General features: G+C 63.7%; 85 protein-coding genes. 34 read left to right on the top strand and 51 right to left on the bottom strand.

The window, feature by feature from the left end; genetic code table 11:
- Window positions 1–472: 472 nt before the first annotated feature.
- Window positions 473–748, top strand: coding sequence for a hypothetical protein (locus tag U873_RS0109360; RefSeq protein WP_025128002.1), 276 nt, complete (start codon window positions 473–475; stop codon window positions 746–748).
- A 197-nt stretch (window positions 749–945) separates the two neighbouring features.
- Here the strand turns inward: U873_RS0109360 and U873_RS0109355 are convergent, their stop codons facing one another.
- Both U873_RS0109355 and U873_RS0109350 read right to left on the bottom strand, forming a co-directional pair.
- Window positions 946–1,410 carry a hypothetical protein gene (locus U873_RS0109355; RefSeq protein WP_025128001.1) on the bottom strand — a complete coding sequence of 155 codons (465 nt, stop codon included), beginning with the start codon at window positions 1,408–1,410 and terminating at the stop codon, window positions 946–948.
- A gap of 114 nt (window positions 1,411–1,524) precedes the next feature.
- A complete protein-coding gene (locus tag U873_RS0109350; protein ID WP_025128000.1) occupies window positions 1,525–2,865 on the bottom strand; it encodes a DEAD/DEAH box helicase in 1,341 nt (446 codons plus the stop codon).
- A gap of 193 nt (window positions 2,866–3,058) precedes the next feature.
- Here U873_RS0109350 and U873_RS0109345 point away from each other — a divergent pair, with 193 nt between their 5' ends.
- Window positions 3,059–4,357 carry a mechanosensitive ion channel family protein gene (locus U873_RS0109345; protein WP_025127999.1) on the top strand — a complete coding sequence of 433 codons (1,299 nt, stop codon included), beginning with the start codon at window positions 3,059–3,061 and terminating at the stop codon, window positions 4,355–4,357.
- Between the two features lie 416 nt (window positions 4,358–4,773).
- On the opposite strand, the gene U873_RS0109340 is transcribed toward U873_RS0109345, so the two are convergent.
- From U873_RS0109340 to U873_RS0109330, 3 genes are all read right to left on the bottom strand, one after another.
- Window positions 4,774–5,637: a carboxylate/amino acid/amine transporter gene (locus U873_RS0109340; protein ID WP_025127998.1), complete on the bottom strand. Its 864-nt coding sequence runs from the start codon at window positions 5,635–5,637 to the stop codon at window positions 4,774–4,776.
- A 270-nt stretch (window positions 5,638–5,907) separates the two neighbouring features.
- A complete protein-coding gene (locus U873_RS0109335) occupies window positions 5,908–6,507 on the bottom strand; it encodes an FMN-dependent NADH-azoreductase (protein ID WP_025127997.1) in 600 nt (199 codons plus the stop codon).
- 159 nt (window positions 6,508–6,666) lie between these two features.
- Complete coding sequence (locus tag U873_RS0109330) at window positions 6,667–6,981, bottom strand: hypothetical protein (protein WP_025127996.1); 315 nt, start codon at window positions 6,979–6,981, stop codon at window positions 6,667–6,669.
- A gap of 49 nt (window positions 6,982–7,030) precedes the next feature.
- Between U873_RS0109330 and U873_RS0109325 the strand changes: the two genes are divergently transcribed.
- The 5 genes from U873_RS0109325 to aqpZ all read left to right on the top strand — a co-directional run bounded on the left by U873_RS0109325 (window position 7,031) and on the right by aqpZ (window position 12,167).
- The gene (locus tag U873_RS0109325; protein WP_025127995.1) at window positions 7,031–7,954 is read left to right on the top strand and encodes a LysR family transcriptional regulator; all 924 of its coding nucleotides are present in this window, start codon (window positions 7,031–7,033) and stop codon (window positions 7,952–7,954) included.
- A 30-nt stretch (window positions 7,955–7,984) separates the two neighbouring features.
- On the top strand, window positions 7,985–8,788 hold the full coding sequence (locus U873_RS0109320) for an alpha/beta fold hydrolase (protein ID WP_025127994.1): 804 nt from the start codon (window positions 7,985–7,987) through the stop codon (window positions 8,786–8,788).
- A gap of 3 nt (window positions 8,789–8,791) precedes the next feature.
- Window positions 8,792–9,355, top strand: coding sequence for a peptidylprolyl isomerase (locus tag U873_RS0109315; protein WP_025127993.1), 564 nt, complete (start codon window positions 8,792–8,794; stop codon window positions 9,353–9,355).
- 89 nt (window positions 9,356–9,444) lie between these two features.
- Window positions 9,445–11,277, top strand: a complete 1,833-nt coding sequence (locus U873_RS0109310) for an ABC transporter ATP-binding protein (RefSeq protein WP_025127992.1) — start codon at window positions 9,445–9,447, stop codon at window positions 11,275–11,277.
- 191 nt (window positions 11,278–11,468) lie between these two features.
- Window positions 11,469–12,167 carry an aquaporin Z gene (gene aqpZ, locus U873_RS0109305; protein ID WP_025127991.1) on the top strand — a complete coding sequence of 233 codons (699 nt, stop codon included), beginning with the start codon at window positions 11,469–11,471 and terminating at the stop codon, window positions 12,165–12,167.
- A gap of 16 nt (window positions 12,168–12,183) precedes the next feature.
- On the opposite strand, the gene U873_RS0109300 is transcribed toward aqpZ, so the two are convergent.
- Window positions 12,184–13,308 carry a GNAT family N-acetyltransferase gene (locus U873_RS0109300; protein ID WP_025127990.1) on the bottom strand — a complete coding sequence of 375 codons (1,125 nt, stop codon included), beginning with the start codon at window positions 13,306–13,308 and terminating at the stop codon, window positions 12,184–12,186.
- An 86-nt stretch (window positions 13,309–13,394) separates the two neighbouring features.
- Window positions 13,395–14,300 carry a LysR family transcriptional regulator gene (locus U873_RS0109295; RefSeq protein ID WP_025127989.1) on the bottom strand — a complete coding sequence of 302 codons (906 nt, stop codon included), beginning with the start codon at window positions 14,298–14,300 and terminating at the stop codon, window positions 13,395–13,397.
- Window positions 14,301–14,385: 85 nt separating this feature from the next.
- Here U873_RS0109295 and U873_RS0109290 point away from each other — a divergent pair, with 85 nt between their 5' ends.
- Entirely contained in the window at window positions 14,386–15,753 is a 1,368-nt protein-coding gene (locus U873_RS0109290; protein ID WP_025127988.1) for an MFS transporter, read from the top strand.
- On the top strand, window positions 15,734–16,135 hold the full coding sequence (locus tag U873_RS0109285; RefSeq protein WP_025127987.1) for a nuclear transport factor 2 family protein: 402 nt from the start codon (window positions 15,734–15,736) through the stop codon (window positions 16,133–16,135). The genes U873_RS0109290 and U873_RS0109285 overlap by 20 nt, the downstream gene beginning before the upstream one ends.
- 107 nt (window positions 16,136–16,242) lie before the next feature.
- Here the strand turns inward: U873_RS0109285 and U873_RS0109280 are convergent, their stop codons facing one another.
- The 6 genes from U873_RS0109280 to aceK all read right to left on the bottom strand — a co-directional run bounded on the left by U873_RS0109280 (window position 16,243) and on the right by aceK (window position 26,327).
- Entirely contained in the window at window positions 16,243–17,577 is a 1,335-nt protein-coding gene (locus tag U873_RS0109280) for an OprO/OprP family phosphate-selective porin (RefSeq protein WP_025127986.1), read from the bottom strand.
- A gap of 317 nt (window positions 17,578–17,894) precedes the next feature.
- Window positions 17,895–18,128, bottom strand: a complete 234-nt coding sequence (locus U873_RS0109275; protein WP_025127985.1) for an anti-sigma factor — start codon at window positions 18,126–18,128, stop codon at window positions 17,895–17,897.
- A complete protein-coding gene (locus tag U873_RS0109270) occupies window positions 18,122–18,736 on the bottom strand; it encodes an RNA polymerase sigma factor (RefSeq protein ID WP_025127984.1) in 615 nt (204 codons plus the stop codon). The genes U873_RS0109275 and U873_RS0109270 overlap by 7 nt, the downstream gene beginning before the upstream one ends.
- Before the next feature lie 82 nt (window positions 18,737–18,818).
- Window positions 18,819–19,940, bottom strand: a complete 1,122-nt coding sequence (locus U873_RS0109265) for a beta-ketoacyl-ACP synthase III (protein WP_025127983.1) — start codon at window positions 19,938–19,940, stop codon at window positions 18,819–18,821.
- Between the two features lie 621 nt (window positions 19,941–20,561).
- The gene (gene hrpA / locus U873_RS0109260) at window positions 20,562–24,473 is read right to left on the bottom strand and encodes an ATP-dependent RNA helicase HrpA (RefSeq protein WP_025127982.1); all 3,912 of its coding nucleotides are present in this window, start codon (window positions 24,471–24,473) and stop codon (window positions 20,562–20,564) included.
- Window positions 24,474–24,605: 132 nt separating this feature from the next.
- On the bottom strand, window positions 24,606–26,327 hold the full coding sequence (gene aceK / locus U873_RS0109255) for a bifunctional isocitrate dehydrogenase kinase/phosphatase (RefSeq protein WP_025127981.1): 1,722 nt from the start codon (window positions 26,325–26,327) through the stop codon (window positions 24,606–24,608).
- Window positions 26,328–26,622: 295 nt separating this feature from the next.
- Here aceK and U873_RS0109250 point away from each other — a divergent pair, with 295 nt between their 5' ends.
- Window positions 26,623–27,516 carry a DMT family transporter gene (locus U873_RS0109250; RefSeq protein WP_025127980.1) on the top strand — a complete coding sequence of 298 codons (894 nt, stop codon included), beginning with the start codon at window positions 26,623–26,625 and terminating at the stop codon, window positions 27,514–27,516.
- Between the two features lie 56 nt (window positions 27,517–27,572).
- Here the strand turns inward: U873_RS0109250 and U873_RS37175 are convergent, their stop codons facing one another.
- The 4 genes from U873_RS37175 to cysK form a co-directional block, all read right to left on the bottom strand.
- The gene (locus U873_RS37175) at window positions 27,573–27,773 is read right to left on the bottom strand and encodes a hypothetical protein (RefSeq protein ID WP_256244312.1); all 201 of its coding nucleotides are present in this window, start codon (window positions 27,771–27,773) and stop codon (window positions 27,573–27,575) included.
- A gap of 517 nt (window positions 27,774–28,290) precedes the next feature.
- On the bottom strand, window positions 28,291–29,154 hold the full coding sequence (locus U873_RS0109240; RefSeq protein ID WP_025127978.1) for a DMT family transporter: 864 nt from the start codon (window positions 29,152–29,154) through the stop codon (window positions 28,291–28,293).
- Window positions 29,155–29,509: 355 nt separating this feature from the next.
- Window positions 29,510–30,448, bottom strand: coding sequence for an aspartyl/asparaginyl beta-hydroxylase domain-containing protein (locus U873_RS0109235; protein WP_025127977.1), 939 nt, complete (start codon window positions 30,446–30,448; stop codon window positions 29,510–29,512).
- 246 nt (window positions 30,449–30,694) lie between these two features.
- Window positions 30,695–31,669, bottom strand: a complete 975-nt coding sequence (gene cysK, locus U873_RS0109230) for a cysteine synthase A (RefSeq protein WP_025127976.1) — start codon at window positions 31,667–31,669, stop codon at window positions 30,695–30,697.
- Window positions 31,670–31,795: 126 nt separating this feature from the next.
- Here cysK and U873_RS0109225 point away from each other — a divergent pair, with 126 nt between their 5' ends.
- The 3 genes from U873_RS0109225 (at window position 31,796) to U873_RS0109215 (ending at window position 35,051) form a co-directional block, all read left to right on the top strand.
- The gene (locus U873_RS0109225) at window positions 31,796–32,872 is read left to right on the top strand and encodes a DUF748 domain-containing protein (protein ID WP_025127975.1); all 1,077 of its coding nucleotides are present in this window, start codon (window positions 31,796–31,798) and stop codon (window positions 32,870–32,872) included.
- Window positions 32,873–33,014: 142 nt separating this feature from the next.
- On the top strand, window positions 33,015–33,860 hold the full coding sequence (locus U873_RS0109220; protein WP_011059855.1) for a MoxR family ATPase: 846 nt from the start codon (window positions 33,015–33,017) through the stop codon (window positions 33,858–33,860).
- Window positions 33,861–33,872: 12 nt separating this feature from the next.
- Window positions 33,873–35,051, top strand: a complete 1,179-nt coding sequence (locus tag U873_RS0109215; protein ID WP_025127974.1) for a VWA domain-containing protein — start codon at window positions 33,873–33,875, stop codon at window positions 35,049–35,051.
- A gap of 70 nt (window positions 35,052–35,121) precedes the next feature.
- On the opposite strand, the gene U873_RS0109210 is transcribed toward U873_RS0109215, so the two are convergent.
- The 4 genes from U873_RS0109210 to U873_RS0109195 all read right to left on the bottom strand — a co-directional run bounded on the left by U873_RS0109210 (window position 35,122) and on the right by U873_RS0109195 (window position 38,842).
- On the bottom strand, window positions 35,122–36,039 hold the full coding sequence (locus U873_RS0109210) for a biotin-dependent carboxyltransferase family protein (protein WP_025127973.1): 918 nt from the start codon (window positions 36,037–36,039) through the stop codon (window positions 35,122–35,124).
- Window positions 36,036–36,740 carry a 5-oxoprolinase subunit PxpB gene (gene pxpB, locus U873_RS0109205; protein ID WP_025127972.1) on the bottom strand — a complete coding sequence of 235 codons (705 nt, stop codon included), beginning with the start codon at window positions 36,738–36,740 and terminating at the stop codon, window positions 36,036–36,038. Before pxpB ends, U873_RS0109210 begins: the two co-directional genes overlap by 4 nt.
- Window positions 36,737–37,489, bottom strand: coding sequence for a 5-oxoprolinase subunit PxpA (locus U873_RS0109200; RefSeq protein WP_025127971.1), 753 nt, complete (start codon window positions 37,487–37,489; stop codon window positions 36,737–36,739). The genes pxpB and U873_RS0109200 overlap by 4 nt, the downstream gene beginning before the upstream one ends.
- Before the next feature lie 69 nt (window positions 37,490–37,558).
- On the bottom strand, window positions 37,559–38,842 hold the full coding sequence (locus U873_RS0109195; protein ID WP_025127970.1) for an MFS transporter: 1,284 nt from the start codon (window positions 38,840–38,842) through the stop codon (window positions 37,559–37,561).
- A 137-nt stretch (window positions 38,843–38,979) separates the two neighbouring features.
- Here U873_RS0109195 and U873_RS0109190 point away from each other — a divergent pair, with 137 nt between their 5' ends.
- The gene (locus tag U873_RS0109190) at window positions 38,980–39,900 is read left to right on the top strand and encodes a LysR family transcriptional regulator (protein WP_025127969.1); all 921 of its coding nucleotides are present in this window, start codon (window positions 38,980–38,982) and stop codon (window positions 39,898–39,900) included.
- A 435-nt stretch (window positions 39,901–40,335) separates the two neighbouring features.
- Here the strand turns inward: U873_RS0109190 and U873_RS0109185 are convergent, their stop codons facing one another.
- The 3 genes from U873_RS0109185 to U873_RS0109175 are packed head-to-tail and all read right to left on the bottom strand — an operon-like array spanning window position 40,336 to window position 42,195.
- Complete coding sequence (locus U873_RS0109185; protein WP_025127968.1) at window positions 40,336–40,878, bottom strand: DUF2937 family protein; 543 nt, start codon at window positions 40,876–40,878, stop codon at window positions 40,336–40,338.
- A 10-nt stretch (window positions 40,879–40,888) separates the two neighbouring features.
- Entirely contained in the window at window positions 40,889–41,665 is a 777-nt protein-coding gene (locus U873_RS0109180) for a class II glutamine amidotransferase (protein WP_025127967.1), read from the bottom strand.
- 32 nt (window positions 41,666–41,697) lie between these two features.
- Complete coding sequence (locus U873_RS0109175; RefSeq protein ID WP_025127966.1) at window positions 41,698–42,195, bottom strand: hypothetical protein; 498 nt, start codon at window positions 42,193–42,195, stop codon at window positions 41,698–41,700.
- A gap of 100 nt (window positions 42,196–42,295) precedes the next feature.
- On the opposite strand from U873_RS0109175, the gene U873_RS0109170 reads away from it, so the two are divergent.
- Window positions 42,296–44,350: a S9 family peptidase gene (locus U873_RS0109170; protein WP_025127965.1), complete on the top strand. Its 2,055-nt coding sequence runs from the start codon at window positions 42,296–42,298 to the stop codon at window positions 44,348–44,350.
- A gap of 103 nt (window positions 44,351–44,453) precedes the next feature.
- Window positions 44,454–44,927, top strand: a complete 474-nt coding sequence (locus U873_RS0109165) for a cyclic nucleotide-binding domain-containing protein (RefSeq protein WP_025127964.1) — start codon at window positions 44,454–44,456, stop codon at window positions 44,925–44,927.
- Between the two features lie 165 nt (window positions 44,928–45,092).
- On the opposite strand, the gene U873_RS0109160 is transcribed toward U873_RS0109165, so the two are convergent.
- On the bottom strand, window positions 45,093–45,404 hold the full coding sequence (locus U873_RS0109160; protein WP_025127963.1) for a hypothetical protein: 312 nt from the start codon (window positions 45,402–45,404) through the stop codon (window positions 45,093–45,095).
- Window positions 45,405–45,479: 75 nt separating this feature from the next.
- On the opposite strand from U873_RS0109160, the gene U873_RS0109155 reads away from it, so the two are divergent.
- The 4 genes from U873_RS0109155 (at window position 45,480) to U873_RS0109140 (ending at window position 47,767) form a co-directional block, all read left to right on the top strand.
- The gene (locus U873_RS0109155; RefSeq protein WP_025127962.1) at window positions 45,480–46,166 is read left to right on the top strand and encodes a spermidine synthase; all 687 of its coding nucleotides are present in this window, start codon (window positions 45,480–45,482) and stop codon (window positions 46,164–46,166) included.
- 50 nt (window positions 46,167–46,216) lie between these two features.
- A complete protein-coding gene (locus U873_RS0109150) occupies window positions 46,217–46,582 on the top strand; it encodes a YajD family HNH nuclease (RefSeq protein ID WP_007926907.1) in 366 nt (121 codons plus the stop codon).
- Window positions 46,583–46,836: 254 nt separating this feature from the next.
- On the top strand, window positions 46,837–47,304 hold the full coding sequence (locus U873_RS0109145) for an RNA methyltransferase (protein ID WP_025127961.1): 468 nt from the start codon (window positions 46,837–46,839) through the stop codon (window positions 47,302–47,304).
- 85 nt (window positions 47,305–47,389) lie between these two features.
- A complete protein-coding gene (locus U873_RS0109140) occupies window positions 47,390–47,767 on the top strand; it encodes a DUF2892 domain-containing protein (protein WP_025127960.1) in 378 nt (125 codons plus the stop codon).
- Between the two features lie 36 nt (window positions 47,768–47,803).
- Here U873_RS0109140 and U873_RS0109135 read toward each other — a convergent pair whose 3' ends face one another.
- Together U873_RS0109135 and U873_RS0109130 are read right to left on the bottom strand one after the other, a co-directional pair.
- Window positions 47,804–49,036, bottom strand: coding sequence for a hypothetical protein (locus U873_RS0109135; protein WP_025127959.1), 1,233 nt, complete (start codon window positions 49,034–49,036; stop codon window positions 47,804–47,806).
- Window positions 49,037–49,081: 45 nt separating this feature from the next.
- A complete protein-coding gene (locus U873_RS0109130) occupies window positions 49,082–49,531 on the bottom strand; it encodes a YcgN family cysteine cluster protein (RefSeq protein ID WP_025127958.1) in 450 nt (149 codons plus the stop codon).
- A gap of 274 nt (window positions 49,532–49,805) precedes the next feature.
- On the opposite strand from U873_RS0109130, the gene U873_RS0109125 reads away from it, so the two are divergent.
- Entirely contained in the window at window positions 49,806–50,399 is a 594-nt protein-coding gene (locus U873_RS0109125; protein WP_025127957.1) for a nitroreductase family protein, read from the top strand.
- A gap of 92 nt (window positions 50,400–50,491) precedes the next feature.
- On the opposite strand, the gene U873_RS0109120 is transcribed toward U873_RS0109125, so the two are convergent.
- The 4 genes from U873_RS0109120 to U873_RS0109105 form a co-directional block, all read right to left on the bottom strand.
- Entirely contained in the window at window positions 50,492–51,424 is a 933-nt protein-coding gene (locus tag U873_RS0109120) for a D-2-hydroxyacid dehydrogenase (RefSeq protein WP_025127956.1), read from the bottom strand.
- A gap of 118 nt (window positions 51,425–51,542) precedes the next feature.
- Window positions 51,543–51,836: a YcgL domain-containing protein gene (locus U873_RS0109115; RefSeq protein ID WP_025127955.1), complete on the bottom strand. Its 294-nt coding sequence runs from the start codon at window positions 51,834–51,836 to the stop codon at window positions 51,543–51,545.
- Window positions 51,833–52,966: a ribonuclease D gene (gene rnd, locus U873_RS0109110; RefSeq protein WP_025127954.1), complete on the bottom strand. Its 1,134-nt coding sequence runs from the start codon at window positions 52,964–52,966 to the stop codon at window positions 51,833–51,835. The genes U873_RS0109115 and rnd overlap by 4 nt, the downstream gene beginning before the upstream one ends.
- A gap of 122 nt (window positions 52,967–53,088) precedes the next feature.
- Complete coding sequence (locus tag U873_RS0109105) at window positions 53,089–53,751, bottom strand: class I SAM-dependent methyltransferase (protein ID WP_025127953.1); 663 nt, start codon at window positions 53,749–53,751, stop codon at window positions 53,089–53,091.
- A gap of 180 nt (window positions 53,752–53,931) precedes the next feature.
- Here U873_RS0109105 and U873_RS0109100 point away from each other — a divergent pair, with 180 nt between their 5' ends.
- The gene (locus U873_RS0109100) at window positions 53,932–54,714 is read left to right on the top strand and encodes a transporter substrate-binding domain-containing protein (RefSeq protein ID WP_025127952.1); all 783 of its coding nucleotides are present in this window, start codon (window positions 53,932–53,934) and stop codon (window positions 54,712–54,714) included.
- Here the strand turns inward: U873_RS0109100 and cynR are convergent.
- The gene (cynR, locus tag U873_RS0109095) at window positions 54,693–55,583 is read right to left on the bottom strand and encodes a transcriptional regulator CynR (RefSeq protein ID WP_025127951.1); all 891 of its coding nucleotides are present in this window, start codon (window positions 55,581–55,583) and stop codon (window positions 54,693–54,695) included. The genes U873_RS0109100 and cynR overlap by 22 nt on opposite strands.
- A gap of 108 nt (window positions 55,584–55,691) precedes the next feature.
- Between cynR and U873_RS0109090 the strand changes: the two genes are divergently transcribed.
- The 5 genes from U873_RS0109090 (at window position 55,692) to U873_RS0109070 (ending at window position 60,255) form a co-directional block, all read left to right on the top strand.
- Window positions 55,692–56,351, top strand: a complete 660-nt coding sequence (locus U873_RS0109090; RefSeq protein WP_025127950.1) for a carbonic anhydrase — start codon at window positions 55,692–55,694, stop codon at window positions 56,349–56,351.
- Between the two features lie 36 nt (window positions 56,352–56,387).
- Window positions 56,388–56,858 carry a cyanase gene (gene cynS / locus U873_RS0109085; RefSeq protein WP_025127949.1) on the top strand — a complete coding sequence of 157 codons (471 nt, stop codon included), beginning with the start codon at window positions 56,388–56,390 and terminating at the stop codon, window positions 56,856–56,858.
- 160 nt (window positions 56,859–57,018) lie between these two features.
- Entirely contained in the window at window positions 57,019–58,203 is a 1,185-nt protein-coding gene (locus tag U873_RS0109080; protein ID WP_025127948.1) for a cyanate transporter, read from the top strand.
- A gap of 25 nt (window positions 58,204–58,228) precedes the next feature.
- Entirely contained in the window at window positions 58,229–59,137 is a 909-nt protein-coding gene (locus U873_RS0109075; RefSeq protein WP_025127947.1) for a DMT family transporter, read from the top strand.
- Window positions 59,138–59,316: 179 nt separating this feature from the next.
- The gene (locus U873_RS0109070) at window positions 59,317–60,255 is read left to right on the top strand and encodes a LysR family transcriptional regulator (RefSeq protein WP_025127946.1); all 939 of its coding nucleotides are present in this window, start codon (window positions 59,317–59,319) and stop codon (window positions 60,253–60,255) included.
- 6 nt (window positions 60,256–60,261) lie between these two features.
- On the opposite strand, the gene U873_RS0109065 is transcribed toward U873_RS0109070, so the two are convergent.
- The 7 genes from U873_RS0109065 to U873_RS0109035 form a co-directional block, all read right to left on the bottom strand.
- Window positions 60,262–60,621: a 5-carboxymethyl-2-hydroxymuconate Delta-isomerase gene (locus U873_RS0109065; RefSeq protein WP_025127945.1), complete on the bottom strand. Its 360-nt coding sequence runs from the start codon at window positions 60,619–60,621 to the stop codon at window positions 60,262–60,264.
- Window positions 60,622–60,701: 80 nt separating this feature from the next.
- On the bottom strand, window positions 60,702–61,895 hold the full coding sequence (locus U873_RS0109060; protein ID WP_025127944.1) for a low temperature requirement protein A: 1,194 nt from the start codon (window positions 61,893–61,895) through the stop codon (window positions 60,702–60,704).
- Between the two features lie 87 nt (window positions 61,896–61,982).
- Window positions 61,983–62,912, bottom strand: coding sequence for a LysR substrate-binding domain-containing protein (locus tag U873_RS0109055; protein ID WP_025127943.1), 930 nt, complete (start codon window positions 62,910–62,912; stop codon window positions 61,983–61,985).
- A 99-nt stretch (window positions 62,913–63,011) separates the two neighbouring features.
- Window positions 63,012–64,346, bottom strand: coding sequence for an MFS transporter (locus U873_RS0109050; protein WP_025127942.1), 1,335 nt, complete (start codon window positions 64,344–64,346; stop codon window positions 63,012–63,014).
- 81 nt (window positions 64,347–64,427) lie between these two features.
- Window positions 64,428–65,360, bottom strand: coding sequence for a 3-keto-5-aminohexanoate cleavage protein (locus U873_RS0109045; protein WP_025127941.1), 933 nt, complete (start codon window positions 65,358–65,360; stop codon window positions 64,428–64,430).
- Window positions 65,361–65,458: 98 nt separating this feature from the next.
- Complete coding sequence (locus U873_RS0109040) at window positions 65,459–66,247, bottom strand: SDR family oxidoreductase (protein WP_025127940.1); 789 nt, start codon at window positions 66,245–66,247, stop codon at window positions 65,459–65,461.
- Entirely contained in the window at window positions 66,244–66,966 is a 723-nt protein-coding gene (locus U873_RS0109035; RefSeq protein ID WP_025127939.1) for a GntR family transcriptional regulator, read from the bottom strand. Before U873_RS0109035 ends, U873_RS0109040 begins: the two co-directional genes overlap by 4 nt.
- Before the next feature lie 308 nt (window positions 66,967–67,274).
- On the opposite strand from U873_RS0109035, the gene U873_RS0109030 reads away from it, so the two are divergent.
- The 5 genes from U873_RS0109030 to U873_RS0109010 all read left to right on the top strand — a co-directional run bounded on the left by U873_RS0109030 (window position 67,275) and on the right by U873_RS0109010 (window position 74,449).
- On the top strand, window positions 67,275–69,395 hold the full coding sequence (locus tag U873_RS0109030; RefSeq protein ID WP_025127938.1) for a 3-hydroxyacyl-CoA dehydrogenase NAD-binding domain-containing protein: 2,121 nt from the start codon (window positions 67,275–67,277) through the stop codon (window positions 69,393–69,395).
- Between the two features lie 17 nt (window positions 69,396–69,412).
- Window positions 69,413–70,594, top strand: coding sequence for an acetyl-CoA C-acyltransferase (locus U873_RS0109025; RefSeq protein WP_025127937.1), 1,182 nt, complete (start codon window positions 69,413–69,415; stop codon window positions 70,592–70,594).
- Between the two features lie 10 nt (window positions 70,595–70,604).
- The gene (locus tag U873_RS0109020) at window positions 70,605–71,789 is read left to right on the top strand and encodes an acyl-CoA dehydrogenase family protein (RefSeq protein ID WP_025127936.1); all 1,185 of its coding nucleotides are present in this window, start codon (window positions 70,605–70,607) and stop codon (window positions 71,787–71,789) included.
- 10 nt (window positions 71,790–71,799) lie between these two features.
- Window positions 71,800–72,942 (top strand): acyl-CoA dehydrogenase family protein, encoded by a 1,143-nt coding sequence (locus U873_RS0109015; protein ID WP_025127935.1) that lies wholly within the window; start codon window positions 71,800–71,802, stop codon window positions 72,940–72,942.
- A 253-nt stretch (window positions 72,943–73,195) separates the two neighbouring features.
- On the top strand, window positions 73,196–74,449 hold the full coding sequence (locus U873_RS0109010) for an OprD family outer membrane porin (protein ID WP_025127934.1): 1,254 nt from the start codon (window positions 73,196–73,198) through the stop codon (window positions 74,447–74,449).
- Between the two features lie 54 nt (window positions 74,450–74,503).
- Here U873_RS0109010 and U873_RS0109005 read toward each other — a convergent pair whose 3' ends face one another.
- From U873_RS0109005 to U873_RS0108995, 3 genes are all read right to left on the bottom strand, one after another.
- Window positions 74,504–75,472 carry a nitronate monooxygenase family protein gene (locus U873_RS0109005; RefSeq protein ID WP_025127933.1) on the bottom strand — a complete coding sequence of 323 codons (969 nt, stop codon included), beginning with the start codon at window positions 75,470–75,472 and terminating at the stop codon, window positions 74,504–74,506.
- Between the two features lie 31 nt (window positions 75,473–75,503).
- Window positions 75,504–76,820 (bottom strand): MFS transporter, encoded by a 1,317-nt coding sequence (locus U873_RS0109000; protein WP_256244309.1) that lies wholly within the window; start codon window positions 76,818–76,820, stop codon window positions 75,504–75,506.
- 87 nt (window positions 76,821–76,907) lie between these two features.
- Complete coding sequence (locus U873_RS0108995; RefSeq protein ID WP_025127931.1) at window positions 76,908–78,611, bottom strand: long-chain fatty acid--CoA ligase; 1,704 nt, start codon at window positions 78,609–78,611, stop codon at window positions 76,908–76,910.
- A 319-nt stretch (window positions 78,612–78,930) separates the two neighbouring features.
- Here U873_RS0108995 and U873_RS0108990 point away from each other — a divergent pair, with 319 nt between their 5' ends.
- Both U873_RS0108990 and U873_RS0108985 read left to right on the top strand, forming a co-directional pair.
- Window positions 78,931–79,362 carry a PaaI family thioesterase gene (locus tag U873_RS0108990; protein ID WP_025127930.1) on the top strand — a complete coding sequence of 144 codons (432 nt, stop codon included), beginning with the start codon at window positions 78,931–78,933 and terminating at the stop codon, window positions 79,360–79,362.
- Window positions 79,363–79,537: 175 nt separating this feature from the next.
- The gene (locus tag U873_RS0108985) at window positions 79,538–80,326 is read left to right on the top strand and encodes an IclR family transcriptional regulator (RefSeq protein WP_025127929.1); all 789 of its coding nucleotides are present in this window, start codon (window positions 79,538–79,540) and stop codon (window positions 80,324–80,326) included.
- Between the two features lie 323 nt (window positions 80,327–80,649).
- Here the strand turns inward: U873_RS0108985 and U873_RS0108980 are convergent, their stop codons facing one another.
- From U873_RS0108980 to U873_RS0108940, 9 genes are all read right to left on the bottom strand, one after another.
- Window positions 80,650–83,538, bottom strand: coding sequence for a GLUG motif-containing protein (locus U873_RS0108980; protein WP_025127928.1), 2,889 nt, complete (start codon window positions 83,536–83,538; stop codon window positions 80,650–80,652).
- Window positions 83,539–83,773: 235 nt separating this feature from the next.
- Complete coding sequence (locus tag U873_RS0108975) at window positions 83,774–86,770, bottom strand: GLUG motif-containing protein (protein ID WP_025127927.1); 2,997 nt, start codon at window positions 86,768–86,770, stop codon at window positions 83,774–83,776.
- 144 nt (window positions 86,771–86,914) lie between these two features.
- Window positions 86,915–88,057, bottom strand: coding sequence for a fimbrial protein (locus U873_RS0108970; protein ID WP_025127926.1), 1,143 nt, complete (start codon window positions 88,055–88,057; stop codon window positions 86,915–86,917).
- A 229-nt stretch (window positions 88,058–88,286) separates the two neighbouring features.
- Window positions 88,287–91,346 (bottom strand): GLUG motif-containing protein, encoded by a 3,060-nt coding sequence (locus tag U873_RS0108965; protein ID WP_025127925.1) that lies wholly within the window; start codon window positions 91,344–91,346, stop codon window positions 88,287–88,289.
- Window positions 91,347–91,422: 76 nt separating this feature from the next.
- The gene (locus U873_RS0108960; protein ID WP_025127924.1) at window positions 91,423–93,048 is read right to left on the bottom strand and encodes a ShlB/FhaC/HecB family hemolysin secretion/activation protein; all 1,626 of its coding nucleotides are present in this window, start codon (window positions 93,046–93,048) and stop codon (window positions 91,423–91,425) included.
- Window positions 93,049–93,142: 94 nt separating this feature from the next.
- The gene (locus U873_RS0108955; protein ID WP_051586063.1) at window positions 93,143–93,904 is read right to left on the bottom strand and encodes a fimbria/pilus periplasmic chaperone; all 762 of its coding nucleotides are present in this window, start codon (window positions 93,902–93,904) and stop codon (window positions 93,143–93,145) included.
- Window positions 93,901–96,495 carry a fimbria/pilus outer membrane usher protein gene (locus U873_RS0108950; RefSeq protein WP_025127922.1) on the bottom strand — a complete coding sequence of 865 codons (2,595 nt, stop codon included), beginning with the start codon at window positions 96,493–96,495 and terminating at the stop codon, window positions 93,901–93,903. The genes U873_RS0108955 and U873_RS0108950 overlap by 4 nt, the downstream gene beginning before the upstream one ends.
- A 169-nt stretch (window positions 96,496–96,664) precedes the next feature.
- Window positions 96,665–97,429, bottom strand: a complete 765-nt coding sequence (locus U873_RS0108945; RefSeq protein ID WP_025127921.1) for a molecular chaperone — start codon at window positions 97,427–97,429, stop codon at window positions 96,665–96,667.
- Window positions 97,430–97,456: 27 nt separating this feature from the next.
- Window positions 97,457–98,023 carry a fimbrial protein gene (locus U873_RS0108940; RefSeq protein ID WP_025127920.1) on the bottom strand — a complete coding sequence of 189 codons (567 nt, stop codon included), beginning with the start codon at window positions 98,021–98,023 and terminating at the stop codon, window positions 97,457–97,459.
- Between the last annotated feature and the right edge of the window lie 479 nt (window positions 98,024–98,502).

Genomic DNA, 98,502 nt, shown 5'->3' with positions numbered 1-98,502 from the left:
CTCTTGCAGCAGGCGGTTCTGTCGGTCGCGGATCAGGTCCTGGTCACCGGGGTTGAAGGCCGGGCCGGGCAGTGGGGCGGCAGAGGCGATGTTCAGCGAGCTGGCCAGGAGCACGCCAGGCAAGGTGCGGCACAACCTCATCCCGAGGGTGGAGAGAGACATATTCGATCCTTCGAAACGGCAGCCAGAGGCAAAAGTGGGGCGCGATATTAATGTGCCACTATTCTGGCGTCAAATAAGCCAAGGGATCGCCGAACAATGGCCAGATCTCCCAGAAGCCGCGACCTAAAGCGGTCGCTGATGGCAGGTCCTCATGGCCATCATCCGCATCGGAAAAATCCGGCTTTAAATAAGTATTTTCACGCCCCTGCCGTACCCACTTCCTCGGCACTCGTTGCATCCAACTGAACTAACCCTGGCCTCCTCCCGTCAACCGCCTGACAGCCCGAATCCGACCCGCGAGGTCCCTGCAATGAAAACCCTGAGCATTCTTACTGTTGCCAGTACCCTGCTGTTCAGCCTGTCCGCCTGGGCCTGTACCCCGGACGAAGCCACTGCCAAGCGCGAGCAACTGGCCCAGGCCGTGAGCAAGATCACCGAGCAGAACCCGGCCAAGGCCAAGGAGATCAACGACGAGTTGCAGAGGATGAAACTCAGCACTTCCAGCAAGGACCAGCCGGATGACTGCCAGTTGATCGATCAGCGGCTCAAGGAACTGGCCACCGCCGAGAAGCAGGCCGATAGCTGAGAACCACGCCGAAGAAAGCCCGGCGCAGATCCGCGCGTGGTTGTGCCCGCTGCGGGATATGAGCCCCGTGGGGCGGTGTGTTCAGAATGCTGGAATGCGGCGCCGGCCATACAGCGGGGCCCGTTGAACAACACCGGGACCTCGCGCCTCCTGGTCTGAAGGCCATCTAAAGGCCAATCAGCCCCCGCGGTCCTCGATCAAAGCGGCCGCTCAAGGGCCTCCCCTGGGTCTCGAAAAAAACCAAACCCCATGTCGCCTTCCATCATCAGGCACATGAACCATGACTGATCCGTCGCCAGGACATAGTGATGCTGGGGAATGGAGAACAGGCATTCGCTGATCTCCAACAAGGATTCAAGATCGTCCGAGACTGCAATGTCAGTGCAACCATCTCCCACGTAGACCGCGTCTCCGATCAAGCGAAACTCATCCACCCTGCGCTGGAAAAACGCCCTGCAGGCCTCTGTCCTGCTGTGCCGATCCTCACTCACCTCAGTCACCCGGAACGGCATCTTCTGCCAATCGGGCCGCAGGCTTCTGATGGGGAACCTGGCTTTCATCAAGCCGAAGTAATGATCGACATCCAGGGAGACCCTGAGTTGTCCGGCCGCGATAGGTTCTGCCAGGTCCTCACGCAACTGCTGGTCAAAATAATCACTCATGTCCTATCTCCAGGCATCCATCCGGCATCGGCTCCAGGCGCTGCCGACGACAGGAGCACGCCATAAAAAAGCCCGGACCAGGTCCGGGCTTTCTGCTCGCATCAGGCCAGGCGCTTATTCAGCCGCCGGCGCCTGTGGCTTGCGGCGCTTGAGCGGCGCCATGCCATCCTGGCTGACCAGGCTGTCGCTTTTCGGCCGGTTGGCGGTCTTGCGCTTGGTTGGCGCCTTGGCCGCGGCCTTCTTCTTGTCGCCCTTGGCGTCGGTCTTTTTCTTCTTCACCCCAACGGCCTTGCCGGAGGCCTTGACCTTCTTCGGCCCGCTGTAGGTGCCTTTGACTTCCTTGATGGTGCGGCGCTCGAAGCTCTGCTTGAGATAGCGCTCGATGCTCGACATCAGGTTCCAGTCGCCATGGCAGATCAGCGAGATGGCCAGGCCATCGTTGCCGGCGCGGCCAGTACGGCCGATGCGGTGCACGTATTCATCGCCACTGCGCGGCATGTCGAAGTTGATCACCAGGTCCAGGCCCTCGACGTCCAGGCCGCGAGCGGCGACGTCGGTGGCCACCAGGATCTTCACCCCGCCCTGCTTCAGGCGGTCGATGGCCAGCTTGCGGTCCTTCTGGTCCTTTTCACCGTGCAGCACGAACGCCTTGTAGTCCTGGGCTACCAGGCGGCCGTAGATGCGATCGGCCATGGCCCGGGTGTTGGTGAAGACGATGGCCTTCTGGTAGGTCTCATTGGCCAGCAGCCAGTTGACGATCTGCTCTTTGTGCTGGTTGTGGTCGGCGGTGATGATCTGCTGACGGGTGGTGTCGTTGAGTTGGCTGACCGCGTTCAGTTGCAGGTGCTCAGGGTTGTTCAGCACCTTGGCGACCATCTCGCGCAGGCCGGAGCCGCCGGTGGTGGCGGAGAACAGCATGGTCTGCTGGCGGTTCGGGCATTCGTCCACCAGGCGCTGCACATCTTCGGCAAAGCCCATGTCGAGCATGCGGTCGGCTTCATCGAGCACCAGCACTTCGACTTCCTTGAGGTCGAGGTTGCCGGCGTTGAGCTGCTCCAGCAGGCGGCCGGGGGTGCCGATGAGGATGTCCGGCACCTTGCGCAGCATCGCGGCCTGGACCTTGAAGTCTTCACCGCCGGTGATCAGGCCGGACTTGATGAAGGTGAACTGGGAAAAACGCTCGACTTCCTTCAGGGTCTGCTGGGCCAATTCGCGGGTCGGCAGCAGAATCAGCGCCTTGATGCTGACCCGGATCTTCGCCGGGCCGATCAGGCGATTGAGAATCGGCAGGACGAAAGCCGCGGTCTTGCCGCTGCCGGTCTGTGCCGTCACCCGCAGGTCACGCCCTTGCAGCGCGAGCGGAATAGCCGCGGCCTGCACCGGCGTCGGCTCGACAAATTTAAGCTCGGCCACGGCTTTGAGCAGGCGTTCGTGCAGGGCGAATTGGGAAAACACGGGTGCTACCTCGAAGATATGCAAAAAAACAGCTGCATAGGGTAACGGTTTCGAGCGCCAAGGCCGAGTTTCTTTGTGCAAACGGTCGCAAAGAGTTGGTTTTTTGTTAGCCGATTTGTCCTTGAACGTAACTTTGCCGGGGTTAAATGCTCTAATCCCTCCCTTGTGCCATACAGAAGAATCGATTTAGCCCATGGATTTCAAACAGCTCTGGCTCAATACCCAGGATCTCTGGGGAGCCCTCGATCAACACCCTCTCCTGCATGCCGGCATCGGTCTGACCCTGCTGCTGGTGGTCGCCCTGGTACTCGGCCGGGTGGCACGCTATGTCATCCTCCACGCCATCAGGCTGCTGGGCCGCCAGCCGGCGCTGCACTGGCTCAATGACCTGCGCCACAACAAGGTGTTCCATCGCCTGGCGCAGATGACCCCGTCCCTGGTGATCCAGTTCGGCCTGCACCTGGTGCCCGAGCTGAGCAAGACCAGTCAGGTGTTCCTCGGCAACCTGGCCATGGCCTTCACCATCCTGTTTCAGCTCCTGGCCCTGAGCGCCCTGCTCAATGCCCTGCTGGACATCTATGCGCGCACCGAACACGCCCGCACCCGCTCGATCAAGGGCTATGTGCAGTTGGCGAAGATGGTGCTGTACGTGTTCGGCGCGATCATCATCGTCGCCACCCTGATCGACCGCTCGCCGCTGTTGCTGCTGTCGGGCCTGGGCGCCATGTCGGCGGTGATCCTGTTGGTCTACAAGGACACCCTGCTGTCCTTCGTCGCCAGCGTACAACTGACCAGCAACGACATGTTGCGGGTCGGCGACTGGATCGAGATGCCCCAAGTGGGCGCCGACGGCGACGTGGTGGACATCACCCTGCATACGGTCAAGGTGCAGAACTTCGACAAGACCATCGTCTCCATCCCCACCTGGCGCCTGATGAGCGAGTCGTTCAAGAACTGGCGCGGCATGCAGCAGTCCGGTGGCCGGCGGATCAAGCGCAGCCTGTACATCGACGCCAGCGGCGTGCGTTTCCTGCATGACGATGAAGAGCTGCGGCTGAGCAAGGTGCGCCTGCTCACCGACTACATCGGGCGCAAGCAGGCCGAGCTGAAAAGCTGGAACGAGGCCCAGGGCAATGTCGCGGCGCTGTCGGCCAACCGCCGGCGCATGACCAATATCGGCACTTTCCGCGCCTACGCCCTGGCGTACCTGAAGAGCCACCCGGAGATCCAGCCGAACATGACCTGCATGGTGCGCCAGATGCAGACCACGGCCCAGGGCATTCCGCTGGAAATCTACTGCTTCACCAAGACCACGGCGTGGGTGGACTACGAACGGATCCAGGGGGATATCTTCGACTACCTGCTGGCGGTGATGCCGGAGTTCGGCCTGAACCTGTACCAGCAACCCAGCGGTACCGACCTGCGGGCCGGTTTGCTACCGGCGGTGCTCGGCGCCAGCCATGTACCCCAGATCGAAAAACAGGCGCTGTAACCTCGTAGGAGCAGGCTTGCCAGCGAAGGCGTCAGCCCGTCAGGTGCAAGACTTGCGGGCCTCTTCGCCGGCAAGCCGGCTCCTACAGATCAGCTAAGGCGTCGGGGGCCCTTCAGGCACACTCTCGCCGGCAAGCCGCTCTGGCCCACCGTAGGAGCTGGCTTGCCAGCGAAGGCGTCGGCCCGTCAGGTGCAAGGCTTGCGGGCCTCTTCGCCGGCAAGCCGGCTCCTACAGATCAGCTAAGGCGTCGGGGGCCCGTCAGGTGCAGGGCTTGCGGGCCCTTCGACGGCAAGCCGCTCTGGACCACCGTAGGAGCTGGCTTGCCAGCGAAGGCGTAGGCACGTCAGGCGCAGGGCTTGCGGGCCTCTTCGCCGGCAAGCCGGCTCCTATAGGTCAGCGAAGGCGTCGGCAATCGGTCAGGTTGTCAGGCGGGGCGCCGCGCCGCGGCGGCTGATCCAGACCGCTGCGAGGATCACCAGACCACCCAGCATCAGCCGGCCCAGTTCCTCGTGCCGGTTCCAGATCAGCAGGTTGATCAGCAGCCCCACCGGCACGTGCAGGTTGTTCATCACGGCCAGGGTCGCCCCGGTCACCAGGCACGCGCCCTTGTTCCACCAGTACATGCCCAGGGCCGTGGACACCAGGCCAAGGAACAGCAGCACCGCCCATTGCAGCGGCGCATCAGGCAGGTAATGGGCCTTGCCGAACAGCAGGAACGCCGGCAACACCACCAGCAGCGCCCCCAGGTAGAAGTAGCCGAAACGCCGGTAATGCGGCTCGTCGCTGGGGTGGCGCGCCACCAGGTGCTTGTACAGCACTTGCCCGGTGGCATAGGTGAAGTTGGCCAGTTGCAGCAGCAAAAAACCCATGAAGAAGTCCGGGTTGATGCTGTCGTAGCGGATCACCACTGCTCCGGCCACTGCCACCAGCGCCGCCAGCAGGCCCCAGGGATTGAAACGCCGGTTCAGGGCGTCTTCGATCAGGGTCACGTGCAACGGCGTGAGGATGGTGAACAGCAGCACTTCCGGTACCGTCAGCACCCTGAAGCTCAGGTACAGGCAGACGTAGGTGATGCCGAACTGCAGGGCACCGATCAGCAGCATGCCACGCATGAAGGCCGGCTCCACCCGGCGCCAGCGGGTCAGTGGAATGAACACCAGCCCCGCCAGCAGTACCCGCACCAGTACCGCAAAGTAACTGTCGACATGACCGGCCAGGTATTCGCCGATCAGGCTGAAAGAAAACGCCTGGATCAGGGTGACAAAAAGTAGATAGCCCATGTTCGCCTCATCTTGGATGGCGGCGACGATAACGGTTTTGCTCCGGCAGATAAAATCCCGGGCAAAAAAAAGCCCGATCTCGCTAGGCGTGCAATCGGGCGTCGGCACTGAAGGAGCAACCAGTGCAAAGGGAGGTCCGATGCGCGAACCGGCTTGAAGGGGATGCGCAGGCACTACTTGAACACCGGGGGATTATCTGTGGATTAACGGCGCTGATCGGTTATCGGTGAATCGGCGCCATCGCTCCGGCAAATCACTGCAAGCCGGTTTTCAGGCCACCTGGGCCAACTTGGCATTGGCCTGGTTCAGGCCTTTCTCGTGGAAGTCGCCACCCAGATTGAGGCCCTCGGCGTGAATGAACTCGACATCGTGGATGCCGATGAAACCCATCACCTGGCGCAGGTAGGGTTCCTGGTGATCCGCGGTGCTACCGGCGTAGATGCCGCCACGGGCCGTCAGTACATAGGCGCGCTTGCCGGTGAGCAGGCCCTGGGGACCGGTCTCGGTGTACTTGAAGGTCACGCCGGCACGCAGGACGTGGTCGAGCCAGGCCTTCAGGGTGCTGGGGATGGCGAAGTTGTACATCGGCGCGGCCATCACCAGGATGTCGGCGGCCAGCAACTCTTCGGTCAGTTCATTGGAGCGTTGCAGGGAATCCTGTTCGGCGGCGTTGCGCTGTTCGGCGGGCTTCATCCAGCCGCCCAGCAGGTTGGCGTCCAGGTGCGGCACCGGGTTGCGGGCCAGGTCACGCACGCTGATCGAATCACCAGGGTGAGCGGCCTGCCATTGCTGGATGAAGGTCTGGGTCAACTGGCGGGAAACGGAATCCTGCTGACGGGCACTGCTTTCAATGATCAGAACGCGGGACATGGGCTGAAGCCTCCATCGGGGTATGCGTAAGTCGATGGGGCGCAGATTAAACAGAGTGATATCGATGAAAAAGCGCAAATAACTGCTATAACCAATCAATAAATTCGTTTATAAGCACAGCCAGTCCCGGCGTGATACGCCAGGCCGGCCCTGCTTCGATCATTTGGCCTGGCAGTTCAGGTCCATGCGCAGCTTGATGATCTTGCGGTTGAACTTGGCGGTAACGTTCTTGCTCTTGCCCGCGGCGACTTCCACCTTGCGGGTGCGCGGTGCCTCGGGACCGTTGCGAAACACCACCGAGCACAGGGCATCGACCTTGCCGAAGTTGTTCAACTGGATGGAGCCGATGTCCTCATCGGTGTCGTAGGCGGTGTAGTCGATGCTCAGGCCGTTCAACTGCTTCTCGACATCGATCGGATAGGCCCAGGCACTCAGGGGCAGCAGAGCCAGCAACACACAACAGAATTTTCTCATTCGGCAGTCTCCAGTAAGGAGCGCCAGCTTAGGACAAGAGGAGCCCCTCATGAAAGCGCCCCGCGTGACCCTGGATCAATGGCGCACCCTGCAGGCCGTGGTCGACCACGGCGGCTTCGCCCAGGCCGCTGAGGCCCTGCACCGTTCGCAATCCTCGGTCAGCTACACCGTCGCGCGCATGCAGGACCAACTCGGCGTGCCGCTGCTGCGCATCGACGGCCGCAAGGCGGTGCTCACCGAGGCCGGCGGCGTGCTGCTGCGCCGCTCCCGGCAACTGGTCAAGCAGGCCAGCCAGTTGGAAGACCTGGCCCACCATATGGAACAGGGCTGGGAGGCCGAAGTACGCCTGGTGGTGGACGCCGCCTACCCCAACGCGCGCCTGGTCCGCGCCCTGACCGCCTTCATGCCGCAAAGCCGTGGCTGCCGCGTGCGTCTGCGCGAAGAAGTGCTGTCCGGGGTCGAGGAAGTGCTGCTCGAAGGCGTCGCCGACCTGGCCATCAGCGGTTTCAACATTCCCGGTTACCTGGGCACCGAGATGAGCTCGGTGGAGTTCGTCGCCGTGGCCCACCCGGAACACGCCCTGCACCGCCTGCAGCGGGAACTGCACTTCCAGGACCTGGAAAGCCATCTGCAAGTGGTGATCCGCGACTCCGGCCGCCAGCAGCCACGGGATGTGGGCTGGCTCGGCGCCGAACAGCGCTGGACCGTGGGCAGCCTGGCCACCGCCGCAAGCTTCGTCAGCAGCGGCCTGGGTTTTGCCTGGTTGCCCCGGCACCTGATCGAGCGCGAGCTGCGCGAAGGCCTGCTCAAGGTCCTGCCCCTGGACCAGGGCGGCAGCCGCCATCCAACCTTCTTTCTCTATTCCAACAAGGACAAACCCCTGGGCCCGGCCACGCAGATCCTCGTGGAGCTGCTGCGCACCTTCGACACCGCGCCCCTGGACGCGCCCTTTGCCGCCCCCGAGCAAGCCTGATCCATCACCCACCAGAACAGGAGTTCTGTCATGGCGTATTTCGAGCATGAAGGTTGCACCCTGCACTACGAGGAATATGGCCGGGGCGAACCCCTGCTGCTGGTTCATGGCCTGGGCTCCAGCGCCCAGGACTGGGAAAAACAGATCCCCGATCTGGCGGCCCGCTACCGCCTGATCATCCCCGACGTGCGCGGCCACGGGCGCTCCGACAAACCCCGGGAGCGCTACAGCATCAAGGGCTTCACCGCCGACCTGGTGGCGCTGATCGAGCACCTGAACCTGGGCCCCGCGCATTATGTCGGGCTGTCCATGGGCGGGATGATCGGCTTCCAGCTGGCGGTGGACCAGCCGCAATTGCTCAAGAGCCTGTGTATCGTCAACAGCGCCCCGGAGGTCAAGGTGCGCAGCGCCAACGACTACTGGCAGTGGTTCAAGCGCTGGAGCCTGGCCCGGGTGCTGAGCCTGGCCACCATCGGCAAGGCCTTGGGCGCCCGCCTGTTTCCCAAGCCGGAGCAAGCCGAACTGCGGCAGAAGATGGCCGAACGCTGGGCAAAAAACGACAAACGTGCTTATCTCGCCAGCTTCGACGCCATCGTCGGCTGGGGGGTCCAGGAACGTCTGGGCCGGATCACCTGTCCAACCCTGGTCGTCAGCGCCGACCGCGACTACACCCCGGTGGCGGTCAAGGAGGCTTATGTCAGACTGCTGCCGGATGCACGGCTGGTGGTGATCGAGGATTCCCGACACGCCACGCCGCTGGACCAGCCGCAGCGCTTCAACCAAACCCTGCTCGAATTCATAACCACAGTCGACACCACCACCCAGGATCACTGACCCATGCTGAAAAAAATCGCCCTCGTCGCCGGCTCCGTACTCTTCGCCGCCAACCTGATGGCCGCACAGCCGGCCAAGGCACCTCACGTCCTGCTGGACACCAGCTTCGGCAAGATCGAAGTGGAACTGGACCCGGTCAAGGCACCGATCTCCAGCAAGAACTTCCTCGACTACGTCGACAGCGGCTTCTACAGCAACACCATCTTCCACCGGGTGATCCCGGGGTTCATGGTCCAGGGCGGTGGCTTCACCGCGCAGATGGTGCAGAAGGACACCCGCGACCCGATCAAGAACGAAGCCTCCAACGGCCTGCATAACGTGCGTGGCACCCTGTCCATGGCCCGCACCTCCAACCCCAACTCGGCCACCAGCCAGTTCTTCATCAACGTCGCCGACAACGCCTTCCTCGACCCGGGCCGCGATGCCGGCTACGCGGTGTTCGCCAAGGTGGTGAGCGGCATGGACGTGGTGGACCAGATCGTCAACTCCCAGACCACCACCAAGCAAGGCATGCAGAACGTGCCGATCGACCCGGTGCTGATCAAGTCGGCCAAGCGCATCGACTGAATCCAGCCGCCTGTCCCGACGGCGGCGCCCTACCCGGCGCCCCGTCCGCTTTCTGAACAGGAGAGCCCGTACCACGGGCTGCAGCCCCCATGCTCTATCGTCGTTTTGAACAACTGATCGACATCTTCCGCGACGCACCCAGCGCCACCCCGCCCAATCGGGTCCTGCCCTTCTACTTCCACTACATCAAGCAAGTCTGGCCAAGCTTCGTCTTCCTGCTGGTGGTCGGCCTGTTCGTGGCCCTGATCGAGGTCTCGCTGTTCAGTTACCTGAGCACCATCATCGACCTGGCCCAGGGCACGCCCAGCGCCCAGGTGTTCAGCGACCATGGCCTGGAACTGGCCTGGATGGCCGTGGTGGCGCTGCTGTTCCGCCCGCTGATGGTGGGCCTGCACGACCTGCTGATGCACCAGACCATCAACCCCGGCATGACCAGCCTGATCCGCTGGCAGAACCACAGCTACGTGCTGCGCCAGAGCCTGAACTTCTTCCAGAACGACTTCGCCGGGCGCATCGCCCAGCGCATCATGCAGACCGGCTACTCGCTGCAGGACTCCTCGGTGCAGGTGATCGATGCCCTGTGGCACGTGACCATCTACGCCATCGGCTCCCTGGTGCTGTTCGCCGATGCCGACTGGCGCCTGATGATCCCCTTGCTGCTGTGGATCGCCGGTTTCATCGGTGCCATGCGCTTCTTCGTGCCGCGCATCCAGAAGCGCTCGGTGGACGCCTCCGACGCCCGCTCCAAGCTCATGGGCCGGATCGTCGACGGCTACACCAACATCACCACCCTCAAGCTCTTCGCCCACACCCACTTCGAGCAGAGCTACGCCCGCGAGGCGATCGCCGAGCAGACCGAGAAGAGCCAACTGGCGGGCCGCGTGGTCACCGCCATGGACGTGACCATCACCAGCCTCAACGGCCTGCTGATCGTCAGCACCACGGGCCTGGCCCTGTGGCTGTGGAGCCAGTCGCTGATCAGCGCCGGGGCCATCGCCCTGGCCACCGGCCTGGTGATCCGCATCGTCAACATGTCCGGCTGGATCATGTGGGTGATCAACGGCATCTTCGAAAACATCGGCATGGTCGAGGACGGCCTGAAGACCATCGCCCAGCCGCTGCAGCTCACCGACCGCGCGCAGGCACCGAAGCTGGCGGTGGCCGAGGGTGGCGTGCGCTTCGAGCACGTGGAGTTTCACTACGGCAAGGCCAGCAAGGTCATCAGCGACCTCAACCTGGACATTCGCCCCGGAGAAAAGATCGGCCTGATCGGCCCGTCCGGCGCCGGCAAGTCGACCCTGGTCAACCTGCTGCTGCGCCTGTATGACCTGCAGGGCGGGCGGATCCTGATCGATGGCCAGGACATCGCCGAAGTGACCCAGGAAAGCCTGCGCGAACGCATCGGCATGATCACCCAGGACACTTCGCTGCTGCACCGTTCGATCCGCGACAACCTGCTCTACGGTCGCCCTGATGCCACTGACGAAGAGCTCTGGGAAGCGGTGCGCAAGGCCCGGGCCGACGAGTTCATCCCACAGCTTTCCGACGCCGAGGGCCGCACCGGCTTCGACGCCCATGTCGGCGAGCGCGGGGTCAAGCTGTCCGGCGGCCAGCGCCAGCGCATCGCTATCGCCCGGGTGCTGCTCAAGGACGCGCCGATCCTGATCATGGACGAGGCCACCTCGGCCCTGGACTCGGAAGTCGAGGCGGCGATCCAGGAAAGCCTGGAGACCCTGATGCAGGGCAAGACCGTGATCGCCATTGCCCACCGCCTCTCGACCATCGCCCGCATGGACCGCCTGGTGGTCCTGGAACAGGGGCGCATCGCCGAGAGCGGCACCCACGCCGAACTGCTGGCTCATGGCGGGCTGTACGCACGCCTGTGGCAGCACCAGACCGGAGGCTTCGTCGGCATCGACTGAGCCTCTGCAGCCGCTGCACCAAGCGCCAGAGCCCCCGGTTTCAGGGGGCCCTGGCGTTTTTCATGGGCGAGTGGAATTGCGCCAAAAGCCTGCTGTACTGACCCTAGGTTCCGGAGCGGAACCTGTAGTTAACCTGCGGGATGCATAACAGTTGTATCGCGTTGATAGGTTGACCTATCAAGGACTCCTCCATGTCTTTGTTCAAACGTTCCATGACTGAACTGCTCGGCACCTTCTGGCTGGTCCTGGGCGGCTGCGGCAGCGCCGTGCTCGCGGCGGCCTTTCCCAATGTCGGCATCGGCCTGCTGGGCGTCGCCCTGGCCTTCGGCCTGACGGTGCTGACCATGGCCTTCGCCATCGGCCATATCTCCGGTTGCCACTTGAACCCCGCCGTGTCCGTAGGGCTGGTGGTGGGCGGACGCTTTCCGGCCAGGGAACTGCCGGCCTATATCGTCGCCCAGGTGATCGGCGCAGTGATCGCCGCGGCGTTGCTGTACTTCATCGCCAGTGGCAAGCCCGGCTTCGAACTGGCCTCGGGGCTGGCTGCCAACGGCTATGGCGAGCACTCCCCCGGCGGCTACTCGATGGCCGCGGGGTTTGTCTGCGAGCTGGTGATGACCTTGATGTTCGTGGTGATCATTCTCGGCGCCACCGACAAACGCGCCCCGGCGGGGCTGGCACCGATCGCCATCGGCCTGGCGCTGACCCTGATCCACCTGATCTCGATCCCGGTGACCAACACCTCAGTCAACCCGGCCCGCAGTACCGGGCCGGCGCTGATCGTCGGTGGCTGGGCCTTGCAGCAGCTGTGGATGTTCTGGCTGGCGCCAATCCTCGGCGCGGTGATCGGCGGCGTGGTCTACCGCTGGCTGGGCAAGGAAGACAGCTGAGGCAACGAGGCGAGGGTCACGCCTGCCGATAGGGCAAGGCGTCCCTCGCTTCTTGCGCATAGGCGCGAATCCCAGCCTGTTCCTGTTGCAGGAAATCCTTCACCGCGGCCTTCAGGCCGGGGTGACGCAGGTAGTGCCAGGAGCGGGTCAGCACCGGCTCGAAACCGCGGATCAACTTGTGCTCGCCCTGGGCTCCAGCGTCGAAGCGTTGCAGCCCATTGGCGATCGCGTACTCCATGCCCTGGTAGAAACAGGTCTCGAAATGCAGGCGATCGAACTCCGCCAGGCAGCCCCAGTAGCGCCCATAGAAGCTGTCGCCCCCCACCAGGCTGAAGGCCATGGCCACCGGGCGTGTGCCCTGCTTGGCCAGGACCACGCGAATCGCTTCGGGCATGCGCTCGGCCAGCAGGCTGAAAAACGCGCGGGTCAGGTAGGGTGACTGGCGCCGCACCGCGTAGGTGTTGGCGTAGCAGGCGTAGACGAAATCCCACTGCGCCTGGTCCAGCTCATGGCCTTCGAGCCACTGGAAGTCGATCCCCTGCCCCGCCACCTGCTCGCGTTCCTTGCGCATCTGCTTGCGCTTGCGCGAACTCAGGGCATCGAGGAAATCCTGGAAGTCCCGATAGCCGCGGTTCTGCCAGTGGAACTGACAACCCAGGCGCTGCAGCCAGCCGGGTTGCTGCTCCAGGGCCAGATCGCTGAAGTCATCGGTGAAGTTGATATGGGCACTGGAAAGCCCTTCGATCTCCAGGTAGCCGGGCAGGCTCTTCAACAGTTCCAGGGCGTCCGCCTGGGTTGCCGCCAGCACCCGGGCACCGCTCACTGGACTGAAGGGCACCGCCGTCAGCAGTTTGGGGTAGTAGTCGATCCCGGCCCGCTCGCAGGCGTCGGCCCAGCCATGGTCGAACACGTATTCACCATAGGAGTGCCACTTGCGGTAGCTCGGCAGTGCCGCCAGCAGGCGCCCGTCTTCGACATGCAGCAGGTGCTCGGCCTGCCAGCCGGAGCGTGGGCCGAGGCTGCCGCTGTCTTCCAGGGCACTGAGAAAGGCGTGGCGCACAAAGGGTTGGCCGTCCTTGAGCAAAGCGTCCCAATGCGTGGGATCGACGGCAGACAGGCTGTTCAAGGATTGCAGCGGCATCGGGGTCCCCGGGATTCAGATCGAACAACTCGGGGAGTATCCTCCATCGCCGGGCTCACCGAAACTGCCAGCACCGCCCAGGGCCATCAACGCCCCAGATGCTCCGCCAGGAAATCGATGAACACCCGGGACTTGCGTGGCAGATGCGCGGTGTTGGGAAACAGCACATGCACCGGCTGCGCGGCCAGCCGGTACTCCGGCAGCACCCGCACCAGGCGGCCGTTGCCCAGGTCGTCGAGGATCATCCATTCCGGCAGCACCGCCAGCCCCAGGCCGGCCAGGGCCATGGCACGAATCGCCGTGGCCGAGTTCGATTCGTGCCCGGGTTCGACCGGCACCTGCACCTCCCCCCGGCGCGGGTGGCTCAGCGTCCAGCTCGGCGGTCCGGCAAGATTGCTGTTGCAGATCCACGGCCATGCCCCCAGGTCCTCGGGCTGCAGCGGCGGGCGCTCGGCGAACAGCCCCGGGCTGGCCACCAGGGCAATGGCATAGTCCGCCAGCTTGCGCCCCTTGAACCCCGAATCGGCCAGGTGCCCGAGGCGGATCACCAGGTCGAGCTTTTCCGCCACCAGGTCGTTCAACGACGAATTGAAGTGATAGCTCAGGCGCACTTCGGGGTAACGCGCGGTGAACAGCGGCAGGATCGGCAGAACGAAGGTCTCGGCGTATTCCGCGGTGGAACTGATGCGCAACTTGCCCGAGACCCGATTGCGACCGTGCAGCACATTGTCAAAGGCACTGTCGATATGGGCGACAATCCCCTTGAACTGGTCATAGAGCTCCCGGCCGCTGTCGGTGAGCGCCACATGCCGCGTGGTGCGGATCAGCAAGGTGGTCGCCAAGGCCTGCTCCAGGGCCTTGATATGCAGGCTGGCCATGGCCTTGCTGATGCCCAGGTACTGGGCCGCACGGGTGTAGGAAGCAAAGTCCACCACCGCGAGGAAGGTCTGCACCCGATGCAACTGGCCGTGAAAGGTCTGGCTCACTGTCAAATCCTGTTAAACAATGCGTCAAGTATAGGCGCCTCGACAGCCCCGCCCCAAGCTCCCTAAGCTGCGCGGGAAAAACGGAGGCGACATGACCTACAGATACAAAGTGGCGGTGGTATTCCTCCTCGGTTTCTTCATTGATTGCGTGAACATCTTCATGTCCGCGGTGGCCCTGCCCAGCATCGCCAGCCAGCTGCAGGTGTCCAGCGCCAGCGTGGCCTGGGTCGCCAATGCCTACATCCTCGGCCTGACCCTGGCGATTCCCGTCAGCACCTGGCTGGCGGCACGCTTGGGCAACCGGCAACTGCTCTGCGCCTCGATGCTGCTGTTCAGTGCCGCAGCGCTGCTGTGCGGGCTGGCCGAGAGTTTCCTGTTCCTGGTGTCCTGGCGACTGCTCCAGGGCATGGCCGGGGGCCTGTTGATTCCCCTCGGGCAGGCACTGACCTTCAACCTGTTCCAGGGCAGGCAACGGGCGCGGATCTCGACCCTGGTCATGGTGGTGGCCCTGCTGGCCCCGGCACTCTCGCCGACCCTGGGCGGAGCGATTGTCGACCAAAGTTCCTGGCGCTGGGTGTTCCTCGCCAGCCTGCCACTGTCGTTGCTGGCGGCGGGATTGTCCTGGTGCTGGATCAACAGCGATCCCGGCCCGGTACCGGCTCGCCCCGACCTGCGCGGCCTGCTGCTGGTCAGCGCCGCCCTGGGCAGCCTGCTGCTGGGCCTGTCGCTGTACGGCAGCGGCTACCCGGCGTACCAGGCGCTTCTGGGCCTCGGCGCGGGCCTGCTGTTTGCCGAGGGCTACCGGCGTCACTGCCGCCGCTGCCCGGTCCCCATCATCGATCTGCACTTGCTGAAGAATCCGCGCCTGGGCCTGTCGGTGACCATCTACTACGCGATTCCGGGGATCTTCACCGGAGTCAACCTGCTGAGCCTGTTCTTCCTCCAGGACCAGTTGCACCTGAGCGCACAGCACAGCGGGATGTTCATGCTGCTGTATGCCGCCGGCGCCTTGCTGGCGATGCTGGCCTGCGGCCGCTGGTACAACCGCGCAGGCGCCGCGCGCCTGTTCGCCATTGCCCTGGTGCTGCACAGCGTCGGCATCGCCACGTTGTGCGCGGTCGACTCGGCCTCCGACCAGCCCCTGATGATGCTCGCCTACCTGCTGATGGGGCTGGGCGGAGGTGCAGGTGCCAACACCGCGCAGACCACCGCACTGCTGGACTTCGACGGCGCCGACACGCACAAGGCCAGCGTGATCTGGAACATCAACCGGCAAATGGCTTTCAGCCTGGGCGCTGCCTTGCTGCTGATGCTCTACAACCTGCTGCTCGGCTATCGAGGCGCCACCGGCGCCTATCACCTGAGCCTGTTGCTGGCCGCCGTGGCCGGCCTGCTGCCCCTGCTGACCCTGAACCGACTCCCACTACCCGAGGCCTCCCATGCCCCACTCGATCGTTGAACAAGCGCAATCCAGCGTGCACCGGATTCACCAACTGATTCACAGCGTCTTCACCGACCAGCAGGGGGACGGCGCAGCCAACCTCGACGCCTTGCTGGCGCTGTTAGCCGATGACTTCCAGATGGTCACCACTGGCGCTGCCCTGGTCGGCCGCGAACAGGTGCAACAGCTGTTTCGTGGTGGCCTGGGCCAGCGCCCGGGGCTGCAAATCACTGTCGGCGAGCTGCGCTGCGTGTGGCAGGAGGGCCAGAGCGCGGCGATCCGCTACAAGGAAACCCACCGCATGGGCCAGGTCGAAACCTCGCGCCTGTCCCTGGCGATCATCCGTGTGCAAGCCGATTCGGTGCAGTGGCTGTACCTGCATGAAACCGCCTGCCCCTGAAACGGGCCACGCAATTACCCGGACAAAAAAAACCCCGCCGGGGCGGGGTCAAAACGAGAGGAGCTATAACGGATGAGAAAGAGCTCTACCTGGGTGTCGCAACAGCTTTAGAACACGTACTGCACACGGGCTACGAGGGCATCGCCACTGTCGTCGCCGACGTTGTTGCTGATCTTGTCGGTGTTGACCTTGATGTAGTTGGCGGAAACCTTGATTGCTTCGTTGGCGTACCAGTTGACCCCGATGGTGTTCATGGTGGCCTTGGCATCGCCGACTTCACGGGTGGCGCTGGCGGTCACGACGTTCTTGTCATCGACCTTGATGTTGTCGTAGCGGTAGAACACTTCCCAGGCACCGTACTGCTTGTTCTCGGGCTTGATGGTGTCGAACTTGGCGCCGTCGAGTTTGTACACGCGGGACTCGCCGGTCAGGGTGTAGGCCAGTTGACCGTAGAAACCGGTGGCCTTGACGTCCTGGTAAGCCGCGCTGTCGGCCTTCATCTTGCGGGTCAGGTATTCGGCCTGGGCCGAGAACGGGCCGGTGGCGAAGGCGAATTCACCGCCGAACACCCGGTCGTTGTCGTAGGCACCGGCAGCCGTCAGGTTCGAGGCATTGAGGCCGGTGCCGCCGCCGAAGGTGGCACGGTTGCCGTTGGTGCCGGCATCGTTGCCGCCGTTGGTGGCGATGCCACGCACGCCCAGACGAGGACGGATCCGCGAATCGAAGGCAGTGTCGCTGAGGTCGCGGCTGGCGAAATCCAGGCCGAAGTGCAGGACGTTGCCGGTTTCATGCATCGGGGCGAACACCGCACGGGCGTTGAACTGCTTGACGCTGTCGCCGTCGCTGTCGTTGATGTCCTTGGCTGCCACGCTGCCGGACAGGTAAGCCATGTCGGCTACCACCGAGCTGACCTGCAGGCCCATACCGTTCTCGTGGGAGTTGACCCAGTCGGCCAGCTCGTAGGCGGCGTTGCGCTCCATGGAGGTGACCCACTTGGAGCTGGTGGCCTTCTCCAGACCGAAGTCTTCGTCGAAGCGGCCGGCACGGATGGTCACCGGCTTGAAGCCGACGTAGGAGATCGAAGCCTCGTCGAAGTAACCGTCATCGGCGGTGCCCGAGTTGTGGGAGAAGTCGTAGTTGATCTGGTATTTCCAATCCTTGTAGGCGGTGCCGCCCAATTCCAGATAGGCGCGGCGGAAGTAGGCGCCGTCGCCGCTGTCACCATTCTTGGTGTAGAACCCGTCGAAACGGCCATAGTCGGCTTGCAGACGACCGCCCAGCTTGAAGCTGAACGCTGAGTCGGTGGTAGCAACCTCAAGGCCGCCCTTGGTCTTGACTACGATATCGGCGCCGTCGGTGGTGACGGTGCCAGCGAAAGCCTGGGCGGTTACTGCCAGGGCCAGGGCGCTGGCGGCAAAACCGGCGAAGTGCTTACGGATCATCGAAGAGTTCCCCTAATTGGTGGTCTGTAGCGTTGGAAAACACGCGGGGTTGGCCCGCTGGTGTTGGGTGGGAATCTTGGCGATGGGTTATTTCAGCCGGGTTGCTGATAGATAAAGATTTGATTACAGGGGAACTTTTTTACTTCGAAATGAAATAAGGCAAAATGCTTGTACTAGAGCGCTCGCAGCGATATTCACGGGTGTTTGGACAAATCAGCGGGCACTGTCACCTTTGATCGGATGACAGTTTCATGGCAGGTCAGCCACTGGGACGGACAGGATCAGCGGGTGCCCTTGCAGCACCCGCAGCAGCAGATTCAGAGGTCGCGTTTTTTCTCGGCGGCCAAACGCTCGGCCAGTTCGTCAAGACCTTCCAGGGGCGGCTCGGGGAGCACCCGCAAGGTGGCTTGCAGCAGGCGCATCTGGCGGATGAAGCGCCGGCAGTTGGGGCAGAACAGCAAGTGATGACGTACCATCAAGCGTTCACGAAAGCTCAACTGGCCATCGAGATAATCACTGGATCGTGCCACTTGTTCCTTACAGGTCAGCATTGGCCGGTTTCCTCAAAATGCTCCACGGTGGCGAAGACTTTCAAGCGCGCCCGGTGCAACAGCACCCGGACATTGGAGAGCGTGAGCCCCAAAAGATTACAGATTTCTTCCAGCTCCAGGCCCTGGCGCTCACGCAGCAGCAACACGCTGCTTTGCAGCTCCGACAGGCTGAGCAGGGTGTGCTCCAGGCAGTCACGCAGCTCGGCTTCGGTCAGCAGGGCTTCGGGAGTGTCCTCGTGCCAGGCGAAGGGCGCCACCAGCCAGTGGCCGTCGCTGGAGGAGAAACGCTCATCACCAACGGTGCCGTGAGGCGAAGGCAGGTCATCGAGCAGGACTTCCCGGCGATTCTGCTTGTAGCGGCCCTTGGCCGCGTTGGCCGTGATGGTCAGCAGCCAGGTCTTGAGGCTGGAGCGCCCCTGGAAACCCGAGAGGTTGCGCACCACCGAGAGCCAGGCATCCTGCACCACTTCGTCGGCGTGGCGATTGCCGACAATGGCGTAGGCCACCGCGCGCATGGCGCTCTGGTAGCGCGTGACCAGTTCCTTGTAAGCCTTCTGTTCGCCCGCCAAAAGGCGCTCTAGCAGTTGCGTGTCATCAGCAGCGGCCATTCATGCCTCGTTCAATCATGCGGGTTTGAGTGGGGTGTGACGCGCCAATGCTCCCTCGCGCCACACTCCGCCTCAGCCTAGATCAACGTTTGCGCAGAAGAACGCTGCCGATCGAATAACCCGCGCCGAAGGAACTAAGCACCGCCAGGGCACCGCTGGACAGATCGTCCTGGTACTTGTGGAAGGCAATCACCGAGCCCGCCGAGCTGGTGTTGGCGTAGGTGTCGAGAATCACCGGGGCCTCTTCCACCGAGGCTTCGCGGCCCAGGAGCTTCTTGACGATCAGGTGGTTCATGCTGAGGTTGGCCTGGTGCAGCCAGAAGCGCTTCACGTCGCCGACGTTGAGCTGGTTCTCTTCCAGGTGCGCGGCGATCAGTTCCGCCACCATCGGGCACACGTCACGGAACACCTTGCGGCCTTCCTGGACGAACAGCTTGTCCGGCGCACCGATGCCCTCTTCCGCCGTGCGGTTGAGGAAGCCGAAGTTGTTGCGGATGTTGTTGGAGAACTGGGTCAGCAGCTTGGTGCTGACGATGTCGAACTGATGCTTGGAGGTGGCCAGGTCGGCGCGCTCGATGATCACCGCGGTGGCAGCGTCGCCGAAGATGAAGTGGCTGTCGCGGTCACGGAAGTTCAGGTGGCCGGTGCAGACTTCCGGGTTGACCATCAGGATCGCCCGGGCCTGGCCCAACTGCACGCTGTTGGCGGCGGCCTGGATGCCGAAGGTCGCCGAGGAGCAGGCCACGTTCATGTCGAAGCCGAAGCCCTGGATGCCCAGTGCGGCCTGGACTTCGATGGCGATGGCCGGGTAGGCGCGCTGCAGGTTGGAGCAGGCGACGATCACCCCGTCGATGTCAGCGGCGGTCTTGCCGGCCCGTTGCAAGGCCTGCTCGGCGGCAGCGACGGCCATCTGGCACAGCACCGACCATTCGTCGTTGGAGCGCTCCGGCAGGCGCGGGGCCATGCGTTGCGGGTCGAGGATGCCGTCCTTGTCCATCACGAAGCGGCTCTTGATGCCTGAGGCCTTCTCGATGAACGCAGCGTTGGATTCGGTCAGGGCCTGCACTTCGCCACGCTCGATGGCGGCGGCGTTGTCGCGGTTGAACTGGTGGACGTAAGTGTTGAAAGACTCCACCAGCTCTTCGTTGGAGATGCTGTTGGCCGGGGTAAACAGGCCGGTGCCGCTGATGACGACGTTATGCACGGTCGTTCCTCTAGTGTGTTGAGGCAGAAGGTATTGGCACCGCCGTGCCAAACCGTAAAGGAACTGCCCCGCTGGCGGGACAGTTCCTGGCTTCGCTTTATTCGGATCCGCCCGGGCTGCCTGCGCTGCAGAAAACCGGGGCCGGCATTTATGACGGCGGAGTTTGCCATAACCTCCGATATTTCGCCGCAATTGCAAGATCGACGGAGTTGACGTGTAGGAGCCGGCTTGCCGGCGAACCGGGCCTTGAGCCTTGCATTGCCCTTGGTGGCGCCTTCGCTGGCAAGCCAGCTCCTACGGGGGCGTACCGCGATATCTCTGTAGGAGCCGGCTTGCCGGCGAACCGGGCATTGAACCTTGCAGTGCCCTTGGTGGCGCCTTCGCTGGCAAGCCAGCTCCTACGGGGGCGGATCGCGATATCTCTGTAGGAGCCGGCTTGCCGGCGAACCGGGCCTTGAGCCTTGCATTGCCCTTGATGGCGCCTTCGCTGGCAAGCCAGCTCCTACGGAGGCGTATCGCGATATCTCTGTAGGAGCCGGCTTGCCGGCGAACCAGGCCTTGAGCCTTGCAGTGCCCTTGATGGCGCCTTCGCTGGCAAGCCAGCTCCTACGGGGGGTTGGCTCAGGCCTCGACCTGACTCCACTGCTTGCTCAGGCGCTTGTCGGAGATCGGCACCTTGGTCCCCAGCTGCTGGGCAAACAGCGACACCCGGTACTCCTCCAGCCACCAGCGGTACAGCTCCAACTGGGGATCGCGCTTGCCTTCCTGGGCATGCTTCTGGGCGCGGGCCTGGTACTGGTTCCAGAGGTTGCTCAGCTCGCTGCTCCAGACCCGGTCCTTCTGCACCTGGCTGCCAAGTTTCTCGAAACGCTGCTCTACCGCCTTGAGGTAACGGGGCACTTCCTTGAGCCACAAGGCCGGGGTTTCGCGGACGAAGCCCGGATACACCAGGTGGCTGAGCTGGGACTTGATGTCGTTGAGGGCCACGGCCTGAGCCAGGTCGATCTTGCCTTTGAAGCGTTTCTGCAGGCCGTGCCAGAGCTTGAGGATCTCCAGGGTCAGGCGTGCCAGGCGTTCGGCATGTTCGGTCCAAGCACCGCGCTTGCGCTCGGCCAGGGACGCCAGTCCGGCGCCGTCCCGGGGCAACGTGGCTTCGCCGTCGAGGATGCAAGTGTCGAGGCTGGCCAGGAGGATGTCCTCCACCAGCCCATCGACCCGGCCCAGCTCGCGGTACAGCAGGCCCAGTTCGGTGAGCCCAGGCAACTTGCCCCGCAGGAACTTGGCCGGCTCGGCCAGTTGCTGCAACAGCAGGCGCTGCAAGGCCCGGCGGTGCTGGAACTCGGCTTCGGCAGCGGTGGAGAAGCGCCCTTCCTTGACCGTCCCCGCCTCTTCCACCAGGGCCGGGTACACCGTCATCGACAGTCCGGCGATCTTCTGCTGGGTCTTCTCCGCCACTGCGGCGAACACCTTGGCTTCCACCGGCTGCTGGCTCTTGGCGGTCTGCGGCACCGCCAGGGCTGCCTGGCTGGCTTCGGCAAAGCGCGCGGTCAGCTCGGCCAGGTCGCGGCCTTCACCGAGGAACTTGCCTTGGGCGTCGACGATTTCCAGGTTCATCCGCAGGTGGCTTTCCACCTGTTGTTCGGCTTCGCTCCAGGCCTCGTCGCTGACCCGCGCACCGGTCATGCGCAGCAGCTCGCGCCCCAGGGCCTGGGGCAAGGAACCCTCGGCGAAGGTCATGCGCTGCAAGGCGGCCTTGACGAAGTCCGGCACCGGCACGAAGTTCTTGCGCAGGGCCTTGGGCAGGTTGCGCACCAGGGCAATGCACTTGGCCTCGAGCAGCCCCGGCACCAGCCATTCCAGGCGCTCGGCCGGCAGGGCCGGCAACAGCGGCGCCGGCACTCGCAGGGTCACGCCGTCACGGGGGTGGTTGGGTTCGAAGTGGTAACTCAGGGCCAGTTCCAGGTCACCGATGTGCAGGGTGTCCGGATACTGCTTGGCGGTGACCTCGCTGGCTTCGCGAGCCAGCACATCTTCCTCGCGCATGATCAGCAGTTGCGGATTCTTCTGGCTGTGCACCCGGTACCAGCTATCGAAGGTCGCGGTCTGGTGGATCTCCGCCGGCAGGCGCTCGTCGTAGAAGGCGAACAGGGTTTCCTCGTCCGCCAGGATGTCCCGGCGCCGGGCCTTGGCCTCCAGGGCGTCGAGCTGCTCCAGCAGTTGGGTATTGGCGCTCAGGCATTTGGCCTTGGACTGGATCTCGCCACGCACCAGGGCCTCGCGGATAAACAGCTCACGCGACACCACCGGGTCCACCGGGCCGTAATGCACCGGCCGCCGGCCGACCACGATCAGGCCGAACAAGGTGATCTGCTCGTAGGCCACCACCTGGCCGCGCTTCTTCTCCCAATGGGGTTCGAAGTGGTTCTTCTTGATCAGGTGCCCGGCCAGGGGCTCGATCCAGTCCGGTTCGATCTTGGCCACCATGCGCGCATAGAGCTTGGTGGTCTCCACCAGTTCGGCGGTCATCAACCATTGCGGGCGCTTCTTGCCCAGGCCCGAGGACGGGTGGATCCAGAAGCGTCGCTGGCGGGCACCGAGGTAGTCGCCGTCCTCGGTCTTCTGGCCGATCTGGCTCAGCAGCCCCACCAGCACCGCCTTGTGCAGTTTCGGGTAGTCCGCCGGCTCCTTGTTGAGGCTCAGCTGCATATCCCGGCAGATCAGGCTCAATTGGCGGTGGGAGTCACGCCACTCGCGCAGGCGCAGGTAGTTGAGGAAATTCTTCCGACACCAGTTGCGCAGCGGGCTCGCCGTCAGGGCCTGGCGCTGTTCTTCGAAGCCGCGCCACAGGTTGACCAGCCCGGCGAAATCCGAGTCCACGTCCTTCCACTGGGCGTGGGCCTGGTCAGCCGCTTGCTGACGCTCCGGCGGTCGCTCGCGAGGGTCCTGGATCGACATCGCACTGGCAACGATCAGCACTTCCTGGAGGCTGCCGAGCCTGGCCGCTTCCAGCAGCATGCGGCCCATGCGCGGGTCCACCGGCAGCCGCGCCAGTTGCCGGCCCAGTGGGGTCAGCTGGCTGTTGCGGTCGACCGCCGAAAGCTCCTGCAGCAGGTTGAAACCGTCGCTGATGGCCTTGCCATCCGGCGGCTCGATAAAGGGAAATGCGGTGATTTCACCCAGGCGCAGGTGCAGCATCTGCAGGATCACCGCCGCCAGGTTGGTACGCAGGATCTCCGGATCGGTGAACTCCGGCCGGCCGAGGAAATCTTCCTCGCTGTACAAGCGCACGCAGATCCCCGGCTCGACCCGGCCGCAACGACCCTTGCGCTGGTTGGCGCTGGCCTGGGAAATCGCCTCGATGGGCAGGCGCTGGACCTTGGCCCGGTAGCTGTAGCGGCTAATGCGCGCGGTGCCGCTGTCGATCACGTAGCGGATCCCCGGTACGGTCAGCGAGGTCTCGGCGACGTTGGTCGCCAGCACCACCCGGCGGCCGGGGTGCGACTGGAAGATCCGCTGCTGTTCCGCCGGCGACAGGCGCGCGTACAGCGGCAGGATCTCGGTGTGCTTGAGCTGGGCCTTGCGCAGCATCTCGGCGGCGTCGCGGATCTCCCGCTCCCCCGGCAGGAACACCAGCACATCCCCCGGACTGCGGCGCTCGCTGCGCTCATGGGCAGCGATCTCGTCCAGGGTGGCGAGGATCGCCTGGTCCACGGTCAAGTCGTCCTCGACCCGGTTGCCTTCTTCGTCCTGCTCCAGGGTCAGCGGGCGGTACCAGGTTTCCACCGGGAAGGTGCGCCCGGACACCTCGACGATCGGCGCATCGTCGAAGTGCTTGGAAAAACGCTCCAGATCGATGGTGGCCGAGGTGATGATGACCTTGAGATCAGGGCGCCGCGGCAGCAGGGTCTTCAGGTAGCCGAGGAGGAAGTCGATGTTCAGGCTGCGCTCGTGGGCCTCGTCGACGATGATCGTATCGTAGCGTTCCAGGTAGCGGTCGTTCTGGGTTTCCGCCAGCAGGATGCCGTCGGTCATCAGCTTGATCAGGGTGCTGGAATCGCTCTGGTCCTCGAAGCGCACCTGATAACCCACCAGGCTCCCCAGGGGCGTGGCCAGCTCTTCGGCGACCCGGCTGGCCACGCTGCGGGCAGCGATCCGCCGGGGCTGGGTATGACCGATCAGGCCGTGCTGGCCGCGACCGATTTCCAGGCAGATCTTCGGCAACTGGGTGGTCTTGCCCGAGCCGGTCTCGCCGGCAATGATCAGCACCTGATGCTTGAGCAGCGCTGCCTTGATTTCGTCGCGCTTGGCGGCGATCGGCAGGCTGTCGTCATAGCGAATCGGCGGCACGCTCTCGCGGCGCGCAGTGACCAGGTTGCAGGAAGCCTGCATCCGCTCCAGCCACTGGGCCAGCTTGGCCTCGTCGGGTTTCTTGCGCAGTTCGAGCAGTTGCCGGCGCAACCGGTGACGGTCGGCCAGCATGGCTTGATCGAGGTTTTTCAACAGCTGGTCAATTGCAGGCGATTCGGAAGTCATCAGGTACGCAAAAGTCGTCATATGTAGGCAGGGCGCGATTGTCGCAGAAAAGCGCAGACAATACGTAGGAGCCGGCTTGCCGGCGAAGGGGCCAGTGAGGATGCCTTCGCCGGCAAGCCGGCTCCTACACCGTCACTCGTCTTCCAGGCCTTTGCGCCGGTAAGGGAAGACGTCGATGATCTTGCCGGCGCGGATGGCGTCCTGCAGGCCCTTCCAGTAGTCGGCGTTGTACAGCTCGCCATGCAACTGGTCGAACAGCCGGCGCTGGCCGGCGTCGGCGAACAGGAACGGCGGGAACTCCTCGGGGAACACATCGTGGGGACCGATGGAATACCAGGGCTCGGAAGCCATCTCGTCTTCCGGCGTACGTGGTGCCGGAATGCGGCGGAAGTTGGCCTCGGTCAAAAAGCAGATTTCGTCGTAGTCGTAGAACACCACGCGGCCATGTCGGGTCACGCCGAAGTTCTTCAGCAGCATGTCGCCAGGGAAGATGTTGGCCGCCGCCAGTTGCTTGATCGCCAGGCCGTAATCCTCCAGGGCCTCGCGCACCTGGGCCTCGTTGGCATGTTCCAGGTAGAGGTTGAGCGGGGTCATGCGCCGCTCGGTCCAGCAGTGGCGGATCAGCACCGTCTCGCCGTCCACGGCCACCGTGGACGGCGCCACCTCCAGCAGTTCCTCGAGGCATGCCGGATCGAACTTGCTCAGGGGGAAACGGAAGTCGGCGAACTCCTGGGTGTCGGCCATGCGCCCGACCCGATCGACGCTTTTCACCAGCCGGTACTTCTCGATCACCGTGGCCCGGTCGACGTTCTTCGACGGCGAGAAGCGGTCCTTGATGATCTTGAACACGGTGTTGAAGCCCGGCAGGGTGAATACGCTCATGACCATGCCGCGCACCCCGGGGGCCATGATGAAGCGGTCGTCGGTGTTGGCCAGGTGGTTGATCAGGGCACGGTAGAACTCCGACTTGCCGTGCTTGTAGAAACCGATCGAGGTGTACAGCTCGGCAATGTGCTTGCCCGGCAGGATGCGCTTGAGGAAGCCGATGAACTCCGCCGGCACCGGCACGTCCACCATGAAATAGGAGCGGGTGAAGGAGAAGATGATCGAGACATCGGCTTCATCGGTGATCAGTGCATCGATCTGGATGCCCCGGCCTTCGCGGTGCAGCAACGGAATCACCAGGGGCCACTGCTCTTCATGGGTGAAGATGCGCCCCACCAGGTAGGCCCCCTTGTTGCGATAGAGCACCGAGGAAAACAGCTCCAGGGTCAGCTCCGGGTCTTTGCATACCCAGTCCGGCAGGTTCTCCCGCAGCTGCGCTTCAAGGCGTCGCAGGTCGCCCGCCAGGTCGGCGTAATCCTCGCTGAATCGGTAGTCGGCAAACACCTGGGCGAGGGTCGCCGAAAGATCGCCCTGGGGCCTGTAGCTGCGGGTCTGCGCAGCCCGGGCCCGACGCAGGCTGGGCCGGGTGGTGTGGATGAACATGCAGCCATCGCTGATCAGGTCATGGCTGAACAGCCCGCAGAAGATCGAGTTGTACCAGGTCTCGGAGAGCTCATCGTCGAAGCGCAGGTCGATCAGGCTGATATAGGCACTCTTCACCAGAGGCCACTGGCTGACCTCCATCAGCAGCTCGGTGCTGAAGGCCTGGTGCAGCCGGGCTACGGTTTCCCCGACCTTTTCTTCGTAGAGGTTGATCCGTGCCGCCGAGGCCTGCTGCGCTTCCTGCCACTGCGCCTGCTCGAAGCGCTGCCGGGCACCGTCGGTGATCTGGCGAAAGTGCTCGCGGTAGTCGTCGAAACCCTCGAGGATCATTCGAGCGATATCGGCGGCGGGCCATGACTGCGACATAAGGAAGACCTCTGCGGGAATTTGCGATGCCTGAGCTTAGCCACTGATACGACCTGAGGAGAAGCGTATTTTTGTCATCGAACGTACGCCGTAAAATGACCCGGTGGTCGCCCAGTGGCTCATCCGGTCGGCCTGATTGCGCCCTGCCCGGCCGCACCACAGGCAGCATCGAGCGCTGCACAGAATCGAACGCAAGAATCAGGGTGCGGACTTTCTTCGTTTCATGGGGCAATAAGGTTTGCCATGCCCAGTCGTGCTGGGCAAGATTCCCGCCCTGCCACCCAAGGAAACTTCCGTGAGACCTGTCGATCTCCTGCGCCTGTTGTCACTGGCCGCCATCTGGGGCGCGAGCTTTCTGTTCATGCGCATCATTGCCCCGGAACTGGGCACTGTGCCCACCGCCTTCTTCCGTGTGTCGATCGCCGCCGTCGGCCTGTTGGTACTGCTGGCGCTGATGCGGGTGAGCTGGGACTTTCATGGCAAGTTCAAGACCGTACTGCTGCTCGGGGTGATCAACTCCGGGCTGCCTGCGACCCTGTACTCGGTGGCGGCCCAGGTGCTGCCCGCCGGTTACTCGGCGATCTTCAATGCCACCACGCCGCTGATGGGGGTGCTGATCGGCGGACTGTTCTTCAGCGAACGCCTGACCCCAAGCAAGATCGCCGGGGTCTGCCTGGGCCTGTTCGGCGTCGGCATCCTCAGCCGCGCCGGCCCGGTGGCGTTCGACCACGAGCTGCTGGTCGGCGCCCTGTCCTGCCTGCTGGCCACCACCTGCTACGGCTTCGCCGGGTTCCTCGCCCGACGCTGGCTGGACCAGGCCGGAGGCCTCGACAGCCGCCTCTCGGCCCTGGGCAGCATGCTCGGCGCGACCCTGTTCCTGCTGCCACTGTTTGCCTACAGCGCCCTCAGCCAGCCACCGGCCAGCTGGGGTGGCTGGAATGTCTGGCTGTCGCTGTTGGGCCTGGGTCTTGGCTGCACCGCCTTTGCCTACGTCCTGTACTTCCGCCTGCTGACCTCCATCGGCCCGGTGCGCTCCATGACCGTGACCTTCATGATCCCGCCGTTCGGCGTGTTGTGGGGGGCCCTGCTGCTGGACGAGCCCTTGTCCATGGGGCACCTCTATGGCGGTGCGCTGATCGCCGCGGCGCTGTGGCTGGTGCTCAGGCCGACGCCGAAAGTCGCGGCCTGATCCCTTGCGCTAGCGACGATCGCCTACTGACTGAAGGGCTGCGCCGGGCTGGGCTTTCAAGGAACGCTCAAGGTGACCAGGTAGGTGCCAGAGGTCACCGGCTTGCCGGACTGGTCGACAAAGGCGTAGTGCTGGTCGTAGTAGCGTCCCTGACGGCCGCTGTCGCTAATCAGCTTGACCTTGACTGCGGAAGGATCCAGGCCCTTGACGCTGACCTGCGGATTGATGGGGGTGATTTCGATCGCTCCGCCACGCAAGCCTTGGGGACACTGGCGTAGATTCAGCCCGGTGTCGACCGCGTTGGAAGCACAGTTGGTTTCCGTGATGCTGCCGGTAAAACGGATGACCCCTTGCGTCCCTGGGGCCCCTGCGAAACAACTGCTCGATAGTCCAAAAAACAAACCGAAAGCGGCTGAAGCTAGCGCTACGTTCATACTGACTCTCCTTGGTATTAAGGACTATGTCGTCAGTCTAGGCAGTGGCTTTAACTTTTAAGGTTTTTCTGATTGACCATTTGGAAATAGCCAACGGAAAAACCTGACATCCAGGCTTCAAAAATACCTTGAGGCTTGGATCCAGCCACTCCGTTTCATCAGACCTGAGGGCCGTTGCGCGACGCTTTTCGCCGCGATCCAATCCTCTCTCGCAATAATGCCATATAGCCACCATTGAGCGCCGTTGTCGACCCATCCTGCAATCGAAACTCCGCGCCAGCCAGGCCTTGCACCCGGCCGCAGATGCCAGCGGCGACCCAGAAGGCCGCCGCCAGGTCCATCAAGCGTGCTTGCGGAACACAAACACCAGCCCGACGATGATCAGGCCCATTCCCAGCAGGCTGAGCAACGCCAGGCGGTTGCCGAAAAAGGCATAGTCCATCAGCGCGGTCACTGCCGGTACCAGGTAGAACAGGCTGGTGACATTCACCAGGTTGCCCTGGGCGATCAACCGGTACAGCAACAGCGTGGCCAGTACCGAGACCACCAGCCCCATCCACAACACCGGAATCACGAACCCGGCGCTGTGCTCGAAATGGAACGGCTGGAAGGGCACGATCACCGCGCACACCAGCATTCCCGCCAGGTATTGCACCGGCAATGTGCCCAGCGGGTTATCGGTGATGCGCTTCTGCATGATCGAGCCGACGGTCATGCTCACCAGGGCCAGCAAGCCGCAGAGCATGCCGGAGATCGACACTCCCGCCAGGCCGATGCCCTGGTACACCACCATGATCAACCCGGTAAGCCCCAGGCCCAGGCCGAACAGACGGCTCCAGGAACGCTGGCGCTCCATCAGCACCACGGTGAGGATCGGCTGCACCCCCATGAGGGTGGCCATGACGCCAGGGGTGACCTTCAGGTCCAGGGCCAGGATGTAAAAGACCTGGTAGGCCCCCAGCAGCACCAGCCCCGTGGCCACGGCAAAGCCCATGGCCCGACGGCCCCTCGGCAACCGGAGCTTGAGCAACGGCACCAGCAGCACCAACCCGATCAGGGCGATGGCAAAGCGCATCAGCAGGAAGGCAAAGGGTGAAGCGTGGTCCAGGCCCCATTTGGAGAAGATCGCGCCACTGCTCCAAAGCAGGACGAACAAGCTCGTGGAAGCCGCCGCAAGCGCGGACTTTTTTGAAATAAGCAGCATGAAAACCACCTGTAATCAGGCAAAAAGCCAACTCAGCCAAAGCTGAAATTCAGTAGTGTTTTTTTCAGGCGGGCGCAGGAACCGGCAGCGGTTGCCGATCAGCCCGAGAAGCCAACGCCCGGCGGTGATACGACTGCGTACACCGGCGTGCTACTGACAGGTGGGGGGGTAATGGCTGATCTGCACAGGCTGTTGATTCCCGCACGGCACGACGCCAGCGTTGACCGCTGAAACCACTACCGCGTTGAGAGGGGAACCTGTCATGTGCCGATCTTTCTTGATGAGGGGAAAAACGGTGAATCCGGGGATGCACCGAGCGCCGAATATAACCAGCGCCCGATATTCACTGCAAGACTTATCCGAACAACCACTTCCACAACAGCACCAGCACCAGCACCGCCAGGACCGGACGCAGAACGCGGTAGAGGGTGGGGTTGCGGCGCTTCCACTGCTTGACCACGCCGCTGAAGCTGTCGCTGAAACGCTTGCTCCAGGCGTAGGCCTGGTTGATCCCGCCGACCCGCTCGTCGTCGAGGTTCTGCGGCGCGGTGGCACGGCCCAGTTGGGCGCTGACCCAACGGTTGATGCGGGTCATCAGGCGGCTGCTCAGGGGCCGCTCGATATCACAGAAGAGAATCACCCGAGTGGTCTCGGTTTCGTTCTTCACCCAGTGCACGTAGGTCTCGTCGAACATCACGTCCTCGCCGTCGCGCCAGGCGTACTCTTCGCCGTCGACGAAGATCCGGCAAGCGTCGGAGTTGGGGGTCGACAGGCCCAGGTGATAACGCAGGGAACCGGCAAAGGGGTCGCGGTGCGGGTTCAGGTGGCTGCCACCGGGCAGCAAGGCGAACATCGCACCCTTGACGTTGGGAATGGCGCTGACCAGTTCCACGGTTTTCGGGCACAGGGCTGCGGCCGACGGCAGTGGCTTGTCGTACCACTTGAGGTAGAACCGCTTCCAGCCCTTCTTGAAGAAGGAACCGAAACCGGCGTCGTTGTTCTTCTCCGCCGCGCGAATGTACCCCTCGTCGAACAGGTGCATGGCCTCTTCGCGGATCACTTCCCAGTTGTCACGCAGCACATCCAGCTCGGGAAACTTGCTGCGGTCCAGGTAGGGTTTGGAGGGTACGCCGGAAAACAGGTACATCAGCGCATTGTAGGGGGCGAACAGCGCCGAATGGTTGACGAACTGGCGCAGGACCGGCAGGCGCGCCTTGCCACGCAAATGCACGTAGAGAATGCTGCCGATGAACAGCGACAACACCGCGAACTTGGCGGCAAAGGAAAAGCTCATGCAACAACTCCTTGAAAATAGGTGCCCATGGGGGAGTCTTCACCCGACCTGGCAGCCGGCAATGATAAACACTCCAGGGCCCGGGAAAAACCCGCACAACCCAACATTCAGCGTTAACGGATGCGCAACAAATGCCTTAAGTAGCATAAGGCGCCTGGCCGGTGACTGATGTGGATCAGGCATTCACCGACCTGTGGTCCCCGGCAGGAGCACCCGGAGACTGGGAGGCCGGCGCGCCCCTGCGGGTTACTGCTGGTTTTCCTGCTCGGTGAACAGGTCGCTGAACAGCATGCTCGACAGGTAGCGCTCGCCGGAATCCGGGAGGATCACCACGATGGTCTTGCCCTGCATCTCCGGGGTTTCCGCCAGGCGTACCGCCACGGCCATCGCCGCACCGCAGGAAATACCGCACAGGATGCCCTCTTCCTGCATCAGGCGCAGGGCCATGGCCTTGGATTCCTCATCGGTCACCAGCTCGACCCGGTCGACCATTTCCAGGTCGAGGTTCTTGGGCACGAAGCCGGCACCGATGCCCTGAATCTTGTGCGGGCTGGGCTTGATCTCTTCCCCGGCCAGCTTCTGGGTGATCACCGGCGACGTCACCGGCTCCACCGCCACCGAGAGGATCGGCTTGCCCTGGGTCTTCTTGATGTAACGCGACACGCCGCTGATGGTGCCGCCCGTCCCGACCCCGGCCACCAGCACGTCCACCGCGCCGTCGGTGTCGTTCCAGATTTCCGGCCCGGTGGTCTTTTCGTGGATGGCCGGGTTGGCCGGGTTGTCGAACTGCTGCGGCATGAAGTACCTGGACGTATCGCTGGCCAGGATTTCCGCGGCCTTGTCGATCGCCCCCTTCATGCCCTTGGCCGGTTCGGTGAGCACCAGCTCGGCGCCCAGGGCCTTGAGCACCTTGCGCCGCTCGATGCTCATGGACGCCGGCATGGTCAGCATCAGCTTGTAGCCACGGGCGGCGGCGACGAACGCCAGGCCGATCCCGGTATTGCCCGAGGTCGGCTCGACAATGGTCATGCCCGGCTTGAGCTTGCCGCTGCTTTCGGCGTCCCAGATCATGTTTGCGCCGATCCGGCATTTCACCGAGTAGCCCGGGTTGCGCCCTTCGATCTTGGCCAGGATGGAGACCCCGCGCGGGGCGATGCGGTTGATCTGCACCAAGGGCGTATTACCGATGGAATGGGCGTTGTCAGCAAAAATTCGGCTCATGGCTGGGTCCTTATGCAGCAGTGAAGAAGTGCTCAAGGGTATGCCTGGTGCCCGTGAGCGTCCAGTCGCACCGAACCCCTGTGACGGTGAGCAGTCAATGCCTTATACGGCTGGAGATCTCCCACTATGAAAGCTCGTTACCGTTGGCCCCTATGGACCCTGGCAGGCCTGGCGCTGGTGCTGGTAGCCCTGCACCTCGCCCTGCCCTACCTGGTGCGCGACTACCTGAATGGCAAGCTGGCGGACATGGGTGACTACCGCGGGCAGATCGCCGATATCGACCTGGCCCTGTGGCGCGGGGCGTACCGGATCAACGGCCTGGAGATCGTCAAGGTCAGCGGCAAGGTGCCGGTGCCTTTCGTCAAGGCGCCGCTGATCGACCTCTCGGTGAGCTGGCATTCGCTGTGGTATGACCACGCGGTGGTAGCCAAGGCGCAGTTCGTCCAGCCGGAGCTGAACTTCGTCGACGGCGGGGCCGACAAGCAGGCCTCGCAGACCGGTGAAGGCACTGACTGGCGCGCCCAGTTGGGCAAGCTGCTGCCCATCACCCTGGACGAGGTGCGGATCGACGACGGCAAGATCCACTTTCGCAACTTCAGCTCCACGCCGCCGGTGAACATCGGCGCAACCCAGGTCAACGCCAGTTTCTACAACCTGACCAATGTCGTGGACACTCAGGGCAAGCGCGATGCGCGCTTTGACGGCAAGGCCCTGCTGCAGGGCCAGGCGCCCATGGAAAGCACGGCCACCTTCGACCCCTTGAGCAATTTCGAGAACTTCGAGTTCCGCCTGCGGGCCCGGGACATCGAGCTCAAGCGCTTCAACGACTTCGCCTCGGCCTACGGCAAGTTCGACTTCAACGCCGGCCACGGCGATGTGGTGATCGAGGCCCAGGCCGAGAAAGGCCAGCTGCATGGCTACATCAAGCCACTGCTGCGGGACGTGGAAGTGTTCAACTGGCAACAGGATGTGGAGAACCGCAACAAGAGCATTTTCCGCTCGGTATGGGAGGCGCTGGTCGGCGCCAGCGAAACCGTGCTGAAGAACCAGCGCAAGAACCAGTTCGCCACCCGGGTCGAACTCAGTGGTAGCGTGCACCAGCAAGATATCAGCGCGTTCCAGGCTTTTTTGCAGATTTTACGCAACGGCTTCGTCCAGGCGTTCAATGCCCGCTATGAGCAGCCCAAGCCTTCGACTGACTGAGTCACCCCGTGACGCCTCATTCAGAGACTGAATGGGGCGTCTACGTTCACAGTCGACCGGGCGCCGCGTTATAGTCGGCCACCGCGTTTATTCATCCGACCTGCCCCGGGCAGCTCGCCGTCACCGTTTCGAGGAATTGCAGATGAAGTTCGAAGGCACCAGCGCATACGTCGCCACTGATGACCTGAAGCTGGCAGTCAATGCCGCCATCACCCTGGAGCGTCCGCTGCTGGTCAAGGGCGAACCCGGCACCGGCAAGACCATGCTCGCCGAGCAGTTGGCCGAATCCTTCGGCGCCAAGCTGATCACCTGGCACATCAAGTCCACCACCAAGGCCCATCAGGGTCTCTATGAGTACGACGCGGTCAGCCGCCTGCGGGACTCCCAGCTGGGCGTGGACAAGGTCCACGACATCCGCAACTACCTGAAGAAGGGCAAGCTCTGGGAAGCCTTCGAGTCCGAGGAGCGGGTGATCCTGCTGATCGACGAGATCGACAAGGCCGACATCGAGTTCCCCAACGACCTGCTGCAAGAGCTCGACAAGATGGAGTTCTACGTCTACGAGATCGACGAGACCATCAAGGCCAAGCAGCGGCCGATCATCATCATTACCTCCAACAACGAGAAAGAGCTGCCGGACGCCTTCCTGCGCCGCTGCTTCTTCCACTACATCGCCTTCCCCGACCGCACCACCCTGCAGAAGATCGTCGACGTGCACTATCCGGACATCAAGAAGGACCTGGTCAGCGAAGCCCTCGACGTGTTCTTCGATGTGCGCAAGGTGCCGGGCCTGAAGAAGAAACCGTCCACCTCCGAGCTGGTGGACTGGCTCAAGCTGCTGATGGCCGACAACATCGGCGAAGCGGTGCTGCGCGAGCGCGACCCGACCAAGGCCATCCCGCCCCTGGCCGGCGCCCTGGTGAAGAACGAGCAGGACGTGCAACTGCTCGAACGCCTGGCCTTCATGAGCCGTCGCGGCAGTCGCTAAGAGGCTGATGCCATGTTGCTCAACCTGTTCAATGAAATGCGCGCGGCCAAGGTTCCGGTCTCGGTGCGCGAACTGCTGGACCTGATCAACGCGCTCAAGCAGCGCGTGACCTTCGCCGACATGGACGAGTTCTACTACCTCGCCCGGGCGATCCTGGTGAAGGACGAACGGCATTTCGACAAGTTCGACCGGGCCTTCGGCGCCTACTTCAACGGCCTGGAAAAACTCGACGACCACTTGCAGGCGCTGATCCCCGAGGATTGGCTGCGCAAGGAGTTCGAGCGCTCCCTGACGGACGAAGAGCGGGCACAGATCCAGTCCCTGGGCGGCCTGGACAAGCTCATCGAAGAGTTCAAGAAGCGCCTGGAAGAACAGAAGGAACGCCACGCCGGCGGCAACAAGTGGATCGGCACCGGCGGCACCAGCCCCTTCGGCTCCGGCGGCTTCAACCCGGAAGGCATCCGCGTGGGTGACGCCGGCAAGCGCCAGGGCAAGGCGGTCAAGGTCTGGGACCAGCGCGAGTACAAGAACCTCGACGACTCGGTGGAACTGGGCACCCGCAACATCAAGGTGGCCCTGCGCCGGTTGCGCAAGTTCGCCCGCCAGGGTGCGGCGGAAGAACTGGACATCGATGGCACCATCGACCACACCGCGCGGGATGCCGGGCTGCTGAACATCCAGATGCGTCCGGAGCGGCGCAACAGCATCAAGTTGCTGTTGCTGTTCGACATCGGCGGTTCCATGGATGCCCACGTGAAGATCTGCGAGGAACTGTTCTCGGCCTGCAAGACCGAGTTCAAGCACCTGGAGTACTACTACTTCCACAACTTCATCTACGAATCGGTGTGGAAGAACAACCTGCGCCGCGGCTCGGAACGCACCTCGACCCAGGACCTGCTGCACAAGTACGGTGCCGACTACAAGGTGATCTTCGTCGGCGACGCCGCCATGGCCCCCTACGAGATCACCCAGGCCGGCGGCAGCGTCGAGCACTGGAACGAGGAAGCCGGTTATGTGTGGATGCAGCGCTTCATGGAAAAGTACAAGAAACTCATCTGGATCAACCCCTACCCCAAGGACACCTGGGGCTACACCGCGTCCACCAACATCGTGCGCGACCTGATCGAGGACCAGATGTACCCCCTGACCTTGCGCGGCCTGGAAGAAGGCATGCGTTTCCTGTCCAAATAAACCCGTTCGCCAGCCAGCTGGCTCCTACCCAACCCTGTAGGAGCCGGCTGGCCGGCGAAGCGCTTGTCCATCACCCAAAACGCCGCAAGAACGCCACCTGCTGCTGATGCGCCGTCTCCTGTACCACCGGCGCCAAACGCAGCTCACTGCCCGGCAGGCACTGTGCCAGCCGCGCCAGGGACAACGGCGTCAGCGCCCCCAGTCGCGGATAACCGCCAATGGTCTGCCGATCATTGAGCAGAACGATCGGCTGGCCATCCGGCGGCACCTGGATCGCCCCCAGGGGAATGCCCTCGGAAATCATCGGTGGTCCCTGATACTGCAATTGTGGCCCCAGCAGGCGCGCGCCCATGCGGTCGGCACGGCTGTCCAGGGTCCAACGGCTGTTGAAGGCATCGAACAGGCTCAAGCCGCTGAACTGGCCAATCTGCGCACCCAGGATCACCTCCAGGGGGGCCGCGGATTGCCAATCCGTCAACTGCGCGGGCGACAGGCTCTTGAGCGCCCCACCCTGCCCTGAATAGCCCAGCCAGGCGCCCTCGCTCAGCGCCCGGCCATGACCGTCGAGCCCACCCAGGGATTCGCGCAGCACGCTGGCACAACTGCCCAGCACCCTGGGCGCATCGAAACCGCCCGGCGCCGCCAGGTACGCCCGCGCACCGAAGAAGGGTTGAGTGAAACGCAGGCGCTGGCCTTTTTGCAGGACAAAACTGCGCCCCGGGGTCAACGGCCGCTCATCCACATAAGCCCCAAGATCAGCGCCGGCCAGGGCCAGCAGGCAATAGTCCTCGGCCACCAGGGTCAAGCCGCCGAGGGTGATTTCCACCACGGGCGCATCCAGGGCATTGCCCAGCAACCAGTTGGCCCAGGACATGGAGACCCAGTCCAGCGCTCCGCCCTGGGTCACCCCCAGGTGGCGCACGCCAAAACGCCCGGCATCCTGCAGCAGGCACAGCGGGGTGCTGGCCTCGATCAGCAAACGGCTCATGCCGGCACCTCCAGTGGCGTGTCATCGCCCCCCAGGCGCAGGAACTCGGCCCGCTCCACCGCGGCAAAGCGCACCCGGTCCCCTGGTTGCATCAGGCTGTAGCCGTCGCGCTCGCGGTCGAACAAGCGGCTTGGGGTGCGGCCGATCAGGTTCCACCCTCCCGGCGATACCACCGGGTAAGCCGCGGTCTGCCGTTCGGCAATGCCGACGCTGCCGGCTGCCACACGCTTGCGCGGGGTGTTCAAGCGGGGGCTCGCCAGCGCCTCTTCCACCAGGCCCATGAAGGCGAATCCGGGCGCGAAGCCCAGGGCAAACACTTGATATTCACGCTGGCTGTGACGCTCGATCACCTCGGCCACCGACAGCCCGCTGCGCCGGGACAACAACTTCAGCTCCGGCCCGACACTGAGGTCGTACCACACCGGCAGCACATGCTCGCGCCCGGCCTGAGTGGTGCCTGGCGTGAGATCGGTCAAGGCGACCTCGATCCGCTGCCGGGCCTCGGACGGGCTCAGGGCCAGCAAGTCGTAATGCACCATCAGCGTGGTGTAGGACGGCACCAGATCGACCAGCGACTCGCCAAAGGCCCGCCGCAGCCCTTCGGCGGCGGCCAGCATCCAGGGCATGTTGTCCTCGGCGATCACCTCGAACAGACGCACCATCAGGCAGTCGATGGCAACTACTTCAACCTGTGGCTTCATAGGCCGGACTGCTGGTTCAGGGCCTCGCGAATGCGCTGCACCGCCGCCACCGAACTGGCGTTGTCGCCATGCACGCACAGGGTGTTGGCGTGCAGCAGCAAGGCGCTGCCGTCGCTGGCGGTCAGGGTTTCGCCCCGGGCAATGGTCAGGGCCTGCTGGAGGATGGTTTGCGCATCGTGGTGCACCGCCCCGGGCAATTGCCGCGACACCAGGTGCCCGGCACTGTCGTAGGCGCGATCGGCAAAGGCCTCGAACCACAGGGTCACGCCGAACTCGTCGCCCAGGGCCTGGGCCGCGCTGTTGTCGCGGGTGGCCATGAGCATCAGCGGCAGTTGCGGGTCGTAGGCCGCCACCGCCTGGATCACCGCTCGCAGCTGGGTCGGCTTGGCCATCATGTCGTTGTACATCGCGCCGTGGGGTTTGACGTACTCGACCCGGCCGCCCTGGGCCCGGCAGATGCCGTCCAGCGCGCCGATCTGGTAGTGCAGCAGGTCCTGGATTTCCTGGGGCGAGTAGCTCATGGAGCGGCGGCCAAAGCCGGCCAGGTCCTGGTACGCCGGGTGGGCGCCGATGCGCACACCATTGGCCAGGGCCAGGGCCACGGTCTTGCGCATGATGCCCGGGTCGCCGGCATGGAAGCCGCAGGCAATGTTGGCGCAGTCGATAAAGGGCATCACCTCGGCATCCAGGCCCAGGGTCCAGTTGCCAAAGCTTTCGCCGATGTCGCAATTCAATAACAGGCGGCTCACGGTCAGTGCTCCTGTGGTTTTTATAGGGTAGCTGTGGGGCGGCACGCGCTCTGCCCCGCAGATTATCAGTTAGCGCGCCTCAAGTTCCTTGCCCCGGGTTTCCGGCAGGCTCAGGGCTGCCAGCACCACCACCCCGTAGGACACCGCGGCAAAGCTGCCGATGGCTACGCTCAGGGGCACATGCTGGCTGAGCAGGCCGATCAGCAGCGGGAACAGCGCCGCCAGCGCCCGGCCGCTGTTGTAGCAGAAACCCTGGCCGGAACCGCGGATCCGCGTGGGGAACAGTTCAGTGAGGAAGGCGCCCATGCCACTGAAGATGCCCGAGGCGAAAAAGCCCAGGGGAAAGCCCAGCCAGAGCATCACCGCGTTGCTCACCGGCATTTGCGTATAGAGCAGGACAATGGTGAAGGAGCCCGCGGCGAACAGCACGAAGTTCTTCTTGCGCCCGAGAATATCCGTCAGGTAGGCGCTGATCACATAGCCCGCGTAGGAGCCGAAGATCACCATGGCCAGGTAGCCACCGGTGCTGAGCACGCTCAGGCCGCGCTCGGTCTTGAGGAAGGTCGGCAGCCAGAAGGTGATGGCGTAGTAGCCGCCCTGGGCGCCTGCCGCCAAAAGTGAAGCACGCAGGGTGGTGCTGAGAATCCCTGGAGCGAAGATCTCGTAGAAGCGCGCCGGGTTGCTCGGCACTTCGCGCGCCTTGGTTTCCCGGTAGACCTCGGGGTCCTTGACCAGGCGGCGGACGAAGATCACGAAGATCGCCGGCAGGATGCCCAGCAGGAACAGCCCGCGCCAGGCATCTTCCGGTGGCAGCAGGGAGAACAGCAGCGCATACAGCAGCGCCGTCAGCCCCCAGCCCAGAGCCCAGCCGGACTGCACCATGCCCACCGCCTTGCCGCGGTTCTTGGCGCGGATCACTTCGCCGATCAGCACCGCGCCGGCGGTCCATTCGCCACCGAAACCGAAGCCCATCAGGGTGCGGGCGATCAGCAACTGTTCGTAGTTCTGCGCAAGGCCGCAGAGAAAGGTGAAGACGGCAAACCACAGTACCGTGAGTTGCAGGGTGCGTACTCGGCCGATGCGGTCGGAAAGGATGCCGGCAATCCAGCCGCCCAGGGCCGAGGCCAGCAAGGTGCTGGTATGGATCAGGCCGGCTTCGGCGGAAGTGATGCCCCACAGCGCGATCAGGGTCGGAATCACGAAGCTGAGCATCTGGGTGTCCATGCCATCCAGGCCATAACCTATCTTGCAGCTCCAGAATGTCCGGCGTTCCTGCTGATTGATGTCCCGGTACCAGTCAAACGGGCCGGCGCGGCGCGAAGCCTTGGCGGCCAGTGTTTCGGGCGCACTCATGGCGATCTCCAGGGTAATTTATTGGTGTTGTTCTGGGCCCCGACGACGCATATCGTGGGTTGAGCCATTCTTCGGTTCAGGCACAACCGGCGTCCAACTAATAAAAACCGCCCCAAGGCATAAGAAAAGTTGATCCCATGAATCTCAAGTTTCTCGAAACCTTCGTCTGGGTCGCGCGGCTGAAGAGCTTCAGCCTCACCGCGGACAAACTCTTCACCACCCAGGCGGCCATCTCCAGCCGGATCGCGGTACTGGAGGGCGAGTTGGGGGTGAAGCTGTTCCTGCGCGACTCCCGCGGCGTCAGCCTGACCCCGGAAGGCCTCAAGGTGCTGGAGCACGCCGAGCAGATGCTCGACACCCTGCAGGCGCTGAAACAATCGATCGAGGCGCCGTCGAGCAAGGTCGGGCGGATTCGCATCGGCGTCATGGACACGGTGATCCACACCTGGCTCAGCCCCCTGGTGGCGGAGATGATGGACCACTACCCGCAAGTGGAAATCGAACTGGTGGCCGACACCTCGCTGAACCTGTGCGAGCAACTGCAAAAAGGCTTTCTCGACCTGGTGCTGCAGACCGACCTGCTGCGCCAGGAGAGCATCCGCAGCCTGGAGCTGGCCAGCCACCCGGTGGGCTGGATTGCTGCCAGCAATTCGATCTACAACCGCGACTACGCCAATCTCGCCGAGCTGGCCCGGGAGCGGATCATCACCTATTCGAAGAACTCCCTGCCCCACCAGCAAGTGCTCGGCCTGATGCAGGCCAACGGGGTGCTGGCGCCACGGCTCAATTGCGTCAACTCGGTGTCGGCCATCACCCGCCTGCTCAGGGACGGCTTCGGGATTGGCGCCCTGCCGCCGGTGCTGGTGCGCGAGGAACTGGCCCGGGGCGAACTGACCCTGCTGGCCATCGAACAGCGTCCACCGAACCTGCAGGTGGTGGTGTCATGGCGGGTGGGAGTGGAATTGGTGGAGGACATTGTCGAGCTGTGCCAGCGCGTGGTGCAGCGCTATGGGCAAAAGGTCGGCGAGGATTACCTGGTGCTGATCGCCCCCCAGTAAAAACCGCCATCCCCCTTTGTAGGAGCTGGCTTGCCAGCGAAAGCGATCTTCAGCCAGATGCAGGGCTTGCGGGCCCCTTCGCCGGCAAGCCGGCTCCTACACAGAGAACCAACTCGACACGACTCCCGTAGGAGCTGGCTTGCCAGCGAAAGCGATCTTCAGCCAGGTGCAAGGCTTGCGGGCCTCTTCGCCGGCAAGCCGGCTCCTACACAGAGAACCACCTCGACACAACTCCCGTAGGAGCTGGCTTGCCAGCGAAGGCGATCTTCAGCCAGGTGCAGGGCTTGCGGGCCCCTTCGCCGGCAAGCCGGCTCCTACACACAGAGAACCAACTCGATACGACTACCGTAGGAGCTGGCTTGCCAGCGAAGGCGATCTTCGGCCAGGTGCAGGGCTTGCGGGCCCCTTCGCCGGCAAGCCGGCTCCTACAGGGGGTCAGAGGCCTTTGAGGTCGCGCTCTTCGATCGGCCGGCTCTGGCGCAGGCGCCGGCCGCCCAGCACCACCCAGTCGATCAGCCGGTACAGGCATTCCAGCCCGAACGACAGCAGCAAGGCGCCGCTCATGCCCCAGATCATCGCCTCCGGGGTCAGCAGGATCTGGTAGCTGTAGCCATCCCAGGTCTCCTTGCGAATCGCCGGATCCGCGGCCAGAACCACTTGCAGCATGCGGATGTACCACGGCCCCTGCATCGCCTGGTACTGCTTGTCCAGGGCCAACTGACGGTTGAGCAAGGCGCTCAGGCTTTCGGCGTCGCTGCGAAACACCGGGTCATCGCTGGCCCGGTAGTGCGCCACCAGGGCGTTCAGGTCACCCTTGAAGAACTGCTGGGCGGTGCCCTGGAAGCCTTGCAGGCTGTTCTGCGATTCGATCATGTGGGCTTCGACACGCTTGGCGTAGTCGCTGATGAAACCCGGCACTTGCACACCGATCAACAGGCCGGCGGCGAACAGCACCAGCCGCAGATAACTGAGCAACATAGGGATGTCCTTATTCGGTCTGGCCCTGGCTGACGCATTCACCGCGCCGCCACAGGCTCCACTGGCCCGGTTGGTAGCGGGTCCAGGTTTCGTTTTCGGTCAAGGGTTCGGTGGCGATCACCGTGACCACGTCGTTGGGCGTGGTTTCGGCCTGGAAGTCGACGATCACATCGACGTCCTTCAGCCGGGCCGGGCCGAACGGCGCGCGCCGGGTGATCTGTGCCAGCTTGGTCGAGCAATAGCAGAACAGCCAGTCGCCGTCGCTGAGCAGGCCGTTGAACACACCCTTGCTGCGGTATTCGCTGCAGGCCTGGATCAGGGTCGGCAGCAGTTGCTCGATCTCCACCGGCTCGGGGAAGGCCTCGCGCACTCGGTTGAGCAGGTCGCAGAATGCCGCCTCGCTGTCGGTATCCCCCACCGGGCGGTAGAAGCTGAGGCTCGGGTGAAAGTCCGCCAGTTGGCCGTTGTGGGCAAAGCACCAGTTGCGCCCCCACAGTTCACGGACAAAGGGATGGGTGTTGGCCAGGCAGACCTTGCCGACGTTGGCCTGGCGGATATGGCCGATCACCACTTCGCTCTTGATCGGGTAGCGCTGCACCAGGTTGGCCACTTCCGACTCGCTGCTGGCCGCTGGGTCCTGGAACAGGCGCAGGCCACGGCCTTCGTAGAATGCGATGCCCCAACCGTCGCGATGGGGACCGGTGCGGCCACCACGCTGCATCAGCCCGGTAAAGCTGAAGACGATATCGGTCGGTACATTGGCGCTCATGCCCAACAACTCACACATGTTCGGACTCTCGCTTCAATGCCGGGGCAGCGTTACAAACGCGGCTCGACCCGCGTGTTCAGGGGGGCACTGCCAGCCGGAGCACGGCCATAGCGGTCGTTGCCGGCACCGCCAAAGGGCTGGTCGTCTTCCACTTCGGCGACCTTGGCCGCGGCTTTCACCGCTTCGTTGCGCTCCCGGCGCTCCCTGGCCGAACGCTCGATGGGCCAGCGGACCAGCACGAAGAGCAGGTACAGGCCAAAGGCGATCATGCCGTACATGAACAGGTCGGAGACCGCTCGCCAGGCGTTGTTGCCCACCTTGAAGGCGATGTCCAGGGCGGTGATGGCCACGGCCGGGGCCAGTTTTTCCTTGACCGGGTCGATGATGGTCGGGCTGAACAGCAGCACCGCCACCAATACACGCAGCGGCTCGCGCAGCCAGCGCCACATCCAGCGGGTCAGGCGCATCCATACCAGCAGGCAGCCCAAGGCGGCGAAGGCGTAGAGGCCCCAGGCGATCAGATAGTCGTTCTCGGTCATGGTGTCCATGGCAAGGCAGGCAAAGAGGCGCTTATGATAACGACTTTTCCCGTGTCAGGCTGCACCGCCGTCTGCCAAGCCCTCATTTGTCATCGTTCGAGAGCCACCCATGCCCTTACCCGCCAACGACACCAGCGCCCCGATTGCCCACAAGGCCGAAGGCGCTGACCCGTATGCCTGGTTGCAGGAACGCGACACCGATGCGGTGCTCGACTACCTGAACGCTGAAAACAGCTACCTGGACGCTCAGTTGGCCCATCAGGCGCCCCTGCGCGAAACACTGTTCCAGGAGATCAAGGGCCGGATCCTCGAGACCGACCTGTCGCTGCCCTCGCCCTGGGGCCCCTACCTGTACTACACCCGCACCACTGCCGGCGATGAATACGCCCGCCACTACCGCTGCCCGCGCCCGGCGGACGACAGCCTGGTGGTGGACGAAAGCCACGAACAACTGCTGCTCGACCCCAATGCCCTGGCCAACGGCGGCTTCTTCTCCCTCGGCGCCTTCAGCATCAGCCCCGACCATCAGCGCCTGGCCTACAGCCTCGACACCACCGGCGAGGAAATCTACACCCTGTTCATCAAGGAGCTGGCCAACGACAAGGTCAGCCAACTGTCGTTCGACAACTGCGACGGCAGCATGACCTGGGCCAATGACAGCCTGACCCTGTTCTTCGGCGAGCTGGACGACACCCACCGCCCGCACAAGCTGTACCGCTACCGCCTGGACGGTACCGCAGCCGAAGAAGTGTTCCACGAGCCCGACGGGCGCTTCTTCCTGCATTGCTACCGCGCCAGCTCCGAGCGCCAGTTGCTGCTGTCTCTGGGCAGCAAGACCACCGGCGAAACCTGGGCCCTGGACGCCGCGCAGCCACAGTTGCCATTCACCTGCCTGGCGCCCCGGGTCGAAGGCCATGAATACGACGTCGACCACGGCCAGCTCGACGGCCAATGGACCTGGTTCATCCGCAGCAACCGCGAAGGCATCAACTTCGCCCTGTACCAGGCCGCCGACAGCGGCGCGGTGCCCGAGCAGGACGACTGGCAACGGCTGGTCCCGCATAACGACGCGGTGATGCTCGACGGCGTGACCCTGAATGCCAGCGCCATGACCCTGAGCCTGCGCGAAGGTGGCCTGCCGATCATCGAGGTGCACCCGCAAGGCTTGCCCTCCTACCGGGTGCAACTGCCCGACGCAGCCTACAGCCTGCACGTGCAGAACAGCCTGGAGTTCGCCAGCGAACGCATCCGCCTGCGCTACGAAGCGCTGAACCGCCCGGCCCAGGTCCGCCAGTTGCACCTGGCCGACGGCCAGCAGCAGGTACTCAAGGAAACCCCGGTGCTGGGTCCGTTCGACCCCGACGCCTACGTCAGCCAGCGTCTCTGGGCCACCGCCGCCGATGGCACCCAGGTGCCCATCAGCCTGGTGGTCAAGCGCGAATGCCTGGGCCAGCCGACGCCGTTGTACCTGTACGGCTACGGTGCCTATGGCGAGAGCCTCGACCCCTGGTTCTCCCACGCTCGCCTGAGCCTGCTGGATCGCGGCGTGGCCTTTGCCATCGCTCATGTGCGTGGCGGCGGCGAGCTGGGTGAAGCCTGGTACCGCGCCGGCAAGCAGGAGCACAAACCCAACACCTTCAGCGACTTCATCGCCTGTGCCGAGCACCTGATCGCCCAGGGCCTGACCACTTCCCGGCAACTGGCGATCAGCGGCGGCAGCGCCGGCGGCCTGTTGATCGGCGCCGTGCTCAACCAGCGCCCAGAGCTGTTCCAGGCGGCGATTGCCGAAGTGCCGTTCGTCGATGTGCTGAACACCATGCTCGACCCCGACCTGCCCCTGACCGTCACCGAGTACGACGAATGGGGCAACCCCGAAGACCCCGAGGTCTATGCGCGGATCAAGGCCTATGCGCCCTACGAGAATGTCCGGGCCCAGGCCTACCCCGCGACCCTGGTGATCGCCGGCTACAACGACAGCCGCGTGCAGTACTGGGAAGCGGCCAAGTGGGTGGCCAGGCTGCGGGCGACCAAGACCGACGACAACCTGCTGCTGCTCAAGACCGAGCTGGGCGCCGGCCATGGTGGCATGAGCGGGCGCTACCAGGGATTGCGTGACGTAGCTCTCGAATATGCCTTTGTCCTGAACATTCTGGGCCTGGGTTGAGGAACTCCCGGCGGCGCTCCGGTCTTAACCCAGGATCGCCGCCGGCATACGCCGGACCGGGCTTGCCCCCGTGCAACAGAGACAAGAAAAAGACCGTGACCCCATGACCGAACCGACCTTACTCAACAACGAGATCCGCGACTGGCTGATGGACTGTGGCCTGTTCGATCTCTTGCTGCCCGCCGATTTCAACGCCGCTGCCGGCTACTTCAGCATCAGCAGCATCCCCCAGGGCCAGGCGATCTTCCACGAAGGCGATGCCGGCAGCTTCATGTGCATCATCCACAGCGGCCAGGTGGCCGTGCAGAAGAACAATCATGAAGGCCAGCCCCAGACCATTGCCACCCTGCGCAGTGGCCGGGCCTTTGGCGAAATGGCAGTGCTCGATGGCGAGCGGCGCTCGGCCAGTTGCGTGGCCGCCAGCGATTGCCAGTTGCTCAACCTGGGCAAGGACTCCCTGGAGAAGATGCTCAACGACGCGCCGAAGATCGCCGCGAAGATCATTCGCGCCCTGGCAGTCTCCCTGTCCAAGCGCCTGCGCATGGCCGACGGCCAGTTGCTTGCGCAACAGTTCTAGGCGCCTGATTGCCCCGCACCTGTTGCGCGGGGCTTGCTCCCCCTCGGCCGCGTAGCGGTCGTAACAGCGGAGCCGCGTTGTTACGGTTGAAACCACCAGGCGGCCGCTGGCGCAGCGCCCCCCAGCGAGAGCAGGCGCCCTCGCCACCTAGCCCCGGTACAGGCATCACCCCTGCGCCTTGGCCTTGTTGTCGTTCTGCTCCAGGCCCGGCAGGGTCTGGTCCTTGGGCGGCTTGGGCATGTCGATCGGTGGCAGCAGAGGCGCGCTGCCGCTGCTGCCGGCCTTGGGCGTGGTCGGCGGGGTGACTTGCGGATAAGGGGTCGGCGTGGCGGTGCCGGGCGTTCCCAGGGTCGGCGTCGGGGTCACCACCGGGGCGCTTTGCGAGTCGTCCGCCGAGGCTGCACCGACGCTCATCGCCAGGGCAGCAGTTAGCGAGAGCGCCGTGCGGGCAATCACCGTTAGAATAGTGCGCTTCATCAATGGCTCCATTGCTATTGTCTGGCGTCAGGCTACTCCCAACCGGGCGGTTTTGCCTTCCTCAATGAGATCTCCATGAAACGTTTCGTACTGCTGGACACCACTGCGATTCCCGATAACGGCGGTGCCTTGTGCCTGTTCGAATACGGTGAGGATTTCGTCATCAAGATCCAGGGCGGCGACGGCGGCCAACTGATGAACACCCGCATGCACGGCTCCGAGGATGCCCTGGCGCAGATCCCCTGCAGCAAGGTGGCCGGACGCCCGAACTCGCGGGTACTGATTGGCGGCCTGGGCATGGGTTTCACCCTGGCCGCCGCCCTCAAGCACCTGGGCAAGAGCGCCGAGGTGGTGGTCGCCGAGCTGGTGCCCGGGGTGGTGGAATGGAACCGCGGCCCCCTCGGGGAAAAGTCCGGCCGGCCACTGCTGGACCCGCGCACGGTGATCCGCCTGGAGGACGTGGCCAAGGTCCTGCAAGCCGAGCCCCAGGGCTTCGACGCAATCATGCTGGACGTCGATAACGGCCCCGAAGGCCTGACCCAGAAGGCCAACAGCTGGCTCTACTCCAGCGCGGGCCTGGCCGCCTGCGCCCGGGCCCTGCGGCCCAAGGGGATACTCGCGGTGTGGTCCGCCAGCGCCGACCGGCAGTTCTCCGAGCGCTTGCGCAAGGCCGGCTTCAAGGCCGAGGAAGTGCAGGTATTTGCCCACGGCAACCGCGGCACCCGGCACACCATCTGGATTGCCGAGAAGCTCAAGGCCTGAGCTAAACTTGATTCATAACCGTCATCAGTCTTTCCCAACAAGGTGAACCCATGAGTTCGACCAACACCTCCAAACTGGACCGCATCCTTGCCGACGCCCAGCGCGACCGGGAAATGGGCTACCGCGACAAGGCCCTGAAGATGTATCCCCACGTCTGCGGTCGCTGCGCCCGCGAGTTCTCCGGCAAGCGCCTGAGCGAATTGACCGTGCACCATCGCGACCACAACCATGACAACAATCCCCAGGACGGCTCCAACTGGGAACTGCTGTGCCTGTACTGCCACGACAACGAGCACTCGCGCTACACCGACCAGCAGTATTTCGGCGAAGGCTCCCTGAGCACGCCGAAAGTGGCCAAGGCCACCCACAACCCGTTCGCCGCCCTGGCCGGGTTGATGAAGAAAGACGACGAGTGATTGCCTGCGGCCGGGCGCCCTGCCCGGCCTTGGGCTTAAGCTCCCGGTGTGAAGCTCTCTGCATGCCGCGCCCTGTGGCGAGGGAGCTGGCTCGCGCTGGAGTGCACAGCACTGCGCAGTGACTGAAAACCCCTGGCGCCAGTGCCTAGGGCCGATACGCGCCCCGGCGCAAGCGCGCTCCCTCGCCACAACAAGCCCCCGGCCCCTGGGCAATCCCCGTATAATCGCGCTTTTTTCTCCAAGGCTCCTCGCTCGTGGCAAACAAAAGGTACAGCTGCATCGGTTTGTATAACCCCAAGTCACCGGAGAACGTCGGTTCGGTGATGCGCGCCGCCGGCTGCTATGGCGTCGCCTCGGTGTTCTACACCGGCAAGCGCTACGAGCGGGCCCGGGATTTCGTTACCGACACCAAGAAGGTCCATCAGGACATCCCGCTGATCGGCATCGACGACCTGAAGAAGATCCTGCCCCTGGGCTGCATCCCGGTGGCCGTGGAACTGGTGGAGGGCGCCCGCCCGCTGCCGGAATACACCCACCCGGATCGCGCCCTGTACATCTTCGGCCCGGAAGACGGCTCCCTCGACAAGGAGATCCGCGATTGGTGCGAAGACGTGGTCTACATCCCCACCACCGGTTGCATGAACCTTGCGGCCACAGTCAACGTGGTGCTCTACGACCGCCTGGCCAAGGGCAACAACACCCGTTCCGGGCCCAAGTACTGAATACAGCGCCAGGCGCCTTTGCCGGGAACAAGCGGGGGCTTCGCGCAGTCAGCTTTATATCCCCCACTGCCCTTGGAGAACGATCATGAGCGAGCGCAAACAACTGCAACCCATCGAGCCCACCCCGCTCCAGGCCCCGGTGCCTCAGAACGTCCAGGGCTGGGAGCGCGTCGGCTCCCTGGCCGGTGGCGTGGTGATGGTCGGCAAGGGCCTGCGCCGCGGCGGCCTGTTCGGCCTGATCCAGGTGGCCATCGGTGGCGTGGCCCTGGCCCGCGGCATCACCGGCCACAGCTCGGCGAAAAGCCTGCTGGAGAAAGGTCGCCAGGACATGCACCGGGTACGAACAAAGATCGAACGGGCCGGTGATGAACTGCGCAACCTGAAGGCCAGCGCCGAGGCTGCAGAACACAGCGCCAAAACCGTCAGCGTGGATCCGGCCAAGGCGCCCAAGAGCCAAGGCTGAGGCCGGCGTCGGGACGCTTTCAGCGGTGCCGGCGAATCAGTGCAGCAAGGAACTGTCCAGGACCCTGGACGACTCGCCCAGCACGCTTTCACTCAGTTGCACGAACTCGGCGGTGCTGACGCTTTCCAGGCGCATCACCGCTTGCAACACATCATCCAGTGAACGCTTGTTGCGGGTCTTCAGGCGAATTTCCCGATCCAGCTCCTGCAACAGCAGCACCGCCCTGGCGACCACCGCGCTGTCCACCTGCTCGCCTCGCAGGCTGCTGACCTGGTGGCTGTCCCGGACCAGGCGCTTGTGCAGCACCTCGTAGCGCTCGTCGCTGATGCCCCCGGCTCGGCGCAACAGTTCGATGCCGTAGTACTCCGCCAGGCCTTCGCTGATCCAGTCGCTGCGCTGGCTGTCGTTGATCCGCGCCAATGACTGCACCAGCTCCCGCAGCAGTGGGCTGCTGCCACTCTCGCTGACCAGGGGCAAACGGCTGTGCAGGAACAGCGAATCCCGCCCCGCCAGGCTACCGCGCCACATGGGGTCGGCAGCACCGACAATCAGCAGCTTGCCCGGCTGACGGGGAAACACCGCCTGCACCTGGGGCCAGACAAAGGTCAGCAGGGTCAGGATATCCATGCGCCGCATGCCCTGGCCCAGGGGCGAGACCACGCTGACCTCGGTTTGCCCCAGGCGCGTGCGACGGCTGCCCAGGTTGCCGGCGAGCATCCAGCCAGCGGGGCGATCGAACAGCCGCGAGGGGTTGTCGATGCGAAAGCGATTTTTGCCGATACGTGGCCAGGCGGTCTCGATGCTTTTCCAGCCGGCGGGCAGCTCAAAGTCCAGGCGCGACACCAGTTCAATACCGTCCTGCTGGTCCAGGCGGGCCGGGGGCACCAGCGCTTCGCCCCGCAGCAAAGCCCAGTGGGCGGTGCTGCGACTGTCGTAGCTGCCCTGCTTGATGCTGTGGCTCAGGCGCACGCGGTAACTCAGGCTGGCCTTGCCGCTGGCGGGACGCCAGATCCCGCGCTGGCCACCGGCCTCGACAGCCGCTGCCTGCCATTGGCCATCAGCCTTGAAGTCGCTGTAGTCGCCGCCCTTGCCCAGGTCGAAATCCAGGCTGCGCAGGGCCGAACCCTCGGCCAGGGTCAGGCGCACTTCGGCCTGATCGCTCTGGGGCAGGAAGCGCACGTGATAATCCAGATCGACCTTCTTCGCCCAAGCCGATGCGCTCAGCACCAGGGCCAATACGGCCAGCGACAGCTTCGCCCCCACCCTCATACCCACTCCTTGCTGTTGAAATCCTCAAGCTGACGCGGCCCATCCTCAGCCGGCGCGGAAAATAAGATGATCCTCCCAATCCTCTTCCGCCACGCTGCCTTCGGCGAGCATGCGCCCGGACTGGGAAATACGCTCGTGATGCACCGCATCGCGATCGCCGCACACCAGGTGGTGCCAGAGTGGCAGGTCCTTGCCCTCGCTCACCAGGCGGTAGCCGCAGGTGGGCGGCAGCCACTTGAATTCGTCGGCCTTGCCCGGGGTCAGCTGGATGCAGTCGGGCACCGACTCACGGCGATTCGCGTAGTCACTGCACTGGCAGGTCTTCAGGTCCAGCAGCTTGCAGGCGATACGCGTGTAATAGACGCTGTTGTCGTCTTCGTCCTCAAGCTTTTGCAGGCAGCACAGACCGCAGCCATCGCACAACGACTCCCATTCCTGCGAATCGAGTTGTTCGAGGGTTTTGCGTATCCAGAAAGGTTCGACTTTGGCGGCCATGGCTCAAGCATCAGTATCCGAGGGTGAAAAGGCCGCCAGTCTAGTGCCGAAGACCCGGCGGGCCAAGCGCTTACGACTGTCGGTAGTCAGGGGCTTGTCAGCGGGCAATGGGCACAGTAGCTTTGCCCCTCGGACCGACCCACGTCCGTGTGCCATTAACGCTCGACCGCGTTGCACCCGGTAGATCGCGCGGGGTCAGGAATACCCCTTCGCTCAGCTCAACTGCGCCTGCCGGTTTATTCCATCACTCTCAAATGTTGCCAGGAGATTTTCCATGAGCGCCAACACTCGCGTTGCCGACTACGCCATCCACCCGCAGTTCACCCAGCGCTGGTCGCCACGAGCCTTCACCGGCGAAAACATCCCGGAAGAAACCCTGCTGAGCTTCTTCGAGGCCGCACGCTGGGCGCCTTCGGCCTACAACTCGCAACCTTGGCGCTTCCTCTATGCACGGCGCGACACGCCAAACTGGGAACGCTTCCTTGGCCTGCTCAACGAATTCAACCGTGGCTGGGCGCAGCACGCCTCGGCCCTGGTGATCGTGATCTCGAAAACCACCTTCACCGTCCCCGGCGCCACTGAAGAAACCCCGGCCCTGTGGCACACCTTCGACACCGGTTCGGCCTGGGGCCACCTGGCGCTGCAGGCCAGCCTCAGTGGCTGGCACACCCACGGCATGGCCGGTTTCGACCAGGAACTGACCCGCAAGGAGCTGAAGATTCCCGAAGGCTACGCCCTGCACGCGGCCGTGGCCGTGGGCAAGCTGGGCGACAAGTCGACCCTGGCCGACTACCTGCAGGCCCGCGAAGAACCGAGCCCGCGCCGCCCCCTGAGCGAAACCGCGGCCGAAGGCGATTTCAGCCTGTAACAGGCCAATCGGTTGTATAGGAGCAAGCGTGTTCGCGACAGCCACGCTTGCCGGGCTTCGCGAGCAAGCTCGCTCCTACGGCCAGGCCCCTCTCAATAGCCGCGGGCGAAATCCACTTCACCGCGCAACGCCTGCCGGGCCTCATAGGCCCGCAGGTTATCGACGAACAACTGCACCATCAGTTCCGGCGAAGTCGGTGCCGAGCTATGGCCGGTCAACAGCAGGCCCCAGGCAGTCCAGAACGGGTGCCGCTGCGGCAACGGTTCCTGGCGGCAGACATCGATCACCGCACCCGCCAGGTGGCCGTCCTTGAGCGCCTGCACCAGGTCCGCATCGACCACTGCAACGCCCCGCCCGACATTGATGAACAGCCCGGTGGGCTTGAACTGCTTGAACAGCGCCGCGTCATACAGGTCGTGGGTGCTCGGCGTGTTGGGCAGCAGGTTGACCACATAATCCACCTCCCCCACCAGGCGTCCCAGCTCTTCCAGGCCGGCCACTTCGATGAACGGCGCCTGTTCCCGGGCCTGGCTGGCGATGCCGTACAACTTCACCCCGAACGGCAGCAGGAACTGCGCCACGCTCTGGCCGATGTCCCCGGTACCGACGATCAGCACCTTGCGCCCCACCAGGCTCTGGCCCAGGCGGTTGTCCCACTTGCGCTCGACCTCGCTGACCAGCCGCGGCAGCACTTCGCGTTCGTGGCCGAGGATGTAGGTCAGCACATACTCGGCCATCACCTGGCCGAAGATGCCCACCGCCCGGGTCAGGCGGTAATGCCGAGGCAGGCCGTCGGCCAGCAACGGGGTAATGCCGGCCCAGGTGGACTGCAGCCACTGGGGCTGGTGGCCCTGGCGCAGCAGGGTCGCCAGCAGGTCCGGCTGCCCCAGCCAGACCGGGCAGTCGGCCGCCAGCCGCGCCAACTCGGCAGAGTCGCCGCTGCTCAGCACTTCCAGCTCCGGGACCGCCTGACGCAACAGGCGGGTGTAGACAGCGTGATCGTGTTCGGCAATCAGAACGCGCATGGTTCAAACCTTAAAAACGGTGCAGGCAACCACCGACGGAGTTTCGCTCCATCGATCAAGGTGGCTGCCAGGTTAGTCAATTGCACTTGCGCGACGCTCGGGACCGAGCGTCTACAGGTCAGACCGGATCATTGCGACGCAGCAGCTCTTCAGGCAGGTGCTCGATGTACTCGTCTTCCGCCGGTGGCATCTGCAGGTGATAGCCCTGCTTGTCGAGATTCTCCAGCACCTGGTGGATGTCCTCGCGAGACAGCTTGCGCTCGGGAGACAACACCAGGTCGAAAGCGTGTTGCGGCTTGCCGAAGGCCTGCAGCAGGTTTTCCGGCACGCGTTCCAGGGCCTCGCTTTTCAGCACGTAGAGGTACATCTCGTTCTTGCGCGGGCTTTTGTAGATGGAGCAGATACGTTTCAAGGCTGTTCTCCAGCGGTGGCCAGGCTGTCCAACAGCGCCTGGCCCATCAATTCGCGGCGCCAGCCACGCAGCGAATCAGGCAATTGGTAGGGCCCGTTGGGGTAGCCGCTCTTGAGCAGGCTTTCCAGGGTCTTCTTGCGCAGCATCACTTCCGGGGCGATCTGCAGCCGTTCGGCTTCAGCCTGGCCCACCGCCTTGAGGCGCTTGAGCAAGGCCGAGGCTTCGATCGGCAAGGGCTCGGGCACTGCTGGCGGCCATTGATCAGGGCCAACGCTGGCGGCGCGCTTGATCAGGTCGAGCAGGAACTCGCCGTCCTGGCGCACGGTACGCGGGTGCATGTCCTCGATCTTGGCCAGGGCCGAGAGGTTATCCGGCTGGGTCTTGGCCAGGGGCCAGAGCGCATGCTCGCGCACGATACGGTTGCGCGGCAGGTTGCGGGCTCGGGCTTCACGCTCGCGCCAGGCGCAGAGTTCACGCAGCACCACCAACTGGGCCCGGGACAGTTTCCAGGCCAGCTTGGCCTCGCGGTAGAGCTCGTACGGGTCCACTTCACGGCGCAGGTTGGCCACCAGCTCGGCGCCGTCTTCCAGCACCCAGCGGTACTTGTCCTCGGACAGCTTCGGCCGCAGTTCGGTGAACACCTGGGCCAGGTGCACGGCGTCTTCGGCGGCGTAGCTGACCTGGGTCTCCGACAGCGGGCGCTGCAGCCAGTCGGAGCGGGTCTCGCCCTTGGGCAAATCGATGCCCAGGACTTCCTGTACCAGGCGCGAATACCCCATGGAGAAGCCCAGGTTCAGGTAGGCCGCCGCCAGTTGCGTGTCGAACAACGGTGCCGGCAGGCTGCCGGTCAGGCGCAACAGGACTTCGAGGTCCTCGCTGCAGGCATGCACCACCTTGACCACCGCCGGGTTCTCCAGCAGGGCGGCCAGGGGCTGCCAGTCGTCGATGGTCAAAGGGTCAATCAGGTAGGCGCGCTGTCCATCGCCGATCTGCAGCAGGGCGGCAATGGGATAGAAGGTGTCGACCCGCATGAATTCGGTGTCGAGGGCAACGAATGGCAGCTGCTGCCATTCGGCGCAAAGCTGACCGAGGCTATCGTTGTCGCGAATCCAATGTATATCGATGGCCACACGGCTCTCCCTTGAAGAATGGCGCGCAGTATATATCGCCGCCAGGGATTTCCGAGCATTCACCCGACAAGAGCCAGTGCGAAACCCTCTGCGGCCGAGCAAGAATAGTCCGGGAGCCTGGACTAGCCCTGCTTTCTCAGCACATACACCCGCGCAGACACGAAACCGGGCAGGAAATCCTGATGGCCGAGCACCTCAAAGCCGGCCTGCTTGAACTCGGCCTCCAACTGCACCTTGTTCACCAGAGCAGACATGCCGGCCTCTTCCGCCAGAGCCCCGCCGATCTTGAAGAAGGACTTGACCCGAGTGGCGACTATCACCGAGTCGCGGCTGACCCGGTAGAACTCCCCCAGCAGTGCCAGGCGATCTTCACCACGGGCCACATGGGCGAACAACTGCATGCAGATGATGCTGTCCACTGCATTGGCCGACAGGCCGATGTCGAAGGCCGAGCTGTGGAAGGTCTTGACCCGCTTCATCAGGCTGGCCGGGTGATGGGTCTGGGCGTGCTGCAGCATCTCCTGGGACGGGTCCGCCGCCAGGATCACCCGGTTGCCATGCTCCGCCAGTACCGGCCAATAGCGTCCGGCACCGCAGGCCACGTCGAGGATCAGGCCCGGCTCGCCGGCCACCTTCAGGGCATGGCGCACCAGGCGCGCCGTGCGCCAGAGCGTCAGGCGCGCGCCAAGCCCGGCAGGCCGGGGCTCGCCGCAGACGCGGGCGTGCTCCTGGTCATAGCGCCGAGCGAACTCCAGTTCGATGGACGGTGGGGGGTGGGACGGCATGACAGGCGAACTCGTGTTGGAATCCAGAATTGCAGGTTAACCAGTCGTTCGTGAAAAAAAGGTCGAAAGCCGTTCGAAGGGCGATCGAAGATCCAGGCCCCGTATAGCCTTGCCTGGTCGCAAGGCGGCACCAATAATGCTCCGGCCCCTTCTTTTGCCGGCCACTAAAGGAAAGATTCCATGTTGCCCCGTTTCCTGTTCTGCACCCTCCTGGGCCTCAGCGCCCCGGCCCTCAGCTTCGCCCAGACCCCGACCTCGCACCTGGACCAGGTGCTCGAACGGGGTCAGTTGAAGGTCTGCACCACCGGCGACTACAAGCCCTACAGCTACCTGCGCGAGGACGGGCGCTACGAAGGCATCGATATCGCCATGGCCGAGTCCCTGGCCCAGAGCCTCGGAGTGCGGGTGCAGTGGATCAACAGCACCTGGAAGACCTTGATGGCCGACTTCCAGAGCCAGCAGTGCGACATCGCCGTGGGCGGTATCTCGGTGTCCCTGGAACGGCAGAAAAAAGCCTTCTTCAGCCAGCCCCTGGGCATCGACGGCAAGATTCCCCTGGTGCGCTGCGAGGATGTGCAGCGCTATCAGACCCTGGAGCAGATCAACCAGCCCTCGGTGCGCCTGATCGAACCGCCGGGAGGCACCAACGAAGTCTTCGCCCGGGCCCGCCTGCCCAAGGCCAGCCTGACCCTGTTCGCCGACAACGTGACGATCTTCGATCAACTGCTGGCCAAGCAGGCCGACGTGATGATCACCGACGCCTCGGAGGCGCGCTTCCAGCAAAAGCGCAAGCCGGGGCTGTGCGCAGTCAACCCCGAGCGCTATTTGCAATACAGCGAGAAAGCCTTCCTGCTGCCCCGGGACGATATGGCCTGGAAGAGCTACGTCGACCAGTGGCTGCACCTGAGCAAGGCCACCGGTGCCTACGAGCAGGTGGTGAATCAGTGGCTGGCGGCGCCCTGATCGCCCTCCAGCAGCATCTGCCGGAAGGCCTGGCAGGCGGCGCTGCGATAGGCGCCCTTGCGCTCCAGCAGCACCACATTGCGCGGCGCCGGCGGTGAGCGCAGGGCCAGGGTGCGCAACCCCGGCTGGGTACTGGCGATGGAACTGGGCAGGAGGGTCGCCAGGGGGCCGTGGCGGACGATCTCGACAATTGCACTGACCGAGTTGGCCTCGACGGCAATGCGTGGCGCGATGCCCTGCTGCCGGCAATACAGGTCGATGTGCCGGCGGGTGGCGAAATCCGCACCGAGCAGCACCAGGGACTGGCGGCCCAGCGCTGCGGCACTCAAGGGGCGGCGGCCCTGCTCGGGGCATTGCGGGCCGACCATCAGGCTCAGGGTCTCGCTGAACAGCGGCTGAGGCTCGATCTCCGCCAGGTGCCCGCCGGCAAAGGCAATCCCCAGGTCCACCCGGTCTTCGGCCAGAGCCGCTTCCAGGCGGTCCTGGGGCATTTCCTCGATGCCCAGGTCGATACCTGGATGACGCTGATTGAAGCGACTGAGCAAGGGCCCGGTCAGGTAGGCGGTGAAAGTCGGGGTCATGGCCAGTTTCAGAGTGCCACGGCTCAGGTCCTGAACATCGTGGATCGCCCGCCTGGCCGCCTCCAGGTCCTGCAGGGCACGACGGGCATAGGCGACATAGGCCTGGCCGGCATCGGTAAGGCGCACGCTGCGCCCGGAACGGTCGAACAGCGGCGCCCCCAGCGATTCCTCCAACTGCCTGATCTGTTGCGACAGGGTCGGTTGCGATACGTGCAGTGCCTCAGCGGCACGAGTGAAGTTGCAGTGCTCGGCCACGGCCAGCAAGTAACGGATATGACGCAAGAGCATGACGGCTCCAACTATAGGCAGTACTTATGGAAAGCATAATAAACCGATCTTGGACCCTATAGCCGAAAACTCCCATCCTTGCCCCATCAGCGACGCAAGGAGAACCCCATGCAGAACATCATCGACGGCTTCCTCAAGTTCCAGCGCGAAGCCTTTCCCCAGCGCAGCGCACTGTTCAAGCAACTGGCCAGTACCCAGAACCCGGGCACGCTGTTCATCACCTGCTCCGACAGCCGGGTGGTTCCGGAACTGCTGACCCAGCAAGAACCCGGCGACCTGTTCGTGATCCGCAACGCCGGCAACATCGTACCCGGCTACGGCCCCGAGCCCGGCGGCGTGTCGGCCACCGTGGAGTACGCAGTGGCGGTACTGGGGGTCAGCGATATCGTCATCTGTGGCCACTCCGACTGCGGCGCCATGACCGCCATTGCCAAGTGCACGTGCCTCGACCACCTGCCCGCCGTAGCCAGTTGGCTGCGCCACGCCGACTCGGCCAGGGTGATCAATGCCGCCCGCCACCACAGCTCCATCGCCGAACACCTGGATGCCCTGGTACGGGACAACGTCATCGCCCAACTGGCTAACCTGAAGACGCACCCTTCGGTAGCCCTGGCCCTGGCACAGGGCCGGCTGAACCTGCACGGCTGGGTGTATGACATCGAAAGCGGCGCCATCGCCGCCCTCGACGGCAACCATCAGCACTTCGTTTCCCTGGCCGAACACCCGCACACCTGTGCCCTGGCCAGCCACCCATCCAGCGCTGCCTGAACAGCGCCCGTTTCGTCACCCAAGAGGAACCGCCCCATGCTGCAATCACAATTCGCCCAAGCCCCTCGCCTGGCCCTGGCCGACACCATCATCGACGCCAAGGCGCGCAAGAATCTGTCGTGGCAGGAGCTTGCCGACGGCACCGGGCTGAGCCTGGCCTTCGTCACCGCTGCCCTGCTGGGCCAGCATGCCCTGCCCGCCGAGGCCGCCGACCGGGTGTGCGCCAAGCTCGACCTGGACCAGGACGCCAGCCGCCTGCTGCAGAGCATCCCGCTGCGCGGCAGCATCGCCGGTGGCATCCCCACCGACCCGACGGTGTACCGCTTCTATGAAATGCTCCAGGTCTACGGCTCGACCCTCAAGGCCCTGGTCCACGAACAATTCGGCGACGGCATCATCAGCGCCATCAACTTCAAGCTGGACATCAAGAAGGTCGAAGACCCCGAAGGTGGCTCCCGCGCCGTGATCACCCTGGACGGCAAATACCTGCCAACCAAACCGTTCTAAGGGCAGCGGCAAGCTTCAAGCCGCAAGCCTCAAGCTTGCCGCTTGAAGCTTGCAGCTGCTGCTCTGCTATTTAGTTTTTAGGTCGCCCTGCAGACTTTCTGATTTGCCCCTCCCCCGCCCGCCAACGCCTAATCAGCCCCTGTTCCTTGAAGGCCTGATTATGGAAAACGTGCGTGCAAACTCCCGCCCCGCCCTCTGGCTGATGGCCAGTGTGGTGCTGGTGGCGCTCAATCTGCGACCGTCAATGGCCGCTGTCGGCCCCCTGCTCTCGGGCATCCGTGGCGAAATCCCCCTGAGTTTCAGCCTGGCCTCCTTGCTGACCATGCTGCCGGTCATGGCCATGGGCCTGGCGATGTTCTTCGGCATGGGCATCAGCCAGCGCCTGGGCGAACACCGTACCGTGGTCCTGTCGCTGTTGATCATCGGCCTGGCCACGGTCTCGCGGCTGTTCATGGACTCGGCGGCCGAGCTGATTCTCAGCGCGGTACTGGCGGGCATCGGCATCGCCCTGATCCAGGCCCTGATGCCGGCGCTGATCAAGTCGCGCTTTGCCGACAACGTCTCGCTGTTCATGGGCCTGTATGTCACCTCGATCATGGGCGGCGCGGCCATTGCGGCGTCCTTTGCCCCACTGGTGATGAATCACAGCGGCAGCTGGCGCCTGGCGCTGGCGATCTGGGCCGCCCTGGCCCTGCTGGCCCTGGGGTTCTGGTACGCCCAACGATCCGCCCTGCCCCGCCTGCCCGCCGCCAGCGCCGGGCGCGAATCCTTTGTCGGCAACCGTCGAGCCTGGCTGCTGGCGGTGTTCTTCGGCCTCGGCACCGCCTCCTACACCTGCGTGCTGGCCTGGCTGGCGCCCTATTACGTGGAGAACGGCTGGAGCGAACAGAACGCCGGCCTGTTGCTGGGTTTTCTCACCGCCATGGAAGTGATCTCCGGGCTGGTCACGCCGGCCATCGCCAACCGCAGCCAGGATCGGCGCCGGGTGCTGGTGATCCTGTTGCTGCTGATCATCGCCGGGTTCTGCGGCCTGATCCTCAGCCCGCAACACCTCAGCCTGCTCTGGCCGTGCCTGCTGGGCCTGGGCATTGGCGGGTTGTTTCCCATGAGCCTGATCGTCTCCCTCGATCACTTGCCCGACCCGCGTCGCGCCGGCGGCCTGACCGCCTTCGTGCAGGGCATCGGCTACCTGATCGCCGGCCTGTCGCCGCTGCTGGCGGGGATGATCCGCGACCAGCTCGGCAGCTTCGAATGGGCCTGGTGGTCGCTGACCGCGGTGATGCTGCTGATGATCCTCATGGTGCTGCGTTTCAATCCACGCCACTACGCCCAGCACATCCGCTGAAGCACCAGACGTCCGGGAGGCGTTGATGAACCCTGTGAGCTTTACCCAGGCCAACCTCGGCATGCTGCTCTGGACCCTGCTGATCGCCGCCTCGTTCTTCGCCGCGGCCCAGGTCAGCCAGGCCATCGACCCGGTGCTGCTGACCGCCCTGCGCCTGCTGTTCTCGGCGCTGATGTTCCTGCCCCTGCTGTGGCTCAAAGGCACCTCGCCAACGACCCTGGCCGGCTTGCGCGCCCATGCGGTGCTCGGGTTGTTGCTGGCGCTGTACTTCGGTTCGCTGTTCGAGGCACTGCGCTACACCTCGGCCGTCAATACCGGGACCCTGTTCACGCTGGTGCCCTTGCTGACGCTGCTGTTCGAGGCCTGGCTGCTGCCCGGCAACGGCCAGCAACGCCGATTGCTGCCAATGCTGGTGGCCGGCGCCGGGGCCCTGCTGCTGATTCTCAAAGGGGGAGCCGCCGGGCAACTGCCATCGCTGTACGCCATGGGGGTGTACGCCCTGGGTTGCCTGGCCATGGCCCTGTACTCGCCCCTCAGCCAGCGCTTCAAGGCCCACAGCCTGCAGGGTCGCAGCCCGGTCGCCATGACCTTCTGGAACATGCTCTTCGGTGCGCTGTTCCTGTTTGTCACGAGCCTGGCCAGTGGCGGCTGGCGCAGTGGCGTGCTGCTGAGTGGCAACGACCTGCTGTGGCTGCTGTACCTGGCCCTGTTCGCCACCCTGGCGACCTTCTGGCTGTTGCACCGGGCGATTGGGGTGATCGCTCCGTCCACGGTGATTTCCTACATCTACCTGAGCACCCTGTGCCTGACCCTGTTCCACTGGCTGTGGCTGGGCCAGCCTCCCCGCCCCGGAGAATTACTCGGTGCGCTGCTGGTGGCCCTGGGCATGTTCGGGCTGGTGCGCAGCAGCCGACCGAGCACCGCCACGGCCTGAAAATGCCCGCTGCCGGACGCGCATTTGCCGGCAGAAAAGGCGCAGGTCGTATTATCGGAAATTAATGTCCCGATGCTGTCCGCGAATCCCGCCCCCGGGCATTTAACTAGGACGATCGTTCCGCTAGCATCGACCCGGTTTGGCGCCACCGGCGCCAGGTGCCCAGCGGGATGGAACGGATGCTCATCAGCAATGTGCTCAGAAAACTCGACATGCAGGACCTCATGGTCTTTATCGCCGTGTACGAGCAAAGCAGTGTCACCGGGGTGTCGGAAACCCTCTGTGTCAGCCAGTCGACGGTCAGCTACTGCCTGAAGAAACTGCGCAACGGCTTCGAGGACGAGCTGTTCATCCACACCCGCACCGGCATGCGCCCGACCTACAAGGCCACCAGCATGTACGGCCACGTGCTGAAGATCCTCGAGAGCATCAACCTCTGCCACAGCGGCGTCCCGGCCTTCGATCCGATCCGCCAGGCGGTGACCTTCACCCTCTGCGCCCCGGAGTACTTCGAGCTGCTGATCCTGCCACGCCTGCTCAGGGGCTTCGACTATGCCGACCTGCCGGTGACGGTCAATGTGCAGAAGCTGGAGAGCGACATTCCCGCCGAAGAGCTGCGCGATGGCAGTGTCGACCTGGTGATCTGCTTCGGCCCGAACTTCCACCGCAGTCATGCCGACTTCAAGTCGCAGATGCTGCTGGAGGACGACCTGGTGTGCGTCTTCGACAAGCGTGCGACACCGCCCCAGGAACCGCGATTCAGCCTGCAGTCCTTCATCGAGCGGCGTCATGTGTTTCCCACGCCCTGGACTTCGGACAGCAACATGGTGGATGGCTGGCTGGCCCGGCAGGCCCACAAGCGGCAGATCGTCGCCCGTTCCAACAGCTACAGTGCGGCGTTGAAGATGATCACCGGCACCGATTTCATCCTCACCCTGCCGCGGCGCATCCAGGCGTTGCTGGCCAATGAAGCGGTGTTCAATCACTGCGAGGCCCCCAGCGGCCTGCCCGGCTTCACCCTGGACATGCAGTGGAGCCAGCGCACCGATCAGGACAGCGCACAGACCTGGCTCCGCGAACAGGTGGTCAAGGTCTGTGCCGAACTGGAACTGAGCTAGTCAGCGTCAGCTGGTGGACTTGCTGTAGGCCGCACGATCGATGTCGATGATCTCCACGCACAACTGCACCTGAAGCTGGGTCGGCCAGGGCGCCAGGTCCTGCAGCACTGCCAGCAGGCTCTCGGACAGCTGCTTCTTGATCTCCGGCGAACGGCCGCTGAGCAGGGCCAGCTTGACGTGGACGAAAGCCCGCTCGCCCAGGCCCGTACCGACCCGGAACGACTCGACTTTCAGCGCCCGACTCTTGATGTCGAATTCATCGGAAAACTGCCCGGATGCCACCAGCCCGTGGTTGAGCCGCAACAGCGCTTTGTCGACGTCCAGCTGGGGCAGGTTGGCGGTGTATTCCATGTACAGGTGCGGCATGGCAGAGCTCCCGGTCAGTCAGGGGTAAAAGGCGCTCCATACTACACAAGGCCGCCCCCCGGTCGCATTAGCCCTTGGCCCTATTGCCCGGCCGTGGCCACCCGTTCACGCAGCGCCAGGGTTTCCCAGGCCGCCACGAGCACCATCACCAGGGTGGTCAGGCTGCCCAGGGCCAGTGCGGAAAACACCTGGCTCCAGGCCGCCGGCAACAACAACAGCAGCAAACAGCCCAGCCCCGCCAGGTGCGACAACGGCGGCAACAGCCGATCGTTCATCACCCACTTGAACAGCGCGCAGCCCAGCAGGAACAGCCAGGGACCGCCGATGATCACCAGCCCCCCGGCTGGGCTGGCGTGGTCCGGATGCACCAGCACCAGCTCATCGGCCACGGCGCTGACAATGATCCCGGCGACGATCAGCAGGTGCAGGTAGGTGTAGGCGATCCGGGCCTGGCGTCCCGGGTCGTCGGAGTGGGCTATGCGGTGGTGGGCGCGCTCGGCGCCGCTGTCGAAATACACCCACCACATGGCGATGCTGCCCAGCACCGCCACCACGAAACCCAGCACGCCCTGGACGCTGGTGCGCAGCTCGGCGAAGGTCGCGCCGGTGACCAGCAGCGACTCGCCCAGGGCAATGATCACGAACAGGCCGCAGCGCTCGGCCATGTGATTGCCTTCGACGTTCCAGTCCTCGAGGGTCGAGCGGCCCAGCCCCGGGACCCAGAAATACAGCGACGGCGATAGCACTTCGATGGTCAGGGCCAGCCCCCAGCACAACAGCCGCTGAGGCCCGTCCAGCAGGCCGCCAGCGATCCAGAAGAGGCCCGAGAACATCAGCCACAGGAGAATCCGCTGGAAGTTGCGGGTCATGTTCAACGCCTCGCCCCGCACCGCCCACAACGAATAGGCGGTGCGCCCCACCTGCATGAACACATAGGCCCCGGCGAACAGCAGGCCGCGCTCGCCAAAGGCCTGGGGGATCGAGGAAGACAGCAACAGCCCGGCCACCATCAGCACGAACAGCCCGAGGCGGATCGGCAGGGTTTCCGGGTCCAGCCAGTTGGTGATCCACGAGGTGAAGATCCACACCCACCACACCGCCACCATCAGCAGGGCCACCTGCAACGCCCCGCCCAGGGACAGGTGCGCCAGCAACGCGTGGGACAGCTGGGTCACGGCGAACACGAACACCAGGTCGAAGAACAGCTCGACCATGCCAACCTTGCCGCTGTCGTGGCTGCCACGCCCACGCAACAGGGAACGGGAACGACTCATGGACACTCTCCGCAGATCTGAGGTTTGAACAGGGGACTCACCCAGCAAAGCAGCCAGCCGGGAACAACGCCAAGCCGCCGGGGCCTATCAGGAGCCGGCCACTGCCAGGGGAGCCCGTTCGCTCATGAAAGCCTCCAGGCGCGAACGCAGCCAGCGCTCGGCAGGGTCGGTGTCGACATGGCTGAGCCAGACCATGGACAGATCCAGGGTCGGGGTCTTGAACGGGAACGGCTCGCAGTACAACTGCCCCGAGGCCGCCATGGCCGCCGCGGCATAATCGGGCAGGCTGGCAATCAGCTTGGTACCGGCGAGCAAGGCCGGCAACGAGCTGTACTGCGGCACCGAGAGCACCACCTGGCGGGTGCGGCCGATCTCCGCCAGCCACTCATCGGCAAAACCGGACACGTTGGCGGTATGGGACACCAGCACATGGGGGCGCTGGCAATACTCGTCCAGGGTCAGCGGCGTGTCGCTGGCATCGGCCCGCAGCACGCTGGGCTGGATATGGCGCAGCAGCTTGCGCTTGGCATTGGCCGGCAGGCCACGGGGCTGGCTGATGCCGACGGTGATGTCGCCGGAGGCCAGCAGGTCGGGAATCCGCCAGTAATCCACGTGCTGGACCACGACCACCACCTGCGGTGCCTCCTGACGCAAGGCCCGCAGCAAGGGCGGCAGCAGGCCGAACTCGACATCGTCGGAAAGACCGATGCGAAAAGTCATGGTGCTGCTGGCGGGGTCGAAATCGTGGGTCAGGCTCAGGGCCGAGGACAGCGCATCCAGGGCCGGCGACAGGTGCTGGATGATCTGCTCGGCACGGGCCGTGGGCTCCATGCGATGGCCAACGCGGATGAATAGCGGATCATTGAACATCGCCCGCAGGCGATTGAGGGCCGAGCTGATGGTGGGCTGGCCGAGAAACAGTTTTTCCGCCACCCGGGTGACGTTGCGCTCAAGCATCAGCGCCTCGAACACCACCATCAGATTGATGTCGGCCTTGCGCAGTTCATTGCGATTCATCGGCGATGCCCCATTCCCCAGACGGTGCTCAGTGTAGAAAGGGCCGGGGGTTGGCGTCCAGGCAAGATCTGCGACCGGACGCCAGCGCTCACAGGCGACTCAGCAGGACTTGCTCAGGGAGCCCTTCGCCGTCGCCGCCACGGGGCGCCGGTCTTCCTGGCCCTGGCGCAGACGCAAGGCCGCCACGGCAGCGATCAGCAACACCAGGGCAATCACCTTAAGGCCGTTCATGGCATCGCCCGTGCTCATCTCGATCACTCCCATCACCGAGGGACCGACAAACCCGCCCAGCAGCCCGCAGGAGTTGACGAAACCCAGGCCGCCGGCCAGGGCCGCACCTTTGAGCCGCGACGCCGGGTACAGGAAGATGATCGACTGCACCACGAAGAACATCAGCGCCGCCACGCAGAAGCCCAGCAGGCTGAGGACCGGCCCGGAAAACGCGGCGATCAGCAGCCCCGCCGCCATCACCAGCAAACCACTGACCAGCAAGCGCCGGGCGCGCTGTGGGTCGGTGGCCAGGCGCGGCAGGCTGATTGCCCCCAGGGCCGCGGCGAGCCACGGCAGCGAGGTCAGCAGGCCGACACTCATGAGGCTCAGGGCGCCGTACTTGCTGATGATGCTGGGGAGGAAAAAGATCACCGTGTAGAGGGTTATCTGGTGACAGAAGTAGACGAAGATCGCCAGCAGGATCTGTGGCGTGAAGCATTGCCTGAACGAGTGCCCAGCCTGCCCCGCCCCCTCGTCGGCCTCACGGGCCAGGCGTTGTTCGATGGCCTGGGCTTCCTCGGCAGTGAGCCAGGGTGCGTGGCTGGGACGATCCGGCAGGCGCCGCCAGACCACCCAGGCGAAAAACACCGCCGGCAGCCCTTCGAGCAAAAACATCCACTGCCAGCCGTGCCAGCCCAAGAGCCCATCCATTTTCATCAGTGCCGCGCCCAGTGGGCCACCGATGATGTTGGCCAGGCACACCCCGAGTAAAAAGTAGCCCGTGGCCCGGGCCCGCTGTTGCTGGTCGAACCAGTAAGTCAGGTACAGCATGACCCCGGGGAACAGCCCGGCTTCGGCGATGCCCAGCAGCAGGCGCAGCACGTAGAACGAGGTCTCGCCCTGGACAAAGGCCATGGCGGCGGAGATCAGCCCCCAGGTGACCATGATCCGGGCAATCCAGAAGCGCGCGCCGACCTTGTGCATGATCAGGTTGCTCGGCACCTCGGACAGCGCATAAGTGAGAATGAACAACCCGGCGCCCAGTCCGTAGGCCGCGGCGGAAATACCCAGGTCGACATCCAGCTGGTGCTTGGCCAGGGCAATGTTGGTGCGGTCGAGAAAACTCAGGACATAGGCCGCGATCAACAACGGCATGAGCTTGAGGAACATCAGGCGGGTCAACTGGTGCTGATCCCGGGGCGCGGTGGTGCTTGCAGTGTTCATGGGGCATATCCCTTTGTAATTGTTATGCGGGATGGTCAGCGGGCCAGGAGCCGGGACCGCTGACATGAAGCGGGCTGAGGGTCAGAAACCGACCTGGTCACGCCCCTTGAGCCCGAGCAGGGCCCGGGCCTCATCCGGGGTCGCCACCCGGCCGCCCAGGGCCTCGATCACCGTGCGGATGCGGCGCACCTGATCGGCGTTGCTCGCCGCCAGCTTGCCGGGGCCATCCCACAGCGAGTCTTCCAGGCCGACCCGGGCATGGCTGCCCATGGCCAGGCCCATGGTCGCCAGGGGAATCTGATTGCGTCCGGCCCCGAGAATCGACCACTGATAGTCATCGCCAAACAGGCGGTCGGCAGTGCGGCGCATGTGCGCCAGGTCTTCCGGGTGCCCACCGATACCGCCCCGCAGGCCGAACACCGACTGGATGAACAGCGGTGCCTTGAGCAGGCCGCGCTCACGGAAATGCGCCGCGGTATACAGGTGGCCGATGTCGTAGCACTCGATCTCGAAACGAGTGCGATTTTCGGCACAGGCGCTGAGGATATGGGCGATATCGCGGAAGGTATTACGGAAGATCCGATCGTCGCTGTCCTCCAGGTACGGGCGCTCCCAGTCATGCTTGAACTCGGTGAAGCGGTTGAGCATTTCGTACAGCCCGAAATTCATCGAGCCCATGTTCAGCGACGCCAGTTCCGGCTTGAACTCCAGCACCGGTTGCAGGCGCTCCTCGACGCCCATGGTCGGCGCACCGCCGGTGGTGAGGTTGATCACCACGTCACTGGCGGCCTTGATCTGCGGCAGGAAACGCCGGAACAGCTCTGGGTCCTGGCTCGGCCGGCCGTCTTCCGGGTCCCGCGCATGCAGGTGCACGATCGCCGCGCCGGCCTCGGCGGCAGCAATCGCCTCGGCGGCGATCTCCCCGGCGGTGATCGGCAGATGGGGCGACATGGAAGGGGTGTGGATCGCCCCGGTCACGGCGCAGGTGATGATGACAGGTGTTTTTCCAGGCATGACGGTACTCCGACTTTTATTCTTGATGAAAAAAATCCCAGGGTGTGGCTGATGGCATGCACCGCTGAAGGCTGCAGCGGCGCGGGCTGCTTGCGCGGCTAGAGGTATTCGACGTTGCCGTCGACGCTGATCGCCTGGCCGGTGACGTTGCGCGCCGCCGGCGAACAGAGGAACAGCGCCATGGCCGCCACGTCTTCGGCGCTGACCATGCGCTTGAGGGAAATCTTCTCCAGGTACTGTTCGCGCATCTCGGCCACTGCTACCCCGGTCTGCTGGGCCCGGGCCTGGATCACCGCGTCCATGCGCGGCCCCTCGACAATCCCCGGCAACAGCGCATTGACCCGGATATCACTGGCCCCCAGCTCCGCCGCCAGGGATTTCATCAGCCCGACGATCGCCCACTTGGTGGCGGCATAGGGCGTGCGCCAGGCGTAGCCCAGGCGCCCGGCCACCGAGGCGATGTGCAGCAGGTGGGCCTTGTCCGAGCCCTTGAGCAGGGGCACCGCGTGGTGGGCGAAGCGGTATTGCGCGGTCAGGTTGATATCGATGGTGCGCTGCCAGTCCTGGTCGCTGACCTCATCGATGCCCGCGGTGGGGCCGGCGATCCCGGCGTTGTTGACCAGTACATCGAGGCCGCCGAAATGCTCCAGCTGGAGACTGAACAGCGCCTGGATCTGCGCCGGGTCGGCGACATCGGTGCGGGTCGCCAGCGCCGCAGGATAGCGCTGACGAAATGCCGCCAGGGCCGTCTCGCTGACATCGCACACATGCACCTGGGCGCCAGCTTCGAGGTAGGCCGCGGCCAGTACTTCACCGATGCCCGCGGCACCACCGGAAATCATCACCCGCAAGCCCGGGTAGGGTTGCAACCGCTGCAGGACGCTCATGCCCGACCTCCTTTGGCCGCGACAGCCGATGCGCCGGCACTCTTGGCCAGCAAGCGCCCGAGAGAATCCGCCGCCTGCATGATGTCGTCGGTGACCGCCGCCCGCGCCCCTGGCCCGTCACCGGCACGCAGCGCCTCGACAATTCGATCGTGGGCCTGCATGGAGCGTTGCAGGTGGGCCTTGTCCGGCGCCACCAGGGCGAAGCAGGGGCCCATGTGCAACCAGAAGTTCTCCACCGCGGCCATGGTCAGCTCGGCCTGGGCCACGGCATAGATGCGCCGGTGAAAGGCGAAGTTGGTCCAGAGGTAGCGGGACACATCCACTTCATCGGCCGCCTTCTGCATCTGCCGGCAGAGGTCGGCAATGGCCTGCATGTCGTCCATTTGCAGGAGCTGCACGGCCTTTTCCGCCAGCAACCCTTCCAGGGCCACCCGCGCATCGCGGATTTCCCGCAGGCGCTCCACCGTCATCATGCGCACCCGCAGGCGCGAGGTTTCGGTGACTTCAAAGGCGTTTTCCGCACTGAGGCGCTGCAGCGCTTCGCGTACCGGCATCGGACTCGAGCCCAGGGCTTCGGCCAGGCCGCGGATGGTCAGCTTCTGACCGGGCTGAAAGCGCCCGCTCATCAAGGCTTCGCGGATCTGGCGATAGACCTGATCCTGCAAGGTATCGCGAGCAACCTGGCGCAATGAGGGCAGACGGGTAGGACCTTCGGACATGGGATGTACCTGTGTTGTGGTTCTTGCGCTCGCAATATGTGATCACAAATCAAATATGTCAAACCCCAGGTGTCGGACCACTGGATTGGCGACGGCATGATTCAAAGAGAAAAAACATCTACATGTTCCGCTGTGCGAAACCATATTCCGTATTGACCACATTATTTATTGGTGACAGGATAATTTGCACACGCTGACTCATAGAGCGAAACAGGACACATCATTAATGGCTTGCCGCGCTGTTCATCACTTTGAAAGCACACCGCGCCCGCCAGCCTCTCACTGCCCTTCACCCGGAGACTTCTGCAATGAGTTGCGACACCCCCCTGCCCACCGTCGAATCCACGTTGCACGAATCCATCCTGGTGCTGACCCTCGATAACCCACCGGTCAACGCCCTCGGGGTCGAGGTCCGGCGCGGGCTGCTGGCCGCCCTCGATAGCGCGGCCGACAACCCGGCGGTCGAAGGCATCCTGATACTGGGTGCCGGCCGGCACTTTTGTGGCGGCGCCGATATCCGCGAGTTCGGCAAGCCGCCCCAGCCTCCGGCACTGCCGGAGCTGGTCAAGCGCATCGAGGCTTGCGCCAAGCCCGTGGTTGCGGCGATCCATGGCGTGGCGTTGGGCGGCGGCCTGGAAGTCGCCCTCGCCGCGCACTATCGGCTGGCCGTACGCGGTGCACGGCTTGGCCTGCCGGAGGTCCAGCTTGGCCTGCTGCCGGGCGCCGGTGGCACCCAACGCCTGCCACGCCTGATCGGTGCCAAGGCGGCCCTGGAGCTGATGCTCAGCGGCCGCCACCTGAGTGCCGAGCAAGCCCTGGAGCTGGGCCTGGTGGACCGCCTGGGCGACAGCGACGATGCCCAGGCCGAAGGCCTGGCCTACCTGGGCCAATTGTTGGCGAGCCAGGCCGGTGCCAGGCGCACCCGGGATGCCCTGGCCCTGAGCGACCTGGCCCCCCAGCGGGCCGCCATTGCGGCCGCCCGCGAGCAGGCCGGCAAGAAGTCCCGCGGCTTGCTGTCTCCGCACCACATCATCCAGGCCGTCGAGGCCACCCTCGACCGGCCGTTCGAGGACGGCCTGAAAGAAGAACGCCGGTTGTTCCTGGAATGCCTCGACAGCCCGCAGCGGGCCGGCCTGGTGCATGCCTTCTTCGCCGAGCGCGAGGTGCTCAAGGCTCCGGAAACCCGCGCCGCAGCACCTCGCGCCCTTGAACAGATCGGCGTGGTCGGTGGCGGCACCATGGGCGCCGGCATCGCCGTGGCTGCCCTCGACGCCGGCCTGCAGGTGACCATGATCGAGCGCGACCAGGCCGCCCTGGCCCGTGGCCGTGGCAACGTCGAGAAGGTCTATGACGGGTTGATCGACAAGGGTCGCCTGAGCGCGGCGGATAAGGCTGCCACCCTGGCCCGCTTCAGTGCCAGCATCGACTACCGGGCACTGGCCCAGGCCGACCTGGTGATCGAGGCGGTCTTCGAGGACATGGCCGCCAAGCAGGCGGTGTTCAAGGAGCTGGACCGGGTGTGCAAGGCCGGCGCGGTGCTGGCCAGCAACACCTCCTACCTGGATATCAACGTCATTGCCCAGAGCATCTCGCGCCCCGCCGACGTCATCGGCCTGCACTTCTTCTCCCCCGCCAACATCATGAAGCTGCTGGAGATCGTGGTCCCGGCCAAGGTCGCCGCGCAGGTCGTGGCCACGGCCTTCGAACTGGCAAAAAAACTGCACAAGGTGCCGGTGCGCGCCGGGGTCTGCGACGGTTTTATCGGCAACCGGATCCTCGCGGTCTATCGCCAGGCGGTGGACGCCATGCTCGAAGACGGCGCCTCGCCCTATCAGATCGACCAGGCCCTGCGTGACTTCGGCTTTCCCATGGGGCCCTTCCAGGTGGCCGACCTGGCCGGCGGCGACATCGGCTGGGCGACCCGCAAGCGCAAGGCCGCGACCCGCGACCCCAAGGCACGCTATGTACAGGTTGCCGACCGGCTCTGCGAGCGCGGCTGGTTCGGGCAGAAAACCGGCCGCGGCTACTACCTCTATCCCCAGGGCCCGCGCAGCGCCAGCGAGGACCCGGAGGTGCTGGCGATCATCGACGCCGAGCGCCAGCGCGCCGGTATCACCCCGCGCACCTTCAGCGACGCACAAATCATCCGCCGCTACATGGCCGCGATGATCAACGAAGCCGCCAACGTGGTGCACGAAGGCATTGCCCTGCGGCCCCTGGATCTGGACATCGCGCTTATCCATGGCTACGGCTTCCCGCGCTATCGCGGCGGCCCGCTCAAGTATGCCGACCAGTACGGCCTGCCCCAGGTCCTGGCGGATATCCGCGAGTTCGCCGAGGACGACCCGCAATTCTGGAAACCCTCACCCTTGCTGGTGGCGCTGGTGGAGCGCGAAGCGAACTTCGACAGCCTCAACCACGCCCACTGAACACAGGAAATCGATCCATGCGCGAAGCCGTTATCGTCTCCACTGCCCGCACGCCCCTGACCAAGGCCCACCGTGGCGAGTTCAACATCACCCCCGGCCCGACCCTTGCCGCCTTCGCCGTGCGCGCCGCGGTCGAGCGGGCCGGCATCGATCCCGGGCTGATCGAGGACGCGATCCTCGGGTGCGGCTACGGCGAAGGCACCACCGGGCGCAACATCGCCCGCCAGGCAGTGATCCGCGCCGGCTTGCCCGTCAGCATCGCCGGCACCACGGTCAACCGCTTCTGCGCCTCGGGCTTGCAAGCCATCGCCATGGCGGCGGGACGCATCGTGGTCGAGGGTGTTCCGGCGATCATTGCCGGCGGCCTGGAAAGCATTTCCCAGATCCGTGGCCGTGGCACCGACGACCCGGACCTCGACCCCTGGCTGCTGCAGCACAAGCCGGAGCTGTTCCTGCCGATGATCGAGACCGCGGACATCGTCGCCGCCCGCTACGGCATCAGCCGCGAGGCCCAGGACCGTTTCTCGCTGGAAAGCCAGCGCAAGACCGAGGCCGCGCAACTGGCCGGCCACTATCAGGCGGAAATCATTCCCTGCACCACCACCATGGCCGTGACCGACAAACACAGCGGCGCCATCAGCCAGCAGCCGGTCACGGTCGCTGCCGACACCTGCAACCGCCGTGGCAGTACCTACGAGGCGCTGGCCAAACTCGAACCGGTGCTGGGCCCGGACCGATTCATCAGCGCCGGCAACGCCTCGCAGCTGTCCGATGGCGCCTCGGCCTGCGTGCTGATGGAGGCGCGGGAAGCCTCCCGCGCCAACCTTCAGCCTTTGGGGGTGTTTCGCGGCATGGCCGTTGCCGGCTGCGAACCCGACGAAATGGGCATCGGTCCGGTGTTCGCAGTGCCCAGGCTACTGGCCCGGCATGGCCTCACGGTCGATGACATCGGCCTGTGGGAGCTCAACGAAGCCTTCGCCTCGCAAGCCCTCTATTGCCAGCAACGCCTGGGCATCGCCGACGAATGCCTGAACGTCAACGGCGGGGCCATTGCCCTGGGCCACCCTTTTGGCATGACCGGGGCCCGCCTGGCCGGCCATGTGCTGCTCGAAGGCCGCCGCCGCGGGGTCAAGTACGCCGTGGTCAGCATGTGCATCGCCGGCGGCATGGGCGCCGCCGCGCTGTTCGAAATCTATTGAGGAAAGCGACATGGACCTGAATTTCACTGAACAGGAAGAAGCCTTCCGCAACGAGGTGCAAGGCTTTCTCGCCGAACAGTTGCCGACGCACCTGCGGGACAAGGTCGCCAATGGCGCGCACCTGTCCAAGGACGACATGGCGCAATGGCACGCGATCCTCAACGCCCGTGGCTGGCTGGCCAACCACTGGCCCGTGGCCTTTGGCGGGCCGGGCTGGAGCCCGGTGGAAAAGTTCATCTTCGAACTCGAATGCGGCCTGGCCAACGCGCCGCGCATCGTGCCCTTCGGGGTCAACATGCTGGGGCCGGTGCTGATCAAGTACGGCACCGTGCAACAGCAGGACTATTGGCTGCCACGCATCCTCGATGGCCGCCACTGGTGGTGCCAGGGCTACTCGGAGCCCGGTGCCGGCTCGGACCTGGCGGCCGTGAAGACCACCGCCGTGCTCGACGGCGATCACTATGTGGTCAACGGCCAGAAGACCTGGACCACCCTCGGCCAGCACGCCAACATGATTTTCTGCCTGGTGCGCACCGACCGCGAAGCCAAGCCCCAGGAGGGCATCAGCTTCCTGCTGATCGACATGAACAGTCCCGGGGTCGAGGTGCGGCCGATCATCACCCTGGAAGGGGATCATGAAATCAACGAAGTGTTCTTCACCGACGTGCGAGTACCGGTGGCCAACCGGGTTGGCGACGAGCACAAGGGCTGGACCTGCGCCAAGTACCTGCTGACCTACGAACGCACCAACATCGCCGGGGTCGGCTTGTCCATGGCGGCGCTGCAGCGCCTCAAGCGCCTGGCCGCGCAACGGACCCGCAACGGTCGGCCCCTGTTGGAGGATCCATCCTTCGCCGCCCGCTTGGCCCGGGTCGAGATCGACCTGGAGAACATGAAGACCACCAACCTGCGGGTGATCGCCGCGGTCGCCGGCGGCGGCGCCCCGGGGGCGGAAAGCTCGATGCTGAAGATCTGCGGCACCGAGATCCGCCAGGAACTGACCTCGCTGCTGCGCCGGGCCATGGGGCCGGCAGCCCGGCTGGTGATCGACGAGGACGACCGGCCCCTGGACCAGGGCCATGGCTTCGCCAGCAACGCGACGGCGCAGTACTTCAACAACCGCAAGCTGTCGATCTTCGGCGGCTCCAATGAAATCCAGAAAAACATCATCTCGAAAATGATTCTCGGGCTCTGAGGGCGCGCACATGAACTTCGAACACAGCGCAGAACGGCGCATGCTCGCCGACAGCTTGAACCGCTTTATCGCACAGCAGTACAACCTCGACAAACGCCTGCAAAGCCTGGCCACGGACCTGGGCTACAACCCCGAGATCTGGCAGCAGCTGGCAGACCTGGGGGTAATCGGCGCCCTCTTCAGCGAGGCCGATGGCGGCTTTGGTGGTGGCGGTTTCGACCTGGCCCTGGTCTTCGAGGCCCTGGGCCGCGGGCTGCTGGTGGAGCCGCTGCTGGGCAGCGCCGTGCTGGCTGGCGGTGCCATAGCCCTGGGCGGCACCGAGGAACACAAAGGCCACCTGGCGAGCATCATCGACGGCAGCCTGATTGCCGCTCTGGCCCACGAGGAACCCGACAGCCACTATGAAACCCAGCGGATCGCCTGTCGCGCCGAGGCGCACGGCACCGGCTGGCGCCTGAACGGCATCAAGAGCCTGGTCTTGCACGGCGCCCAGGCCGGGTTGCTGGTGGTCGCCGCGCGCACGGCGGGAGCCGTCGATGAGCGCGAGGGCATCTCGCTGTTCCTGGTGCCCGGCGACGCCCAGGGGCTGGAGATCCACCAGGTTCCGACCCACGATGGCGGCCCCGTCGCACAAGTGCGGCTGAACAACCTCAACCTGCCGAAGCAGGCCTTGCTCGGCACCTTGCACCAGGGCCACGCCCTCCTTGAGCACTGCATCGGCCAGGGCTTGCTGGCGCTGTGTGCCGAGGCACTGGGGGCGATGGAGGCGGCCAAGCTGGCGACCCTGGACTACTTGCGTACCCGCCAGCAGTTCGGCCGGCCGATCGGCAGTTTCCAGGCGCTGCAGCATCGCATGGCGGTATTGCTGCTGGAAATCGAACAGGCACGCTCGGCAGTGATCAACGCCGCCGCGGCCCTGGATGCCGACCGGCTGACCCGCGAACGGGCACTGTCGGCGGCCAAGGTCAGCATCGGCCGCATCGGCACCCTGGTGGCCGAGGAGTGCATCCAGCTGCATGGCGGTATCGGCATGACCTGGGAGCTGCCCCTGGCCCATTACGCCAAGCGCCTGGTGATGATCGACCACCAGTTGGGCGATGAGGACCACCACCTGCAGCGCTATATCGCCCTCGGCCAAGAACAGGCGCTGTGAACGCCAAACGCCGGCGACGACAGGCCCCCGTCGCCAGGGCCCGAGGTGTCGCCGCCGTCCTTGCCTTGGGCGCAGCCAACGCCGGCACACGGCACTGACCTTCCCTTTCCCCGGCAAGCCATTGCCACCTTGCCTGCTCATCGACCCCGTCCCCTGGCGGGGTCGATAGCAGTCGTCCCCTAGGTTTCACAGGGCCGGCTCAACCCCGGCATAGCCGCACATCACTATAAAAACAACAAGACAGGTGAACACCATGCAATCCATATCCATCCCTTCCCTGCCCTTTTCCACTCTGGTGGGCGGCTGCGTGCTGCCACTGGTGTGCCAGGCACAGTTCATCGAAGACAGCCAGCTGACCCTGGGCGCGCGCAACTTCTACATGAACCGCGACTTCCATGGCGATCGCCCGCCACAGAACAAGGCCGAGGAATGGGCCCAGGGCTTCATCCTGCGCTACCAGTCGGGGTTCACCGATGGCACGCTCGGCCTCGGGGTCGACGGGCTCGGCCTGCTGGGCATCAAGCTCGACTCCGGTGGCGGCACGGCCCATACCGGAGCGTTGCTGGCAGACCGCAGCGGCGATGTGGCCGACCGGTACGGGGCGTTCGGGGTGACCGCCAAGGCCCGGGTCGCCAAGAGTGTCTTGAGCCTCGGCAGCCACGAACCCTTGCTGCCGGTGGCCTTTCGCAACGACACCCGCCTACTGCCGCAGACCTTCAACGGCACGCAGTGGGTGTCCAATGATCTCCAGGACCTGTCCCTGACCCTGGGCCGCTTCGCCAGCGTGCGCCAGCGCAACTCGACCGACCAGGAAGACCTGCAGATGTCCGCCCTGGCCAGAAACGGCCGGCAGGTCGCTGGCCGGGTCGACAGCGACCGCTTCAGCTACGGCGGTGCCGGCTACGCCTTCAGCGATGCGCTCAAGGCCAGCTACTTCTATGCCGAACTGCAGGACAACTACCGCCAGCACTACGGCAACCTGACCCACCATGTGCCGCTGGCCAGGAACCTCTCGCTGAAGTCCGAAGTGCGCTACTTCCACAGCGCCGGCCTGGGCCAGGCCGAGGTCGACAACCGTAACCTGGGGGTCATGCAAACCCTGACCTATCGGGGCCATGCCCTGAGCTTCATCTATCAGGACCAGAGCGGGCGCAGCGGCATGCCATTCATCAGCGGCACCGACCCCTATGGGTTCAATACCTCGACCTACAAGAGCTTCGTCAACGCTGGGGAAGACTCCTGGCAACTGCGCTACCGCTATGATTTCGCAGCCGCCGGCCTGCCCGGCCTGAGCCTGATGAGCCGTTATGTGCGCAGCAATGAATTCAGGATCGGCCAGCAGCACGCCCGGGAGCGTGAACTCGATACCGACCTGGCCTATGTGATCCAGAACGGCCCGTTCAAGGACCTCAGCCTGCGTTGGCGCAACGTGATGTACCGCGCCAACTACAGTGCCAACGTGGATGAAAACCGCTTGATCGTCGATTACAGCGTCAAGCTCTGGTAACCCCAAAACCCGGCTGCCGGCAATGGCCGGCAGCTTCGGCACCACTCAGCCGCCTCAGCCCAAGGTAGCGCGAAGCCCCTGGCAGGCCTCTCGGTATTCGCGCTCGAGCCGGGCCACCAACGCCTCGGCGGGCGCTACGCCCTCCAGCACGCCAACTCCCTGGCCACAGCCCCAGATCTCCTTCCAGGCCTTGGGCCGTTGGCGGTCCGAGCCGAAGTTCATCTGTGACGGGTCGCTTTCCGGCAGGCGCTCCGGGTCCAGCCCGGCCGCCACCAAGGAAGCTTTCAGGTAGTTGCCGTGCACCCCGGTAATCAGGTTGGTGTAGACGATGTCCTGGGCCCCCGACTGGCAGATCATCTGCTTGTAGCCCTGCACCGCATTGGCTTCCTCGGTGGCGATGAAGGCCGAGCCGATGTACGCAAGATCAGCCCCCAGGGCCTGGGCGGCGAGGATCGCCCGCCCCGAAGCGATGGCCCCGGACAGCAGCAGCGGCCCGGCGAACCACTGGCGGATCTCCTGCACCAGGGCAAAGGGCGACTGGCTGCCCGCATGCCCTCCGGCACCGGCCGCCACAGCGATCAGGCCGTCGGCGCCCTTGTCGATGGCCTTGCGCGCAAAACCGTTGTTGATCACGTCATGCAGGACGATACCGCCGTAGCTGTGCACCGCCTGGTTGATCTCCGGTCGCGCGCCCAGGGACGTGATGATGATCGGCACCTGGTGCTGCACACAGACGGCCATGTCGTGCTCGAGCCGGTCATTGGAACGATGGACGATCTGGTTCACCGCAAAGGGCGCCGCGGGCCGCTCAGGGTGCAGCCGGTCGTGCTCGGCCAGGGCCTGGGTGATCTGTTCGATCCATGCCGACAAGCGCTCGGCCGGCCGGGCATTCAACGCCGGAAACGAGCCGATGATCCCGGCCTTGCACTGGGCGATCACCAGTTCGGGGGTGGAAATGATGAACAGCGGCGCGGCCATCACCGGCAACCGCAGGCGCTGGGAAAGTATCTCGGGCAAGCTCATGGCCTGGCTCCTGTGCAAGGGCGAATGGACTTCATGACTGGGCCATGATCGCCAAGGGCTTGGCGGCTCTGGCGGTACGAGCGGTGATCAGCACCAGCACCCCGGCCAGCAGGTACATCGCGATCCCCAGGTACATGCTGGACACATGCCCGCCGGTGTGGCTGTTGATCACCCCGTTGAGCCAGGGCGTCACCGCCGGGCCGAGGTTGCCCAGGCTGCTGATGAAGGCGATGCCGCCGGCGGTGGCCGCTACCGACAGGTATTCGCTGACCAGGGCGAAGAACAGTGGCGTTCCGGCCTTGATCCCCACATAAGCCACACACAGCGCGGCCACTGACAGCAGCAGATGGCCGTTCAACTGGGTGATGATCGCCAGGCCGAACGCCGCGACGGCCATGCAACCGACGAAATGCCAGCGGCGCTCCCGGCGCTTATCGGAGTGCAGGCCGATCAGCACCATGCCGACAATGCCGATGATGTTGGGCACCGCCGTGATCAGCCCCACCTGCAACAGGTCCTTGGTGCCCCAGCCCTGGATCAGGCTCGGCATCCAGAACACCAGCATGTAGGTGGCCCCGAGGAACATGAAATAGGCCATGGACAGCAGGTAGATCTTGGGGTCGCGAAACATCTGCCCCAGGCTGCCCTGGGATTTGTCCCGGGCGTTTTTCAGGTCCTGGGCCATGTCGGCGTCCAGCAACTGCTTGTCGCGCGGGCTGAGCCACTTGGCTTGCTCCGGGGAGTCCGGCAGGTAGAAGAAGGCCATCACCCCGAGCACGCTGGCCGGCAGGCCCTGGAGCACGAACATCCACTGCCAGCCGTGGTAGCCGGCCACGCCGTTGAGGTACTTGAGAATGCTGCCAGAGACCGGCCCGGCGATGAGCCCGGCGACGGCCGCAGCGGTCATGAAGAGGGCGATCACCTGCCCCCGGCGCGGCGCCGGGAACCAGTAGGTGAAGTACAGGATCACCCCCGGAAAGAACCCGGCCTCAAAGGCCCCCAGCAGGAAACGCAGGATGTAGAACTGCAACGGTGTGGTGACGAACATCATCGCCGCGGCCACCACGCCCCAGCAGAACATGATGCGCAGCAAGGTCTTGCGCACACCGCTGCGCTTGAGCATGAGGTTGCTCGGCACCTCGAAGAGGAAGTAGCCGATGAAGAAGATACCGGCACCCAGGCCATACACGGCATCGCCAAAAGGCAGGGTCTGTTTCATCTGCAGTTGCGCATAGCCGATGTTGACCCGATCGAGAAAGGCGATCATGTAGCAGGTCATCAGCAGCGGCAGCAGGCGCCAGCGTATCTTCGCGTAGAGCGCGTCGAGTGCCTGGGCGGGATCGTGCAAGGCATGTGGATCTGGGACCGTTATTATTTTTCTAGTCATTGTCGTCTCCGGCGGAGTCGGTGGGTGCAGCGTCAGTGGAATCGAAATTCAGTGATTGCTCGCCTCGCGGTCCTGCAGCACGCGCCACATGACTTTGCCTGAGCCGGACTTGGGCAGGCTGTCAACGAACTCCAGCAGCCGCGGCACCTTGTAGGCCGCCATGTGCTGCTTCGACCAGTCGATGATGTCTTCGGCGCGGACCTGGCCCACGGCCTCGCTGCGCAGCACCACCAGGGCTTTTACCGATTCCCCGCGATAACCGTCCCGGACCGCGATGACACAGGCCTCATGCACCGCCGGATGCTTGAACAGCAACGCCTCGACCTCGGCCGGCCAGACCTTGAAACCGCTGCTGTTGATCATCCGCTTGAGGCGATCGGTGAGAAAAAAGTAGCCCTCCTGGTCCATGTGGCCGAGGTCGCCGGTACGCAAGAAGCGCTTGCCCTCGAACTCGACGAAGGCCGCGGCCGTCGCCTCGGGATTGCGCCAGTAACCTTTGAACAGCATCGGCCCAAAGGTAATGATTTCACCCACCTGGCCAGGCTCCAGTTCCTCCAGGGTGTGGGGATCGACCACCCGTGAATCGACCCCGAAGAAGGGCATGCCCAGGCATTGCAGCTTGGCCCGTTCGGGAGGGTTGCCATGGCTGGCGGCGGCGGTTTCCGTCAGCCCGTAGCCTTCGAGGAAGGTCAGGCCGAACTCCTGGCGCAGGCGCTCCGCTACCGCCTGGGGCATCGCCGCGCCACCGCCGTTGATGTGCACCAGGCTCGAGAGTTCGAAGTCCTGGTAATTGGGGCTGCCGAACAGATCAATGACCATGGTCGGGATGCAGGTCCAGTGGGTCACCCGATAGCGGGAAATCAGGCGCCCGGCCAGTTCCCGGTCCCAGCGCGGCATGATCACCGTGCTGGTGGCGTCGAACACCGCTCGCAGGACAAAGCACACCAGGCCAGTGACATGGAAGAACGGCACCACCCCTAGGCCCACCGACTCGACGGTGGACTGGGTCCAGCTGCCGCTGACGGCGTTGCTCATCAGGCTGCGGTGGCTGTGCATGCAGCCCTTGGGATGGCCGGTGGTGCCCGAGGTGTATTGCAGCAGGGCCAGGTCGTCGGCCTGGGCGCAGTGCTCGCCGGGGCTCAGGGCTTGCCCGAGTGCCTCCCGCCAGCACCAGTAGCCCTCGGGCAGCGGCGGCTCGCTGCGCAGCCAGGCATCGATCTCGACGCTGGAGGCTTCTTGCGGGTCCATCTCTGCCGGCGCCGGCATGGCATCGCTGTAGCGGGCCACCAGTACCGTGCGCAGCAACCCTTCGGGACCAAGCTCGGCACTCGCGGCCTGGGCGGTCGACGCCAGGTCCGCGGCGCAGATCAACACCTGCGCCTGGGCGTCGCCAAGCTGATAGGCCAGTTCCTCGACCTTGTTCATCGGGTTGACGGGCACCAGCACCGCGTTGGCCCGCAGGATGGCATAGCAGGCAACGATGAATTGCGGGCAGTTCTGCAAGTACAGCGCCACCCGATCCCCCGGCCCAACGCCGACCTTCTGCAACCAGCCGGCCAGGGCCAGGGCCTCGGCCCGCAGGGCGGCGAAGCTCAGGGCCCGCCCGAAAAACCGATAGGCCACCTTGTCCGGGTAACGCTGGGCCGCCACCTCCAGGTTGAACCACAACGAGGTGGCCGGCACCGTCAGGGCATGGGGCAAGCGCTTGGGCCAGACGCGATGATGGGGACGCTGAGTGCGAGTAGTGGACATGCAGACTCCTTCGAGGCCTGGATTGATCAAGGGGACAACCGCGAACAAGCGCACTCGACACCTGCGCCAATGACCAGACCTTGCGCCAGCGGGTATCGGCCCCGGGTCGATCCTGCCCCATGGGCCATGTTTTTTTCAATCCTTATATTTCGCTTTGCGAAATAAGATTCCGCATTGACCGGTAGATTATTCGCTGACATCCTGCATTTCAACGTCGAACACCCCCTGCGAAACACAATCAGAAAAATCACTGCGCCCTGGTAACGGCCCCTACGTTCACCCCGACACCGACCAGGGCCTGACACAAGAGTCATCGCCTATGAGTGCTGTGCCTGATGCACCGATCCTGCAAGGTCTGTTCAGCGGTTTTGCGGTCCATCTCGGCTTGAGCCTGCGGGAATACCGGCAGGCGCAAACCGTTATCGCAGTCACCGTTGAGCAGCACCACCTCAATCAGGCCGGCAATCTGCATGGCGGGGTCATCGCCTCATTGGCGGACACCGCGATGGGCATGAGCGGCACCTGGCATGCCGATCCGCAGCAATGGCGGCTGGCCCTGACCCTGTCGCTGAACATCAACTACATGGCGGCGATCCCCCCGGGAAGCGAGGTCCGCGCAGTGGCGCGCCTGCGTGGCGGCGGGGCGAAGATCTTCATGGCCAGCTGTGACCTGCTGGACGCCGACGATCGCCTGCTGGCCAGCGCCGAAGGGGTGTTCAAGCGCGGTCGCCTGCGCCTCGACAACCGCTGAAGGCCGCCTCTCGGGCAGGTGCGGCCCAGGGCACAGTGGGTGAAATTCAATTTCGTAGGGGAACCTTTGATTTCAATTCAGGCCGTTCCGGGATAACATTTTTTCTTTGTGTCCAAGAACTCGCTGTGTGGTCAACTGGCATTGCGACCGGCACCAGCCCTTACCGGAAGCCCCCATGCACGACCCGAACGACAGCCCGGAACAAGCGCCCAAAGACCGCAAGTTCGTCGAAGCCCTGGCCCGCGGCCTGGAAGTGCTGCGGGCCTTTACCCATGGCCATGCGGTACGCGGCAACCAGGACATCGCGCGGATCACCGGCTTGCCCAAGCCCACGGTGTCGCGCCTGACCTACACCCTGACGCAGCTGGGTTACCTCAAGTACAACCAGGACCTGGAGAAGTACCAGCTGGACTCGGCGGTGCTGGCCCTGGGTTACGCCTACTCCGCCAGCCTGCGGGTTCGCCAGCTTGGCAAACCCTTGATGGACGAGTTCGCGCGCCGCACCAACACCACCGTCAGCCTGACCTGCCGCGATCGCCTGTCGATGATTCACGTAGACAGCAGCCGCCCGCCCGAAGTGGCCAGCCTGCGCATGGAGCCCGGAGTTCGCCTGCCCCTGGCCACTAGCGCCGCGGGGCGCGCCTACCTGGCTGCCACACCAAAACTTGAGCGCGACCATTTGCTCGGGGAAGTGGCGAAGAAAATCGGCGATGAATGGCCAGCCCTGGAAAAGTCCCTGGAAGACTCCTTCCGCGAGTACGAGTCCCTTGGCTTCTGCCTGTCCCTGGGGGAGTGGGACCGCAACGTCAACGGCGCTGGGGTGCCGCTGCACCTGGCTGATGGCAGCATCATGGCCCTGACCTGCGGCGCCCCGAGCTTCCAGCTGTCCAGCGAAAAACTCGAAAGCTCCCTGGCCCACCAGTTGGTGATGCTGGCCCGGGACCTGGAAAGCCTCGGCGTCTGAGGCGGCCTGCGCCCTTGACTCCCGGGACATCAGGCCCGGGAGAGGTTCACACACACCAAAAAAAATGCCATGCAGCAACGGCTGACTGCCGCCAGCCGTCAGAAAAGAGAACAGGCCCCATAGCGGCCCCGGATCAGACCAAACGCTTCGGCAACGCCGCTTTCTCGTGCAGAGAAAGCGGCGTTGTTCCTTGACGGTTTGAGCTTGCCCGCAGCGCGGGGCCTGTTGGCCGATAGCCGCCTTGCAGCTACAGATCCCGGGGACGTCAGGGATTGGCCTGACGCCCCTGAAACCTGCACATGCCCGGTACTAGCGGGGGCTCCTCATCTGTTACCGGCCACGCTCTTGATGTTGCCGAAGGACGAAGACTGACGTATCTCTCCCCGGTCGACCCCCGCCAAACCACCAAGGACGGCATAGCTACCACCACTTACGTGACTGCTGGTGAGTGAGTTGACGACCCGGGATTTGTTTTCGCCTACCAGGCCACCCACCTTGCTACGCAAGCCTCCATAGACGCTGCCTTTGGCCGATGCCGTATCGATGAGACCACTGGCATGGGTGCCAACCAGACCGCCAACAGCGCTGGTACTCTCGCCCCGGACGCGTCCGCTGGCCGAGACCGAGCGCAGATCACCCGCGTTGTAGCCGACCAGACCGCCCACATGGCTGTTGGAGCCGCCGTATACATCGCCTCGTGCCTCGGCGTATTGGGTGATACCGCCAGTGTTGTGCCCAATGAGCCCGCCAACATGGGTGGAATCCACGGCAGCGACCATGCCCGAGGCTTCGGCACCGCTGATTTCACTGTTCACGTTCTTGCCGACCAGGCCGCCGACGTTGAAGCTCTTTTGTCCATAGTTCTCACCACTGGCCTTGACGTTGCGCAGAACGCTGTTCTGGTTGAGCCCCACCAGACCACCAGCGGTATCAAGCACCAGCCCAATCACCAATCCGCTGGCTGACGAGTCGGTGATCAAGCTGGAGTTGTTGAGACCCACCAACCCTCCTACGTTATTGCCAGCCCCGCCAAACACCAAGCCCGAGGCGTTGGAGCCCACTATGGTGCCGTTCTGGTTGATGCCCACCAGGCCACCCAGGTTGCGGTAGGCGTAGTCATGAATGCTGCCAAACCCAAGCGTTCCCGAGCTTGCAGAGTTAGCGATCGAGCCGCTCTGGTTGATCCCCACCAATCCGCCTATACCCACCAGAGCATGGCTGTTCATGGTGCCCCTGACATCGACATCGGCGCTGCTCCGGCTCACCGAGCCCGTGTTCAGGCCCACCAGGCCACCGGCTGCCGAAGTGAGGGTATTGCCCAGCACTACACCGGTGATCGACGCATTATCGATGGAACCGCCGGAGTTGATCCCCACCAGCCCGCCGACCTGGTTGTCCTGCCGGCTCTGGGCATTCACCTGCAGATCGCTGGCGCTGACGTTGGCAATGCGCCCGCTGTTGCGCCCGACCAGGCCACCGACAGCACTGGAACCGGAGGTGGGCTTGGCGCCGTTGATGGTCAACGAAGCCAGCTTGAGGTTGCCGATGCTCCCGGACGAGCTGGCGAACAGCCCGCCATCGGTGCCGTTGCTGTTGATCGTCAAACCGCTGAGGGTGTTGCCCAGGCCATCGAAGATGCCACTGAAGGCCTGCTGGCCACCGATCGAGGTCAGGTGCGCGCTGCTGTTGATGGAGTTGCCGAGGACGTAGCGACCGGCCAGGTTCTGGTCGATTGCCTGCAACTGCGTGGTGTCTTGAATGACCCGGTAAGCTTCGCCGTTGGCGTCGAAGCGCGCTCCGTTGCCGGACAGCGTGACGCCGCCATTCTGGCCCATGACAAACCCACTACCGTGGTTCAGCCCGAGGCTGCTGTTGCTGCCGCTCAGCGTCAGTTGACGGTTGAGCTTGATCTCACCCTGGGCATTGAGTTCGATTCGGGCATTGGCGCCACTGGCAGACAGGCGGTCATCCAGGCGGATGTCCTTGGCCGAGGAGAGGGCCAACCGGTTACCGCTGGACCAGCGCAGCCCGTTCTCCACCGCTACATCGCCCTTGCCACTGGCCAGTTCGATATTGGTCGTGGCCAGGTTGCGCGCCAGGGTGTCGGCATGGACGGTGTTGCTGTTGGCGTTGAAGAAGGAGCCCACCTTGACTTCGTTGCTGGCGATCTTCCAGGTGCCCGTGCGGCCGTCCCTGGACTGAGTGTTGACCTTGGTCGGCAGCAGTACCCGGGTGGTGGCGCCCCGAGTCTCGATCACCCCGCCATCGCCCTCGCCGCCTAGCGCACTGGCCTGCAACGAACCATCGACACTGACCACGCCCACATCACCACCGTCCAGGGTGATCCGACCGGCTTTTTGCGACAAGGTATTGGCTTCGATGGTGCCCCGGTTGTTGACCACGGTCTGCAGCATCGAACCCGCGCTCTTGGCGGTCATCAGCACTTGGCCGCCGTCGGCCTTGAGCAGGCCGCTGTTACTCACCAGTGCATTGAGCGCCGCGCTGTCGACGTGCAAGTCCAGCAACTGGTTGCTGTCGAAGCTGACGGTGAAACTGTTGCCCGCAGCCAAAGCCACGCGCCCGTTCTGGGCCTTGATCGTGCCTTCGTTGCGAACCTTCGCCCCCAGCAGAGCCACACTGCCACCGTCCGCCGCGGTAATAGAACCGAGGTTGGCGACTTCAGTCGCCGCAGTCCCGGAGAACGTGTAGCGGCCGGCCTTGAAATCGGCATCGCTGATGTCGCGGGTCGTAGCCACCAGGCCACCGACATTGACCTGAGCTTTATTGCCGAACACCACGCCATTGGGGTTGATCAGGAACACTTGGCCATTGGCATTGATCTGCCCCTGGATGTTACTGCCGTTGACACCGACCACCCGGTTCAAGGCAATCGAAGTGCTGGAAGGCTGATTGAAGGTCACCGATTGATTGGCCTGAACACTGAAGTCATTCCAGTTCGTGGTCAGCTTGTCCGTATGCTGGTTGATCGACATGTTCGGCCCCTGGGCAAGGATGTCCGCACTGCCGGACACCACCTGCCCCCCGGTGGGCAAGGCAAACGCCAAAGGCATCCCGACCAATGCCAGGAGACTGGCGACCGCCACTACCAGACCTTTGCCCGAGCCCGAACGCCGACGCCGGCGCGCGCCTTCGTGAGCCACATTCCAACAGCCCTGTGTCTGATTCCAGACCAACGCATAAACCTTATTCATAAAGCTCCTTATCGTATTCTCAATACCCGGCAAACCTTTGCAGAGCAGCACAACACGGCTGGGGCACAGCGCCCTGGCAGCAATGCGGTTAAGTGCTCGCACAATCCCAAGCGATGTACCTCGGGCCGCTCAGGACAAGCTGCATGGCAGCCCTGAATCAGGCCAACCTCGATATGCCGTGCTCGCGCACGGCATACCAAGGCAGTGGCCATTTCCTTGTATCAAGAGGGGGTGATCACCAGTTACGCGGCTCGCCCTGGTTGAGGTTGGCTGGCTGATTCAAGGGGCGGTCGTAGCCCGTGCTTGCGTAGTTCGGAGCTATTACCTTGATGTTGCCGAAGGCTGCCGATTGACGAATGTCACCCAGGTCTACCCCCGCCAGGCCGCCCAGCTGTGCATACTGGTTGCCCGAGACTTCGCCACTGGCGAGCGTGTTGACGATCCGCGCGTTGTTCTGCCCCACCAGACCACCGACCACGCTGTAGCTGCCCCCGGAAACATTGCCCTTGGCCGAGGCGGTGTCGATGAGGCTGTCACCCTGCTCAATCCCATGAGTCCCCACCAGACCACCGACCGCGCTCTTGGCACCGCCACTGACATCACCATGGGCCTCGACAGACTTCAGGTCCCCGGCGTTGTAGCCGATGAGCCCGCCGACATGGCTTTGATCCTTGCCAGTGACATTGCCCAAGGCCAGGGAGTTGGCAATGAGCCCACCAGCGTTGGAACCAACAAGCCCACCTACAGTGCTGTTGCTACCGCCCTGAACCAGGCCGGACGCTTCGGCAAGGCTGATGTCACTGTCAAGGTTCTGCCCCACCAGGCCGCCGATGTGCAGGCTGTTCCCCGCATTCACCGCGCCGCTGGCGTTGACGTTGACGTTGCGCAGCACGCTGTCGTGGTTCAGCCCCACCAGGCCACCGGCCGTGGCAAAGCTGTTGCCCTGCAACCTGCCGCTGGCTACCGAATCACTGATCCGGCCCGATTCGTTGCGACCGACCAGGCCTCCGGCGTTGCTCGCGCCAGTGCCGGATACCGTTGCCGAAGACTGGGAGCGCTCGATACGGCCGCCCTGGTTGTAACCCACCAGGCCGCCCAGGTTGGTGCCCTTGTAGCTGTAGCTGTTCCCACTGGAAACCGCTCCCGCACTGGAGGAGTCGGCAATCAGTCCTTGATGGTTGATGCCCACCAACCCACCCACTCCACCCTCGGCGTTGCTGGCGATGCTGGCGGTGAGCCGGACATCGGCGCTGCTGTTGGTCACGGTGCCGCCACTCCCCTCCAGCTGACGGTTCTCGCCCACCAGGCCACCGGCGGCCGAAGTGAGGGTATTGCCCAGCACCACACCGGTGATCGACGCATTATCGATGGAACCGCCGGAGTTGATCCCCACCAGCCCGCCGATCACGTTGTCCTGTCGGCTCTTGGCATTTACCCGCAGATCGCTGGCGCTGACGTTGGCAATGCTCCCGCTGTTGCGTCCGACCAGGCCACCGACAGCACTGGAACCGGAGGTCGGCATGGCACCGTTGATGGTCAAGGAGGCCAGCTTGAGGTTGCCGATGCTGCCGGACGAGCTGGCGAACAGCCCGCCATCGGTGCCGTTGCTGTTGATCGTCAAACCGCTGAGGGTGTTGCCCAGGCCATCGAAGATGCCACTGAAGGCCTGCTGGCCACCGATGGAGGTCAGGCGCGCGCTGCTGTTGATGGAGTTGCCGAGGACGTAGCGCCCGGCCAGGTCCTGGTCGATTGCCTGCAACTGCGTGGCGTCTTGAATGACGCGGTAGGCTTCGCCGTTGGCGTCGAAACGCGCTCCGTTGCCGGACAGCGTGACGCCGCCATTCTGGCCCATGACAAACCCACTACCGTGGTTCAGCCCGAGGCTGCTGTTGCTGCCGCTCAGCGTCAGTTGACGGTTGAGCTTGATACCACCCTGGGCGTTGAGTTCGACCCGGGCATTGGCGCCAGTGGCAGACAGGCGATCATTCAGGCGAATGTCTTTGGCCGAAGAGAGGGTCAACTGGTTACCGCTGGACCAGCGCATCCCGTTTTCCACCGCTACATCGCCCTTGCCACTGGCCAGTTCGATATTGGTCGTGGCCAGGTTGCGCGACAGGGTGTCGGCATGGACGGTGTTGCTGTTGGCGTTGAAGAAGGAGCCCACCTTGACTTCGTTGCTGGCGATCTTCCAGGTGCCCGTGCGGCCATCCCTGGACTGAGTGCCGACCTTGGTCGGCAGCTGTACCCGGGTGGTGGCGCCCCGGGTCTCGATCAGCCCGCCATCGCCCTTGCCGCCTAGCGCGTTGGCCTGCAGCGAACCATCGACGCTGACCACTCCTACATCACCACCGTCGAGGGTGATCCGGCCGGCTTTTTGCGACAGGGTATTGGCTTCGATGGTGCCCTGGTTGTTGACCACGGTCTGCAGCATCGAACCTGCGCTCTTGGCGGTCATCAGCACCTGCCCGCCGTCGGCCTTGAGCAGGCCGGTGCCGCTGTTGTGCACCAGCGCGTTGAGCGCGGCGCTGTCGACGTGCAGGTCCAGCAGTTGGTTGTCATCGAAGCTGACGGTGAAGCCATTGCCTGCGGCCAGCGCCACACGCCCGTTCTGCGCATTGATCGTGCCTTGGTTGGTCACCTTGGCCCCGAGCAGCGCAACGCCACCACCGTCAGCGGCAGTGATGGCGCCCTGGTTGACTACCTCGGCCGCCGAGTCGCCGGTGAACCGGTAGTTGCCGGCCTTGAAATCGGCATCGCTGATGTCGCGGGTCGTAGCCACCAGGCCACCGACATTGACCTGTGAGCCTTGGCCGAACACTACCCCGTTGGGGTTGATCAGGAACACCCGGCCATTGGCATTGATCTGCCCATGAATCTGGCTGCCATTGACGCCGACGACCCGGTTCAGGGCAATCGAGGTGCTGGTGGGCTGATTGAAGGTCACCGATTGATTGGCCTGAACACTGAAGTCATTCCAGTTCGTGATCAGCTTGTCCGTATGCTGATTGATCGACATGTTCGGGCCCTGGGCAAGGATGTCCGCACTGCCGGACACCACCTCCCCTCCCGTGGGCAAGGCAAACGCCGAGGGCAACCCGGTCATCGCCAGGAGACTGGCAACCGCCACCACCAGGCCCTTGCCGGAACCGGTACGCCGACGCCGGGCGCCCTCGTGAGTGACGTTCCAGCAGCCCTGGGCCTGGTTCCATACCAACGCATAGATCTTGTTCATGAAAACTCCATATCGATTTATCTACGTACTGCAAACCTTTACAGCACGGCACTGCCGCTGAAGCGCTCGCTAGGCCTTCAAGACTGAACGACGGTGTTGGGTAGAACTCGCCCACGGGCGAACCGGCTCAATGACCGGTCGCGCTCATGGGAAGGTAAAGGTGAACTCTGCGGCCCCGTTGGCCTCTCCGCCGGCCTGGACTTCCTGGTCATTGCCAATGCGGATGTAGCTGGCCCGCAAGGGAATGCTTGCGCCCTCGCCGATGCGCTGCATCTCGTAGCTCTGGCCGCTGTACTCGATGCGTTCCGAAGTCAGCCCATTGGTCATGACAATGCCGAACCCCCGGGTACTGGAATTGATCAGACCCAGTACGCCCGGGACCGACGAGCCCCCGGACTTGTCGATAAAGCTGATGCGAGGCTTGGCCTGCATCGAACAACGGCTCAAGCCGATGCTGAAAGGAACCGCAGGCGAGGTAGCGTTGACCTGGGGAAAGTCCGACAGGGTGAAGCGCCCCAAGCGCACCCCGATCTCTTTGTAGGCTTCCACCACGCAGGTCTTGGGCAGCTCGATGTTGATGTTGAAGTCCATGCCGCCCATGACCAGGCTCGTGCGGCAACTGCCGGTCAGCGGTGCGCTGAGCTGGCTCAATTGGGCCCCCAGGGTCGACTCGTTTTTTTCCAGGTCGTACGCATACAACTGCAGGTAGGAAGAGCCTGTTACCTGAGTCACTTTGAGGGTGCCCGTGGGCAACTGATCCGGTGGCACGGTCAGGATCAGTGACTGAACAATCTGGGTGACCATGGTCTGCTTGGGTAAACCGCTCTCAAAGACCAGGTCGTCATTTTTTTCCAAGGCAATCGGGTAGGTGACCTGGGCCACCCGTATGTTCTTGCCCCCTTGAGGAACAACCTCCAGTCGCAAGCCAATGCCGGCGACATTGGTAGGCGCGGCACCATCGTACTGCGGCGTACCGGGGGTCCAATGCCCCGCAGTCACCAGTTCCCGAGGTCTGCCGGAGACAGCCAGGTTGAAACTGGTATGCAAGGTCAGCGTACGCTGCCATAACACGGTTCCTACCGCGGTATTGGTGTTCAACGGGTTGATCAGCCGCCATTGCGTAACGGCGTTGCTGGTGACGTCGCAGCCCCTGGCATAACCGTTCACCGAGGCTGCGCGCGCTTGCGTGCCGACCCAGCCGCAAAGCATCGCTGCAAGCACGACGCCATGAACCCACAGGGACAGCGGTCTACGCTCGGTTACAAGCCTCAGCCATTGGCGAATCATCTGTCTTTCTCCCTGTCTGCACTGTTGGAGCACCGCCTGTGTGAACGGCCATGCCCTGCACAAACGAGATGGGTTGTCCAACAGTGGCCGGCTGCTTCCGGCCACCCTTAAGAAAGATCATCAAGGAACGAGACAAGCAGGTACCCGTCATCAGTCAGCACCCGGTACGCCAGGCATCAGCCAGGTGCACCGGGGAACTGTCCTTCCTCAGATCAGTGGGTACCGGTCATCAGTTGCGGATATCGCCCTCGTTCAGGCCGACCGCTGGCACTTGCGCCGCCAGCTCCTCCGCCCTGTTGTAGCGCATGTCGCCGTAGTTGACCCCGACCAGGCCACCGTAGGTCTGGGCGTTGCGCGCAACGAAGTTGATCTTGCCCGAGGCCGAAGAGTTACGCAGATCGCCCGTGTTCAAGCCGACCAGTCCGCCCAGGAGGGCAGAGACGCCGCCGCTCACCTGGCCATCGGCCAGGGAGTTGGTGATGAACGACTTGTTCTGACCGACCAGGCCGCCAACCGCACTCCGATCACCGCCCACTACGTCGCCTTTGGCCGATGCGCTATTGATGCGGTGATCGACAAGGTCGCCGTTGGTACCCACCAGGCCGCCGACAAAGCTGGTGACGCCGCCGCGGACGTCACCGCTGGCTTCGGCCGAACTCAGGTCACCGTCGTTGTAACCAACCAACCCGCCGACGTTGCTGATGTTGCCGCCGCTGGCATTGCCACGAGCCACGACATATTCGGTGTTACCGCCAAAGTTGTGTCCGATCAGGCCACCGACATTGCTGTTGGTACCACCTGTCACACTGCCGGTCGCTTCCGCCGTGTGGATCTGGCTGTCCTCGTTCTTGCCCACCAGACCGCCAATGTTGGTGCCGGTGGAGTCAGTCACCGTGCCAGTGGCCTTGACGTTCTTCAGCTCGCTGTTCTGGTTGAAGCCCACCAAGCCACCTGCGGCCAGGGACGTTACCCCGGTAACCGAACCACTGGCGCTGGAGTCGATGATGGTGCCATTTTTGTTGGTCCCCACCAGACCACCGATACGGCTGGCGGCATAACCCGAGACATTGACCGAAGAACTGGCGTTCTCAATCAGGCCGCCTTGGTTGTAGCCCACCAGGCCACCCAGGTTCGGGTCGATGTATGGTGGGCGAACAGGAGGGTTAACGGGTGGACGGAAACCCGTTCCGATCGTACCGGCACTCGAAGAACCCTTGATTTCCCCGCCCTTGTTGATCCCCACCAGGCCGCCCATGCCACCCACCTCACTGAGCTGTACGGTGCCCAACACCTGCACGTTGGTGGAGCTATTGGTAATGCTCCCCACACCGGCGCGGCCAACATTGTTTTCGCCGACCAGGCCGCCCATGGCCAAGGTGTTGTTGTTACCGGTCACCGTACCGGTCACCGATCCACGGTTGATGCTGCCGCCGGCGTTGACGCCGACCAGGCCACCGACGGTGTTGGTCTGATTGCTGTTGGCGTTCACGACCAGGTTGGTGCCACTGACGTTTTCGATACGGCCGGTGTTCTCGCCCACCAAGCCACCGATTTTTCCGAAGCCGGAGTTGGAGGTAGTACCGTTGATTCTCATCGACGCCAGCTTGAGGTTGCTGATACTGCCGGACGATCGGCCGAACAGACCACCGTAAGGCCCATCGGTATTGACGGTGAAACCACTGATGGTATTGCCCAGGCCCTCGAAGATGCCGTTGAACTGTCTGTTGCCACCAATGGTCTTGATGATGCCGGTGCCCTTGATGTCATTGCCCAGCACATACAGGCCACCGAGGTTGGTGCCGATCGCCTGCAACTGCGCGGAGTTCTGGATCACTGTGTACAGGTCATCATTGACGTCGAACGAAGCGCCGCTGCCGGACAGGGTGACCTGGCCGCGATCGCCCAGGACATAGCTGTTGCCGTAGACCAGGCCGAGGCTGCTGTTGTTACCGGTCAGCGCTACCGCACCATTGAGCTTGATGTCCCGATCGGCCTGGAGCTCGACACGAGCGCCTGTACCGCTGGCCTTCAGGTTTTTATTGAGGTTGATGTCCTGGGCCGAAGCGACGTTCAAGTGATTGCCGCTGCTCCAGTTGATATCACCGTCGATCGAAACGTCGCCGGACTTGCTGCTCAACTCGACGTTGGTGGAAGCCAGGTTAAACGACAGGGTATCGGCATACACGTTGTTGCTGCCGGGGGTGGAGGTTGGGCTGACATTGATATCGGTGGAACTGATCTTCCAGGTACCGGCCTTGCCATTGGTGGCCAAGGTGTTGACCCGGGCGGCCAGTTGCACCTTGGTGTCGGCGCCCTTGGTCTCCACGACACCGCCATCACCGATCGAAGTCAGTGCATTGGCGCTCATCGAGCCACCGACGTTGACCACGCCGACATCACCGCCGTCCAGGGTGATCTTGCCGGCCTTGCGCGACAGAGTGTTGGCTTCGATGGCGCCCTGGTTGTTGACCACGGTCTGCAGCATCGAGCCGGCACTGCGTGCGGTCATCAACACCTGCCCGCCATCGGCCTTGAGCAGGCCGCCGTTGCTGACCAGCGCATTGATCGCCGCGGCATCGACTTTCAGGTCCAGCAGGTTGTTGCTGTCGAAGCTGACGGTGAACTCGTCACCGCCACCCAGGGCCACACGGCCCTTTTGCGCCTTGATGTCGCCTTCGTTGCGCACGGTCTTGCCGAGCAGGGCCACACTGCCACCATCGGTGGTAGTAATCACGCCGTTGTTGACGATTTCAGCTTGTGAGGTCCCGGCAAACTTGTAGTTGCCGGCCTTGAAGTTGTCATCGCTGATGTTCTTGGTCGAGACCACCAGGCCACCGACGTTGACCTGAGCGTTGTTGCCGAATACCACGCCGTTGGGGTTGATCAGGAACACCCGGCCGTTGGCATTGATTTGCCCCTGGATATTACTGCCGTTGACGCCGATCACCCGGTTCAGGGCGACCGAGGTCTTGGTCGGCTGGCTGAAGGTCACCGTCTGGCCGCGGTTCACGCTGAAGTCGTTCCAGTTGGTGATCAGCTTGTCGGAGTGCTGGTTGATCGACATCTGCTTGCCATTCTCGAACGTCAGGATGTCTGCCTGTCCGGAGACTATGGTTCCTCCAGTCGGCAGCGCGAAGGCCATAGGCAAAGCGCCTATGCCCAGCAACCCGGCAACCATCACCACCAGGCCTTTGCGGGTTCCTGAACGCCGACGGCGCCGCGCCCCTTCGTCGGCCACACTCCAGCAACCCTGAGCCTGGTTCCATACCAATGCATAAACCTTATTCACGTTGACTCCTTATTTTACTGATTAACGCCTTGCAACTTTTGCAGGGCGGCACTACATCCGAAGCGCACATGCGCCTTCAGAAATACTGAGTCGCGCTTGCCCAGATCCTCGGCGTACGCTCGGGACCGCTGCCTTCCTGGTTGTTGTCCAGGGCCCAGGCACTGGTCACGCTGATCTGTTGCGAAGGACCGCTCCAACTGGCACCCACACCGGCGCCCGAAAGCTGGCGGCGGTTCTCATCGTGAATCCAGGGGCGTTTGTTGATCTGCACCGCGCCGTGATCGACAAACGCCTTGAGCTGCCAACGCGGGGCCAGGAGAAAGCGCAGTTCCAGGCTCGCTTGCCAGCCCTGGTCGCCACTGCTGGTGCCTTGGGGGTAGGCGCGCACATCGAAGGGGCCGCCGATGCCGAATTTTTCCGAGCTGTCCAGGTTGGTCGAAGACCATTGGCCGTTGAACTGGCCGTAGAGCTGAAAGCGCGGGCTCAGGTACTGCAGGCGCGCGGCATTCAGGTTGAGCTTCTGAAAGCCACCGTTGGTGCCGGCCGTGAAGTGGTCGCGCCACTGGTCCATCGGGTCGTCGATGCTCAACCGGCCACTGCCGTAGATGAGGTAGAAGAAGTTCTGCCCGCCGCCGAGCACGCTGTCCTGGGAGTTGCCGTTGAGGCTCAGGCTCCAGAGCTCCACATGCTTCTGGCTGCTGATTTCGAACAGGTCGATGTCGTCCCGCAGCCGCTTGTCCTCGTACTGCAATTGGGCGCTGAGATCGAAGGTGCGGCTGCGGATCAGCGGTTGAGTGATGAAGACACTGCCGATGCTGGCCTGGCCGTTGGCCTCCAGCAGCTCGAAGTCCCGGCCCAACTCGTACTTCATCCGCGAATAGGCCACGCCCAGGCTGGTGGACCAGGGACCTAGCGGGAGTTTGTAGGCGGCGCGGTAGTAGCGCTGATCCTCATCGCTGCCCAGCACCCGCAGGTTCAGCTGATCGCCCAGACGCAAGGGATTGTTGAGGTTGAGGCTGCCCCCCAGGCGGTATTCGCCGGTGTAGTAGCCGCCGAAGTTGTCGGCTTCCAGGGTGCCGCTGGCCCAGGGCCCGGGCTGCGCATTGACCAGCAGGTCGGTGGTGCCCCGCTGCTCACCGGCACTCAGGGTGCCCTTGACCCGAACCCCGGGAAGGTCGCTCAACAGCAGCAGGCTGCGCTCAAGATCGTCACTGCGCACTGCGGTATCGCTTTGCAGCGACGACAGGGGGCCGCTGATCACCGAGTTCAGAGCCCGGGACTGGTTGTTCACTTGAATACGGCCGTAACGGCCTTCCATGACCTCGATACGCACCACGCCGTCCTCGATGTCCTGGGCCGGCAGGAAGGCCCGGGCCAGCATGTAGCCCTGGTTCTGGTAATAGGTGGTCAGACGCTCGGCAGCCGCGCGCAGCTGGTTCAGATCCAGCTCCTGACCCTTGAGGTCCGCCAACTCGGCCTGCAGCGTCTCGTTGCTGAACACCTGATTGCCGACGATCACGAAATCGTTGACCTGCAGGCGGATGCCGGAGGTATCCGGAGCCTGGGCAGGGGCGCTCGGCGGCTTCGCCGGCAGGTCCAGTTCCGGCGCCGGAGGCTCCGGCAAGGCCGGTTGCGTGGCCTCGAGGTCACGCATCGCCTGCCCGGCGTTGGGCAACGCGGCAGCCGCCACCCCGGGCAGCATCAGCAGCAAGCTCAGGCAGCCCCAGGGCAAACACTGCCGGGGCCGTTCAAGACACCTCGCAGGCGGGTTGCTCAATGACTTGCCCAAGGCAACTTCAGTCTTGTATTCGCGCACTTCCACTCAGCGTCTCCCCGCTGTCTGTTGCCACTTGGTAATGAATTACCGTCTGATCCGGGACCTTCCCTTGCACCTCGGCCAGAGGAAGATCCGTCGAGCCAAAGGGCTCCACCGTGATCCCCTGCCAGGTGTTCGCTCGCGCTCCGCTGCCCAGGGTCAACTGGGCGAAGGACACGTAGTACGGTGTCGGGTTGCTGGCTCGCAGCGTCGTTGCAGGCGCACTTGCGCCGCTCAGGCTCCAACGCAGCCGCCCCACGGCCTCGGCTGCCGTGCCCGCCAGGCCCTGGGGGCGATACAGCAGCTTCATGCGCATGCGATAGGCCATCCGCAGGACGTTGCTGCCCACTGGCGCCAGGGACGGCACTTCAAGAAAGTTGATCCAGAACACCGACTCGCGATCGGCCGGCACAGGCTCGCCGCTGTAACGCACCACCAGCGCCGATCGCTGTCGCGGTTCAAGCCGGGACAGGGGCGGCGAGAGCACGAAGGGCACGACCAGGTCACTGGGGTTGGCCTCGGCATCCCCCTTGTCCAGCCAGGCCTGCAACAGAATCGGCGCCGGGCCGACGTTGCCGACCCGGATGGTCAAGGCTGACTGCCCGGCCGGATAGATGAACCGGGAGCCGGTAATCGACAGATCAGCCAGGGCCCAGGTACTGAACAGGGCCAACCAGCCCGCCAGCAGCCAGCGCCCGGCGCGTACCGGGCCCGGGGCCTCACGTCCTCCAGGCCCCATCATGTTTGCTCCTGCGGGCCTGGGCCCGCATCCACGGCAGGCACGGCGCGGCAAGGTTGTTCGAGCAAGTCGTAGCCGGTGGACGACGCGGACTCGCGCGCTGGCAACTGGTAGTCGATCAGGCATCGCTGATCGGGCTCGCTGCCCCACTCCACTCGGATCGTCCCCTGCTCCCGTTCGGCCCGCAGCACCAGGCGGCTGCCCTGACCCACCGCCCCCAGTTCCGCACCGCTCTGCACATCGATGGCGATGGCGGCAAACGGCAGCGCCTGGCCATTGGGCTGACGGCTGTCGATCAGGAACGCCCGGGCCCTGCGAGTCGGGTAGGAAAGCATCACCACCGAACCCGCCACGGGTGCCACGTGGCGTGAACTGACCTGCAACTCGACATCGTCGGCGATGGTGCCGGGATCGATATCCACGGTGTTCAATTGGTAGGGGCTCAAGCTGGGCACCACCGCATAACCTCGCCCATCCACCCGGGCCCCGGAGTTGCCTACCCTGGCTCCCTGGGCATTGGGGGCGTGCACCAGGCCCATGGTTTCGCTCAAGGGCTGGGAAAAGGTCACCCCCCCGGAATGCACAATCATGCCGCCGGACGCCCCCAGGGACTCCTGGCGATAGTCACTGCCCTGGGAAAAACTCGAGCTCAAGGAAACTTCAGGCAGGAAGTAATTGAGGCTGGCGTTGGTGGAGGTCTCTCGTTGCCGTTGATCACGGGAGGCAGACACGGCATAGGTGAGGTCGCCCTGCTGGTCCAGCAGCCCGGAAATGCCAGTGGTGTAGTGCGCACCGGAACTGCGGTCATGACTGGCGTAGGCATTGATCATGGTCCCGCGACGCCTTTCATTGCCCAGGGGAATCGTCAGGCTGAGGCTGAAAAAGGTGTCATCCGAGCCCTGGTTGCGCGCCGTTCCGCCAGAGGAAGCGCGCATGCGCTGGGCCATCAAGGAATAGCTGTTACCCCGCCACTGATTGCTGTAGCCCAGGGCAAAGTTGAGCCGCTGCCCCTCGCGATTCCAGTACTTGAGGGAGGAGCCGGTGACATACACCTGGCCACCATCATCACCCAGCTGCTGGTTGACGTTGATATCCAGGCGGTCTCGCAACCGGGCAAAGGACTCGGCGCGGTTGCCTCGATCGACATAGTCCTGCAGGGCAATGGCATCGCTCAGGCCCAGGTAGCCGCTGGTGGAGTAGCGATACGCCAACAATGAAAAATGAGTCCCGCTGTTGGGCAGGTTCTTGCTATATGACAGGCGCACACTCGAGCCCTGGATGTTGCCGCCCTGGGGGATCTCGGTTCTGGCCTGAGTCAGGTCCAGGCCAAAACCGCCCAGGGAGGTATTCAGCGCACTGCCAATCAGGGCCGACATGTAGCTGCCGGTCAATGCCGTGCCGGCATAAGCGGTGATCTGGTTATCCAGCCCATGGTGCAATGTGCCCTGGGCCACATACTGGCCGTTGCCGCCGCGCTCGGGGCTGGTCACCTGGCCCGCCGTGAGGCTGTAGCGCGAGGTTCCCGGGCGCAGCAGTTGCACAGTGGTGGCAAAGGGCACGGTAAAACGGCTGACCTGCCCATTGGCTTCGGTGACGGTCACGTCCAGGTCACCGCCAAAGCTTGCAGCCTGCAGATCGGAAATCTCGAACGGCCCCGGAGCGACGGTGGTTTCGTGGATCAGGTATCCACGCTGATACACCGACACCTTGGCGTTGGTGTTGGCCGTGCCTCGGACCTGCGGTGCATAGCTGCGCTGGGTATCGGGCAGCATGCGCGAGTCGCTGAACAACTGGACGCCGCGAAACGACACCGAGTCGAACAGATCGGTATCGGTGACGCTCTCCCCCACCAACAGCTGCGAACGCCAGTCCGGCAGGTCGGTCTGGGCGTAGATGTAGCCACGCTGATAGTCACTGCCAGTGGTTGGCGACCAGGTCACGGTACCGCTATGGCGCAAACGCAGGGCACCGATGTTCAGGCCCATGTTGAGCCCGGCATAACCATTGGTCTGGGTGACCCCGTTGCTTTGAGAGCTGAACAGGTTGGTGTTGTAGTTGAGCACCGCGGCGGGAATCCCTTGATTCCAACTTGCCGGATCAACGAAGTTCTTCGACATTTCCTGCTGCAGGAAGAACTGCGGTACGGACCACTCGATCTTCTGTTCTGCAATGTCGATGCGAGTGGTCACTCCCTGGATGTAACTGCCCAGGTCACCACAGAATTGCCCTTCGCCCTGCAGTGGATGGGAAACCCCCGCCTTCAACGCTGCATCTGCCTTGCTCAAGTCGATACCCAACTGCTGCAACAGTGAACGGTCGAAGCAGGGTTGACTGTTCTGGGCGTCAGCGCCGGCACGGAATTCAATTTCCTCCATCGCCCGCCACTGCCCGCTCACCAACAGATCCAGCAAGTACTTTCCCGGCGCGACATAGCCCAATTGTTCAAAGCGTGAAGTGTCGATGGGCATCCCTTTGCCTTGAAACAGCATCTGGCTGTCGAACACCATGGGCTGGCCGGACTGATTGCCCTGGATCTCTGGCTGATCGGGTGCCGAGGACTCTTCGTTGGCTGCCAAGCCTGTTGAACTGCCCATCAGCACAGCCGCCAGACACAGCGTTCGAACATCCGCAGCAGAATCTCGACTACACCAAATACCAAGGCGCGCAAAGACATCACGCCTATGACATTGAACGTTCAACATGCCGCGCTCCTATAGAGCTCAATGACACTGAGATACAAGCGAAGTTGAAATAGGAAGCCGGCTAGAGCAGCGGTGTGTTAATTAATCTGCGACCACCGAAATCGTTGATCACTTCATAGCGAATCGATGCCTTTTTCGGCTCTTTCGGAGCGCTGGCTGGCCAAGGGAAAACTTCATCGGAGAACGGCGCGACCATGCCCGGTTTCAGGGCTACGTGGCGTCCTTCAAGATCAACTTCCATGCGACCAAAAGACACGTAATAAGGTGTTGGATTGGTCACCTTGACCACAAGAGCGTCCGATTGTGTGGAGGCTTCTTTCAATTGAGTGCCGCGCTTGAACTCCCAGCGGAGTTTTTCAGCAGCGGTATGTGAGGAGCCCGCCAGGTTATCGGGGCGAAAGAAAATCTTGATACGCGATCTAAATGAAAACTGCAGTACGTTGTCCTTGTTTTCTTCACGCGGTGGCATTTCCAGCACATTCAACCAGAACAAAGTCTCGCGATCCTTTGCCAACGGCGCTTTCAAGTATGAAATACGTAACACCGCCGAGCCTTCCGGCTCCAGTCGACTAACAGCCGGTGCCAACAGGAAAGGAACTTTTATTTCTTCCGGATATTTACTGGCATCCCCGTCGTCAACCCAGCTTTGCGCCAACAGAGGCACGGTCCCCGGATTGGATATCTTCAACGTGACCTCACGAGCCTCAGCCGGGTAGACCAGACGAGTACCCTGCAGGATTATTCCGGCCTGAGCCGCTCCCGAGAACAACCCCAAGAGCATGGCACCGATAACGAGAGAATTTAAAAAACGCGCTACCGGCGCCATAACCAACTCCTTGGTAACTAACGTTTTTTACTGGTAAGCCAGGGTGTAACGGCTATGAGAAATACCCGAACCCGCCGTAACAGTACCGGTGGAGACATAAGCAGCCTTGTACTTCAGCGTGCCGGTCTTACCAGTAATGGTTGCGACTTGAGGGGTTGACTCGCCTTGTCCCAGTTGGATTTTGACCGGTGGTTGGACGTGGTCGTTATAGATCTGGATCTGCACGCCCGACGCCGACGCAGCGCCACCAGTCAGTTTCAGGTTGCCGGAAGCTGGATCGACGTTACCCACCTGATCGAACTCGATAGAGACCTTGGAACCGTCTTTGCAGTTGTCTCCGGAGAGCACCAGTTGGAACGGTTCTAGTGGGGAAGTTTTCCCAGCAGCTCCGTCGAATACCGATGGTTGGATAGTACCGAGATTGACGTTGGTTACGTTATTCAATCCAGGCGTCGACCCGTTAATGTTGCAAGACACATCAGTAATACTGCCACTGAAGTTGATGACACCATCATTAGCCTGGGCCATAGCCGGAATCAATGCTGCAAGCATCAGCCCGGAAGTTGCCACAGAGAACAGAGACTTACGTTTCATCTGATTTCCTTTTCCAAATGTCCCACAGAGGAAAAAACATATATCCCGCCACTTGGAAGAAACTAAAAGCTCCAACCGTGTAACAGAACAAAGCACTCACCCCCAATTAGAAGCTCACAAACGCTGCTGACTTGCAGTCCCGCAATCATCTTTAATTAAAAGAGATGCATTGGCTCGACAGCAGGCAATCACTCTATAGAAGAGCTTATTGATTCAGAACAAGACTGGATTGGTTAAGACCGCCTGAATCATCCGAGAAAACAAAAGGAAATTTCCTACGGCCAATAAAGAAACACTTATCAAGAACAAACAGCGTCTATGACTAACGATATAAACTCACGAAAGCCTCGCCCAATACCCGACAACAACATGGAATTATCTGCCGCTCTCAATAAGCATGCGCTGACTCAAAGGCGGCAAGGCACCGGTGCGCCTGCTCTGCAGGGACAGACAACATTCGTGATCGCGGGCGCACGAAA

This window comes from Pseudomonas sp. PH1b, assembly GCF_000633395.1.
Classification (GTDB): Bacteria; Pseudomonadota; Gammaproteobacteria; order Pseudomonadales; family Pseudomonadaceae; genus Aquipseudomonas.
The sequence above is the reverse complement of the archived record's forward strand: the minus strand, read 5'-3'. Positions and strand labels throughout refer to the sequence as shown.

Coding starts and splice junctions, on each gene's coding strand:
- U873_RS0109360 (WP_025128002.1), top strand. CDS start 473: ATGAAAACCCTGAGCATTCTTACTGTTGCCAGTACCCTGCTGTTCAGC.
- U873_RS0109355 (WP_025128001.1), bottom strand. CDS start 1,410: ATGAGTGATTATTTTGACCAGCAGTTGCGTGAGGACCTGGCAGAACCT.
- U873_RS0109345 (WP_025127999.1), top strand. CDS start 3,059: ATGGATTTCAAACAGCTCTGGCTCAATACCCAGGATCTCTGGGGAGCC.
- U873_RS0109340 (WP_025127998.1), bottom strand. CDS start 5,637: ATGGGCTATCTACTTTTTGTCACCCTGATCCAGGCGTTTTCTTTCAGC.
- U873_RS0109335 (WP_025127997.1), bottom strand. CDS start 6,507: ATGTCCCGCGTTCTGATCATTGAAAGCAGTGCCCGTCAGCAGGATTCC.
- U873_RS0109330 (WP_025127996.1), bottom strand. CDS start 6,981: ATGAGAAAATTCTGTTGTGTGTTGCTGGCTCTGCTGCCCCTGAGTGCC.
- U873_RS0109325 (WP_025127995.1), top strand. CDS start 7,031: ATGAAAGCGCCCCGCGTGACCCTGGATCAATGGCGCACCCTGCAGGCC.
- U873_RS0109320 (WP_025127994.1), top strand. CDS start 7,985: ATGGCGTATTTCGAGCATGAAGGTTGCACCCTGCACTACGAGGAATAT.
- U873_RS0109315 (WP_025127993.1), top strand. CDS start 8,792: ATGCTGAAAAAAATCGCCCTCGTCGCCGGCTCCGTACTCTTCGCCGCC.
- U873_RS0109310 (WP_025127992.1), top strand. CDS start 9,445: ATGCTCTATCGTCGTTTTGAACAACTGATCGACATCTTCCGCGACGCA.
- aqpZ (WP_025127991.1), top strand. CDS start 11,469: ATGTCTTTGTTCAAACGTTCCATGACTGAACTGCTCGGCACCTTCTGG.
- U873_RS0109300 (WP_025127990.1), bottom strand. CDS start 13,308: ATGCCGCTGCAATCCTTGAACAGCCTGTCTGCCGTCGATCCCACGCAT.
- U873_RS0109290 (WP_025127988.1), top strand. CDS start 14,386: ATGACCTACAGATACAAAGTGGCGGTGGTATTCCTCCTCGGTTTCTTC.
- U873_RS0109285 (WP_025127987.1), top strand. CDS start 15,734: ATGCCCCACTCGATCGTTGAACAAGCGCAATCCAGCGTGCACCGGATT.
- U873_RS0109280 (WP_025127986.1), bottom strand. CDS start 17,577: ATGATCCGTAAGCACTTCGCCGGTTTTGCCGCCAGCGCCCTGGCCCTG.
- U873_RS0109275 (WP_025127985.1), bottom strand. CDS start 18,128: ATGCTGACCTGTAAGGAACAAGTGGCACGATCCAGTGATTATCTCGAT.
- U873_RS0109270 (WP_025127984.1), bottom strand. CDS start 18,736: ATGGCCGCTGCTGATGACACGCAACTGCTAGAGCGCCTTTTGGCGGGC.
- hrpA (WP_025127982.1), bottom strand. CDS start 24,473: ATGACTTCCGAATCGCCTGCAATTGACCAGCTGTTGAAAAACCTCGAT.
- aceK (WP_025127981.1), bottom strand. CDS start 26,327: ATGTCGCAGTCATGGCCCGCCGCCGATATCGCTCGAATGATCCTCGAG.
- U873_RS0109240 (WP_025127978.1), bottom strand. CDS start 29,154: ATGCTGCTTATTTCAAAAAAGTCCGCGCTTGCGGCGGCTTCCACGAGC.
- U873_RS0109235 (WP_025127977.1), bottom strand. CDS start 30,448: ATGAGCTTTTCCTTTGCCGCCAAGTTCGCGGTGTTGTCGCTGTTCATC.
- cysK (WP_025127976.1), bottom strand. CDS start 31,669: ATGAGCCGAATTTTTGCTGACAACGCCCATTCCATCGGTAATACGCCC.
- U873_RS0109225 (WP_025127975.1), top strand. CDS start 31,796: ATGAAAGCTCGTTACCGTTGGCCCCTATGGACCCTGGCAGGCCTGGCG.
- U873_RS0109220 (WP_011059855.1), top strand. CDS start 33,015: ATGAAGTTCGAAGGCACCAGCGCATACGTCGCCACTGATGACCTGAAG.
- U873_RS0109215 (WP_025127974.1), top strand. CDS start 33,873: ATGTTGCTCAACCTGTTCAATGAAATGCGCGCGGCCAAGGTTCCGGTC.
- U873_RS0109210 (WP_025127973.1), bottom strand. CDS start 36,039: ATGAGCCGTTTGCTGATCGAGGCCAGCACCCCGCTGTGCCTGCTGCAG.
- pxpB (WP_025127972.1), bottom strand. CDS start 36,740: ATGAAGCCACAGGTTGAAGTAGTTGCCATCGACTGCCTGATGGTGCGT.
- U873_RS0109195 (WP_025127970.1), bottom strand. CDS start 38,842: ATGAGTGCGCCCGAAACACTGGCCGCCAAGGCTTCGCGCCGCGCCGGC.
- U873_RS0109190 (WP_025127969.1), top strand. CDS start 38,980: ATGAATCTCAAGTTTCTCGAAACCTTCGTCTGGGTCGCGCGGCTGAAG.
- U873_RS0109185 (WP_025127968.1), bottom strand. CDS start 40,878: ATGTTGCTCAGTTATCTGCGGCTGGTGCTGTTCGCCGCCGGCCTGTTG.
- U873_RS0109180 (WP_025127967.1), bottom strand. CDS start 41,665: ATGTGTGAGTTGTTGGGCATGAGCGCCAATGTACCGACCGATATCGTC.
- U873_RS0109175 (WP_025127966.1), bottom strand. CDS start 42,195: ATGGACACCATGACCGAGAACGACTATCTGATCGCCTGGGGCCTCTAC.
- U873_RS0109170 (WP_025127965.1), top strand. CDS start 42,296: ATGCCCTTACCCGCCAACGACACCAGCGCCCCGATTGCCCACAAGGCC.
- U873_RS0109165 (WP_025127964.1), top strand. CDS start 44,454: ATGACCGAACCGACCTTACTCAACAACGAGATCCGCGACTGGCTGATG.
- U873_RS0109160 (WP_025127963.1), bottom strand. CDS start 45,404: ATGAAGCGCACTATTCTAACGGTGATTGCCCGCACGGCGCTCTCGCTA.
- U873_RS0109155 (WP_025127962.1), top strand. CDS start 45,480: ATGAAACGTTTCGTACTGCTGGACACCACTGCGATTCCCGATAACGGC.
- U873_RS0109150 (WP_007926907.1), top strand. CDS start 46,217: ATGAGTTCGACCAACACCTCCAAACTGGACCGCATCCTTGCCGACGCC.
- U873_RS0109140 (WP_025127960.1), top strand. CDS start 47,390: ATGAGCGAGCGCAAACAACTGCAACCCATCGAGCCCACCCCGCTCCAG.
- U873_RS0109135 (WP_025127959.1), bottom strand. CDS start 49,036: ATGAGGGTGGGGGCGAAGCTGTCGCTGGCCGTATTGGCCCTGGTGCTG.
- U873_RS0109130 (WP_025127958.1), bottom strand. CDS start 49,531: ATGGCCGCCAAAGTCGAACCTTTCTGGATACGCAAAACCCTCGAACAA.
- U873_RS0109125 (WP_025127957.1), top strand. CDS start 49,806: ATGAGCGCCAACACTCGCGTTGCCGACTACGCCATCCACCCGCAGTTC.
- U873_RS0109120 (WP_025127956.1), bottom strand. CDS start 51,424: ATGCGCGTTCTGATTGCCGAACACGATCACGCTGTCTACACCCGCCTG.
- U873_RS0109105 (WP_025127953.1), bottom strand. CDS start 53,751: ATGCCGTCCCACCCCCCACCGTCCATCGAACTGGAGTTCGCTCGGCGC.
- U873_RS0109100 (WP_025127952.1), top strand. CDS start 53,932: ATGTTGCCCCGTTTCCTGTTCTGCACCCTCCTGGGCCTCAGCGCCCCG.
- cynR (WP_025127951.1), bottom strand. CDS start 55,583: ATGCTCTTGCGTCATATCCGTTACTTGCTGGCCGTGGCCGAGCACTGC.
- U873_RS0109090 (WP_025127950.1), top strand. CDS start 55,692: ATGCAGAACATCATCGACGGCTTCCTCAAGTTCCAGCGCGAAGCCTTT.
- cynS (WP_025127949.1), top strand. CDS start 56,388: ATGCTGCAATCACAATTCGCCCAAGCCCCTCGCCTGGCCCTGGCCGAC.
- U873_RS0109080 (WP_025127948.1), top strand. CDS start 57,019: ATGGAAAACGTGCGTGCAAACTCCCGCCCCGCCCTCTGGCTGATGGCC.
- U873_RS0109075 (WP_025127947.1), top strand. CDS start 58,229: ATGAACCCTGTGAGCTTTACCCAGGCCAACCTCGGCATGCTGCTCTGG.
- U873_RS0109070 (WP_025127946.1), top strand. CDS start 59,317: ATGCTCATCAGCAATGTGCTCAGAAAACTCGACATGCAGGACCTCATG.
- U873_RS0109065 (WP_025127945.1), bottom strand. CDS start 60,621: ATGCCGCACCTGTACATGGAATACACCGCCAACCTGCCCCAGCTGGAC.
- U873_RS0109060 (WP_025127944.1), bottom strand. CDS start 61,895: ATGAGTCGTTCCCGTTCCCTGTTGCGTGGGCGTGGCAGCCACGACAGC.
- U873_RS0109055 (WP_025127943.1), bottom strand. CDS start 62,912: ATGAATCGCAATGAACTGCGCAAGGCCGACATCAATCTGATGGTGGTG.
- U873_RS0109050 (WP_025127942.1), bottom strand. CDS start 64,346: ATGAACACTGCAAGCACCACCGCGCCCCGGGATCAGCACCAGTTGACC.
- U873_RS0109045 (WP_025127941.1), bottom strand. CDS start 65,360: ATGCCTGGAAAAACACCTGTCATCATCACCTGCGCCGTGACCGGGGCG.
- U873_RS0109040 (WP_025127940.1), bottom strand. CDS start 66,247: ATGAGCGTCCTGCAGCGGTTGCAACCCTACCCGGGCTTGCGGGTGATG.
- U873_RS0109035 (WP_025127939.1), bottom strand. CDS start 66,966: ATGTCCGAAGGTCCTACCCGTCTGCCCTCATTGCGCCAGGTTGCTCGC.
- U873_RS0109030 (WP_025127938.1), top strand. CDS start 67,275: ATGAGTTGCGACACCCCCCTGCCCACCGTCGAATCCACGTTGCACGAA.
- U873_RS0109025 (WP_025127937.1), top strand. CDS start 69,413: ATGCGCGAAGCCGTTATCGTCTCCACTGCCCGCACGCCCCTGACCAAG.
- U873_RS0109020 (WP_025127936.1), top strand. CDS start 70,605: ATGGACCTGAATTTCACTGAACAGGAAGAAGCCTTCCGCAACGAGGTG.
- U873_RS0109015 (WP_025127935.1), top strand. CDS start 71,800: ATGAACTTCGAACACAGCGCAGAACGGCGCATGCTCGCCGACAGCTTG.
- U873_RS0109010 (WP_025127934.1), top strand. CDS start 73,196: ATGCAATCCATATCCATCCCTTCCCTGCCCTTTTCCACTCTGGTGGGC.
- U873_RS0109005 (WP_025127933.1), bottom strand. CDS start 75,472: ATGAGCTTGCCCGAGATACTTTCCCAGCGCCTGCGGTTGCCGGTGATG.
- U873_RS0108995 (WP_025127931.1), bottom strand. CDS start 78,611: ATGTCCACTACTCGCACTCAGCGTCCCCATCATCGCGTCTGGCCCAAG.
- U873_RS0108990 (WP_025127930.1), top strand. CDS start 78,931: ATGAGTGCTGTGCCTGATGCACCGATCCTGCAAGGTCTGTTCAGCGGT.
- U873_RS0108985 (WP_025127929.1), top strand. CDS start 79,538: ATGCACGACCCGAACGACAGCCCGGAACAAGCGCCCAAAGACCGCAAG.
- U873_RS0108980 (WP_025127928.1), bottom strand. CDS start 83,538: ATGAATAAGGTTTATGCGTTGGTCTGGAATCAGACACAGGGCTGTTGG.
- U873_RS0108975 (WP_025127927.1), bottom strand. CDS start 86,770: ATGAACAAGATCTATGCGTTGGTATGGAACCAGGCCCAGGGCTGCTGG.
- U873_RS0108970 (WP_025127926.1), bottom strand. CDS start 88,057: ATGATTCGCCAATGGCTGAGGCTTGTAACCGAGCGTAGACCGCTGTCC.
- U873_RS0108960 (WP_025127924.1), bottom strand. CDS start 93,048: ATGCTGCCCGGGGTGGCGGCTGCCGCGTTGCCCAACGCCGGGCAGGCG.
- U873_RS0108955 (WP_051586063.1), bottom strand. CDS start 93,904: ATGATGGGGCCTGGAGGACGTGAGGCCCCGGGCCCGGTACGCGCCGGG.
- U873_RS0108950 (WP_025127922.1), bottom strand. CDS start 96,495: ATGGGCAGTTCAACAGGCTTGGCAGCCAACGAAGAGTCCTCGGCACCC.
- U873_RS0108945 (WP_025127921.1), bottom strand. CDS start 97,429: ATGGCGCCGGTAGCGCGTTTTTTAAATTCTCTCGTTATCGGTGCCATG.
- U873_RS0108940 (WP_025127920.1), bottom strand. CDS start 98,023: ATGAAACGTAAGTCTCTGTTCTCTGTGGCAACTTCCGGGCTGATGCTT.